We start from the raw sequence: 115,343 nt of genomic DNA, 5'->3' as shown, positions 1-115,343 counted from the left end.
AGTGCTTTAGTTTTTAATAAAACGTTTGGTTTCTACACTATTTTCTGTAGCGATTTTTATCAAATACATACCACTAATTAAATTTGAAACATCAAGTTGTAAAGCATCACTAGAATTAATACTCTGGCTTATGACTTCCTTACCTAAAATATCATATATACCTATCGTTCCGTTAATAGCGCTACGGTTAATAATAATATTTAAAGTGGTTGAAGTTGGGTTTGGGAACAGTTCTATTTGGCTGATGGTCTCAAAATCGTCAACACCAAGTGTAACCCAAAATGCAGCACCATTTTGTGTGCCATCTCCATTATATTCAAAAGGAGGCGAAACATTTACAAAACTACCAGCATCCCACACGCCAGCTCCAACAGCTGTAGATTCCCTTTGGTGACCTGCACTTCCCCATTGAAGGTAATCTATCATGGCATTAGAAGATCCAAAACCTTCCGAATTTGTGGTGTACAATCCAAATTCGCCATCTGCAACAGCAAAGTTTATAGTACTTCCTATATTCACTTCCTCGCCTGGATCTAAGCTTGCTGTACTTGTCATATCACTTACTTGGGCATACATCGGAAAATTACAAAACCAATATCCAGAAATTGGGACGTTACTAGACCCAAAGTTTTTAAGGGTTACAGAGTTTGTAGCTGGATCTAGTCTCAAGATTCTTACTTGAGCGGTTAAATTCGAAAAGCAAAATGTAGCGATAAGCAACAGTAATGCCATTTTTAGTGTGTAATTTGTTTTCATAATATTTAAATTTAATTGGTTAATTTTTAGTATTAATAATGGTGCATTGATCTAATTTCACTTGTTCCAGTAAGTCATCGTAGCCAATAACACGTCCTTTTATTTTAAGTTTTGAATTTTGTTGTATTGAAGCTTCTAAGGCTTCCGAAAACTGACAAAACACTTTATCGTCTAATGTAACTTCCGTTGTATTTATTTCTGAAATGCGACCAGAAACCTCAATAGTTTTGTTTAAATAGGTCGCTTCAGCGGTTTTTAAATCATTCGAAAATTGGTTCCCAATGGCACTTGCTGATATTATGAATTCTGCCGTTTCATCTTCAATAGTTCTATGGTCTTGAAAGATATAGTTGTATCCAGCAATTACAGAAATAATTAGAATACCGAAAATGATAAGTTTTTTAAGCATGTTTTAGTTTATTAAGTTAAAATGGCTTCAGAGCTTCTAAACTGAGAAGCCATTTACTAGAATCAATCAAATGCTTAACTCAATCCAACCAATGGGCATTTGATACAGTGGAGTTTTTCTTTTTCATCTAGTTTTTTTGAAAAACCAATGTATCGGTTCCACCATTTCCGCCACTAATATCAATAAGACTTAATGTGGTATCGGTATGGGACACCACATCCCAATCGTCATTCAAATCTTCAAAATCATTGCTTTCTGGCACAGGAAAGGAGATATTAAAATCAATATCATCGTCATCATTACTGTCGTCACTGCTATTGCTGCTATCTGTTACAGACCAAGTACCAGAATAAGACGTTGTACCATTTGTTGCAGATAAAGTTCCATCTGTGCTAAAGGTGAAGTTATAGCCGTTAAAATCATTTGTTTCGTCACTACCCGAATCGATATAACTTGTAATGCTCCAAGTACCAGATTCTACATCAGTTTCAATTTGTGCAATTTCTTGTGAATTATTGTTTTGATTATTGCCATCATCGTCCGACGAACAAGTGGAGGACAGTAAAGAAAAACTCATCATGAGTAAAATGCCATAAAAAAATTCGCTTTTCATAATAAAAAATTTAAAAATTAGTTACAATCATTTTCATAGCGTAAGCGATCGTCATTGCCTACTCTTAAATCAATTTTGGTTTCGTCACTACAATTCTCAATCTCGTGAACAATCCAATTATTATTGCATAACGGTAAACTAGGGACATCAATTAAAACCTCTAAATTATTTCCAAAACCACTAGTTGTCCATGTGCCATAAACGGTTACAGCATTCCAATTAACGGACATTGTTCCGTCCGTAAAGAAATTAAAATCATACCCATCATATATATCATCGTAGTCGGTATCGTTACGCTCTAATTTATCGACTTGCCAATTGGTACAACCCGTTAATAAGGTTTCAACTTGAGTAGGTGTACAGTCGTCACAATCATCATCGTTATAATCGTAATCATCATCTTCATCGCAAGTATCTTGGGCATTTTCAATCGCAATTTCCAATGCATTGAGGTTATTGATAACGAGTTCTGAATTATCAGAAAGTATAACTGTAATAGGAAATTCTATAGTGATGATATCATCGTCATCTATATCATCAATGAATCCATAAAGTTGACCGTCGTTTTCCAGGGTTATGGTATCTAATAATTCGTTGTTTGAATTGAACAAGAAAGCGGTAATTGGATACTGAAAATCTAAGCATTCAATGTCATCATCGGCAACATTTTCACCATTACAGGAATTGACATAGTTATTTAGGGCTGTAGTATTTGAAATTTCAATTTCAGTATAATCCGCTAAGGTTATAGTGATGGGAAACACGATTTCCAAGGCGTCATTATCGTCGTCAGCTTCTTCAAAAACACATTCAATAATGGCATAATCGTCTTGGGAATTAATAGTGATTTGTGCTCCGTTAACAGTAACCGTAAAAGGAAAAGCAATAGCAAAGCAATTGGCGCGATCCACAATGTTATCTACTGAACCATCATTTGTAGCTGTGCGCTGCATCAATAAAGCAACATTAGAATTTGAAGTTAGGGTTTCATCTTCTGGCGCTTCAATAAATTCTGTCTCTTCTTTTCTACAGGACGTAAAAATGAGACTCGTTAAAAAAAGCAATAAAATTGAAACTCGTAATATCATGGTGGCTATAATTTGTTGGATGCCATTTAATATATAACAATTGAGTTGTAAAAACTACTGAATGTTTTTTAAAAAAATATTTCAATACCTTTAGGGCAAACTAATGTAACTTGGCAAAACATTTGGACGAAAATATTTGTGAAAGCTCTTCTTTTGAGCGTGTTTACAATAAATACGCAGACGATTTACACGATTTTTTGTATTACAAATACGGCGCACAATTTAACCCTAAAGACAAGGTGCAGGATACCTTTATGAAACTTTGGGACAATTGTAAAAAAGTAACCTTCGCCAAAGCAAAATCCTTCTTATTTACCATTGCCAATAATATGATGCTCAATGAATTTAAGCACCAAAAAGTCGTTTTAAAATATCAAAAAATAAAACCGAAACATTATACCAGTGAAACACCTGAATTTATTCTAGAGCAACAAGAGTATTTAGAAACATATAACAAAGTGCTTTCAAATTTAAAAGAAGAACAACGTGTCGCTTTTTTATTGAGTAAGGTTGAAGGAAAAAAGCATAGTGAAATTGCTGAACTTCTAGGTGTAACCCAAAAAGTAGTTGAATATAGAATTTACAGTGCTTTCAATATGCTTAAAAAAGAACTTAAGGGATTTAAGATAAAATAATCAGGAGAATGGAAACCTAAGTTGTTATATCACTAGGGAATATGTTATGGAAGAAGACGATTTATTAAAAAAATGGTTGAACAACAACCTCACAGATGCTGAAGAAAAAGTATTTAGTGAGCGCAACGACTATGCCTTACATCAAGACATAATTGATAAAGCGCAATATTTTAAAGCGTCTCATTTTTCTAAAGTTGATGATTTTAAAACCTTTAAAAAAGCCTACGAAAATACACCAACAGTAAACCGTTTACATTGGATAAAACCACTGCTTCGTGTTGCCAGTATTTTGATTATAGGTGTTGCTGTCTATTTTACAGTTTTCAATTCAGATAAAGTAGAAACTCAAACTTTAGCTAGTGAACAAGCTACTATAAGATTACCAGATTTATCTTCCGTGACTTTAAATGCAGATTCTAAAATTGTCTATGATAAGGACATTTGGGCTAAAAAGCGACAATTAAACCTTGAAGGCGAAGCTTATTTTAAAGTCACTAAAGGACAAACGTTCAGTGTGATTACGAACAATGGTATAGTAACCGTAGTTGGTACGGAATTCAATGTAAAATCCAGAACTAATTATTTTGAAGTCACCTGTTATGAAGGTAAGGTCAGCGTAACGTCAGATACTATAAAAAGGCAATTGACAGCTGGAGAAACGTATCGTATTTTAAACCGTACTTTTACTGAAGCACAAACATTAGCGTCGCAACCCAATTGGACCAATCAAAGAAGTGCGTTTAAAGCCGTTCCGCTCAAGCATGTTATTGAAGAGTTAGAACGTCAATATAATATTAAAGTCAGGCTTAAAAATGCGGATAATACGAGATTGTTTACAGGAGCATTTGTTCACAATAATCTCGAAAATGCCCTAATATCAATTACTAAACCTATGGATTTAACCTTTAAAATTAGTGCACCCAACCAAGTTCTAATTTATGGCGAAACCAAATAGATGCTACATTTTAATCCTATTTTTAAGTCTTTTTTTCGCTCATGAAACTAAGGCACAGCATACCAACGAAAAATTACCACTCATTGAAATCCTAAACACCTTAGAAACACAATTTAATATTCAGTTTAATTATGCTGAAGATGCGATTTCTGATGTAAAGATTATTCCACCACCAAAACGTTTAGATCTAAACGAGGTTTTATTTTATTTAGAAGAAAAAACAGATTTCGTTTACAGCATAACCATTGACAAAATGATTTTAGTGGTGGCTAAAAATTCAAATGAAAAACTTCAAAAATTATCTGAAGTCATGGTTTCTGGTTATATCGTAAACGGCATCAATAAGTTGAAAAATGGTGCTTTTGAGATTGATATTTCCGATTTCGATATCCTTCCAGGTTTAATAGATACAGATGTCTTGCAAGCCGTACAGGCTTTTCCAGGTATTCAAAGTAGCAACGAAACCGTGTCGAATATTAATATAAGAGGTGGTACGCATGATCAAAATTTAATACTTTGGGATGACATTAAAATGTACCAATCTGGTCATTTTTTCGGATTGATTTCCATGTTCAATCCGCAGATTACCCAACGCGTCACCTTAACAAAAAATGGTTCTGGCACTGAGTTTACCGATGGTGTTTCTGGCACTATTGCCATGCAAACCGATAGTGAAGTGAATAAAAATTTTAACGGCAGTTTAGGCATTAATTTTATAGATGCCAATGGGTTTGCTGATGTGCCCATTGGCAACAAATCATCACTTCAGGTAGCCGCACGTAAATCGATTAGTGATTTCACGGAAACACCAACATATAATAATTTTTTCGAACGTATTTCGCAAGATACGGAAGTGGAAACTAATGATATGAACATTGTAAACTCTAACAAAACATTCGATTTTTATGATGTGTCTTTACGATGGCTTTATAAGATTAATGCCAATGAAAAACTACGCGTAAACTTTATCAATGTTGCCAACCAATTGGTGTTCAATGAAAACATGGTTGTTAATTCGGACGAAAATTCCAGAAAAAGTAGTTTAACCCAAAACAGTATAGCAGGAGCTGTTTTATATTCAAAAATTTGGAATAGAAAATGGCAAACCGCATTAGAAGTCTATGAAACGGACTATAAACTAAAATCCATAAATGCAAATATTTTAGAAGAGCAACGTTTTCTTCAAGAAAATAAAGTGTCTGAAACCAGTATTAAATTAAAAGTAGACTATAAGCTTAGTGACGACTTAAAATGGCGAAACGGTTATCATTTTGTTGAAACCCAGATCACCAATTTAGATGATGTGGATCAGCCGATTTTTAGAAATTTAGTGTCCAAAGTTCTAAGAACGCATGGTGCTTTCTCACAGCTTTCCTACCAATCAAAAGATAGAAATACCAATCTAAACGCAGGTTTAAGGTATAATTATATGGGGAAGTTTAATAAGCATTTGTTGGAACCGAGATTAAGTGTTTCGCATCAATTCATGGAACATTTTTCTGTTGAAGTGTTAGGGGAATTTAAACACCAGAACACCTCACAAATCATAAATTTCCAAAATGATTTTTTGGGTGTGGAAAAACGACGTTGGCAATTATCAAATGACAGCGATATTCCTATTATAAAGAGTAGGCAAATTTCAGCAGGAGTTTCATTTAATAAAAACGGTTGGTTGGTGAGTGCAGAAGGCTACTATAAAAACGTAAAAGGCATCACAACCCAAAGTCAAGGATTTCAAAACCAATATGAATTTACTAAAACTGCTGGCAATTATGAGGTTCAAGGCATTGATTTTATTGTTCGCAAACAATTTAATCAATTCAATTCATGGTTGAGTTACGCCTATATGAACAGCGATTATACGTTTCAGTCCTTACCCGAAAATACATTTCCTAGTAATTTTGATGTCACACATGCTATTGCTTTTGGCACGAATTACAGCTCAAACCACCTTAAAGTTTCGGCAGGTTTAAATTGGAATTCCGGACGTCCAAAGACTAATCCTGTGGCTGGAAATGAAATTATTGATAACACTATTAATTATGAAGCTACCAATTCTAGTCAAATAGAAGACTACTTAAGGGTCGATATTTCGGCATTATATGATTTCAAATTGAGTAAAACGACAACGGCTAATTTCGGGATCGCTATTTGGAATCTTTTGGATAAAGAGAATATTATTAATTCATTTTATAGATTTAATAATGGTGTTGTAGAAGAAATTAACCAACGCTCTTTGGGTCGAACGCCTAATTTAACGTTTAGGGTTAAATTCTGATTTAAAAGAACAGATCTTGCGCCAACCGAAACGTATTCGCATGCGCCTCAACAATGGTTTTAATATCTGGTGAATAGCCGCCACCCATACTGCACATTACGGGAATTTGGTTGCTTTTGCATTGCTCTAACACAAAACGATCCCTAGCTTTACAACCTTCAACCGACAGACCAAGTTTGCCTAATTTGTCTGATGCTATAACATCAACACCGCAGAGGTAATAGATAAAATCGGGTTGCTGTTCTTGTATTAACTTTGGTAATGTGTCTTTTAATAATTTTAAATACGTCGTATCATCAGTATCATTTTCCAAAGCAATATCTAAATCACTGATTTCCTTTTTAAATGGATAATTGCTTTTTCCGTGCATTGAAAATGTAAAAACCGAAGTATCATGCTTAAAAATTTCTGCTGTACCATTACCTTGATGTACATCTAAATCAACAATCAAAATTTTTTCTGCTAAGCCTTTATTCTGAAGATAGCGTGCTCCAATGGCTTGATCATTGAGCATACAGAAAGCTTCTCCACGATTGGAATAGGCATGATGAGTTCCGCCAGCAATATTCATGGCAATTCCGTGTTCTAGTGCAAATTCACTGGCTTTCATTGTGCCATCTGCAATAATCACTTCACGTGCTACTAAAACTTCACTCAGTGGAAATCCGATTTTACGAGCGGCACGTTGGTCTAAGGTGAGATTGATTAAATCATAGTAGTAGTCTGGTGTATGAACGGTAACAATGTGTTTGTCATTTGGTTTTTCAGGTTGAAAAAAATTAGCGTCCACACAAGTGCCTTCATGTAAAAGCTGCTGAGGTAACAGCTCATATTTTTCCATCGGAAAGCGATGGCCTTGTGGAAGCGGATGTTTGTAAATGGGATGGAAGGCTATTTTGAGCATATAAATTTTTAAATTATAGATTGGTAATAAGTGAAATATAATTTCATATTATTAAACAATCGTTCATCAGCTTGTCAGAATTAGGTGTAATTTGTGAAAGCAATTTAGGCTGACACGAAATTTTAAGGTATGGTCTCAGTAAGCGTGGGACTTTCTTATTCAACATTTCATCCAAACCGCCATATTTTATCAGTTAGTTACAATCAAGTCTAATTTCTAGCCTCTAACAGCAAAGCGGTCTTATATCTTTATCCTTTGTGAAGTTTCAACTGAATCCGTTTCCGCACTAAATCCACATCCAGAACCTTTACAATAATTTGTTGGTGCAAATGGACATGCTCATTCACATCTTTTACAAAACTGTCGCTTAAATTGGAGACATGAATCAACCCACTTTCCTTAATCCCGACATCTACAAAACAGCCAAAATTGGTAATGTTATTCACAATGCCAGGCAATAATTGCCCTTCATGCAAATCGGTTATGGTTTTTATATTTTGGTTAAACGTGAAAACCTTAGCCGTTTCTCGTATGTCCAACCCAGGTTTTTCAAGTTCTTTAATAATATCTTGAAGCGTCAATAGACCAACCTGTTCTGAAACATATGTTTTTAAATCTATCTTTTGAAGCAACGTTTTATTTCCAATCAACTCTTGAAGCGAAACACCTTCGTCTTTAGCCATTTGTTTCACAATAGTATACCGTTCTGGGTGCACAGCCGAATCGTCCAAAGGATTCTTCGCGTTTTTAATCCGAAGAAACCCAGCCGCTTGTTCAAAAGCTTTGCCACCTAAACGTGGTACCTTCATAATGTCATTTCTCGATTTGAAGACTCCATGTTCTGATCTATAATTAAAAATATTCTCAGCTAATTTTGGCCCAATACCAGATACATAACTCAATAAAGGTTTGCTTGCTGAATTGATATTTACGCCAACCGCATTCACACAATTCTCTACAACGGTATCCAATTGTTTTTGAAGTTTGGTCTGGTCCACGTCATGCTGATATTGTCCAACACCAATGGATTTGGCATCGATTTTAACCAATTCCGCCAATGGGTCTTGAAGACGTCTTCCAATGGAAACCGAACCTCTTACGGTAACATCATAATTTGGAAATTCTTCACGAGCAATCTTGGATGCAGAATAAATACTGGCTCCAGCTTCACTGACCACAAAAACTTGTATCTCATTTTTGAACTGGATTTTCCGAATCAATGCTTCTGTTTCTCTTGAAGCAGTTCCGTTGCCTATAGCAATGGCTTCAATTTTATAGGCTTCTGATAAGGATGAAATCTTTTTTATAGCACCAGTTTTGTCATTTTTTGGTGCGTGCGGATAAATGGTTTCGTTATGTTTTAAATTCCCTTGTGCATCCAAACAAACCACTTTGCAACCGGTTCTAAATCCTGGGTCGATAGCTAAAACTCGTTTTTCGCCAATAGGCGAACCCAACAGTAATTGTTTTAGGTTTTTAGCAAAAACGGTAATAGCGGATTCATCTGCTTTTTCTTTGGCATTACTTAAGGCTTCATTATTCAGCGATGGAAACAATAAGCGTTTATAAGCATCTGAAATCGCTAATTCAATTTGATCAGCACAAGTACTTCGACTACGCTCAGCACGAGCATTATTACTTTTTATTATTCTTTTGTCAATCTGTTCTAAAGCACTGTCATGGTCAATTTCTATTTTCACACGAATAAAGCCTTCGCTTTCCGCTCTTAAAATAGCTAACAAGCGATGTGATGGAATTCGGCTTAAAGACTCAGACCAATCAAAATAATCTTTAAATTTTTGAGCTTTCTCTTCACTCGACTTTGTTTTGATAACCTTAGACGAAATTATGGCGTGACGCTGAAGTTGCTTTCTAATAAGATTTCTAATGTCCGTTCGTTCATTAATCCACTCGGCAATAATATGTCTTGCACCTTCGAGAGCTTCGTCAACGGTTTTGATGTCGCCCTTAAAATATTTGTATGCAATGGATTCTAAATCATTGGCATTCTGACTCATTATGATTTTCGCCAAAGGTTCTAAACCGTTTTTACGAGCCGTTTCAGCTTTTGTTTTACGTTTTTTCTTGAAGGGTAAGTATAAGTCTTCTAGTGTGGTTAAATCTTTGGTGTTTTCAATCTTCTGTTTTAAGTCTTCAGTCAGAACATCTTGTTCTTCCAAAGCTTTTAAAATAGCGATTTTTCGTTTCTCCAACGTTTCAAATTGCTCTTTGTATTTAACGATGTCGCCAATTTGTACTTCGTCTAAATTTCCGGTGGCTTCTTTTCTGTAGCGTGAAATAAAGGGAATGGTGCAGTCTTCGTTCAATAATTGAACCGTGCTTTTGATACTGTTTTCTGGTAAGTTGGTGTGTTGGGCTATGTATGTTAACATCATAAAAAAAGACCTTATAATTTTAGAATTTATAAGGTCTGTAAGATATTTAACTCAGCTGTAAATGCCGAATGGTTTTGATAAAAGTTTATTAATTGGAAGCAGCTTCCCTTTTTGCTTCATTGACCATGTTTTCATCTGGAACAATCGCAATGTTTACCTCTTCATTCAACTTTTTTTATAGTCATTCCGTATTGATAGCAATTTATTTGACTTCGGTCTTCTTTTTTTTAATCTGTTCATTTTGCCTTGATGCAAAACGAACCAAAAAATCAAAACGATTTGTTAGGAAATCGCTAAAGCGCCATTCGCTAATACATTAAGGATTTAGGATTATATTTTTCTATTAGTTACAATCCTAGATTAGTTTTCAGAACCATCCTTGTTGCTCATTATTTCTGAAAATCGATGATTCCGACAGCGTCGGAATTTAGCTGTTGAGCACTTACTTTCTATTTGCCTATAAGAATAATCTCAAATTCTGCAATCCCAACACTTCAGGAATGTCAAAATATCTCGCGTTTTATCGGCAATTTTATGAGCGTCAATCCTCTGAATATATTATTAATTGCTCTTTTGGACGTCCCAGCGAAAGCATGAAAAAGACCTTATAATTTTAGAATTTATAAGGTCTGTAAGATATTTAACTCAGCTGTAAATGCCGAATGGTTTTGATAAAAGTTTATTAATTGGAAGCAGCTTCCCTTTTTGCTTCATTGACCATGTTTTCATCTGGAACAATGGCAATGTTTACACGTCGGTTTTTAGAACGACCTTCGGCTGTACTGTTATCGTACATCGGTTGCTCTTCGCCGAACCAATGGGTTGTAAATCGGCCGCTACTCAAGCCCTTGCCCATTAAATAATTGGTTACGGCTTGTGCCCTGTTCTTAGACAAGGTCATGTTATAAGCATCATTACCAGTATTGTCCGTATGGCCAACCACCAATATATTGGTGTCAGGATATTCGATAAATACGCCTGCTAATTTGTTAAGCGTTTCTTGCGATTTTGCGTTAATATTATATTTCTCGGTAGCAAAATAAACACCGCTTTTCTCATCAAAAGTTATAACGATTCCATCATCAACACGTTCTACGGTTGCACCAGGAATTTCATTTTCGATTTCTTGGGCTTGTTTGTCCATTTTCCTTCCAATTAGAACACCAGCTCCTCCACCGACAACGCCTCCAATGACAGCACCTAATTCGCTATTATTGCCGTCGCCAACATTGTTTCCTATTATGGCACCTAAAATGGCGCCTCCAGCAGCACCAATGACCGCTCCTTTTTGTTTGTTGTTGGCATTATCTACGGCCTTACAACTTGTCATCAACACTAATAGGAGTGACAAGGTTATGGCTAAATTCGATTTATTTTTAAATATCATCATAATTTTCAATTTTTGTAAAGTTCATAGTTATGGTGATGGGCTTTCCATCTAAACTCACAGTTTGCTGCCATTGCATATTGGTATCAGTTAGTGATGTGAGTTGTAACCTGAATCCTGAATTGGTTTCAGATTTGCCTTTTTGGTTGGTAGGTTTTAACAGGAAATTATATAATCCTGTAGCTTCATCATAAACTTCGTCTATTGTAAATACGAAATAGCGTTGGTCTGCTGAACAGCCCATACCAGAAAGCGTGTAGATTCCTGTGTTGTTATTGGGTATAAATTGCCACCAACTATTTTCGAAGCAGGCTTTTTCGGCATCGTTAAGAAGTGTGATTTTTATATCTCCAATGACTGAAGATTTTATGGACGTTAATGTCCAATCGCCTTTTATGGTCTTTCTAGAATCTCGAACCGTTTTTGAGGCTCCACAAGCTAAAAAACAAAGGGTTATAAATACTATAGCTATCTTTTTCATTGTTTAAGTTTTTTTTCTAATCAAAACTAGGTAAACAATGGAAGCTTTGTTATTTCAAAAGGATTTTATGTTGATGCATTAGCTAATCTGTAAACCATTCCCAACTCCTTCTCCATCTGGATTCACAAAAACCAAATGACCACTTTCATCCTCAGTCATTAATATCATGCCTTGGCTTTCAACGCCTCGTAACTTTCTAGGGGCCAAATTCACTAAAACGGTAACACGTTTACCAACAACGTCTTCAGGTTTAAAACTTTCGGCAATACCAGAAACGATAGTTCTTATGTCAATGCCTGTATCGACTTTTAAAACTAATAGCTTTTTGGTTTTCGGCATTTTTTCTGCTTCGAGAATGGTTCCAACTCTTAAATCTAATTTTGTAAAATCATCAAAAGTGATTTCCTCTTTTTGAGGTTCAGCTACTTTAACTGCTGCTTCGTTGGCTTTTTTGCTGGCTTCTAGTTTTTCTAATTGTTTTTGAATTTCTTCATCTTCAATTGGCGAGAATAATAAATCGGCTTTTCCTTCTTGAAGTTTATGTTCCGCAGGAATTAGAATAGCTTTTGTTGAAATGTCGTCCCAAGTAGCATCATTATAATTTAAAATATCTTCCAGTTTTGCTGATGTAAACGGTAAAAATGGTTCACTCAAAACTGCTAAAGCTGCTGAAATCTGTAAAGCGACAAACATCACGGTTTTGGTACGTGCTTCGTCCGTTTTAATGGTTTTCCATGGTTCTTCGTCTGCTAAATACTTGTTTCCAAGTCTAGCTAAATTCATCAATTCTTGGCTTGCTTCTCTAAAACGATAGCGTTCAATAGAACTTGAAATTACCGCAGGATATGCTTTTACAGCAGCCAAAGTTTCTTCATCAATAGCTTTATAATCTGATGGTTCAGGGACAACACCATCATAATACTTATTAGTTAAAACAGCTACTCGATTAATAAAATTCCCAAAAATAGCCACCAATTCATTATTGTTTCTCGCTTGGAAATCTTTCCACGTAAAATCGTTATCCTTGGTTTCTGGTGCATTTGCCGTTAGTGCATAACGCAAAACATCTTGCTGATTTGGGAAATCGATTAAATAGTCAGGTAACCAAACTGCCCAATTTTTGGAGGTTGATAATTTCTTTCCTTCTAAATTTAAGAATTCGTTGGCTGGCACATTATCTGGTAAAATATAAGAACCTTCTGCTTTTAACATTGCAGGGAAAATAATACAATGAAATACGATGTTATCCTTTCCTATAAAATGAACTAATTTTGTATTTTCATCTTTCCAATAGTCTTCCCAATTTTTACCTTCTCGAGCTGCCCATTCTTTGGTAGAAGAGATGTAACCAATAGGTGCATCAAACCAAACATAAAGTACTTTGCCTTCGCCACCATCAACAGGAACTGGAATTCCCCAATCCAAATCTCTTGTTACGGCTCTTGGACGCAAACCATCGTCAACCCAAGATTTAACTTGGCCGTAAACATTGGATTTCCAGTCTTTTTTATGACCTTTTAAAATCCATTCTTTTAAAAAGTTTTCGTATTTATTTAAAGGTAAAAACCAATGTTTGGTTTCTTTTAAGGTTGGAACATTTCCTGTAATAGCTGATTTTGGATTGATTAAATCCGTTGCATTTAAGCTCGATCCACAGTTTTCACATTGGTCGCCATAAGCTTCTTCATTGCCACATTTAGGGCAAGTTCCTGTCACAAAGCGATCGGCTAAAAACTGATTGGCTTCTTCATCATAAAGTTGTTCGGTAACTTCTTCTACAAATTCATTTTTGTCATAAAGCGTTTTAAAGAACTCTTGAGCGGTGTCGTGATGGATTTTTTCTGTGGTACGTGAATAGTTGTCAAAAGTAATTCCGAAATCCACGAAGGATTTCTTGATAATAGCATGATATTTATCTACGATGTCTTGAGGTGAAACACCTTCGTTTTTCGCTTTTATGGTAATAGGTACACCATGTTCGTCGCTACCACAAATAAAGGCTACATCATTTCCTGTTAAACGTAAATAACGTGCATATATATCGGCTGGTACATAAACGCCTGCTAAATGACCAATATGAATTGGGCCATTGGTGTATGGTAATGCTGCGGTTATGGTGTATCTCTTAGACATGTTTTAGGTTTTTAAAGGCACAAAAGTACGCAATATATAAGGGATTTAGAAAAAAAATGTACTTTTACAAAAAGCTGTATTTATGAATTATAAGCCCTATTTATTATGTTTGCTTTTAACTACTTTTTGTATTAGATTGAATGATCTTCAAGCACAAAAAAAACCTAATAATTCTTCAGAAATGACTTCAAAATTAATACAACCTCCATATCTAAAAGTAGGAGATACGGTGGCTATAGTGGCACCTTCGGGAATTTTAAAAAACAATGAAGACGAAGTTCAACAAGCCATAAAACTTTTAAAAAGTTGGGGTTTACATGCCGTAGTTGGTAAACACGTATTCAACCAAGCAGATCATTTTGCAGGAACAGACAACGAGCGTTGTGAAGATTTACAGAACGCTATGGACAATCCACAAATTAGTGCCATCTGGTGCGCAAAAGGCGGCTATGGAACGGTAAGGATTTTGGATAAATTAGATTTTTCCGAATTTAGGCAACACCCAAAATGGATTATCGGTTATTCTGATATTACGGCTTTACATAATCTAGTTCATAAAGAAGGATTTCAGTCGTTGCATGCATTGATGTGTATTAGCTTAACGAAAAATTTAAGGGATATAAAAGAATCGCTAGATACTTTTAAATCTGCAATTTTTGGACATCCAGAGAATTACACTTTAGAAGGTTCCACTTTTAATAAAGTTGGTGAAACATCTGGTGAATTGATAGGAGGCAATCTTACCGTTTTGCACACCATGTTAGGTTCTAAAACGAGTCTTGATACCTCAGGAAAAATCCTTTTCATTGAAGAGATAGGGGAATATAAATATCATATTGACCGTATGTTACAAAGTATGAAACGTGCTGGTTATTTTGATAATTTAAACGGTCTCATTGTCGGTAACATGTCTAAAATGCGAAAGAATACCACGCTATGGGGCACTTCAGCAGAAGAATTGATTATCGATGCGCTTGAAGAATACGATTTTCCTATTGCCTTTAATATGCCAGCAGGCCATGAAAAGGATAATCGTGCTTTAGTTTTGGGGAGAAAAGTGAATCTAGTGGTTGGTAAAAGTGAAGCAACTTTAAAATTCTCAGAATAAGATTTTCTGAAATCTAAAAAACAAAATAGCACCTAAAAAGTAAAGTCCTATATCTATAACATCAAAAGTATAACGTGGGTTTATTTTTGGCATTAACCATTCAAAATAAATGGAAAAATAGGCGGTCAATACTAAAACCACAGAAAATGGTACATACAATTTTTCAGTTTTCCTGGCAAGTCTCAAAACTGCTAAGCATAAACTCAAAACAATAGGCAAACACAAAAAGTCGTTGATATAGAAATACATCCAATTAGGAAGTTGTAATCCTAAACGTTGCGCAACATACAAGGTTGATGCTATTGAAATACTGACATAAAAAGCGGGATGTTTTAGAATCGTCATGCGGCTATTGCTGCTATTATCCAGGCAATTAAAACTCCGATAGCAATGAAACCTATCCAAAATGAACGAAAGGCTTTGGCTAAAATCCGTACACCCAATAGGTGATGATCTTTATATTTATCATAAAAAGAGGGTGAGGTTTCTTTTTGAATACGTTCACGTTTACGACGTTCTTTTTCAGCTTTGGCAAATTCTATATCCCTTCTTTTTTCATAAGACAATAGCGTATTGCATTGAATGCAATAATCCTTGTTTACGTTATAGATGCCACAATTAGGACATTTAATATGATTCGCCATGACATGAGTTTTTCTACTGAATTTCAAAGATAAAGCTTATTGAAAAGTTTTTGGTGCTTGATAAAAAAATGCTTTAACTCAAACTGTGTATTTTGGTCTTTTGAAGGAAAACATAAAACCTCGATTTTCGATTAATTGAAAAACTGGAAATTATCGTAAAACAGAATTATATCGTCAATAAGCAATTGATAATATTAATGTTAACTTTATAGTTCAACTAATTTTTACAAACTGAGGACTGACTAAGGACTAAAACTATGGCACAGCATAACGAACTTGGAAAGCTGGGAGAACAATTAGCAACAGATTATCTGCTTGCAAAAGGCTATAAGATTATGGTTCGCAATTTCGTATTTCAAAAAGCCGAAATAGATATTATAGCCAAGCACAATAATGTTATGATTTGCGTGGAAGTAAAAACCCGAAATTCTGATTTTTTTGGAGATCCGCAAGAATTTGTCACGCCAAATAAAATTAAATTATTGGTAAAAGCCATGGATGCCTTTATTATTGAAAATGATATTGATTTAGAAACGCGGTTTGATATCATTGCAGTTTTGAAGAATAAAACGACCGAACAGCTTACACACTATGAAGATGCTTTTTATCACTTTTAATTCCCGTGAAAACGGGAATCTTGTGAATTTAAACGTAATTTCTCTCGCTAATAGATTAATTTTTCGATTCGAACTAAAGACCTTTCAGTCCCGAAAGCTTTCGGGATTGAAAGGTCTGGAAATTAGTGCCATTACTATAGTATTTTAAATTCAGGTATTCAATCATGGGATTCCTGTGTTCGCAGGAATTTATCTATAAAAATTCATCTCATCAACAAATTGCCATACATGTTCTGGCAACATCGGACGTACATTTCTTCTGTCTTTAATTTCCTTTCTAATAAATGTTGAAGAGAGTTCCATAATTGGTGCATCTACCTTAATAATCTTTGGATGATCATTAAATTGCGTATCTATTTTACCTTTAGAAAGTCTTGGATACACGTAAATATTATGGTTTTCTAAAATGAGTTCGTAATTTTTCCACTTATGAAAACTCTTTAAATTATCTTCTCCCATAATCAGGGCAAACTCATATTTAGGATATTTTTCAAAAAGATAAGTCAGCGTGTCAATGGTATAGTTTGGTTGCTTTAACCCAAATTCAATATCACAAGGTCTTAAATTATCGTAGTCTTTTGTTGCCAAATGCACCATTTCTAAACGATGGTAATTATCCAGTAAACTACTTTTCTTTTTAAAAGGACTCAATGGTGTGACCACAAACCAAACTTGGTCTAAATCGCTATGTTCTGCCAAATGATTGGCAATGGTGAGATGGCCTACATGGATAGGATTAAACGTACCAAAATATAAACCGATTTTCATGATTAGTCTTTAATAAAATCCGACACTAAATTATATGCGTTTTCTAAAGCGTCATCTAAGTCGGAGTTGACCACAATATGATCAAAAAGTGGAGCTGTGGCCAATTCCGCTGGTGCTTTTGCCACACGCATACTTATTTTTTCAGGACTTTCTTCCCCACGATCTTTAAGACGTCTTACAAGCTCGTTTAAATCTGGTGGTTTAACAAAAATAGCAATCGTTTGCTCAGGGAATTTTCGTTTTATACGTAGTCCTCCAGACACATCAATATCAAAAATAACATGTTTTCCTTTGGCCCAAATACGTGCAATTTCAGTTTTTAAAGTACCATAAAAATTATCTCTATACACTTCTTCCCATTCTAAAAATTCGTCGTTTTTAATTCTATTCTTAAACTCTTGAAGTGAGAGATAATAATAATCTTTTCCATGGGTTTCATTACCGCGTTTTTCACGTGAAGTTGCCGAAATGGAAAATTCTAAATTGAGTTCTGGTTGTTTTAATAAATGACGCACTATAGTAGTTTTTCCAGAACCTGATGGTGCTGAAAACACTATGAGTTTGCCTTGTTTTTCATTTTTAATTTCTGACACGTTTTGACTATTTTTTTACTGAATACTACGGCTAGGACTGTCAATTCGTCTATAGTACATTCAAAAGTTGTTCTTTGATCTTTTCAAGTTCATCTTTCATTTGTACCACAAGCTTTTGCATTGGTGCATAATTGGATTTTGAACCGATAGTATTAATTTCCCTGCCGATTTCCTGAGATATAAAACCTAATTTTTTTCCGTTGGAATCATCAGAATTAAGCGCCTTTGTGAAATAATCCAAGTGATTGTCCAATCGGACTTTTTCTTCGGTGATGTCAAATTTTTCGATATAATAAACCAATTCCTGTTCAAAACGGTTTTCATCGACCTTTTCTTTAATATCGGCAATGCCCTTTTCCAATCGTGCTCTTACACCATCAATTCGGTCAGGATCCATCGTTATGACGGCTTCAAGCAAGCCTTTTAATGTAGAAATTCTATCTAAAAAATCTTGTTTTAAAGTGGCACCTTCATCCTCGCGATATTCAACAATTTTTGTAATAGCTTCATTGATGCCATTGGCAATTAAAGCCCATTCTTCTTCATCAATATCATCGCGTTCTGTAGTTACGGCATCTGGTAAACGAATGGCCATTTTCAAGAGTTCCGTATCGTCTCCATCAACCACTTCTTTGAGTTGTTTTATGTATTCTTTCACAACCGTTTTGTTGATTTTAGAGCTGGTGTCTTCACCTGTTATTTCTACGAAAAGTGAAAAATCCACCTTTCCTCTTCCTAGGTGTTTTGCAATTAATTTACGGATGGCTAACTCTTTTTCGCGATACATAGAAGGCATGCGAGCGTTGAGATCTAAGCTTTTGCTGTTAAGGGATTTTAATTCTATGGATATTTTTTTTGTTGGGAGCTGTAGTACAGATTTCCCATAACCTGTCATGGATTGTATCATTAAGACGCTTTAATTAAAGTTGCGCAAAGGTACAAAATTGAATGGTTTTAAATAGTTTAGAAAGGCACCGATTCCCACATTAGACTTTTATAACTTTGCAATTCTTATTTTAAATCAATTTTATGTACAAAAAACAATTTGAAATTCGTTGGAGCGATGTGGATGCCAATGGTCATTTGGCCAATTCGGCCTACACCAATTTTATGAGCCATACACGAATGGCTTTCTTTGGGGAACAAGGATTTTCTATGCCAGAAATAATGAAGCACAATGTGGGGCCTGTTGTGTTCTACGAGCATATGTATTATTTTAAGGAATCCTTTATTGGAACTCCTATTACAGTAACTATCGAGGTTTCAGGATTAAGCGACGACGGTATGTTATTTATGTTTGAACATAATTTTTACAATCATAAAGGCGAGAATTTGGCCTATTGCGAAATGCAAGGGGCTTGGATTGATTTGAAAGCAAGAAAATTAACAGCTCTGCCAAAGTCGTTACTGGAATTAGCCCATCAATTCCCAAAGTCAGATAGTTTTAAGGTGTTGACAAAAGAAGACACTCGCAAGCATGGTATAAAGCCGAAGGCAATGAAACTATAATTTAATTATACAAAGACCTTTCAGGTTTTCAAAACCTGAAAGGTCTAATAAGCTATAAGAATCTTTTCTTGTCAACTATTTTTTCAAGCTCCTGTTTAAAATCATCCATTCACTAAAAGTTACATCTAGAATTTTATCTAAACCTATATTTCATCGACGTTGCTTAACCCAAATTTGATATCAGATAGTTAAATACAATAAGTTTTTTTACCCATAAGGATGTGAGTACAGGAATTAAAAGAATATATTTCTGACTAATTACCAGGTCTGATATTTTTTACCTAATAGTTATATACCATATTAATAGATTCCTGCTTTCGCAGGAATTTGTTACTTAAAAACCAAATGCTGCTTAAAAGACTTTATCTGAACATTCTTTATAAACGGTTTCAAAACTTGGTTGGGTAAGTAACGTTTATGTTTACAATAACAAGTGAGCGTTTTAGGCGCTGCACCAAGTGTACTTTTTATTTCAGAAGCCGTTCTGCCTAAATTGATCTGGTCAGATTTTGTTGCAATTCCTAGTCTTACATAATCATTTAAAATTCTTGGGTATATTGAAAATTCTTTATTGTGAGCATAATCAATTCCGATAAAATGCGCATCGAGATGCGTTCCGTTTTGCATAGCAGACAAAAAGCCAACTAATTTTTCATTTAGAAAATAGCCTTTTACAATAAATTTTTCTTTGAATGCTTTTTTAAGATGAATATAGGTGTCAAGATTCAAAATTTGAGCGTTGAAGTCGGCATTGTCAATGGTATTTTGATACAGTTCTTGAAGTTCATTTTTATGGATTTTAATATCATTTTCAGAAAATAATTTGGCTTCCAATACCTCGCTTTTAGTGTCTGCTCTATTGGCTTTTACTCTGTATTTAGATTTTAAAGCCTCTGTATAATCTTCAAAAGATTGCCATTCGGGTTTTAGGGTAATGATCATATTCGGCTCAACTTGCATGGCCGCATAATCAAAGGATTTTAGATGGTCGGTAATATAGAGCGATTCGTTCTCAAAATCCTTAACAAATATGGCACTGAGTTTTTTGGTGTTTTTTGAAAGCTGTTTTACACCTTCCGCTAAGGCTTTAAAGGTTTCAACTTTTGGTTCGCCTTCTTTTAAAAACGTCCCATATTCGCCACTTAAAAATACGTTGCCACAGAATAGTACTTTAATGTGATTTTTGCAGAACATATTGTTGACTACGCGTCTAATTTTATCAGACATAGTAATGTTTTTGGTAATAGTTTCTATACCAATAGTGACGATTTGTGTATTCGCAAATGCGACAGGTTCTATATTTTTTAATATGAAAATATAGTTGAATTCAATAGCCGTATTGGCGCGTTCAAAAGCACTTAAAAATTCAGGTGAATAGTAAATATTTGTACAACAGGATAAGCTATTCCAATAGGTTTCTGGAATGGCATCAACGGTTTTATATACTTCTGATTTTAAGGACAAGTTAATTTGCTTTTTTTGGTTTCATTGTAACTATATATACGCCAACAAAAATAAGTAGCATAGCCCCAATTTTCACAGTATCTATAGAATCTGCACCTAAGGAAAGTGCAAAAAGGCCAGCAATTACTGGTTGAAGGTACACAAATATACCCACTGTAGATGCTTTTAGTTTGTTCAACGCTAGAGGGTTTAATAGGTATGTTCCAAAGGTCGCACCTATGATTACAAACAAAACTGAGTAGGTAATATTAGGCGTAAAAGTTTGCCATTGTATCTCGCTTAACTCGCTATATCCAAAAGGTGTAAGTATAATTAACCCAAATAAAAACAGCCATTTTATAAATGCAAACGGATGGTATTTTAATGTAAGCTTTTTAATAAGTATAACATAAATACTATAGGATACGGCATTTAAAAATATCAGTAAATTTCCTAATGGTACATTGTCTCCTGCTCTAGCAGATTTACCATATAGCGTTAGAAATAAAGCACCTAGTAATCCTAAAAACACACCAAATATTTTAAGTTTTGTTATTTTTTCTTTTAGGACAAATGCTGAGAGTACAAGAATGATAATAGGAATAACCGTCATAATTGCGGAGGCGTGTATTGGCGATGTATATTCTAACCCTTTAAAAAAGAACAACATATTAACAACAACTCCGAAAATAGCGGCAACTAAAAGCTTTAAAAAATCTCCTTTTTCAATTTTGTTTTTGGGCATAAAAAGACTTATTAACCAAAACATTAGAGTAGCACCTGCGACTCTTAAAAGGACAAATCCAAAGGGTTTAATGTAGTTTTCATTCATTACGTTTTTTGCAATCGTATAATTTAATCCATAAAGTAATTGAACCATAAATACAGCAAAAATCGCAAACCCTCTACTATTCATTTATGTTTTGTTTTGCAGCTTCAACCGTTTTTTTTGAATTACCAATAAAAATCTGATTATTGAAAAGTATAACAGGTCGTTTTAAAAACGTATAATGTTCTAGAATATAATTTTTAAAATCGTCTTCGGATAGCGATTTATCCTTTAAACCCAATTCTTTATAAAGCCTTGCCCGTTTGCTGAATAAACTTTCATAGCTATCTGTCAATTCTCGCATTTGTTCAATCTGCTGGATTGTAATAGGTTCTGTTTTTATATCTTGAAGTTCAAATACTTCGGGTAGATTGAGTTCAGAAATGATTCGTGTACAGGTATTACAAGTGCTTAAATAATATATTTTGTTCATGATAATGATTGAGATATTTTCAAAATGCAAAGAAACCGTATTTATCATGAATTTTATTATTTTTAAAGAAAATATCATTTTATGGATTGGGCTTTCGACATTGCTATTAAAAATAGAAAATTATTAAAAAGTTTTATTGAGAATCATACTTTAGAGGAATTGAATAAAGTGCCGAAAGGATTTAATAATAATATCATCTGGAATATTGCCCATACTATTGTGACGCAGCAATTATTGGTGTATAAACTATCTGGATTACCAATGATTGTTTCTGATGATATGGTCAATGCGTTTAGAAAGGGTACTAAAACTGAACGTGATCTATCTCAAGCTGAAGTTGATACTATAAAAGGCATGCTATTTTCAACTATTGAAAAAACAAAAGAAGATTACGATACTAAAATATTTCAGACCTATAATCAATATACCGTGACCACAAAAAGCACGTTAAGTAATGTTGAAGAAGCCATTGATTTTAATAATTTTCATGAGGGTATTCATTTAGGTTATATTTTAGCACTCAGAAAATCACTATAAGTTTATGGATTACTATTCAATTGCCACTGTTTTAATTGTATTATCTGCGCTCTTTGGCTATATAAATGTTCGATTTTTAAAACTGCCAATCACTATTGGATTAATGATTATAACCATCGTATTTACAGTGGTTTTGGTGGGTATTGCCCAATTTGATGATACCTTGTTGATACAGGAACAAAAATTTATTAAACTCATAGATTTCGAAACCGTTCTACTCGATATTATGCTGAGTTTTCTGTTGTTCGCTGGAGCATTGCACACTAATTTTAACCAACTAAAAGTGCAGCGGTGGCCAATCTTGGCGTTTGCCACTTTGGGTGTTTTGGTATCTACATTTTTAGTTGGTATTGCTATGTTTTACGTTCTAAAGTTAATGACCTTAGAAGTTAATTTTATCTATTGCTTATTATTCGGTTCCTTAATCTCGCCAACAGACCCAATTGCTGTTTTAGGCATTTTGAAGAAAGCAGGAGCACCAAAAAAATTGGAAACAAAAATTGTAGGGGAATCATTATTTAATGATGGCGTTGGCGTTGTAGTCTTTTTAACCATTTTTGCCATTGCAGCAAAACCAGATGCTGCCATCGAGTTTTCGGATATTGCGACATTATTTGGACAAGAGGTTATAGGAGGCATTATTTTAGGACTCCTACTAGGCTGGATCACCTATCGATTAATGAGATCAATTGATAATTATGAAATTGAAGTGATTTTAACCCTTGCCACCGTAATGGGAGGCACCATGCTGGCACACCAATTTCATTTATCTGCGCCCTTGGCAATGGTTACAGCAGGACTTATTGTTGGGAATGATACGGTTAGAAATTCAGCCATGTCTGAAACCACAGAACTTTATGTAGATAAGTTTTGGGAATTAATAGATGTTTTGCTAAACACCATTCTTTTTGTAATGATTGGTATGGAAATGCTGGTATTAACTTTAGAAGGTAAATATATTTATGCAGGCTTATTGGCCATTCCTATCATATTAATGTGTCGTTATATTTCATTGTTCATTCCGATAAAATTTTTCGAAAAGCGTCTGGATTTTGTGCCAAAAACAAATTTAATAATGACTTGGGGAGGCTTGCGAGGCGGTATTTCAATTGCATTGGCCCTGAGCCTTACTACAGAAATGCATAGGGAATTATTTTTAGTGATCACTTATGTGGTGGTTGTGGTGTCTATTGTCGGTCAAGGATTGACTGTTGGACCGATCATAAAGCGATTGACAAGAAAAGCTGTTTAGTTTATTTCTAAAAAAGGTTGAGCATCTTCAAATGGAATCATAAATTCGGTGTAGCCTAAATCATAAGATGCAACTTCATAAACATTAAAGATTAAGATTAAACCTTCTTCACTAAAGCCAATATTTTCTGGTAGTTGAAATGGTTTGCCGAAAAAGAAGTCCTCTATTGTTAGATTTTTTTTATTGGTTTCTAAGGATTTTATAAAATGTGTTTTTGCTAATTTTGTAAAGCCATCAATATCCTTAATAAAATCATTGATTTTTAAGGTTTTTCCGGTTTTGGCATCAAGATTTAATAGTTTAACTTTATCGTTACCATGTGCACCACCTTTAAACTCATAGGTACTAATGGCTATAGTGATGACGTCTTCAGATTGATAGGCCAATTCTGTTTCAATATGAAGTTCCCAAACAGGTTCTGATACTTCCGAAAATTCCTTTTTAAACGTTAGGTATTCGGTATTAAAAGATTTTAAAACGGTATTCAAATCTTTTTTATTCTCAGGAGTGTTTAAAGTTTCAATAATGGCGTTTTCAACGTTTGAATTAATGCTATTGCTAAGTTCGTTATTGCCTTTTGCTTTGCTATAAGTTGCTGAAATTTCAGCTTCAAAAGGTGCTTCTACAGATAGGGTTTCAAAAGTAGCAGGTTTAAATTCTGATGTACAAGAATTTAAAACAACTATAAAGACTAAAAAGGGGATGATGCGTTTCAAATTAAATGAGTTCTATGTTAAACAATCACTAAAGGTATAGTTTAGAATTGAATAGAACGAATTATCATTTAAATTTGTTGTGATGTACAATTGATAATTCATTTAAGTACATGGCAATACTAAAAGCAAATGATTTTTTTGCCACCAATACACGAATCTTAATTTGCAATAGACTGAAGGTCTATAGATTTTAGGAATAGACTATAAGTCTGTTTCATTTGTGAAATAGATAGTCAATTATTTATTTACTATTATCAAGAACGAATAAATTCGTGTATTTGTGGCAAAATTTATAGAGGTTAAAACGAAATACTTTATCATAAATACGCTAAGAATGCATTGGAAACAAATCCATTATCACGAATTCCTTTCCCTTTGGGAAGTTGAAAATATACCACACTAGCAATTTTTGGAAAGTACTAAATTAATTCATAATGAAATTCAACACCAAAACAATACATGGCGGTCAAAAGCCAGATGCTGCTTATGGCTCAGTAATGCCACCAATTTACCAAACATCAACCTATGCACAATCGACTCCTGGAGGTCATAAAGGTTATGAATATTCTAGAACTCACAATCCAACAAGAACAGCTTTGGAAAATGCTTTTGCAAGTCTAGAAAATGGGAAGTATGGTTTGGCATTTAGTTCTGGATTAGCGGCTATCGATGCGATTTTAAAATTATTAAAACCAGGCGATGAAGTGGTTTCAACCAATGATTTATATGGTGGAACGTATCGCTTGTTTACTAAAATTTATGAAGACTTCGGAATTAAGTTCCATTTTACAGGAATGGAAAACGCTAAGCGAATAGAAGATAATATTAATGAAAACACAAAGCTGATTTGGGTAGAGACGCCTACCAATCCAATGCTTAATATTATTGATATAGTATCAGTCGCAAAAATTGCAAAGAGATATGAGGTGTTGTTAGCTGTTGATAATACGTTCGCTACGCCTTATTTACAACAACCTTTAGAATTGGGTGCAGATATCGTGATGCATTCGGCAACCAAATATCTCGGTGGTCATAGTGATTTGGTTATGGGAGCTTTGATTGTTAAAGATAAAGATTTAGCAGCGCGTTTGTATTTTATCCAAAACGCATGTGGTGCTGTTTGTGGTCCTCAAGATGCGTTTTTAGCTTTACGGGGAATTAAGACGTTACATATTAGAATGCAACGTCATTGCGAAAATGGACACGCCGTCGCTGAATATTTAGCGCAGCATCCTAAAATTGAAAATGTGTATTGGCCAGGTTTTCAAAACCATCCAAATCATGATATTGCAAAATCTCAAATGAAGGCTTATGGTGGTATGGTATCTTTTACAACTAAAGGGAATAATTATGAAGAAGCCATTAAGATTGTTGAAAACTTGAAAATCTTTACGCTTGCAGAATCGCTTGGTGGTGTAGAGTCGTTAGCAGGTCATCCGGCAAGTATGACACATGCCAGTATTCCTAAGGAAGAACGTGAAAAAATAGGCGTTGTGGATTCGCTAATTAGATTGAGTGTGGGTATCGAAGATGAAGCTGATTTAATTGCAGATTTAAAACAAGCGATAGACTGAATTCAATGTGAAATATTTTCAGAAACTTTAATCGAAGTAGTAGATATAACCAAAGTTTAACCACAATAACCAATCATTGGCTTTGTTGGATGCTAGTTGATGGTCCAAACCATCGATAGAATCATTAAAAAATTGCTGAAATCTTAAATCTATCATTAAATCTGAAAGAATAGTAAGCTTGTAGCGCGCTCCTACACTAGCAACAACAGACCAAGCAGAACCACTTGTGTCATCTATTGATCCTGGTTCCCATTGTGGATAGAAATTATTGAAGTTATCTATATTTTGATCTCCATAAGATGTTTGAGTGGTTGGATTATACGATACATAATGTAAACCAAAACTCCCAAAAGGTGTAACAGGAAATGCTCCTTGCGAAAATCCCTTAATACTCAATGGGTAATACTCTAATTGTGCGCCTAAGTTCCAATTTTGGGCTTCACCAGAATGGGCTCTTAGTTTATCCGCACTAGTACCTGTTCTTTCGGCATCTACCCATTTACCAAAATGGTTGAGTTTAGTTTTGTTCCAAGATATTTCTGCTCGTACCTTGAAGTGATCGGTAAAATAATTGCTTGCTGAATTATAGTAGTAATTAGTAAGATAATCAAAGTTCATATAGTAGACTATGCCAATTCCAAACCCTGTATTACCTGAATTTGTCTCAAAGTCATTACGTTCACCAAAATCTGACTGGAACGCTACAGGACCAGTAATAATACCAACCTCATGAGAAAAGCCTAATTGAGAATAACTAAATTGCATTGATAAAAGTAATGCAAATAGCACGATTGGTTTTTTTATATCTATTATCATGTAATTTTAAAATTGAGACTCTTGCCGAGCAAATATATAAAAACTCGACGAACTACCAAATAAAACGGATAAAATGCACACTTTATTATTTTATAAAGAAACGGGTTAATGTTGATTTTGAAAAATTAAATAGGGATAAATAAAAATTAAACACTTATTTTTGTGGATATTAAATATATTCGCACAATATATTATAATTTTCTAAATTAAAGTCACTTAAAATGATTTTTGTGCAATATTTCAATAAATCTAATAGGTTGATTTTAACAATTTTCAATCATTTTTCGAACGAAATAATATAATAAATAAATGAAAAAAAAAATAGAAGCATTTTTAGATCTTGTAAAAGAAAGAAATGGGCATGAACCGGAATTTTTACAAGCGGTTCAAGAAGTCGCAGAAACAGTTATTCCTTATATAGCTAAACACGATATCTATAACGGAAAAAACATTCTTTTACGAATGGTAGAACCAGAAAGGTTGATTTCATTCAGGGTTAGTTGGGTTGATGATTCAGGAGAAATCCAAGTCAATAGAGGTTATAGGGTTCAAATGAACTCTGCTATTGGACCGTATAAGGGCGGTTTACGTTTTCACCCAACTGTGAATGCCAGTATTTTAAAATTTTTGGCTTTTGAACAGGTCTTTAAAAACTCGTTGACCACATTACCCATGGGAGGTGGTAAAGGAGGTTCTGATTTTGATCCTAAGGGCAAATCAGACAATGAAATTATGCGTTTTTGCCATGCTTTTATGACGGAGTTATTTAGACATATTGGTCATAATACTGATGTACCAGCAGGAGATATTGGTGTTGGAGCTAGAGAGATTGGTTTTATGTTTGGGATGTATAAAAAATTAAAGAATACGTTTACTGGAGTCTTAACAGGAAAAGGTGCATCTTGGGGAGGCTCCTTAATAAGACCGGAAGCAACAGGATATGGAACTGTATATTTTGCCCAAAACATGCTGCAAAGAAAAGAGGACTCTTTTGATGGTAAAACGGTTGTGATTTCTGGATCTGGAAATGTGGCGCAATTCGCGGCTGAAAAAGCTATAGAATTAGGAGCTAAAGTAGTAACACTTTCAGATTCTGGAGGTTATATATATGATGAAGATGGCATAGATACTGAAAAGTTGAAACATGTGATGTATATCAAAAATGAAAAACGTGGCCGAATTAGCGAGTACGTCGATAAATATCCGAATGCCAAATTCCATAAAGGAGAAAGACCTTGGTCAGAAAAATGTGATATAGCATTACCTTGTGCAACTCAAAATGAATTAAATGGGGAAGAGGCGAAACAATTAATAGCTAATGGTTGTATGTGTGTATCAGAAGGTGCAAATATGCCTTCAACACCAGATGCCGTGCATGAGTTCCAAAAGGCCAAAATTTTGTTTGCTCCAGGAAAAGCATCGAATGCAGGAGGAGTGGCCACTTCTGGTTTAGAAATGAGTCAGAACTCACTTCGATTGAGCTGGACAAGGAAAGAAGTTGACGAAAAGTTAAAGGACATTATGGAAGATATCCACGACTCTTGTGTAGAATATGGAGAAAACGAAGATGGCTCTATAGATTACATCAGAGGCGCAAATATTGCAGGTTTTGTAAAAGTGGCAGATGCGATGTTGGCTCAAGGTGTAATTTAAAAAAACAACAAAGTAAGTAATAGTAAGCTTCTATGGTATGAAACCATGGGAGCTTTTTTTATGGACATTATATATGAATAGCACTTTATTATCGTTACTATTAAATATCTTTGACCAAATTTATATTTTTAATGCGTAAGACTATATTAAAAATCTCTATTATTCTTTTTTGGTTTTCGGCTTCAAGCTTTAGCCAGGATTTCTCATCGTTATGGCAAGCACATTACTCATATAATAATATAGTTGATGTTGTAAGCGGTGAAAATAAAATATATGCTGCGGCACAAAACGCGGTTTTTGAATATGATACGTCAACGAATGAGATCACTACAATTACAACCATAGACGGCTTGTCTGGTGAGCAAATTACGACCATATATTACAGTGAAGTTTATCAATATCTAGTTATTGGTTATGAGACTGGTTTAATTGAGCTTTATTCAGAAACAGAGCGCGAAGTTTTAACCGTAGTGGATATCTTGGAGAAACAAAATATTACACCTGTCAATAAACGTATCAATCATTTTTATGAAAATGAAGGTTTAGTTTATATTTCCACGGATTACGGAGTTTCAATTTACGATTTAGAACGCTTGGAATTTGGGGACACCTACTTTCTTGGAGATGGTGGCTCTCAGATTACCGTAAAACAAGTTTCAATTTTAAACAACGAAATTTATGTAGCCTGCTTAAATAACAATGGCGTTAAAAAGGCGGATTTAACGAACCCAAATCTCATTGATTTTGGGCAATGGCAGACCATTATTATAGGGAATTATCAAACCATGAATACCGTTAATAATAAAATATACGCGGTTAGAAGTAATAACGTAATTTATGAAATTGATGGAGTCTCAATAAATACGCCAATAACCTTGCCCTTATCACCTTTAGATGCTGATGTTTCAGGTTCTAATCTCATTTATTCTACTACAAATGCTATTTACGTATATAATGAAAACATACAATTGGTCAATACTTTTCAACCTAATACTGATTTTGATTCCGATTTTACTTCAGCAATAACATTAAACGAATCTATCTATATAGGTACTCAAAGTCTAGGTGTCCTAAGCAATTCGGTATCTAATACTGAAATTTATACAGAAATTTTACCTAATGGTCCTTTATTTAACGAAACATTTAGGCTTAACGCAGAAACTAATGTTGTTTGGACAAGCTTTGGGGATTATACAATTGATTTAGATCCCTCTCCTTTACGTTCAAGAGGCTTAAGTTATTTTAGAAATGATGTTTGGGAGAGTATTCCATATGATGACGTTTTTGGGGCAAAAAACCTCTCGCAAATTTCTATAAACCCTTTCATGTCTAACCAGGTTTTTATAAGCTCATTTCAAGATGGAATTTTGGAAATAAATAATTTTGAACCCACTACATTTTATGACGAAACCAATAGTGGTTTAGAATCTTTGGTTTTACCAGGCTCACCAAATTTCAGAAGCCTTCGTGTATCTGCTACAAAATTTGATGCTAATGGTCTTTTATGGTCTGTGACCGCGCGATTATTCGAACCTTTAAAATCATACGATCCAAATACAGGAAATTGGCAGAGCTATGATTTTTCAAGTATTATACAAGATGCCATAAATGATGAGTTGGGTTATTTTGCTTTAGATATAGATAGTAATGGCACGAAATGGATTGGAGGTTATTTAAATGGATTATATGCTTATAATGAATCAATTTCAGATAGTCCTCTTAGAGTACTTAATACAGAAGATCAGAACTTACCCATTTCACTCGTTACCTCTTTAGCTGTTGATAATAGAAATCAACTTTGGGTCGGCACATACTCTGGCCTTAGAGTACTTTACAATACTTCTGGATTTTATGAGGACAATAACCCGACGTTAAGTTCAATTATCATTTTAGAAGACGGCATTCCCAAAGAATTATTGGAAGGTCAAGCCATAACTGACATTGAAGTAGACGGTTCTAATAATAAATGGATTGGAACTGGAGATTCTGGCGTATTTTATTTCTCTTCCGATGGGCAAACCACCATATATCATTTTACAACTGACAATTCCCCTCTACCATCCAATCGAATCAATGATATTTCAGTAGATCCTAATAATGGTTCTGTTTATATAGCGACAAATAAAGGGCTCTTATCCTTTAAAGCAGGAGGATCGAAGCCACAAGATACCTTACAAGACGCTTTTGCGTATCCTAATCCGGTGCGACCAGAATATGACGTTTTAGGATATAATGATCTTAACGACATCAATAAAGGTGTAAAAGTGACTGGACTAACAGAGCGTGTCAATATTAAAATCACGGATATTGAAGGGAATTTGGTTGCAGAAGCACAATCCAATATCAATTTAAGATCTTCAAACACCAATTATAATTTTGCTATAGATGGTGGGACAGCCATTTGGAACGGTAAAAATTTGGCTAATTCGGTGGTGCGCACAGGTGTTTATTTAATTATGATTTCCGATTTAGAGTCTTTTGAAACCAAAGTCCTAAAAGTCCTAATAGTCCGTTAAAACATGCGCACTAAAAACAATAGTATTGTTCTTTCCAAATTAAAGTATAGAGATAATGACCTTATTGTAAAGTGTTATACGGAACAACGTGGTGTGGTCAGTTATCTCTTAAGAGGTGTTTTGAAATCCAAGAAAGGCTTGTCCAAAACCGTGTATTATCAAGCTTTGTCACAACTTCAAATAGAAGAAAATTTTAAACCCAATCAATCGCTTCATTTTATAAGTGAGGTTAAGTTTAACTATATCTACAAAAGTCTTCATACCAACATTTATAAAAGTGCTATCGTACTTTTTTTATCTGAAATTCTCTCTAATGTTCTAAAGGAAGAAGAAAAGAACGAAGGTTTATTCCAGTTTATTTCAGTTGCTCTACAGTATTTGGATAATGAGGAACAATTTTCGAATTTTCACTTATTATTTTTATTGAAGTTAACGCGCTATTTAGGATTTCAACCCGAAAATTTAAATACAGATCATAGCTATTTTAATCTGGAATCTGGAATCTTTGAAGCGTCAAACCATGGAATTTACTCCATTTCTGGTGAAAATTTAACACTCTTGAAATGCTTGTTAGGCACAAACTTTGATGCCCTAAACGAAGTAAAGATCAATGCCAAACAAAGACAGGAGTTTTTAAATCTTTTGTTGCATTATTTTGAATTACATTTGGGCAGTTTTAAAAAACCTAAATCATTACAAGTACTTAATGAGGTGTTTCATTAAGCCGAGAGTTTAAGAGGATAATGCGTTGACAAGTGAAGAACACTCTAATATATTTTATTTTTTTAGTTCTATTTCTGCAACTGTCTTATGGGCAAACCGTTACTGTTCTAGAAGCAGATAGCGAAACACCAATTCCTGGAGTGACGCTTTATAATCTTAAGAAAAGCAAGACTAGAATCACGGATTTGGATGGTAAAGCATCATTATCGCATTTTAGTGAAAATGAGATGATTGTTTTCCAAGATTTTCTATATGAACAACAAAGACTAACAAAATCTGAAATTTCCAAAAACAATTATATCGTCTATCTTATTCCAAAAGTGGAAGGGTTAAAACAAATCGTTATTTCAGCCTCTAAATTCGAACAACAAAAACGTGATATTCCACAAACCATCGTAAGTTTAGACGCCAAAGATATTGCCTTGGCAAATCCGCAAACCAGCGCAGATCTATTGGAAAACACAGGGAATATTTACATTCAGAAAAGTCAGTTGGGTGGTGGTAGTCCAATGATAAGAGGATTCTCTACCAATAGACTTTTAATAACGGTTGATGGTGTGCGAATGAACAATGCTATATTTAGAGGAGGTAATCTTCAAAATGTAATTTCTATAGATCCGTTTGCCATAAAAAACACAGAAGTCACTTTAGGCGCAGGTTCTGTGGTTTATGGTAGTGATGCCATTGGTGGTGTTATGAGTTTTTACACTAAAAAACCACAATTATCCTATAGGGATGATTTGTACTTAACCGCAAATGTGTTAGCCAGATACGCTAGTGCCAATGAAGAAAAAACCGGTCATTTTGATGTCAATCTGGGCTATAGGAAATGGGCGTTTTTAACGAGTGCCAGCTATACCAATTTCGATGATCTTAGAATGGGTAGTAATGGCCCGACCGACTATCTTAGACCAGAGTTTGTAATAAGGGAAAATGGCGCAGATGTAATCGTGACCAATCCTAACCCATTAATGCAAACGCCTACAGGTTATGATCAAATTAACCTAATGCAAAAAGTAAGGTACGAACCATCCGACAATCTTAATTTTGATTTTGGATTGTACTTTTCTACGACTTCAGATTATTCTAGGTATGATCGGTTACTAAGATACAGAGGCGATGATTTACGCTCAGCCGAATGGAATTACGGCCCACAGCAATGGGTTATGGGTAATTTTCAAATAACCAAATTAAGCAGTAATTCTAATCTATATGATAAAATACAGACCACTTTAGCCTATCAAAATTTTAAGGAAAGTAGGGAAGATAGGGATTATCAATCCGCCATCCGCGAGCTAAGATCAGAATCTGTTGATGCGGTGTCTTTTAATCTAGATTTGGAGAAAAACTTGAATACCAAAACGAGCATTTTTTATGGTGCAGAATATCTGCACAATACCGTAGGTTCAGAAGGGCATGAAGAAAATATTGAAACCAATGCAACCGCTCCCAATGTAACGCGCTATCCAGATGGCTCTACATGGCAATCTATGGCGGCTTATGCCAGCTTAAAGTATAAACCCAATTCTAAATTTGTGTTTCAAACCGGATTGCGCTACAATCAAGTGATAGCTAAAGCGGACTTTACGGAGAACAATACATTTTTAAATCTCCCTTTTAATGAAGTTGAGATTAATACTGGTGCATTAACTGGAACGGCTGGTTTTACATGGTCGCCAAGTGAATTGATGCAATGGAAATTAAACGCTTCCACAGCTTTTAGGGCACCAAATATAGATGATATCGGTAAGGTGTTTGATAGTGAACCTGGAGCTGTAGTGGTACCAAATAACAATCTTGAAGCAGAATATGCCTATAGTGGTGAGTTAGGATTAAAGCTGAATTTTGAAAACAAAGTGATACTGGATATGGCAACCTATTACACCTTTTTAGATAATGCCTTAATCAGAAGAGCTTATGAATTAAATGGCGAAACAGAAATTATGTATGATGGCGAATTAAGCACAGTACAAGCTATACAAAATGCTTCAAAAGCTTGGATTTATGGGTTTGAAGTAGGTTTGGAGATCAATTTTTCTAAATATTTAAAATTGCGTTCCCAATATAATGTTATTGGTGGAACGGAAGACAATAATGGTATAGAAGAACCTGTGAGGCATGTGGCTCCAAATTTCGGGCGAACGCATTTCATCTGGAAAAACAATAAATTACAATTAGATGCCTTTGTGGTTTACAATAATGAACTTTCTTATAATCAATTGGCACCTTCAGAAATTGAAAAAGACTATATCTATGCCTTGGACTCCAACGGAAATCCTTATGCACCATCTTGGCATACACTTAATTTTAGAACCCAATATCAGTACAACGATAAGTTAAGCATTACGGCAAGCTTGGAAAATATTACCGACCAACGCTACAGACCTTATTCTTCGGGAATTTCGGCCGCTGGTAGAAATTTAATTTTAGCTTTAAAATATACGTTATAACCTTTTGAGTTGACCTACAAGTTATCTTATGGCCATACGGCTCAGATATAGGGCGTATACGGAAGCTATACGGATAATACCCGAATTTCACCCGAAGTAACTACGGGTGAACCCAAATTGGAATCTGTTGTTGATTCCCGCTTAGGTCTTGCTACATATGGTCTATATAAAAGAAACCTCATTTTTTTGATGAGGCTTATTTTACATAATATAGAGGATTTTAATTTTAGCGTTGTTTAATCGCTTTTTTGCTAATAACTTGGCCGTTAGACAAAGTGATTTTAGCTATATAAGCCGATTGACTCAATTGAGATAAGTTGTACACTTCAGTAGCATTGCTGCCTTTTAAGTTATAAACACGTCTTCCTAAAGCATCTAAAATTTCAACTTTGGAAATCACGTTTTTGTTAGAATTTAATTTGAATTCAACATCACCATTTGGTAATTCAACAATAGTTAAAGCGTTAGCGTTTATAAAATTATCATCTATAGAAAGCGTTGTAGTAGTAAATACAATTTCGAAACGGTCGTTGAAGTCGCCAGATTCAGATGTAAAAGTGTAGTCACTTGTAGAAAGATTATTATACGTATTAAGATAATTATCTTTGAGATAAATATTATTTTCGGTCAAAAATTCACCTTCAAATTGATAAATTGAAATTGTATATAAAGTAGGAGAATCAATACTAGTATTGAATCCTAAAGGAATTATTTCTTCTAAATTTAAGTGATCCGGATTTTTTCCTTGAATTGCGAATTTAAAAGCATTAGAATTTTCTAATAATGAAAATATAGCGGCATTAGTCTCTGTAGATAATTGTCTTTCAGCATCAAAATACATTCCATCATTAGCATCTGTGGCACCATTAATATAGGCAATGAGTATTTGGTTAAATACACCATTATCTGTGGTTAAGTTTAACCATAATTTATTGGTAGCGTTAGAAGCTGATCTAAAAAATTGATTGTTATTTTCGGTAACTCTCATACTATTATTAAAAATAACATCTGTAGTTCTTATATTTCCACCTACTAGTGTTGAAGGTGCACTATCATCCATAGAGACAAAGAAACCTTGGCCAGATGGAATATACGGATTTGGCATTATCATGTCGCCGCCCATTGTTGCACCAGAACCATTCATAATGGCATAATCACTTTGTGCATAGTTCAATGCTTCATTCCCATTAGTATTACCATCTGCTACAGTATTATGTGACCAAAAGAAAATAGCGCCGTAAATACTGCCAGCGGCATTTTGGTCTATACTTGCATTAGCGCCTAAGAAACTGACAACATCAATTGCCGAAGGATATGGATTTCCAATAAAATTCCAGTTGTTATCATTAGTTTCCGAATCATTTCTATAAATAGGAACATTATAAACGCCGTTATTAAAAGGCCCTTCAAAAATATAATCGAGTTGTGTGGGAAAAGACGGAGCAAAACCTTGTGTTGCAGCATAACCGGTACCAGGTAACATTACAGTTGCACCTGTTACTGCTTGCCAGTCATTATTATCATCGTCAATATCATCTTGGCCTGGTAGAGTGCCATTATTGTTATTTAGTTCTCTCGTAGCATCTAAAAAGTTTTCTCCGGAAAAAGAAAAAACGCGGTTGAGATTTGCTTCAGCTAATCCGTCACTAACAATTTCTCCGGATACTGGCGAACTCCAATAAGTATATTCTTGACTTGAATTTAATAAAGCTGTTTTTTTAATAACCTGTATTTTACTTTTATTCGATAATATATTACCTGTAATAGTACCTAAATCGTCTACTTGAACAAATGATCCATAAGGTCGAACAACTAAACTACCATCTACAACTAAGTTATTATCAATACGCACAAAATCATTGTCAGAGATAAATAATTCATGATTATTGGTAATGGTACACCCACAGGCTTCAAAACTAATTTCACCATTAGTTATTTCTGAAGTATCGTAGTTGTCATCAATTAAAGCAAAGCGATCTATTGCTGGAGGAACAGACCAAGTACCATCCCAAATGGATACACGTACATCGAGTTTAACGGCATTGGATGCTTCAAAGCAGGTGTCACTGTCTTCCCTTAGTTGACAATAATATTGATAGCCATCTAAATTCATAGTATCAATAATATTCAATGTTGCAGTTTGTTGCCCTGTATAATTGGGGTTAGCAGGTGAAATTTCAGTCCAAGTTGAAGTTCCTGGTTGATTAAAATACCATTGGTATGCTAAATTTTGGGTGTCTGCAGGCGTTGGACCGTCATATCCTTCAGTTCCTGAAATAGTTAAACTTGCTGAAAAAGTGCATTCGAATGCTGGTGCAATAGGTTGTAACGTTATGGTGGGTGGTAATCCTGTAGAAAAGTCGAATGCTCCAATAGTAGAATAATCTACATCGCTACAATCAGCATCAGTCCAATCTGTAATTATCCAATCTGCAGTCGAAAATGTGGTATTTGGAAATGTTGCGTTTGTATCTCTTTGAAAATTTGCGCCTTTGTCTCCTAGTCCTAAACCAGTAGCCCATGTTTGGTCTCCAAAAGATCCCCAAGAATCTATATTTCCAGTTGGATTTGAGACTGAAATCGCTGCGGTAGAATATAATCCTATATAATCGTGTCCGATATTTTGATTTCCGGATCTAAAAAAATTAATACTAGCGCCAATAGTAGCCAAATTTACTTGTGCTAAACTTCCATCACCACCTGTAACTGGACATTGTGCATCGTTAGTTCCACATGAAATTACGTAAGTACTGCCACTTGCAACTGTACCTGAGTCAAGAATTAAATCGTTAAATGTTGAGGTACTTCCATTATTATAGATTCTAATGCTATAGTTTGTAGTTGCAAAATTAATTAGCGAACCTGTGGCATTATATAGCTCTATATAAGTTAGACTGCCTGAAGGAGAATCTGTTATTTCACTAATAAATAAATCACTAACAACAGCACTAGAAGTCGTTTGACATCCAGCAATTGTATTATCAATTAGTGTAAATGTACTGCTAAAAACACACCCATTAGATAATTCAATACTTAACGGTCCACCACTTAGTATTGTATTAGGCAAACGAACTACTAGCTCTAAAGTACTATCTGAAACAGGTGTTAGCGTAACTCCATTTAAATCAGCCGTTGCTCCTGTAAGGTCATTACCAGGAGAAACAATGGTTACAGTAGTACCTGCAGGACCTTCGGTTGGTGAAATTGACCCACTTACAGCAGCGCAATTTGCAATACCTTCGACCACAAATGTATAAGGATCCTTTGTTGAATCTGTGTTAGCAATTGAAACTGTGACACTTCTTAAACCAGACAATGTAGTTGGTTGAAAAGTAATAGTAAAATCTTGAAAGGTATCAATGGCGAACGGATTTGTAAAACTTGAGGTTACAAAAAAGTCAGCAGTATTACCCGAAAGTGTAATGCTAGAAACGTTTAAATTAGCAGTACCTCCTTCGTTACCAATTCTGAATGTTTTAGTTTGCGATGTAGTGTTTATAGTTTGCTGAGCAAAGTAGGTATTGTTTAAAGATGATGTTGTTATACTTCCATTTGCAATAGTAGGAATACTTCCGATTACTCCTCTAACATTGATATTTGGTCCAGGCGTAAAACCAACTCCAGTTAAGTTAACAATACAAGTGCCTTCATCTATGTCGTCATTATTAATAGTAAGTGCTCCAGTCGAGGTACCATCAGAAACAGGAGTAAATCGTAGAGTAACAGTTTGCGAGTTACCAGATGTAATAGTAAGTGGAGGAGCAGGAGAAACAATAGTATAATCACCAGTAATACCAAAAGAACTAACCGTTAAGTCTAAACTACCAATATTTTCAATTTCAAACGTTAAATCTGAAGTGCTGCCAATACCAACACTTCCATAATCTATAGTATAACCACAGTTTTGATTGGTAGACGTATTATCTACAAGTTGCAGTTCTGGTTCAGGAGTAGAAGTTCCGCAAAAAACTTCTACATCGTCAAAGTAAAACGAACCACTAGATCTAGGACTCATGAACCACCTGATATAATAATTGCCAGTTAGATTTAGATTATAATTGAATTGCTGGTAGGTCGTTGTAATGTCTCCGGTATTACTTCCATTTGCAAAGATCTGTGAACTATCAAACCACGCAACACCGTCTGGTGAATATTGAATAGTGATAGTGTAATTTGATGAACCACCTGAGGCACGTGCCCAAAAACTTAAGTCGCTAGGGTCTGTTAACTGCTCCGTTCTAATCCAGTCATTATTGTCATTCATTCCAGCTTTATAACTACCATTATTAGCATCTCCTATGTTATAATAAGAATCATTGTTGGTCCAGCCAGTTGGATTACTAGTTCCTCCTTCAAAACCTTCTTCTAAACATGGCCCAGTTAAAGTAGTTGAATTTCCAGTTAAAGGATTCGTCGTGTTATAAACAGGTCCACCAGTACAACTAGAATTATTTTGTGCAAAGACAAAAAAGTAATATTGTGTTGTCTGCGATAATCCTGTTGCTGTAAATGTTGTAGTATTAGAACTTTGGATCACAGTACCAGAACCTAATGGGTCACCATTAGAGTATGATGTTCCATTAACAGGATTTGCGCCAAGCGTAGGTGATGTGCTTGCCACAACTAAATACTCATCTGCAGTTGTTGGAATAAATGATCCATCAATTGAAGCTGAAGTGATATTATTTAATACTAAACTTGTTGGTTGGGTTATTGGTGCAATACATGGTAATGATGAAACTCCCCAAATTTCTATATTATCTATTGCAATGTCTTCGTCTCCGTCATTTAAATCATTAAATTCGATTTGAATATCTAGAGAATTTCCAGTCCCAGAAATATTTGCAACAAATTGAGTGAAGGTGTCAGTTATGGCTGTTCCATTTCCTATACCATTGAAATTACTGTCTAATCTAGGCTCACTATTCGTACCGCTTGCAGCCTCAACCCATAATATATTTTGAGAAGATGATGTATCTATTATTCCTGTAATGTGCATATATGAATCACCATCCCAATCTTGATTGCTTCCATCATCATCCTCTGCAATGTGTATACGCAATTGTAAATTAGTATAACCGCTTACATTAATATTGTCAAAATTCAGACTTAAAGTGTTTGGGCCTCCATCGCCATTAGTATCGTGAGCGGCAAAAAAATAGGTTCCTTGCTTATTTGCAAAAACCATTTGAGTACCAGAAATGTTAGATGACCCATCAGTTCGAGTAAAATAATCTTCCGAGCCATCTGAAAACTCGGGAATACTAGTTGTGTAACCACCAACAGTTTCAAATGTAATTTCATCAATTTTTACTTGCCCATAACCAGACAAACCAAAACACAGGAAAAGTATAAAAACTAGGGAGTAATTCTTTTTCATAAGGGAGCAATTAGCAATTAATCAACCACAAAGATACATCAAAATCCTTGTAGGTCAGGACTTTGTAAAGTACGTATTTATTAACAAATTGTTAAATTTTGTCACCATTTTTCTATTAAAAACACGGTTTGCCGTTAAAGTGTAACATCAGAATTTTAACACACAAATTAGACCTTAATTTTTCAAATTCCATAAAATTAAAATTTATGGCTAATCTATCGTATTTTTGATGTAACGAAGTCATTTAAACTTTTTCCATTTGCTAAAAAATTGCACTTTTTCGTCTATTTTTTGTTTTTTTTTCTTTCCGTATCGATGCTATGCAAATCAAAAAAAAGACTTCAACTAGCCAAAAAATCACTAATTTTCGCTTAAATGTTAAAAGTTTAAATCACTTCAATGAATCCACATAAAACCTATACCGTTAACGAAGCGCAAAAAAAGTTGGAACATTATTGTGCCTATCAGGAACGTTGCCATAAAGACGTTAGGTTAAAATTAAGGGCCATGAACATGATTCCTGAAGCTATAGATGTGATTATGGTACATTTAATTCAGCATAATTTCTTAAACGAAGAACGTTTTGCCAAGGCTTTTGTCAGTGGGAAATTCAGAATTAAAAAATGGGGAAAAAACCGTTTGGTCAGAGAATTGAAATTTAGGGAGATTTCTAAATATAGTATTGATACAGCCTTAAAAGAAATCGATTTAGACGATTATTATAAAACATTGGATGAATTAACGTTAAAGCGTATAGCCCAAGTCAATGAAAAGAATAGCTACAAGAAGAAAAAAAAGGTGGCTGATTATTTATTGTATAGAGGGTGGGAATCGCATTTGGTTTATGAAAAATTGAATGAATATTTAAAAACGTAGAAAATCTCCTGTTATATACGTTTTTTTAATGAGTTCATTTTATTCGTCTATTCCTATCCCTTAATGGAACTCATGATTTGCTTCGCAGTTGCCTTGATGCAAAACGAACCAATCCCGATAGCTATCGGGACAAAACGATTTGTTAGGAATTACTCATGGATTAATATTGTATAATTTTGAATTCGTGAATGCTTTTGCATTTCGCTAAAGCGCCATTCGCTAATACATTAATGATTTAGGGATCTATTTTGCTATTGATTCCAATCCTAGAATTATTTTCAAAATCACCATTTTTGCTCATTATTTCTGAAAATCGTTGATTCCGACGCTGTCGGAATTTAGGAATTGAGCTCAAACTAGCTTTTGGCTTACATGAGGTATACTTAGAATCTGCAGTATTTAGTTTTTAAATTGGTTTTTGGGTATCTAAGCATAAAAACAAGAAATGGTGGCTAACTATTTAGTGTATAGAAGGTGGGAATCGCATTTGGTGTATGAAAAATTGAATGAATACATTAAATAAAAAAAGCCTTTTCAATCCCGATAACTATCAGGAGAAAAGGCTTGGAATTTTAAACATTATTTTCCAAATAAAACACTCTGTTTAAATAGTATTGAAACTTATATACTGTTTTTAACAAGTCAAAAATTTTGTCTTGGTTCTTGACTCTAATAGCGCAGCGGTCTTATGTCTTTTTTTTTATCTAAATGTTAAAAACAGCACCCAAATTCAAAGTAAACTGATTGTGTATATCAACTATATTGTCCTTATCATATTTAGCTAAAGGAAAATTCGCTTCTGTATAAACACCAAAACCTGCCGTAAAGAAATAACGCGCGCCAATATGGCCACCAAAGTTTTTAAGGCTGAGGTTTAAACCCGGATACAAATCAAAATTTTCATCAATGTTAATAACATTGCCCAAATTTGCATTAAAACGCGCTTTTAAATCAAATCGATCTTCAAAATCAAGATTTTCTATACCACTAGCACCTCCCAAGGCATAAGAAGAAGATACACCAACGGAAATATTTTCACCTAATCCATAATCGAAACTCGCATTGATTCCTGTGGCCATATCTTGAAAATTAGCACCAACCTGAAATTTAGTATCGCCTTTACCTGAAAAAGCTTGGGCATTACCAAAACTGAAAGCCAATATTGCGACTATTACTATAATATTTTTCATGTTTTAGATTTTAAAAATTTGGGCAAAGATACAAATAGAAATCAATTTGAATTAAAAAAAATCAAAGGAGTTCTGCGTCAGAAAATTACACAAAACGTTTGGTGTTTGTAATGGCCTTTTGATTTTTCCAGTCAATCCATTTTTGCCCTTTTATGCGTCGCATTAGATTATCGACGTTCCGCATCACAAGAATATTGTAAATGGCTTTGCCTAAGTTTACTGGGTTTCTTGCTATGGCTCTTAAGCTCATGGAAAATCCTGGTGTAATGTAACGCATATAATGCCAATAGCCTTCTGGCATATAAAGAACTTCGCCATGGTTCAAATCACAAACCCAGCCTTTGGCGTTTTTTAGTGCTGGCCACTTTTCAAAATCGGGATTTTTAAAATCGATATCCTCTCTTGCAATTAAAGCATGTGGTACTTTGTATAAATATTTGGTTTGGTTTTGGTCGAATAACATACATTGCTTTTTACCTTCAAAATGAAAGTGAAAAATATTGGCCAAATCAATATCATAGTGCATAAATGTATGCGAATCTTTGCCGCCAAAGAAGAGCATAGGCAGTTTTTTCATTAATCGAAGTCCAAAATCTGGAAAGGTAAAGTCTTTTTGAAGTTGAGGAACTTGCCTAAAAATATTCCAAAGGAAAATACGGTATTTAGTCGGTTCGCGCTGCAGTAAATCCACGTAATCTCGCATCTTCATTTCGGCATGTGCTTGGTTAAAGCCATCTGAGTGATTTACAGGTCTGTCATCATAAAGCGGAACCGTTTTATCGCCAGCAACGTCTTTTATGTAGTCTAAATTCCACTTGGTGTAAGCTGGCCAATCTTCAATAAACCGCTCAATGACCACAGGCTTTTGTGGTTTAAAATAATGCTTCAAGAAATCAGCTTTTGAGATCGTCTCAACACGAGGAATGTCTTGTAGTTTTAATTGCAAATTCTAATTTTTAAGTCAAGATAAGTTCGAGGTCAAAGTTAAAAAAACCTTACTAAAACACGACTATTGTGGAAGCAGAATTATAGTTAAATTTAGTTTAAAGCCATTTAGATTCACGTTCCGTAGCATCTAACACATCAACGTTCAGAACAGTGGCAATCTCTTTTGCAACATCAAAAGCTTTTTGAGTATCTTCAGTAACGAAGGCTTCGATTTTTCGATTGGTATTATAGAATAGATTGACTTTTACAATGGTACTTGTAACGTTTGTACTAGCCGTTGAAACCCATACTCTGGAGGTTTGATCCGTTTTAAAAACCGAAATATATTCTATTTCAGGAAAGTCTTGCCATTGTCCAATTGTTAAACCAAATAGGCTTGTGATCTCACGATAGGTGTTCTTGTCTAAATTAAATTCGATACCATCTCTTTTTAAAAAATAAAGACTTATAGCCATAAACATAAAACCAAGATACTGACCAGATATTATGGAGATAATACCAAGTAAAACAAGACCAACACCATAAATAAGTTTAGGTGTCGGTCTTGGTTTTGTGAAGATCATAGTGATAAATAGTAAAGGATTATTTTTTATCCGATTTATCAATCTTAGCATCGTCTGCTTCAATCTCTTTTTTGTCTTTGCCTTTTAAATACTCTGGCAAATCCATACCAGCCATATTAAACATTTCCTGTAAAGGCGGCACCGATTTGTACATGCCAGAAAGGAAATTAGCCGTTGATGATTTTCCGTCTTCACCGTTGGCTCCGCTATCCCAAACCGTCACTTTATCGATTTTAATATTCTTGATGGCTTCTGCTTGCGTTTTTACCAGTTCCGGTAATTTATCGGCAATTAATAACAACACAGCATCTCTACTGTTGTTACCAGCAGCTCTCACGATTTCCTGTAAACCTGCAGCTTGTTTTGTCAACACTTCAAACTGACCTTGTGCTTCTGCTTGTGCTTTAAAGAGTATCGCATCCGCTTCACCTTTTGCTTTACGTCTAATGCGCTCAGCTTCGGCTTCAGCATCAATCTCTACTTTGCGTTTATCAATTTCTGCAGGTACAATAATATCGGCCATTTGAGAGGAACGCTCGCGTTCTGCTCTCGCTGTTTCCGCTTCTTGCTCTGCAGCATAAGATTCTTGTAAGGCTTTGGCGCTTTGTACTTTCTCAGAAGCAATGGCTACGCGTTCGGCTTCGGCTTCACGCTGACGACGTAACGAATCGGAATTTGCTACGGCAATCTTCGCTGTATTTTCACCTTCTACAGCTTGTGCGTTTGCGGCTGCTACTTGGGTTCTTTCATCCTGTACGGCATTGGCCTCACCAATAGAACCATCCCTTGTTTTCTCGGCAACCGATTTACGTGCAGCGTTAATAGCATGTGCAGCGGCTTCTTTACCAAGCGCTTCGATATAGCCAGACTCGTCAACAATATCAGTAATGTTTACGTTGATCAGTTTTAAACCTACTTTCTTTAATTCGGTCTCAACAGACTGCGAAATATTGGTTAAGAATTTATCTCTATCATTATTGATTTCCTCAATATCCATAGAGGCAACCACCAAACGTAATTGTCCGAAAATGATTTCTTTAGCTAATTCTTGTACATCTTGTGCGCCCAATCCCAATAAACGTTCCGCAGCATTTTGCATGACGCCAGGTTCGGTAGAAACACCAATGGTAAAACGTGATGGCACATTAACACGAATGTTCTGTTTAGATAAGGCATTGACCAAATTCACTTCGATAGAAATTGGTGTTAAATCCAAGAATTCATAATCTTGAATCACAGGAATGATAAAAGCCGCGCCACCATGAATACATTTAGCAGATTGTCCGCCGCCCACTTTTCCATAGACCACTAAAATCCGGTCCGATGGACAACGCTTGTAGCGTTTTATTAAAATAAGTAAGGTAACAACGATAAATAAAGCAACGAAAATCAGTAGCATTGGTCCGCCTAAGCTTTCCGCATTAAAATTCTCTTGAATGGTTAGTAAATACATAGTTTAGAAATTTGAAGGTTAATTTTATTTTGAAAGTTTCTTTTGAGTCTCATGACTCAATAAAGGGTCGTTTTGGGCTTTTGTAGGCTCAATGGGTTTTCGGGTGTGGTCAACAATGAGAATGCCATTGGAAGTGACATCGACAACCTTTATAATAGTTCCTGTTTTTAATTCGGTAAATGAATCGGTGAGTGCATCCAATGTACGCATTGTACCTTGCACACTAACACTCACTTTTCCCATTTTAGAGCGATCGGCTCCAATGGTTAAATAAACTTCGCCCACAGCATCGAGTGCATTCTTATAATTAAGAGTGCCACTATCTGAAAGTTTACTTATAAAATAGAATAGTGCAGCCATAATAACCATCATCAATAAACCACAAATCACAGATATGATGATGGTTAAGGGTGTGGAAAGTCCTGCATCGATACATGCAATGCCACTCCAACCGAATATGGTAAAAAAGCCCACAAGGTTTTTAAAGGATATAAATTGAAATCCGGCACCATCTGCATCAATATCTGAGTCCAAATCACCAATATCGTCAGCATCACCACCTACAAAAGCCATGATCATAACTACAGAAAAAATTAGAGAGCCAATGATGGCCACTAACCAATATATTTTGGATAGAAATTCTAAATTTGAAAACCATTCTGCCATAATTCCTAGGGTTTTATTTGAGTTTATAAATATACGACCATTGTAAGATTATTACATCTTATTTTGAAAGTTAATCAGTCACAGCGTCACCACCAAGAATGACTTTTAAAGTCATGGTTATTTTTGAAATCTTTTATTGGAATGTAACTATCCAAATAAGGAATGTCAATGGTATTGATGGATATTGTGGTAAGGTCGTTTCTATACGTTTAGTTGTGAATTGTATTTGGGTAAAGATCGACTTTCAATATATCAGTATATCACGGAAGAATTTTGTTACAGAAAAGTTGAAAAATATTTTTTGAAGGTGTAAGCTTGATTTGTTTCTTATTTTAATGGAAATTCAGTGTTGCAATCCTCACACTTGTATTGATATCGTGTGCTAAATGGCAATGTTCCTGTAATAAAACCAATGACAAAAGACATCAAGGATTTAAAGTCGTTGATGGTGGAATAGAGCTGAATATGGTTGCTTCCGCAATTAGGACAGACAATCGGTTCACCGTCGTCATTGACAGAATAGGCTTCAATGGATTTTAAAATAGCCAAGGCTTTTTCTTCGTCTTTGGCAAGTACTTTGAGTTTAATGCCTCCAATGGCGTTGCTTACCAAAGGATCTGTATCAATAGTGATATTGTCTTTGAGAAACACTTTTATACCATCAGATTCTAATCTCCCTTTTATGATTTCGGCTTCTGCGGAATATTGGAATTTGGCTATAGTGACGAAGGTGTTTTGCATAAAATTGTAGATGAGTAATATTAGTCGTAGTATTCGATTTTTCCTGTCTTTTTATAGACCTCTTTATCTATCCATTGATGATGACCTCTTTTTCTTGCATCAAGTAATTCTATATCTAGTTTTTCGGCAATTGCGAATGCTTCTTTTACGACGTTTTCATAATGTTCATAAACAAATAAATTAATGATCTCATTTTTATTGTGCCATAGATTTACTTCGTAACCGTTTTCTGTTTTGAATACTGAGATATATTTTAAATTTTTTAGATCTTTCCATTTTTGATTAATGCTAAAACGACCTAAAGAAGTTTCATATTTTATTTTTTTATAGGTGAAATTGAGATGTATGGATTTTGTTGTCAAATTAGGAAGTACCATATAATTAATAACAACAATACCAAGAGCTATTAAAAAAACTATGTTTGTGTCATTATTTGTTGTGATGAAATAATAACAAATTGTTGAATAAATAGTTAGGATAAATGCAATTAAAATACTTTGCCATATTGAAATATCAGGCTCTCTAATTGTAAATTCTTTTTCTATCATTACAACAAAGATAATATTTAATACTATTGATGCCGATTCGCCAACAAAGGAGGTGGTTCACCATTAAAAGGGTTCCAACGACTAATGGTTTTGGCTTCCATACCAGCAGCACTCATTACAGCTCTATCGCCATAACGTTCACGCATTTTATCCATGGCATTACAGAGGTTGAGGTGCATTTCGTTATCCTCAAACAAATTGACTTGATGGCCGCCTTCTACCAAATGGCTAAACCGAACTCCGATTAATCGCACTAGAAGCCTGCGATGGTACAGTTTTTTGAATAAATCCAATACCACAGGAATAATAGTATGATCCATGGCACTATAAGGAATCCGTTGCTGTTGCGTATACGTCTGAAAATCGGAATAGCGAATTTTAAACGTCACACAAGCGGTTAATTTATGGCCACGACGCAATTGGTACGCTAAATTTTCTGCCATGGCAATTACCAAACCTTTTAGTTTATTTACATCTGTAGTATCCTGTCCAAAAGTACGTTCGGTAGAAATGGATTTACGTTCGTGATATTGTACCACAGGCGAGTTGTCTATACCATTGGCTTTTTTCCAAATCACCAATCCATTTTTACCCAAAACTTTATGCATCAGTTCCATGGGCATTTCTTGTACCGTTTTTATACGTTTAACGCCCAAATCGCAAAGTGATTTGTAAGTGACGTTCCCAACCATTGGAATCTTTTTAACCGAAAGTGGCGCTAAAAACGGTTTTTCTTCACCAGAAATAATCCGGATTTCATTATTGGGCTTTGCTTCGCCAGTGGCTATTTTTGAAACCGTTTTATTGAGCGATAAGCCAAAAGAAATAGGTAAGCCGGTTTCTTTGATGATTTTCTGGCGTAATTCTGAAGCCAACTTGTGGCAGCCAAAGAATTTATCCATTCCTGTGAGATCCATGTAAAACTCGTCAATGGATGTTTTTTCATAAAGTGGCACGCTTTCTTTGATAACATCAGTGACATCGTTGGAGAATTTGGTATAAATACCAGAATTTCCTCTGAGCACGATAGCCTCAGGGCAAAGCTGTTTGGCCATACGCATTGGCATGGCAGAGTGGACGCCAAATGTTCGGGCTTCGTAACTACAGGAAGCCACAACACCTCTATCGCTGGTGCCACCAATAAGTACGGGTTTACCAATAAGACGACTATCGAGCAGGCGTTCGCAAGACACAAAAAAAGTGTCTAAATCCATGTGTACTATTGATCTGTTGTTGTTCATTTTATTTTGTTACCCTTGTGCCAGTTTAAGATCCTCAAAGCTTTTCTTATTCTGAAATGTTGGATTTAGCGATTTCACCGAATACCTTGGATCTTCAATTATTGCTAAACGTTCTAATTCTGAAACTTCAATATTCACACAATTAAATTCCACCATGACCTTACCGATTATTTTATAAATGCCTTTGCCTCTAAATGGATATTTGGCAGCAATGGGAGGAAAGTGAACCGTGTCTATAAAATCACCATCACGATCTAAAAAGGTACCGAAGTGCATGACTTTTCCGTTTGATGTTTTGGTGTTTTTTGTAGTGATTAAATACCCTTCAATAATAATGAGCCTGCCTTCTAATTTTTCAAGATGTCTGGCACGTAAATTTCCTGTTGATTTTGTGGTCAATAATAAAAACGGATTACACAAAGGAAAACCTAACAGTTCTATTTCATCAAAAGCAGTTTCTAAAGCTGTACTTGGTAATTCAGGTGTATTGTAATTGATTTTTTCAGTTCTAAATAGATTAACAACATGGTCTTGAATTATGGTTTTACTGATTTTTAAATGGGCTTCCCAAAGCAATTCACGTTTGTTAATTCCTGTAAAACGAAAGGCATTTATTTTTATTAAAATAGATAGCTGTTCAATGGAAATCGGGACACGTTCTATAAAATCATCAAGCGATTGAAATATGCCGTTTTTGATACGTTCATTCAGAATACGATTGATAGTTTTAGACTCTAAGGATTGCAAAAACATAAAGCCTAAATAGATGGTTTTGCCTTTAATAATAGCTTCGACAGCTGATTGATTGATGCATGGCGCTTCAATTTTTCCATGGTGCATTCTGGCTTCGTGTACATAAAGTTCGGTGCTATAAAATCCACCAAAATTATTGATAGTAGCTGTCATATATTCCAAAGGATAGTGGGCTTTTAAAAATAGACTTTGATAGCTTTCTACGGCGTATGAAGCAGAATGCCCTTTAGCAAAAGCATAACCTGCGAAACTTTCTATTTGTCGCCAAATATCTGCAACAACATCATATGATTCGCCACGTTTTGCACAGTTATCAAAAAATTTTTGTTTCACTTTGTTGAATTCATCGCGGGATCGAAATTTACCAGACATACCACGACGTAACATATCGGATTCGCCCAAATCCAAACCTCCAAAAATATGTGCGACCTTAATCACGTCTTCTTGATATACCATAACGCCGTAAGTTTCGGGCATAATACTTTGCAAAACAGGGTGTGCTTCTTTTCGTTTTTCAGGATGACGATGACGCAAAATATATTGGCGCATCATACCACTGTTGGCAACACCAGGTCTAATAATGGAACTTGCTGCCACTAAACCCAAATAATCATCGACCTGAAGTTTTCTTAACAGCATTCGCATCGCAGGAGATTCTACGTAAAAGCAGCCAATGGCTTTGGCATTTCTCAGTAAATCTTTTATGCGCTCGTCTTGCTTAAATCCTTTAATATCATGAATGTCAATTGGTGGTTGGTCTTTGTAGTTCTCGTCAATAATTTCAACCGCTTCCTTAATTTTTCCTAAGCCGCGTTGACTTAGAATATCGAATTTGTACAACCCAATATCTTCGGCAACGACCATATCAAACTGTGTGGTGGCAAAACCTTTTGGAGGCATAAATGTGGCACAGTAATAATGAATCGGTTGTTCTGAAATTAAAATACCTCCTGCATGAATGCCTAAATAATTGGGAAATCCTTGAATATACTTGGCGTATTTAATGACGAGTTGCGATAATTCATCGAGTTGATTCACATGGTATTTTCCTCTGGTAAGCAAATCCATTTCAGATTTTGGTAAGCCGAATACTTTCCCTAATTCGCGTACCGAAGCTTTAAATTTAAAGGTGTTATAAACCGTGATAAGTGCAGTGTTCTCAAAATTATCGAAGATAAATCGTGTAATATCATCTCTGTCTTTCCATGAAAAATCAATATCAAAATCTGGTGGATTTTGCCGGAATAGGTTGATAAAACGTTCAAAATATAAATCGAGCTCAATCGGATCGACATCTGTGATTCTGAGTAAATACGCGATAATACTATTGGCACCGCTTCCACGACCAACATAGTAATAATCTTTGCTACGTGCGTATTCCAATATTTTCCAATTGATAAGAAAATAGGAGACAAAGCCTTTTTGTTTTATAATATTGAGTTCTTTTTCAATCCGATCATAAACCTTTTGTTCACTATCATTTCCGTAGCGATAGGGAATACCATCGTAAGTGAGTTTTTCCAATAATTCGTAATCCGAAGTTTCATTTTCAGTTAAACACTTTTGGTTTTTAGAGTCATCAGTTTTAAAATCGAAATCGATAGAACAATTGTTTAATAACTGCTCGGTATTATTGATAAGTTTTGGGAATTCCGAATAAGTTTCACACAAGTCATTATAGGGCAACATGACATCTTTCTCGTTTCCTTCTTCAGATTTTGGAAGTTTACTTAATAGGGTGTTATTATCAATCGCTCTGAGTAAACGATGTGTATTAAACCCTTTTTTATTCTGAAACGATACCGTTTTTAGCACCACTAATTTCTCTCGCAACATATTCCATTTCGAAAATTTTAAATGGTTGAGGTCTTTTGGTGCAATGCCTAAAAATTCATTGGGTTTTAATTCATAGTGCTTTCCCTTTTGATACGGATAAATCACAAAGCAATCCTCTAATATTTCATCTGGTCGTTCAGGAATTTTCAACTCATGATTATGGAGGAATTTGGAGAGGTAATCATTGATGTTTTTAAAGCCATTATTATTTTTCGCAATAAGAATAAATTGCTGTTCTGCACTATTTCTAAAATCGACACCAAGCACAGGTTTTACTTTATATTTTTCTGAAAGTCGAACGATATCCAAACATGCAGACGTCGTATTTATATCTGTAAGCGCTAGAGTGCGCACACCATTTTCTGAAGCAATGGCAAGCAGTTGCTCTGGTTTTATAGTGCCATAGCGAAGACTATAATAAGTGTGACAATTCAAATACATAATAGAAATATTGTTGTTCGATAAATGATAAAAGACCGCTTCGCTTTTAGAACCAACCTGCCTGACGGCGAGGCAGAGAACATAGACTAAATTCTAACTAACTGAAAACAGATGTAAACAGATTGAAAAAATCTCTTCTTTATATACTTGAAATTACTTCTAAATGCAGATTGTAAAATTAGCTACTATATGTAGTTTATGTTGCTCTTATTTGTAGCAATTAATGTTAAAGTATGATTCAGTAGATTATGAATGAAATTTTAAAAATTATGAATAAGGTTTTACACCAAAGTGAATTTTTATCAATTGATTAGGATATTTTATTAGACAGTAACATTACACTTTAGACAGTAACATTACACTAAAAATTTAGTGCTAATGTCCAAACCAAAAATTGTCAAAATTTCTTTTGGTTTTAATTTGTTTACGGTTTTTCCACAGCAACGCTGTGGAAAAACCGTAAATATCAGCTGTTTTACACAATTTTCATCTTTTCTTTGGTAGTAGAGTTTTTTTTTCTCTAGATTTATAGTGTTGGAAACATAATTTTGAGAGAAATAGAAGTCACTCAGAAGAATGTGGACAACAAAAATGTTTAAACATATAGCTTGCGCAAGTTTTTTTATTTTTATCCCTTAAGAATTTTATTGATAGCGCAAATTTAAAAGACTTCTTACCAAAAGACTTCTACTTCTCATACCCTTATATGAGATAATAAATGACTTCTGTTCCCTATTTATTTAGGGTGAATTTATTTATTAATCAACCTATCTTAAAAAAATGATGGGTTTAAAATCTTAAAATTATGAAGAAATGTAGTATCCTATAGAAATTTATTATAGTGTTTTCATTGACAATGCTTACTTATAGTTGTTCGACTGATAATATACTATCAGAAACAACCTCCAACTCAATATTAAATGAGACAACCGTTTTAAAAAGGTCTAGCAATTTTACCTTTTCTCAAAAGAATATTGATTATATAGGGGTGATGCATAATAAACATTTAGAAGATGCTTATGAAAATTTCGATTATAATTCTACTACGCCTATTGCTGATTTAAAAAGTAATTTAATGGCAATTGACATTCCTGAATTAACCATCGAAGAAAAGGAAGACATCATTAATTTTGTTTTCGAGAATCAGATAGAAGGGGGTGAAAACAGTTTAACTGATTTAGATTATCTAAAGCAAAATTTAGAAACTCAGACTGCTAAAGATATTGTAGATTCTGCATACAGCAGTCTAAATAATTTACAATACCAATCTGATTTTTCAAATGCTCTTATAGCTCTAAAGATAAATGCTTCAAACAGCCTAACCAAATCCGACTTAAATTCTGTCTTAGCATATTTGGAAGTATTGGAGCAATCAAGCTATTTTTGGAAATCCACTGAATTTGGTGGTTCTGGCATAGGAAATGCAACTATTTTGAATATGCAAGTTTATATTAATGGAGTCACACCTTGCACAAAAGCAATTATAGGTGCTGATGGAACGGGTGCTGCAACCGCTGTGCTTTCCGCAGGTATTGGTGGTTGGATTGCTGGAACATTAAATCCAGGTGCTATGGCTGCAGCTGTAGCAATTGCAGCAGCGGCTGCATCAGTAACTGCATCACAGACCCATTATGCTTGCCAAGATTAATATTATGGAAAAAAAGTTTTATCAAAAACCAATATTTATATTAATTATCGTCTTCATTATTTACCTCATATCGACTGCGGCATTTTTCACAGTTAATGCAATGATGGAGTCAGAAGGTTATACAAAAAGTTGGAACATAAAGTACTCGTTAGTGCAAGCAATAATCCCAACATTAATAATGCTGTTTTTCGTTTTTATTGGAAAAAAAAGGAAAAAGAAAGATTAAAAACTTTAAGTTACAAAGTTTTACTATAAAAAATAGCAGTTAAGAGTTAAATCAAAAGTTTAGTTCTTTTCTGCTATCTTAATTTTTAGTCGAAAAAGACAGTTTAGCAGCCTGCTAATTTTCAAATAAGGAAGAGTTGTGCTTAGTCTATCCGCTTGTTCAAGAGACATAAATCATTTGTTTCATTCAATCAATAAAAGATTTAGATTTAAAAATTGAAAATAAATGCTTTCCATGTGGAATAAGTTATCACTTGTAATATAATATATTTGACAAACTTCTAATGTTTAAAAAAGAGTTTTGCAAGAATTGCTTATGAAATAGTAGCAGATTGCTTTTAAAATTATCTAAATGAAAAATTTTAGCACATATTTTTTTGTCCTAATTATAGCTATTGTAATAATTCTAGAATTACTTAAAGTAATTAAACTTTTATTTAACCCCACATTTTTAAAACACAAAGTATATGATTTTCCTAAAAGGAAATTTTCAATTTTTCTTTATCATATATGTGCGATATTAGTTTTAATAGTTACTATATTGAGGAAACTTGAAATAATTACTTTTGAAATATCATAATGGCTAAAAAAATAGCAGTTTAGGGCTAAATCAAAAGTTTGGCTCTTTTCTGCCATAATTGTTTCTAAAACGTAATAAAAAACACGAGAACTTCTACTGAATTTTCCTTGTTTTTAACACAGTACTTTGTTGGCAACTGTATTTTTATACGATACTATCTAAATCTTGTCTACCAATAATAGTCATTATCTCAACAACATCTTCGTTTACTTTGAAGAAAATACTATCAGATCCGCAGACGCAACGTCTATATCCTTTTTTTATAAAATCAACCGATTCAAATGAAAATGGTCTTTGAGCAATTATCTCAAAATACTTAAAAAAAGAATCAAAGTATTTATCCGCTTGAGTAATTCCAAATTTTTTAACTCCGTAATGATGAATTCGAATTAAGTCCTCTCTCGCAGTATTACTTATTCTAAATTCCGTCATTGAGTAGGTCCTTAGATTTTTTAAGGATTTGCGCTTTACTATCAGAAGTAAATCCGCTATTTTCAGCTCTTTCAAGCTTAGATCTAATCCAATCAATTTGAACTTGTTGACCTCTTGCTTGTCTAATTAAATCGTTGACTAATTCACTTTTACTTGAATATTCTTTATTGTCAACTTGATTTTTCAGCCATTCATCATTTGGTTTTGTGAATGATATACTTTGTCTAGCCATAATATTATTTTTTTGATGTAAAATTACACCAAATACGAATCATAATCAAATTTTTATGTATATTGTTGCGAACTATGGATATATAGTCAATAAAAGGTGTCTCAGATTATTCGAAAGTAAATCAAATTCATTTTAAAAAAGATTAGTTATGAAATTAATCATATGTTTTATTTGCGTTATGACCTCAATTTCGGTTACTTATTCTCAAAATTTAGACGAAATGAATTATTCTTTATCTTATACAAAATTAGAATCGAATATTGCGTTCAAACCTAAGCAGGATTTAGTAAAATACACTTTTGAAAAAAATGAATCTTTCCTGTTTTCTGATTTAAATCTCACGAATTTAAAACTGAATTCACTAAATCTAAACAGAAAATTATTTTCAAATATTAAAATTATTGAAAACACTTATATGGATTACACGGATTATCTAAGAGGTTGTGGACCTTTAGATGATGGTATTACCAACACGTTTAACAGTAGCGATTTAATGCTTTCCGTTTTTATGGACAATTTGGTGAATAATTATATTTTTAAAGGTAAAGGGCTGTTTTTTAAAAGGTAGTGAAGCCGTTGTAAAATACTGTAAACTGAAACGCGTTCAGCACTAGAAAGTTCAAAATGACCACACAAAAAAAAAGCACGATCAAAACCAAAATCCAAGATTAAAAAACCAATAACTATTACCAGTCTCTGGTGAATAGGTGTATTTTCCTTCTAAAGGTCCTAAAAAAGTTTCTAACGAATAGCCAACAGCATAACCACTGTAGTTTGGTGATGAGAAAAATTGACCAGTTTCAAAAAGGCCATCGTCTATATTAGCAATGTTTGCCGCTAATAAAATGTGATGTTTTTTAAAAATCTCATAGTCTAAAGTAAAGGTTGTTTTCACAAAACTATCTCCCGTTAAGGCTAAATAGTCATAACCGTAAAACGAATAGAAACTATTAATAAAATTAGCGCCATAGCCTCCTATGGCAAACCCTAATGCATTTGTAGATTTATCTCCTATTTTAAAGCCACCATTAGCTTCTATTTTTAAAGCCAATTTATCACTAAAACTAAAGGCGTAGCCAAGATCTGCTTTGGCTATTGAAAATTCTTTGAAATCTTCGTTGAAACCTGAAGCGTTCAGATACAAATGAAAATCGCCATTAAAGTAAAATCCGTTTTTGGGAAAATAGGAATTGTCGTAATCATCGAATTTTAAATTACCAAACAGGCTCAGGTAAACTGTATTTTCAAGAATGATATCATCTTCTTGGTCATTGTCAGTAATAGTTTCTGAAGTTATTTTAAGATGTTTATGTTCAGCACCAATCCGCAAGGCAAAATCCTTTCTAAAAATAGTCTGTAAATACACTTGATTTGTAAAATCTGAAATATTAGCATCAATTTTATTTAAACCTGATAACAAGGGCGAATCTTCCTCTACGGCTAATAAAGCACTCACGTTTTTATTAAAATGATTATAGCGCGATTTTACACCAATACTAATGTAAAATCCTTTATCAATAAAATAATCGAAATTATATCTGGTATTATCACCCAGAATAACATCTAACGAAGCAATATCATTACTAAATAAGAGTTTCTTTTTGGTAAGATTAGCGAGTATGGCACTTTTATAGAGGCCATCGTAATGAAGACCAAGTCTTAAAAACGTACTGGTTTCTGATTCAATTATACGACCCAATAAATTATATTCGCCTTCATTTTCCGTGGCTTCCAATTGGTATCTAAAGGTGTCAAAATTATTGGTTGCAATAAGGTTGTTTATCCCTTGTCTAAAATCTGAATAGCTTATTTTATCCTCTCCTTTTAACTTGAGCTTTCCAATAAGATAGGATCTGGTGTAACGCTCATTTCCTTCTATATTTACTTGGTTAATTTTAAGACTATCTATAACTTTAACCTGCGGTCGCTCAACAAAATTTGGTTGCTGCTGTTTTACAGCTTTCAATTTATTTAGTTGAGTTCTGGCTGCTGCTTCGCCATTGGCTATGATATTCTCACCTTCATCAAATGAGATTACAGAAAAATTGGTAATATCTGGTTTTATATAAATATCGGTTAATTCGGCTTTACTTTTCATGGCATTTATAGTCCGAAAATTATTAATCTGTAACAGAATGTCTGGCGCAGATTTCAAGGATTTACGGTCTCTTAGCGCATCTTGGACATCGACACCGATAATAATATCCATGCCTTTGGCACGTAATTCTTCAACAGGAAAGTTGTTGGTTACTCCGCCATCAATAAAAATATTATCGTCAATAACTACAGGTTGAAACAATGACGGTAACGCACCGCTTGCCGTAACCGCTTCGGCTAATTTACCCTCTTCAATAAGCAGGGATTCGCCAGTTTCTATATTGGTAGCGATACAAAAAAACGGAATAGGAAGTTCGTTAAAATCCCTGATATCATTAACGGGAACCATCAATTGATACAACAAATTATAAACGTTTTGACCACGTGATAAAGCCGAAGGTAAACTGATTTTAAATCTATCGAAAGGTAAAACTACGGCGTACTTTTCGGAATTTTCACGCTCGTAAAATGATTTGGATTGTCTGGGGAAGTTATCATTTATTAAAGCATCAAAATCTAGATTTTCAAACATGGCTTCTAATTGTTTGCCGGAATATCCTGAGGCATACAACGACCCAATAATCGCTCCCATACTTGTACCAGCCACATAATCTATTTTTATACCCAAGCTATCAATGACCTTTAAGACGCCAATATGAGCAAAACCTTTAGCACCTCCACCGCTCAGCACTAAACCTACTTTTGGTGGCTTGTGAGCTGTGGAGTCCTGAGCCTTTAATGGTAAAAGGCTAATGAGGAATAATATTAATATAATCTGTTTTGTTTTCATGCTCTATACAATACCTTTCAGGCTTTGCCTTCGACTTCGCTCAGCCACCATAAACCTGACAGTAAAGTGTAATTTATTCTTTATGATAATAGTTATATACTTTGTTTGCCCTAGAAACACCAATAACGGCTTCAAGTTCATCTAACTTGGCATTAGCAATGCGCTTTACCGTCTTGAATTGTTTCATTAAATCTACTATGGTTTGTTCTCCAACACCAGGAATGTTTTCCAGCTCAGTAGTCAACGCACTTTTGCTTCGTTTGTTCCTATGATGTTCGATACCAAAGCGATGGGCTTCGTTTCGTAATTGCTGAATAATTTTAAGGGTTTCGCTTTTTTTATCTAAATATAAAGGAATTGGATCATCTGGATAAAATAATTCTTCTAAACGCTTCGCAATTCCGATGATTGCAATTTTTCCTCGTAATCCTAAGATATCCAAACTTTTTAGTGCTGAAGATAGTTGCCCTTTTCCTCCATCGATGATGATAAGTTGTGGTAAAGGTTCGTCTTCTTCCTTTAAGCGTTTGTAACGTCTATAAACCACTTCTTCCATAGACGCGAAATCGTCTGCGCCTTCAACGGTTTTAATATTAAAATGACGGTAATCTTTTTTGCTTGGCTTTCCATTTTTAAACACCACACAAGCAGCCACAGGATTTGTCCCTTGAATATTGGAATTATCGAAACATTCGATATGCCTTGGTTCTTCAGACAAACGCAGATCGGTTTTCATCTGTGCCATAATTCTATTGGCATGGCGATCTGGATCTACAATTTTTATCTGTTTTAGCTTATCCATTCTAAAATACTTGGCATTTCTGGTGGATAAATCTAGGATACTTTTTTTATCGCCAAGTTTCGGTATGGTTACTTTTATATCATCTCCCAAATTTACTTTAAAAGGCACATAGATTTCTTTTGAAGTTGAATTAAAGCGTTGCCGGATTTCCGTAATGGCCAATTCTAATAATTCGGTATCTGTTTCTTGTAATTTCTTTTTTAATTCTAGGGTGTGAGACCTAATTATCGAACCATAACTTAACTGTAGAAAATTGATATAGGCATAGGTTTCATCACTCACAATAGAAAACACATCGACATTGCTTATTTTAGGATTAACAATGGTGGACTTGGCTTGGTAATTTTCTAAAACTTCAAGTTTTTCCTTTATTTTTTGGGCATCTTCAAATTGCATCGCTTCTGCGTGATGCCTCATTTGAATTTTGAATTGCTGTAAGGAATCCTTAAAATTACCTTTTAGGATTTCCCTAATCGCAGTAATGTTACTATGATATTCTTCTTCGGTTTCATAACCTTCACAAGGGCCTTTGCAATTTCCTAAGTGATATTCCAGACAGACTTTATATTTTCCCGCTTCAATTTTAGCTTCAGACAGATCGTAATTACAAGTCCGTAGTTGATATAAGCCTTTTATTAAACCTAAAAGTGTTTTTACGGTTTTCATACTAGTGTATGGCCCAAAATACTCTGAGCCATCTTTAATAACACGTCGTGTTGGGAATACTCTTGGAAAACGTTCCTTTTTAATGCAAATCCAAGGATAGGATTTATCATCTTTTAATAAAACATTGTATTTGGGCTTGTATTTTTTAATGAGATTATTCTCAAGTAATAAAGCATCATTTTCGGTTTCGACGACAATATGTTTTACCGATGCAATATTTTTTACCAATACCCGTGTTTTACCATAATCGTGATGCTTGGTGAAATAACTGCTAACCCGTTTTTTTATATCTTTAGCTTTGCCAACATAGATTAAACGCTCATCTGCATCAAAATATTGATAAACACCTGGTTGGTGTGGCAAGGTTTTTATTTGAATTTCTAAAGTCGATTCTGGCATATAATCAAAGGTAAATAAAAGTTATAAGTTTAGAGTTACAAGTACTTAAAGTTATCGTTATCTTGCGCCTCTTTTTTATATATTCAATTTATGACAAAAAAAATCTTGGGACGTGTTGATAAAGTCAATTTTCCCGATTTACAACTTAACAATATCGACGTTAAAATCGATACAGGTGCTTATACTTCAGCTATACATTGTTCAAATATTAGAGTTGAAGACGGTAAGCTCTATTGTGTTTTTGAGAGCAAAGGGCATCCTAATTTTAAAAGTGACGAAGTGGTTTTTGACACTTATACCCATACCGATGTAAAAAGCAGTAATGGGCATAAGGAAAACCGCTATAAAATTAAAACAACCGTTGTATTCTTTGGAAAAACGTATAAGATTAACTTAACTTTAAGCACTAGGGACGACATGAAGTTCCCAGTATTGATCGGTCGCCAATTCTTAAAATTGAAATTTTTGGTCGATGTCGATTTAGAAAATCAATCCTTTAAACAAACCATAACTAAATGAACATAGTCATCCTTTCACGAAACCCTGAACTCTATTCTACAAGACGACTTGTTGAAGAAGGTGAAAACAGAGGGCATTCCGTTGAAATCATTGATCCTTTAAAATGTGATATTATCATTGAAAAGGAAAAACCAACCATATATTATAAAGATCGTTATCTCGATTACGTTGATGCCGTCATTCCTAGGATCGGAGCATCCATCACCTTTTATGGTTGCGCTGTAGTACGACAGTTTGAAGAAATGGGCGTGTTTACTATTGCACCATCAGATGCCATAACCCGATCTCGTGATAAGTTGAGAAGCTTACAACGCTTAAGCAAAGCCGGAATTGGCATGCCAAAAACCGTATTTACCAATTATTCTAGAGACGTAGAAGAAGTGATTGAGTATGTTGGTGGCACACCTGTAATTATAAAATTGTTGGAAGGTACTCAAGGCCTTGGTGTGGTTTTGGCAGAAACTAAAAATGCAGCGGAATCTGTTTTGGAAGCGTTTAATGGATTGCAAGCTAGAGTCATTGTACAAGAATTTATAAAAGAAGCCAAAGGCGCGGATTTGAGAGCTTTAGTGGTAGATGGACAAGTAGTTGGTGCCATGAAACGCCAAGGTAAGGAAGGCGAGTTTAGATCTAATTTACATCGTGGTGGTTCGGCTAATATTATTAAATTAGATCACGACGAACTTAAGTTGGCAATGAAAGCCGCAAAAGTATTGAAATTGCCAGTTTGTGGTGTCGATATGCTGCAGTCTTCACGAGGTCCATTATTGTTGGAAGTAAATTCTACGCCTGGCCTGGAAGGTATTGAAAATGCCACGCAAAAGAATATTGCAAGGGCAATCATTACTTTTATAGAACGTAGCAAAAATTAATTTCGCGCGTAGGGACAAGGCGCGACTAGGCCGTACACACGATTTGTCCGTATACGCGATTCAATAATAAATGAAGCGAACGAAATGAAAGAAAAAGACCTCCTTCATATATTGGGAAAAGAAGTGGCATTGGGAGAAAGCGCCCAAGTCAGTTTTAATGTGGCAAAATTGCATACACAGAATACGATAGATGTTCCTGTGATTATAGAACGTTCTAAAAAACCGGGTCCAACAATTTTAATTACGGCTGGTATTCATGGTGATGAAGTTAATGGTGTGGAAATTGTTCGTCAGATTATATCCAAAGGGATTAACAAGCCAAAAAAAGGGACTATAATCTGTATACCTGTTATCAATGTGTTTGGGTTTATTCATCTGGATCGTGAGTTTCCCGATGGTCGTGATCTCAATCGTGTATTTCCTGGAATAAGAGGTGGTTCTTTGGCAAGTAGAGTGGCTTTTAAATTGGTTACGGAAATATTACCACATGCCGATTTGGTGTTGGATTTTCATACTGGTGGAGCAGATCGATTTAATGCGTCCCAAATTAGAATCATTAAAAAGGAGAAAACCTTGGACGAATTGGCCAAAATCTTTGGTGCCCCTTTTATTTATTACTCTAAAAATCTTAAAAAATCGTTTAGAAATACCTGCCATAAATTGAGTATCCCTATTCTTTTGTTTGAAGGTGGAAAATCGTTTCATATCGATAATACCATTACCAATACTGCTGTAAATGGTACCAAACGCGTTTTGCATCACTTGGGTATGTTAAACCGAAAATTTAAGGTCTCAGAGCCCAAAAAACCCTGTATTTACATTGAAGATAGCAAATGGATTAGAGCCAAATTTTCAGGAATGTTTAAAGCAACGGTGAGTATCAATGCTGAAGTCAAAAAAGGCGATGATATTGGAAACATTACCGATCCTTATGGTAGCTTCAACCACTTTGTAAAAGCACCAAATGATGGTTATGTCTTTAATATTAATGAATCGCCAATCATCTATCAAGGTGATGCGATTTTTCATATATCAACAAAAGTGACCTCGTGACAAAGAAAGCATTAAGATATAAGTATAAAGCATTAAGACAGCAACTGTCAGAAAACGAAGTTGACGATTACAGTATCGAAATTGCGAATCAATTGTTAACCTTAGGCATTTGGAACCATTCCTTTTATCATATTTTTTTAACGATTGAAGAACAAAAGGAAATCAACACGGATTTTATCCTCAATATTTTAGCAGGAAAAGACAAACACATCGTTATTTCCAAAAGTAATTTTAAAGATTATAGTATGACACATTTTCTGTTAACAGATAGTACGGTCATCAAAAAAAATAGATATAACATTCCCGAACCTGTTGAGGGTATAGAAATTAATCCATCACAGTTAGAAGTGGTTTTTATTCCCCTTTTAGCTTTCGATAAAATAGGTCATAGAGTAGGCTACGGCAAAGGTTTTTACGATCGCTTTTTAGCCAATTGCAAACCTGAAACTTTAAAAATAGGCTTATCTTTTTTTGAACCTGAGGATAGCATTTTTGAAGCTTCAGAAAATGATATTAAGTTGGATTATGGTGTGACTCCGAATCAAGTATTTGAGTTTTAGAGGATTCTTGAAAAGCCTTTTTATTAAACACAATCAAAATTCCGATGCCTGTACTAATGGCCATATCAGCCACATTAAAAACAGGGTCAAAAAACGAAAAGTACTTGCCGCCAAAAAAGGGTAACCATTCTGGTAGTGCGCCTTGCCAAATCGGAAAGTGCAGCATATCTACAACATTGCCATGAAATACGCTTTCATAGCCACCATCTTCAGGTAAAAATATAGCGACCTGCATTTGACTATCACTAAACAACATACCATAAAAAACAGAGTCTATTATATTTCCCAAGGCACCAGCGAAAATTATGGAAATGGCAAAAATGAGGGTTTTCGATTTCTTCTTTTTTGTAACATCCAAAAGCCAAAACGCAATACCTGTAACGGCGATAATTCTGAATAAAGTTAGAATAAGTTTCGCAGAACGATCGGAAATTAACGTTGTAAAATCGCTCAGTTTTGTTCCCCAAGCCATGCCATCGTTCTCAATAAATGCAATATGGAACCAAGAAAATACGGTAACATCTTCGCCTAATTGAAAATGGGTTTTAATGTAAATTTTACTGATTTGATCTATCAGTAGGATTATGATGATGAGTATAGCTGCTTTTTTTAGGGACATCTAAATGGTTTGGACAAAAATAGACGATTAATTTGGCTTTACAACCGTAATATTACCATTTATAGAGGTCAGTTTCCAAATGGAATTTTTATTATAAAATGTATCTATAGTAACCTTTCCATGATTAGAATTCGCTTCAATGGTTGCGCTTTTAGTTTCAATGTTAATATCGCTATCCAACGTATGTATGATTGCTGATTTTGCTTAGCCTTCAATAGTGCATCGTCCTTGTAATAATTCAATATGAAGCGATTTGAAATTACCTTTTAGATTTACAGCACCAATATCGCTGAGAATATTTAACGTGAGTTGTTCTGGGATTTCAAGATGTAAAGTTGCTGCAATAACTTTGTGTGTATTTCTCTTATCGTCTGGGATTTCTGTTAACGAAACATGCTCTAAACTTAATTTGAGGGTTTGATTTTCTTCTTTTATTGCAATTTGAAAATCATTTTGGTATTCACCATCTAAAGTTGAGATCACATTAATTTGGTCTGTTTTAGAAGTCGAAACCGAAATATCAAAAATTTGATTTCCGTTGATTGAAATGGTTTCAATATACGCTGCAGATAATTGTTTTTGTAATTTGTTTTGAGAACACCCAGGGAAGAAATAAAACAGAAATGCTCATAACAGAAAAAACCTTTCAGGTTTTGAAAACCTGAAAGGTCTGGTCGTTTTAGTCATGCAAAGTGAGAAATTCATTATTTTTTACTTTGATGATTATTCTGTTTAAATGTAAGCTAAAATTGATGAGATTCCTGCTTTTGCAGTAATTTGTTACTGCATATTCTTAGCTTCAATGCTCAACGTCGCATGTGGTACTAATTTTAGGCGTTCCTTAGCAATTAATTTCCCCGTGACACGGCAAATACCATAGGTTTTATTTTCAATGCGTATCAATGCGTTTTTTAGGTCGCGGATAAACTTTTCCTGACGAATAGCCAATGCTGAATTAGACTCTTTGCTCATAACAGCACTGCCTTCATCAAAGGCCTTAAACGTTGGTGCTGTATCTTCGGTGCCATTGTCATGGTCGTTCATATACGCACTTCTAATAAGCTCTAAATCATGTTCAGCTTTTTTAATTTTTTCTTGTACTAAAGTTTTAAATTCTTCTAAATCTTTATCAGAGTATCGGTTGTTGGTTTCAGTAGCCATATTTTTAATTTTTTTGAATAAATAATTTGGTATTCACATCATCGAATACAATTTCTATACCATTGTCTATTGCATCTTTAATTTCTAATTTTTCGGTTAAGGTTTCAGATTTAATATACGCTTCATTTGAAGCAATCGCACCCACAATTTGGTCATCTTTTTGAAGTTGAACATCAATTCTGTCCGTCACTTCAAATCCTGAATCTTTTCGTAAGTTTTGAATACGATTTACAAGCTCTCTTGCAATCCCTTCCTTACGTAAATCCTCGTTGATGGTAACGTCTAAAGCTACGGTTAAAGCGCCTTCATTCGCTACAAGCCAACCCTCAATATCTTGAGACGTAATCTCAACATCTTCCAATCCTAATGTAATGGTTTTTCCGTTAATTTCAATGTTTAAACTACTATTTTGCTCAATATTTTTTATATCATTGGCGTTAAAGTTCATTATCGCATTGGCAATCAGCTTCATATCTTTCCCAAAACGTGGGCCCAATGCTTTGAAATTAGGTTTTATTTGTTTCACTAATATGTCTGAAGCATCTTCTAAAAGTTCAATCTCTTTAATATTGACTTCATGTTTAATTAAATCTGAAACCGCTTCAATTTCTTCCTTTTGTTGTTTATTATCAACAGGAATCATGATTTTTTGCAAGGGTTGGCGCACTTTAATCTTTTCCTTAGCTCTCAACGATAAAACCAATGAAGATATTGTTTGCGCATTTTCCATTTTTCGTTCCAATACTTTATCAATGGCACTTTTATCTACTTTTGGAAAATCTGCTAAATGTACACTTTCAAAATTCTCTTTTTTAGTGACGGCATTCAAATCTAAATACAAGCGGTCCATAAAGAAAGGTGCAATTGGTGCGCCTAACTTGGCAATGGTTTCCATACACGTGTAAAGTGTTTGGTAGGCTGAAATTTTATCGGTTTGGTAATCGCCTTTCCAGAAACGTCTCCTGCTTAAACGCACGTACCAGTTACTTAAATAATCTTGTGTAAAGTCTGAAATGACACGTGCTGCTTTTGTTGGTTCATAGTCCGCATAATAATCATCCACTTTTTGAATTAAGGTGTTTAATTCAGATAAAATCCAACGGTCAATTTCCGGTCGTTCTTCTAATGGAATATCGGCTTCACTATAACTGAAACCATCAATATTGGTATAAAGCGTGAAAAATGAATAGGTGTTATAAAGCGTACCAAAAAACTTACGACTGACCTCAGCAATGCCTTCGCTATCAAACTTTAAATTGTCCCATGGATTCGCATTGCTTATCATATACCAGCGTGTGGCATCTGCTCCGTATTTCGATAAGGTTTCAAAAGGGTCCACCGCATTGCCTAAACGTTTGGACATTTTTTGACCATTCTTATCTAAAACCAGTCCGTTTGATACCACGTTTTTATAAGCGACTGAATCAAAAACCATAGTCCCAATAGCGTGAAGGGTATAAAACCAACCTCTGGTTTGGTCAACACCTTCTGCGATAAAATCGGCTGGAAAAGCCTCTTTTTCATCAATCAGATTCTTGTTTTCGAATGGATAATGCCATTGTGCATAAGGCATGGAACCAGAATCGAACCAAACATCGATTAAATCACTTTCGCGTTTCATAGGTTTTCCTGATTCTGAAACCAAAATAATTTTATCAACGACATTTTTATGCAAATCCACCGTTTCGTAGTTGTCTTCAGACATGTTGCCCACTTCAAACTCAGCAAAAATATCTTTAGACATTTTGCCTGCTTTAACAGACTTTGCCATTTCTGTTTTTAATTCGGCAATAGAACCGATACATAGTTGTTCTTTTCCATCCTCTGTTCTCCAGATTGGTAATGGAATGCCCCAAAAACGGGATCGTGATAAATTCCAATCGTTGGCGTTTGCTAGCCAATTTCCAAAACGCCCTTCGCCAGTTGATTTTGGTTTCCAGTTAATAGTCGTATTTAGCTCATGCATTCTCCCTTTTACATCGGTGATTTTAATGAACCATGAATCTAAAGGGTAATATAAAATTGGCTTATCGGTTCTCCAGCAATTTGGATAACTGTGCTTGTATTTTTCAACCTTAAAAGCTTTGTTTTCATTTTTTAATTTGAGTGCTAAACGTTCATCAACACTTAGGTAGGTTTTTAAGTTAGAGATCACACTTTTCAGGTTCTCTTGTTGTTTGTTTAGTTCAACTTCAAATTCGTCATCATTTAAGTATTCGGATTTTACGTATTCACCTGCAAAACCGTAAATATCGTCCTCCAATTCTGGTCTAAAACGCCCTTGTAAATCTACCAATGGCACTAAATTTCCAGTGTTATCTTTTACTAAAAGAGGTGGTACTTCTGGTGTGGCTTGTTTGGCTACCAAGGCATCATCTGCTCCAAAAGTTGGTGCGGTGTGTACGATTCCCGTTCCATCTTCTATCGTTACGAAATCACCAGAGATGACCCGGAATGCATTTTCAGGGTTGTCGTTAGGTAATGCATATGGTAGTAATTGTTCGTAGGTGATGTCTACTAAATCTTTTCCTTTACAGTCGCCAATAATTAAAAATGGAATCTTTTTATCACCTTTTTTATAATTTAAAATTTCATCTTTTGATTCAACCGCTTTAAACTTCCCGTCAAACTGCTTTGAAACTAAATTTTTAGCCAAAACAACATACATGTTTTCAAATGTATATTGATTGTAGGTTGCCACTAAAACATAGTCAATCTTTGGTCCAACCGTCAAAGCTGTGTTACTCGGCAATGTCCAAGGAGTCGTCGTCCAAGCCAAAAAGAAAGCCCATCCTAAATCCTTCCCAAAGGGAAGGACCTCTAACTCGGACGTAAAACTAAATGCCCTGCTTATTGCGTTTTTAGTTTCCCCTTTGGGGAATAAGAGGCTTTTAAACTGTGCCACCACAGTAGTATCAGTTACATCTTGATACGTTCCAGGTTGATTTAGTTCATGTGAACTTAAACCCGTTCCTGCTTTCGGCGAATAGGGCTGAATAGTATAACCTTTGTATATTAAATTTTTGTCATAAATCTGTTTAAGCAACCACCATACAGATTCCATGTATTTGGATTTATAGGTAATGTACGGATCGTCCATGTCTACCCAATAGCCCATTTTTTGTGTGAGGTCGTTCCAGATATCGGTATAACGCATCACAGCTTTTTTACAGGCTTCGTTATAGTCTTCTACTGAGATTTTTTTACCAATATCTTCTTTAGTAATTCCGAGTTCCTTTTCTACACCAAGTTCCACTGGTAAACCGTGTGTATCCCAACCGGCTTTACGTTTCACCTGAAACCCTTTCATGGTCTTGTAACGTGGAAAAATATCTTTAATCGCACGTGCTAAAACATGGTGTACTCCTGGTAAACCATTTGCTGAAGGTGGTCCTTCAAAAAAGACAAAAGATGGTTTGCCTTCTCTCGTAGTGACACTTTTATCGAAGATATTATTAGCTTCCCAATAGCTGCCGATTTCATTGGCGACTTTTGGTAAGTTAAGTCCTTTGTATTCAGGGAACTTTGTACTCATTAGTCTGTTTTCTTTTCGAGGTGCGAAATTACAGAATTTTGGGGAAAAATTAATTTAGTTTTTATGAAAAATGGAAAGGAAATTTGTGTGGCACAGATTTATAGTAATTATCAAAGTATTCTTTGATGTCTATTACAGATAAATCAACAATATAACATACATGAACCTATTGTTTTATGTGTGTTTGAGTGAGTTTGTGTTCTCTTATGTGCATTTGTGATGAAAATTCAGTATATTTGTAACATCAATACCTCCCGGACCTCTCAACGATGTGCAATTTTGGGGGGTTTTTTGCTTTTATAATATGTCTAAAATAATTTATAATAAACTTCCTAAATCATTTTCCGAACAAGTCGAGTTATTAGAAAAAAGAGGCTTGGTAATTCCAAATAAGCAAAAAGCTGAGAATATACTGACTTACATAAGTTACAATAGGTTAAGTAACTATTGGTTTCCTATGCTTAAAAAACCTAAAGAAGATGAAATCTTTAAAGATAATTCTAGCTTTGAAACAATTTTTAAAATATATCAATTTGATAGTGAACTCAGAACAATAACGTTTCAAGCTATTGAACAAATAGAAATTGCAATACGTACCCAAATAATTTATCATTTTTCACATAAATATAAATCTGGATTTTGGTATGAAAACAGTAATGCTTTTTCAAAGTATCCAAATTTTATTCAGTTACTTTCTAAAATTACTAAAAATGTTCAGGAAACAAAACAGGAATATATATTGAAATATCGTAGAAAATATGAGCAATTTCTCCCTCCCTCATGGAAAGCATTTGAATTATTAACATTTACTAGTCTCCTGTCGATCCTTAAAAATGTTCAAGACAATAAGGATTTAATTCCAATAGCAAAGAGCTTAGGCATTCATCATAGTCTCCTAGTTTCATGGCTCGAAAGTTTTATTTATATTAGAAATATTACTGCTCACCACGGAAGATTATGGAATATAATTTTAACAATAAAACCAGAATGGTTAAAATCTCCAAAAGGAAAATGGGTAAACCGCTGGGAAAATGATTATAATCCTGATGGACATTCTGTAGAGAAAGTTGATAAAAACGATAAAATCCTTAAATTTTATGCTTCACTATGTGCTATTCTATATTGTTTGCAATTCATTAACCCTTATCATAAATATAAAGACCAACTTTTAAATCTTTTTGATAAATACCCTGAAGTGGATTTATATCATATGGGTTTTCCTGAAGGTTGGAAAGAACAAGAATTGTGGAAATAATATCCATCGAAAGTTATAATAATGGTTCTAATTAGTCAAAAGATTCATGCTTCTGTCGGAATCCTTAAACCACAAACCCAACCAAATCTTCAATCTTAGAAATGAGTTGAATCTTTATAACCGTTTTCTTCAAAGCAATTTTATTGTACTTAGATACAAAAATAGTGGAGAACCCTAATTTTTCGGCTTCCAAAATACGTTGTTCCACACGTTGTACTGGTCGTATTTCACCAGATAAACCAACTTCAGCTGCAAAACAATAATCGCTTGGCAACGCCACATCTTCGTTGGAGGATAGGATGGAAGCTACAACTGCCAAATCTATGGCAGGATCATCGACTGTGATACCTCCTGTAATGTTTAAAAAGACATCTTTTGCTCCCAAGCGGAAACCTGCGCGTTTTTCTAAAACAGCCAATAACATGTTTAATCGTTTCGCATTAAAACCTGTGGCGGAGCGCTGTGGAGTTCCATAAACTGCTGTGCTAACCAAGGCCTGTATTTCAATCATTAAAGGTCGTAAGCCTTCTAAGGTTGCAGCAATGGCATTTCCGGATAATTCGCCATCTTTTTCTGAAATTAATATTTCTGATGGGTTGGAAACTTCCCGTAAACCAGAGCCTTGCATTTCGTAAATCCCAAGTTCGTTAGTTGACCCGAATCTGTTTTTGTTAGCTCGGAGGATTCTGAATACATGATTACGGTCGCCTTCAAACTGAAGAACCGTATCCACCATGTGTTCCAATATTTTTGGACCTGCAATATTGCCATCTTTAGTAATGTGGCCAATTAATAAAACCGGTGTAGCTGTTTCTTTGGCGAATTTAATCAGTTCTGTGGTGCATTCTTTTATTTGGGAAATGCTTCCAGCAGATGATTCTATATAATCACTATGCAAGGTTTGAATGGAATCGATAACTACAATATCTGGCTCTAAAGCCTCGATTTGCTTAAAAATATTCTGGGTTTTGGTTTCTGTAAGAATATAACAGTTGCTGCTAGTGGGATTAATGCGTTCTGCACGCATTTTAATTTGTTTCTGACTTTCTTCACCTGAAACATAGAGTGTTTTGTACTGCAGTTTTAAGGCTATTTGAAGCAAAAGCGTACTTTTTCCAATGCCTGGTTCTCCTCCCAAAAGCGTCAACGATCCATTAACCATTCCACCGCCTAACACACGATTAAATTCTGCATCTTGCATATTTAGACGTGCCTCTTGGGACGTATCAATTTCATTTATCAATAACGGTTTTGAAACCCTTTTAGTTGTTGAGGTTGGTAATTTCCAATCGCTCTTTTCGGGTTTTTGGATGACCTCTTCTGCAATGGTGTTCCATTCCTTACAAGACGTACATTGTCCTTGCCATTTGGCATATTGACTGCCACAATTTTGACAAAAAAAGGTTGTTTTTACTTTAGCCATGTTCACTTTTCGATCCCGATAGCTATCGGAAAGGAATCTCTTTTTTAGATTTTGAACAGCTAAATTAAAACAATTTTAGTTGATGTCCTTAAACCAACTCACAATCGCTAAAATTTTTAGAGTCGCTAATTTTGAAGGCCAATTGGAAAACAAAAATTGTTTTGTTTTTATGAATAAAGCTTCAAAAAAATAATCCGTAGATAGTATGTGTCTTTTATTCCTCTTCATTCTCCTCTTCTTTTTCGTCTTCTAAGTCTTCTAAGTCTTCATCATCTACATCTACTAACGCTAAAGTCAACTCTTCAATTTTTGCAGCGATATAGTCTTTATCAATATGAAGTGCATCATTTAATGCTAATGCTTCTTCGTATAACTTCTTAGCTTTTTTTGTTTTACCTAGTTGCTCTGCCGATTGGGCTAAATAGTAGGTGCCAAGTAATGTTTCTGGATGTATTTTGTTAGCAAGTTTCCCTAATTTGTACAGTGATTTGAAATCTTCGCGTTGCTCAGCAACTTTTGCAACTTTCTCTAACTCTTCTTCACTTATCTCTTGTTTAATACCAAATAATTTCTCGATTCTTTTGTATCTGTCAGTTAAAAATTGGTCTAAAGTACCTTCGTAAGGCAGTACCTTTTCTTCAAGTTCTTTCTCTCTTAAAGGATTATAGATATTGAAAATCTTATCAAAAGATCTGGAAATCGCACCAGTAACTAAGGTGTAATGTGTTTCATTTTTGAAATCATCAAAATAATAAGTGACATTCTGATTTTTAACTTCAGATATTAAAGCGTTTGTGGAAAGGATGTTTTCCCGTATCTCTGGAATATCCTTGTCTGAAGTTGCCAAATAATAGAAAATATCATCATTATAAAGGGCTAAACGTTTTGAAACAAAGTTCTTTAGGGAACCAACAAAATCCGGGCTAATACATACATAGGCTTGAAACGCTAAATCTTCCTTGAAAACATAAGAATTAATAAAATTACCCATGATGTCGTGGCCAACAGCTACTCTAAATTTACTGGTGTTATATTTTTTGTCTATATAAGGCAATAATTCGTCTGAAACAAAATCGTGAAATCGAAGTCCGGATTCTGTAGGTAATCCTGTAGTTGGGTCATAATAACTATCATAAAAACGATTTTCACCTTGCATAATACCAACCACAATAGAGCTAGGCATGTCATCAAAATAGGTTTGGAAATCTACCTGACCTGCTACGGGTTCAAATAAATAATCGCCGTCAAATACAATAATTACGGGATATTTTTCATCTGCTTTTGGATCGTAGTCTTTGGGTAGCTTAATTTTTAATTGACGTTCTGAACTAAGACGTGCCGAAGAGATTTCTTTATAAGACACTTGTGCAAACGAAAACGCATAAATAGAACAAGCAAGAACTACTAAAATAGTTTTTCTCATAACAAAGTAGGTTTAATTTTGGGATTCCAAACATACTACTTTATCGGCAAATTGTCAATTTTTTTCGTTGAAATGCATTTAGTCGTTCATTGCTTCTTGTGTATCATACATTTTTTCGAGTATAATTTCCTTATCTACAAATTGTGAAGGTTGTAAAAGTAAACCGCCTTTATATTGTAATAACGCTTTTCTAAGATTGCCTATTTTTTCATAATACATTCCTAAATAATAGGCACTTAACATAGAGTCAGGAAATTTCTTCTTGACTAATTTCGCAAGTTCTTCCAAAGAATCCAAATCATCTTTCTTGTCACTAGCCACTGCAATAGCTCTTATATCGTTTTCTATTAATTCTTTTTCAAATCCATAGAAATATTCAATGTCTTCGTACTTTTTGGTTAGATACTCGTATGGAGAACCTTCATAAGTCAATACTTTTTCCTTATACTCTTTAGCGTTTATAGGTTTAAATAGACTAAAAATCTCATTTAATGCTTTTGGAATTCCCCTTCCTACCAATCCATAATGGTTGGCATCTTCAAAATCATCGAAGGTGTAAAATAATTTTTCATTTTCTATGGTCGAAATAATAGAATCTGCTTGTATGGTTGAAGCTCTAAGATTTTTTATATCGGCATCGGCAGTCGCCATATAATAAAATGTCTCTTGTTTCAAAATGGACAAACGCTGCTGTAATCTGTTAATCATTTCTGGAGCAAACTCCGGACTGAAAGCGACATAAGCCCTAAAAAGTGGCTCATCCTTAAAGAGGTAATAATTAATGTAATTAGCACTTAAATCGTGCCCAAAGATGATTCTAAAATTCGAGGCTTTATAGTTGTCTTCTATATATGGTAATAATTCCGCAGCTAAAAACTCATAGAATGAGGCTCCTTTTCCTATAGGAAAATAGGTGTCTTCATGGTAATAAAAGTCATCATTTCTTGTGTCTCCTTGGTTGATGCCTACAACAATGCAATCTGGTATGTCTTCCCAATACGATTGGTAATCGATGTTTCCTGCAACAGGCTCAAATAAATAATCGCCATCCAAAACAATGATTAATGGATAGGTTCTTTTTTCTTCGGGATTATAATTTCTTGGTAATTGAATTTTTAATTCACGCTTTTCTCCTAGCTTTTCAGAATCAATGGTTTTGTAGATCGCTTGTGCTTGAAGGTTTATAACGAAAAAAAAACTTAATAATACTATGTAAAAATTCTTCATATCTGTTGTGCTAAAATAGTAGAGCAAGTTAAAAAATATTTCTAAACTGTTGTTTTCTTTCTGTTATAAATAGGTAAGTATAATAAAGACAAACCTCCTAATACTATGATCACTAAAGTTTGTGTGGACCACATAATCCAACCAAAAGCTCTACTTGGATCGTCTGCCATACCAAATAACGAAAAGGCAATGACTATAGCTTCTGGAAACGAGCCAATGCCTCCGTTTGTGGCAGCAATACTAAAGCTGGCCAATATAAATCCTATTAATACGGCTGCAATTGAAATATCTTGTAATTCCGGTAAGGCAAAGGTGGTTACATAAAACATGAGCACATACATAGTCCAGATGAAAAAGGTATGACCAATAAAAGCCCATTTGTTTTTCATTTTAAAGATACTGAGCGCACCTTCTATTAATCCTGTGACAAATCCTTTCACTTTTAAAGCGAACTTAGTATGGCTTTTCTTGATAAATATGAATACTGCCAATGCTCCAAGTAATAACGCTGTAATTCCTAATAATAAAGATGTAGGATTAAATTTTTCGGCAAAAAAATTATAAATGAATTCAAATTCCAAAAAGAATGCAATCGCAATTATGGAGAGCAGCATTAAGGTATCTGCAACACGTTCGGCAACTATGGTGCCAAAGCCTTTATCGAAGGGAATGCCTTCATAGTTGGTTAAAATTGAAGCTCTAGCAATTTCTCCCGCTCTTGGAATCGTAAAATTAATAAGATAGGCCGAATAGACGGCCATAAAACTATTACCAAATTTAGGTTTAAACCCTAAAGGTTCTGCCATATATAACCAGCGATAAGCTCTAGAAGCATGGCTAAGGATTCCTAAAATTACACCAAGAAAGATCCAACTATAATCAGCCTCTTTAAAATACTGAACCAATATAGGGACGGAAATTTTTGATAGCGAGTACCAAACCAATCCTACTCCTAAGAGTAAAGGTAACACAACTTTTAGGATGGGTTTAGGTTTGTTCACCTGTTTATTTAAGAAGGTTAGTGGCTTCGTCTGGAAACACTAAAGACGGTTTAAATACTTTAGCTTCTTCTATATCCATTATGGCATAGGTAATAAGGATTAAAGTATCACCAACGGCAACTTTTCTTGCCGCTGCACCGTTTAGAGTAATTTCTCCGCTTTTTCTCGGACCAGGAATACAATAGGTTTCTAAACGTTCGCCATTGTTATTATTTACAATCTGAACTTTTTCGCCTTGAATAATATTAGCAGCTTCCATTAAATCCTCATCAATAGTTATACTACCGATATAATTTAGTGCTGCACCTGTAACTTTTACACGATGAATTTTTGATTTTACAACTTGTATTTGCATGCCGCAAAGATAATTAATTTAGAGCGATATTATCGATAAGTCTTATATCGCCAGCATATACAGCTATGAATGCTCTATAGGCTTTTTTTGTTGATTTTCGTTTTACTGGTTTTAAGGTCTTTACATCTGCAATTAGAAAATACTCCAACTCTAAAAGTGGTTCATTTTTAAATTGCTCTGTAACCCATTCCGTAACCCCTTGTGCACTTTTTGTGCCAAACTTTTTTTTGGCAGTCTTTAAAGTTTTATAAATAAAAGACGCCGTTTCTCTGTGTTTTGGAGTCAACCTTGCATTTCTAGAACTCATTGCCAAACCATCATCTGCTCTATGAATTGGGCATCCAACTATCTTTACAGGTAAATGGTGTAGTTCTACTAATTTTCTTATAATTTGTAATTGCTGAAAATCCTTCTCACCAAAATAAGCTGCATCAGGTGTTACAATCTCTAGCAAACGTTTTACAATAGTACCGACACCATCAAAATGTCCGTGTCTAAAAGCGCCTTCCATTTCGTGTTCTAAACCATCAAACGTAAAAGTTTGTGATTTAATGTTGTCACCGTAAATATCCTCATCTGTCGGCGCATAAACAATAATTCTATCGTCACCTACTGTTTTTAATAAGGCTATATCTGCTTCAAGTGTTCTTGGGTATTTGACTAAGTCCTCCTTATTATCGAACTGTGTTGGGTTTACAAAAATGCTTACAACGACAATATCATTTTCACTTAGTCCTTGGTTGACTAACGATAAATGCCCATTGTGCAATGCGCCCATAGTGGGTACAAATCCAATGGAAGTTCCTCGGTCTTTTAATAAACTAATATAAGTGGACAGTTTGGCTTTATTCTGGAAGTTTTTCAATGCTGTAACAAAAGTTTAACGCATGCAAACATAATATAATACTGGCAATCTGCACAAATTTTTGTAATTTTGCATGTTTTTTACTATTAATTTCAAAAGCAGCAGATTTATGAAAGATAAACGAATATTGTATGTGTCCTCGGAAGTAGTTCCATATTTACCCGAAACGGAGATTTCTTCAATGTCATTTGAAGCGCCAAGAATGGTAAACAAACAAGGAGGTCAGATACGGATATTTATGCCTCGCTTTGGAAATATTAATGAAAGAAGACATCAACTTCACGAAGTCATTCGACTTTCAGGTATCAATTTGGTCATTAACGATTTAGATATGCCTTTGATTATAAAGGTTGCCTCAATTCCTAAAGAGCGTATTCAGGTTTATTTTATAGATAACGAAGAATATTTTAAAAGAAAAGCCACTTTAACTGACGAAAACGGAAAATTATTTGCTGATAATGACGAGCGTGCCATTTTCTTTGCAAAAGGTGTTATAGAAACAGTTAAAAAGTTGAATTGGGCTCCAGATATCATTCACGTAAATGGTTGGTTGGCTTCATTATTGCCATTGTATTTGAAAGAATTTTATAAAACAGAGCCATTATTTACTGAAAGTAAAATAGTGACTTCCGTGTACAATCAAACCTTTGAAGGAACGTTAGATAAAGACATGCTCTCTAAAGTGAGTTTCGATGGGATTAATGCCGAAGCAACAAAACCTTTAGAGCAGCCAGATTATATTAATTTAATGAAAATTGCTATTGATAATTCTGATGCTGTAATTAGAGGTTCTGAAGAATTACCTAAAGAATTAGACACCTATATCAGTGAATTAACAAAACCCGTATTAGACTATCATTCTATTGAAGAATTTGCGGACCCTTATACTGATTTTTATAATAATACTGTACTAAACAGTTAATATTACCTATGAAAAAAAATAAAATTGCCCTACAGATTATCTCTTTTGGTTTAGTTATCCTCACGTTTATTGCCTGTGATAATGATTACGCATCCTTGGAATCCGATGTAATTAATAACGACATTGCCACGAATTTCGATATTCTTTCAGAACAACATGATATTATTGCATACACAAAGGCTTTAGAGCCTGCTGTTCAAACAAATGGTTTAATTGGGTTAAGTACTTTAGGCCTTTATGACGATGCTTATGGGAGAACGACCGCTAGTTTTGTAACACAACTTTCGGCAAGTTCTTACGATCCGGATTTTGGTGAAGGAACTGTGATTGATTCCGTGGTTTTAAGGATTCCTTATTTTAGCACAGCTACTAGTTTTGATGATGATGGAAATACAATCTATGAGTTAGACTCCATTTTACCTAAGGGAGACACGTATAATAAAATCAATTTAAGAATCTTCGAAAGCAATTATTTCCTCAGGGATTTTAACCCTAATGCGAGCTTTAATGAAAATCAGATTTATTATTCGAATAAAACCGCAGAAGGATCAGGGGATTTTTCTGGTGCATTGGAAGGGGAGGAACTCACGTTTGTTGATTATGACGATGCAACAGGTACTACTATGACCGTAGTTGATGACAACAATATTGATATAAATAATAGTAGCTATGCTTTAAAGGACGTAAATAATCTAGATGATGACGGAAACAAAACGTTATTAGAAACACAAACTCCAGGTATAAGAGTTATGTTGCATCCAACTTTTTGGCAAAATAAAATTATAGACAAAGAAGGAGATGCCGTATTAAGTAATCCAAACAATTTTGCAAACTATTTTAAAGGACTTTACTTTAAAGCGGAACCAGTAAATGGAGATGGAAGCTTCCTTATACTAAATACAAGCAGTGCAAATGCTAATGTAACCATATATTATTCAACTACAGATACTGACGGTGACACAGGAACAGGAACTTATGTCCTTAATTTTGGATCAAATAAAGTTAACTTCTTTGATAATGATTATACGTTACCTATTAATGATGGAAATTCAGAAAACGGTGATAGTAGAATATATCTTAAAGGTGGGGAAGGAGCTGTAGCTGGTATAAAGCTTTTTGATGGCTTCTATGACGAGGATGCGGGTATCACTAATTTTGAACATTTCAGAAATGAATATGTTAATTTAGAAAATGGCGAATTTGAGAGTTCTAAACGTTTAGTTAATGAGGCAAATCTCGTTTTTTATGTCGATAGAAATCAATTGGATATGTTAGACGAAGTGCCAGATAACGAACCTAATCGCCTTTATCTGTACAATATAGATAATAAAACACCTTTAATCGATTATTATTTAGATGCAACCAACTCTACTCTACCTTCGTTCTCGAAATCCAGTCACCTTGGAATATTGGAACGCGAAGATGAAGATGATCAGGACAGTCCAGGTGTTAAATATAAATTGAAGATCACAGAACATATTAATAATTTATTAGTACGGGATTCTACAAATGTTGAACTAGGGTTGGCTGTTTCTCTAAGTGTAGACATAGAAGATACGACCTTAGGTTCAATACAGAAGAATGTACTAGATTCTGATGATTTTACGGTTCCTGTGAGTTCAATATTAACGCCGAGAGGTACAATATTGCATGGCAACACTAGTGAAGATGAAACTAAACGTGTGTATTTAGAAATCTACTACACCGAACCAAATAATTAAAAAATTAACCTATGTGTGGAATTGTTGGGTATATTGGGCATAGAGAGGCTTATCCTATTATTATTAAAGGACTCCAAAGATTAGAATATCGTGGCTATGATAGCGCTGGTATAGCGTTATATGATGGCAATGCTATTAAACTTTCTAAAACTAAAGGAAAAGTATCTGACTTAAAGGAAAAAATTGAAAACGAAATTTCCACAGATGGAACCTTAGGTATAGGACACACGCGTTGGGCTACCCATGGTGTGCCGAACGATGTAAATTCTCATCCACATTACTCTAATTCTGGCGATTTAGTAATAATCCATAATGGAATTATTGAAAATTACGATTCATTAAAGAAAGAGTTAATAAAACGTGGTTATACTTTTAAGTCAGATACTGATACAGAGGTCTTGGTTAATCTTATTGAAGACGTAAAGAAAAACGAAAATCTTAAACTTGGTAAAGCTGTTCAAATTGCCTTAAACCAAGTTGTGGGAGCCTATGCTATCGCTGTCTTTGATAAAAATAAACCTAACGAGATTGTCGTAGCAAGACTCGGTAGTCCTTTGGCTATAGGTGTTGGTGAAGACGAATTTTTTATTGCCAGTGACGCATCCCCTTTTATCGAATATACTAAAAATGCTATTTATCTTGAAGATGAAGAGATGGCCATTATTCGAAGAGGAAAAGAAGTAAAGGTCAGAAAGATTAAGAATGACGCTTTAGTAGATCCTTATGTACAAGAACTTCAGCTTAATTTAGAACAAATTGAAAAAGGAGGTTACGATCACTTTATGCTTAAAGAGATTTACGAGCAACCGAGTGCAATTTTAGATACTTTTAGAGGTCGTTTATTGAGTAATGAAGCTATTGTTAAAATGGCAGGTGTTGAGGATAATATGAAAAAATTCTTGGCAGCAGACCGTATAATAATTGTGGCCTGTGGAACATCATGGCATGCAGGTTTAGTTGCAGAGTATATTTTTGAAGATTTAGCCAGAATTCCTGTTGAGGTAGAATATGCGTCTGAATTTAGATACAGAAATCCGGTAATTACGGAAAAAGATATAGTCATAGCTATTTCCCAATCTGGTGAGACTGCGGATACCTTAGCTGCTATTAAATTAGCAAAATCTAGAGGTGCATTCGTATTTGGTGTTTGCAATGTGGTTGGTTCGTCTATTGCAAGAGAGGCAGATGCAGGCGCTTATACACATGCAGGTCCTGAAATTGGAGTCGCTTCAACCAAAGCGTTTACTACACAGATTACCGTATTAACTTTAATGGCCTTGCGATTAGCGCGTGCAAAAGGAACAATGTCTAGTTCAGAATTTAGACATCATCTTATTGAACTTGAAACCATACCAGGAAAGGTTGAACAGGCACTAAAATCTGATGCCTACGTAAAAACAGTTGCCGAAATATATAAAGACGCTAAAAACTGTTTATACTTAGGCCGTGGCTATAATTTCCCGGTTGCTTTAGAGGGAGCGTTAAAACTAAAAGAGATTTCTTATATCCATGCAGAAGGTTATCCAGCGGCAGAAATGAAACATGGCCCAATAGCTTTAATAGATGAGCAAATGCCAGTATTCGTTATAGCCACCAAAAAAGGACATTACGAAAAAGTGGTCAGTAACATTCAAGAGATTAAATCCAGAAAAGGTAAGATTATTGGTATCGTTACCAAAGGAGACACTTGTGTAAAGGAATTAGCCGATCATGTAATTGAAGTACCAGAAACTCTAGAATGCTTAACACCTTTATTAACTACGATACCATTACAGTTATTGTCTTACCATATTGCCGTGATGTTAGAAAAGAACGTTGACCAACCTAGAAATTTAGCTAAATCTGTTACGGTAGAGTAGTTAAATCAGTTGTTAAAATCATAATTTGAAGCCTAAAAATTGAGCATTTCTCAGTTTTTGGGCTTTATTTTTTTGAAAAAATGCTATGCATGCATAATTTTGTGAGAATTTCTTATTGGATATTCATATATTTAATTAAATTGCTTACCTAATAAATTAACTAATTCTCTAAAATGAAGACAATCTTAAAGCTTTTCACAATGCTTTTTTGCGTGGTAACTTATGCACAAACCACAGTAAAAGGTAAAATTAACGACAATTCTGGACTGCCCTTGCCAGGTGCAAACATTGTTGTAGTAGGTTCCAGTTCTGGTACGGTCTCGGATTTTGACGGTTACTATTCGTTAACCGTAGAGCAAGTGCCTCCATTTTCAATCCGTGTTAGTTACACTGGTTTTGAAACTCAAACTGTTGAAGTCACAACGAATAACCAAACAATCGATGTCACATTGGCAGAAGGCAGTTCTCTAGATGAAGTTGTAATTTCTGCATCTCGTACACCGGAACGGATCTTTGAATCTCCAGTTACTGTTGAGCGTTTCGGACTTAAAGAAATAAAAAATACCGCTTCAGCAGATTATTATGGAGGATTAGAGAACTTAAAAGGTGTAGATATAAACACCAACAGTTTAACCTTTAAATCTATAAACACTAGAGGTTTTGCGACTTTTGCCAATACCAGGTTTGTTCAACTCGTAGATGGTATGGACAACTCGGCTCCTTTACTTAACTTCCCTATGGGTAACTTATTGGGAATGGTGGAGACTGATGCTCAGAGTGTAGAACTTTTACCTGGTGCCTCTTCGGCTCTTTATGGTGCAAATGCCTTTAATGGTATATTGTTTATGACAAGTAAAAATCCTTTTGACCATCAAGGAATTAGAGGTTTTTTTAAACAAGGCATAACTTCCCAAGAAGCTGCAGGAGATAATGATTATACAGATTTTGGTATAAGTATGGCATACAAATTTAGTGATAAAATTGCTGTTAAAGCGAATTTCGGATATTTAAAAGGTACGGATTGGTTTGCTGCAAATTATGATGATAAAGATATATCAGGAGGAACTCGTGAATCAAACATAAATTATGATGGAGTTAATATTTATGGAGATAATGTAACTACAAACATAAAAGATGTTGCATTGACCTTAGAAAGTTTAGGATTAGCTCCTGCAGGCTCGTCAGCACTAATTCCTTCTGTTGATGTTAGTAGAACAGGATATAAAGAAGTGGAATTGACCGATTATAATGCTGAAAGTGTAAAAGCAGATTGGGGTTTGTATTTTAGACCTTGGGCTAATGATTTCGAAATACAATATGTAGGAAAGGTAGGAACGGGTTCTACTATATATCAAGGTGCGCAACGCTATAGAATCGAGAATTTTTCATTACAACAACATAAGTTAGAAATAAAAAATGATGACTTTTTTGTGAGAGGTTATGTCAATTCTGATAAAACTGGTGACACCTATGTGTTGGATGTAGCAGGCCCTAATCTCTTACAAGCCTGGAAAGAACATGATGTTTGGTTTGGAGAATATGTTGCAGAATTCATTGGACAAACACTTGGTGGTGCTACAAATACACAAGCACATGCTGCTGCAAGAATTGCTGCTGAACAAGGAAGACCAGAATTGGGATCAGATGAATTTAATAGATTATATGAACAAGTAACATCGGACTCCGATTTCTTAACTGGTTCTGCTTTAAAGGATAATTCTAAAATTTATCATGGAGACGCTAATTACAACTTTAGGGACAAAATTAAATTTGCCGAGATTCAAGTAGGTGGATCTTATAGAACATACAGGCTAAATTCATTTGGAACTATTTATGCAGATGCAAATGGACCTATTACTTATTCTGAATTAGGATTGTACACGCAATTACAACGTTCAATTGAACTAAATGAAAGTTTAGAATTAAAGCTAACAGGCTCTGTACGTTACGATAAATCAGAATTGTTCGATGCATTTTTCTCACCAAGAATATCTGCGGGTTTAACAGTAAATGAAAACCATAACTTTAGAGCTTCTTTCCAAACAGGTTTTAGAAACCCAGACACACAATCATTATATATTGGTTTGCGAACAGCCTTAGGGACACTCGTAGGTGGTGCTTCAGATATTGGTAATCTTTATGAAAGAGATTATGGAGTTAGTCAATTCGCACAAAATAATTTAGGCCAACCTTCAACTATACCTCAAACAGCTGATGCAGCTTATAATAACTCATTATTAGCTTCTATTGCTACCGATTTATCTGATCACGATTCTAGTTCTAATGGTAAAAATTTTATTGGGAATTCTAATTATGTTAAACCAGAACAAGTAAGCTCAGTAGAGGTAGGGTATAGAGGAAAACTGCAAAATTTTATAATCGATGCTTCAGCATATTACAGTTCTTATAAAGATTTTCTAGCAAACGAATCTGTTGTAGCACCACTCTATGGAGATGTGTCAAACTTTGATCTAACAGGTTATGACCCTAATAATCCCGCTTCTGTAGCAGTATTAAATCCAGATACGCAACAAATTTTAGCAGCATTAGATAATGACGATTTTCACGTCTATCAAACTAATACCAATTCTGAAGAAACAGTAAACTCTTATGGAGCAGCAATAGCAGTCTCAACAAAAGTATTTAATGGTTTTGATTTAAGTGCAAACTATACGTATTCTAAATTAGATTTTGATGTGAAGAATAATCCAGATTTCAGAACGAGTTTCAATACACCAGAGCATAAGGTAAAAGCCTCTTTGGGTAAAACGGAATTGTTTAAAAACTTTGGGTTTAATGTCGCTTGGAGATGGAGTGATAATTACTTTTGGGAAGCTTCATTTGGAGACGGCGAAGTGCCTGCATTCCATGTACTTGATGCACAAGTTAACCTCAGGGTACCAAGTCTAAAATCTACATTTAAAGTAGGTGCTTCTAACGTATTGCATGACGAATATTTTACTGCATTTGGTACAGGTTATATAGGTTCTCAATATTATGTATCTTGGACTATCAATAATTTATAATAACTGAAAAAGAAAAGATAAAATGAAAAAAATAAAATATATAGCACTATCATTACTTACTCTAGGAATGGTAGCCTGTGAGAATGAACTCGTTCAAGACTTAAGAGACTTAAATAATGACGAGGGTGAACCTTTACCTGAATTAACTGCTGGCACTGCAGATTTCTCAAATTTCGTAGCAGTGGGTGCTTCATTCACAGCAGGTTTTACAGACAATGGTTTATTTATAGCAAGTCAAGAAAATTCGTTTCCGAATATCATGGCTAATAAATTTGCTAAAACAGGTGGAGGTGTATTTACTCAACCTATGATGAATGATAATTTTGGAGGTCTTATCGTTGGAGGGAATCCTGTAATCCATCCGGTAACTGGAGATAGATTATTTACAGAGCGATTAGTGTTTGGAGGCGCTGGCCCAGTACCTTTACAATCTATTAATCCAACAGCAATGTCAACTACAGACTTTGCTTTGAATAACCCAACAGGACCTTTTAATAATTTGGGGATACCAGGAGCAAAAAGTTTTCACTTGGTAGCTCCAGGTTATGGAAATATTTCAAATTTTCCTGAAGCTGCAAATCCCTATGCAATACGTGTTACAGGTAGTACACCAAACGCCTCTATTTTAGAATTGGCAATGGCACAAAACCCAACATTTTTTACACTTTCTGAAATTGGTGGAAACGATGTTTTAGGCTATGCCACTTCTGGTGGTGAGAGCGATATTAATTCCCCGAATTATAATCCTATTACGGATACAGCCACATTTGATTTTGCATTAAATGCTTTAGTAACAGGTATGACAGCCAATGGTGCAAAAGGTGCTATTGGTAATTTACCTAATATAACAAGTTTCTCCTTTTTTACAACTGTACCCAACAATGCCTTGGATGTAGATGCTGAAACGGCCGCAAATCTTACTGGCTTTTTTCAGGCGGTAGCTGGCATATTTTCTCAGGGCTTGATACAACAAGGAGTTCCACTTGCTCAAGCCGAAGCACTAGCAGCGCAATACGCCATTTCATTTAATGAAGGTCCAAATAGATTTTTAATTGACGTACCTGTTATCCCTGAAAATCCATTAGGGTTTAGACAGATGACTGAAGATGAATTACTGGTTTTAACCATAGATCAAGATGCTTTAGCACAAGGATATGGTTCTGTAGTCTTAACACCAGAGGTGTTACAAGTCTTAGGAATTTTGCAAGCAGGAGGTACACCAACACCAGAACAAGCAGGTTTAGTTTTAGCGGCTATTAGTGGTATTGATGATGGTGATGCTTTGGATAGTGATGAAATAGCTGAAATTGCAGGTGCAACTGCCGCTTATAATTCGAGCATTGAAGCAATCACCATTGCACATGGCTTAGCTTTAGTTGACCTTAATTCAATATTAAATGAGGCATCAACTATGGGTATAGACTTTGATGATTATAATTTAAACACAGACTTGGTATTTGGAGGCTTAGTTAGTTTAGATGGTGTGCATTTAACTGCTAGAGGTTATGCTTTAATGGCAAATAGCTTCTTAAAAGCCATCGACGACACTTATGGTTCTAACTTTGAAGCTTCAGGAAACCTGGCAAAAGCTGGTGATTATCCTACAAATTATTCACCACTATTACAATAGAAATACAATTATAAATATTACTAAAAGTGCGTTTAATTAAAGCGCACTTTTTTTGTTTAAAAAAGCTGATTAAAAAGACTTTTAATTTTAAATAAAACTATATATTTGCAGCGCGAAAAACCGACGGTTTTTCATATTTAAATTATTGCAAAACAAAAACATAAGAGTAATGTCAAAAGTTACAGGTAAAGTTGCACAGATCGTAGGTCCAGTTATCGATGTAGAATTCGCTGCTGGTTCAGAGCTTCCAAAGATTTATGATTCGTTAGAAATTAACAACCAAGATGGTTCAAAATTAGTATTAGAAGTACAATCTCACATTGGTGAAGATACTGTTCGTACTATTGCTATGGATTCTTCTGATGGTTTAAGTAGAGGAACGGAAGTTCACGCTACTGGTGCTCCAATCCAAATGCCAATTGGTGAAGATGTTTACGGACGTCTTTTCAACGTAATTGGAGATGCTATTGATGGGTTAGGTGATTTGCCTAAAGCTGGTGATGCTGGTTTACCGATTCACAGACAAGCTCCAAAATTTGAGGACTTATCAACATCTACGGAAGTTTTATTTACTGGCATTAAAGTAATCGATTTAATTGAGCCTTATGCAAAAGGTGGTAAAATTGGTTTGTTTGGTGGTGCTGGCGTAGGTAAAACAGTATTAATCCAAGAGTTGATTAACAATATTGCAAAAGGTCACGGTGGACTTTCAGTATTTGCAGGTGTTGGTGAAAGAACACGTGAAGGAAACGATTTACTTCGTGAAATGTTAGAGTCAGGTATTATCAAGTATGGTGATGACTTTATGCATTCTATGGAAGAAGGCGGATGGGATTTGAAGAAGGTTGATAAGTCAATCATGAAAGAATCTAAAGCGACTTTCGTATTCGGACAAATGAATGAGCCTCCTGGAGCTCGTGCTCGTGTAGCACTTTCAGGATTAACTATAGCAGAATATTTCCGTGATGGAGCAGGTGAAGGACAAGGGAAGGATGTACTCTTCTTCGTAGATAACATTTTCCGTTTTACACAAGCGGGTTCTGAGGTGTCTGCACTATTAGGTCGTATGCCTTCTGCGGTAGGTTATCAACCAACATTGGCAACCGAAATGGGTGCCATGCAAGAGCGTATTACGTCAACAAAAAGAGGATCTATTACATCTGTACAAGCGGTTTACGTACCAGCGGATGATTTAACGGATCCGGCACCAGCAACAACGTTTGCTCACTTAGATGCAACAACTGTATTATCTCGTAAAATTGCAGAGTTAGGTATTTATCCTGCGGTAGATCCATTAGATTCTACGTCAAGAATTTTGACCGCCGAGATTTTAGGAGATGAGCACTATGCTTGTGCACAACGTGTAAAAGAGTTATTACAACGTTATAAAGAATTACAAGATATTATCGCCATCTTAGGTATGGAAGAATTATCTGAAGAAGATAAAATGGCTGTAGGTAGAGCAAGACGTGTACAACGTTTCTTATCTCAACCGTTCCACGTAGCTGAGCAATTTACTGGTATACCTGGTGTATTAGTAGATATTAAAGAAACAATTAAAGGTTTTAACCAGATAATGGATGGTGAATTAGATCACTTACCAGAAGCGGCATTTAACCTTAAAGGTTCTATTGAAGAGGCTATTGAAGCAGGAGAGAAAATGTTAGCTGAGGCGTAAAACTAGTATGCAGTAGCAGTCACAGTTAGCAGTTTTGCTACTGAGTACTGAATACTGAGTACTGAATACTGAAAAGACTATGTATTTAGAAATTGTATCACCAGAAGCCACAATATTCAGTTCAGAAGTTGATTCTGTAACTGTTCCAGGTGTAGAGGGTGAATTTCAAATGTTGAATAATCACGCAGCTATAGTGTCAACTTTAAGTGAAGGTATTGTGAAAATAAACATGCATACACAAAGCCATTTGGTTTTTGATGAATTACATGCACTTGTTTTACCTTTTAATGATGACAAAAAAGTTTTAACGGTAAAGATTAATTCAGGTACTGTTGAAATGAAAGACAACAAGGTTATTATTTTGGCTGATTAATAATATCCTTTATATAATATCATATAAAACGTATAGTATTTTACTATACGTTTTTTTATTTCATTAATCTAAAAGCCTAAAGACTGGTTAACTCAGCCATTGTATTGGTGAAGACTTCTGTCTCAAAAGCTCCCATTATTGTCATAATTGATTTTGTAAAAAATGTAAGGAACAGAATTAATGCAAGTAATGTAATAAAATCGAAGGCTCTGTTGTAGCGAAATTCTTGATTAAGTTTTCCCATTTTAGTTGATTTTTGTTGGTTGGTGAATTACTAAAGTAAGCAATTATTTTAACAAATCCTTAACTTTATTAACCATATTTTGTTGAGCCTGTGTTATTTACAATTTTTTTATGGCCTCCAATTCAACTTTCAGCTCTTGAAACATGGTCATAATACTACTTAATTTCAATTCCTTTTCGTCGTACTCTTGCGTATTAATACAACAGGTAAATTCCCAGAGTTCTAAAATTGCTTCTTTTGAAACTAAATAGGGTTGATACGACTTATTGTCTGAACTCAATAATAAATCAGCGCTATCAATGTCTGTTTTATAAACACGTTTATAAACTAAGCCATCGTCTTTGGTTAATATAATATACGTGCGCCCATTTTTAATATCAGCGATGTCTTCTAAAAACTTAGCAACTATAAAGGAGCCATCCTTTACAGGTAACATAGAATCGCCTTTTATCGGAAATGCTCTATGTGTTCCTGTGGGTAAAAACGGTAATTTAATCTTTTGAAGTTGTTCTATATATTCCGGATCATCATAACCAGATAAATAACCAGCTGTCGCTTTTGCAGGTATAATTTCTATTAAATCTTCATTGTCTTCATTCACAGTGACAGGAAACAAAACACGCTTGTTGCCGACTTCAATAAAAGAAGTGTTTTTGGCTTTCCTTAAATCATTTTTTACCAGTATATCAATAGGAATATCAAAGTAATTTGATAAGTCTATCAAACGGTCTATTGGTGGCTCTGAGCGACCTTCTTCGTAAGAACCAACAACAGAACGTGTCCATTTAAGTTCATCTGCAAAACGCTCTTGGGATATCTTTTTTAAAGCACGTAAATATTTTATATTGGCTTGGATGGGTTTCATACAATTTTTCGGTTTGGAATAGATAACTACAAAAATAAGTATTATTAACTACAAATAATAGCTAATTTTAAAATCCAGAATGTTAATATTTTAGTCGTGGAATAAACATGTGTCATATGTTGAATGAATTAATTTCAAAATCTCATACAATTTTTCGATATTTGTAACCTATGAAACCATTCTGGCCAAACATAAAACTTCATCTTCATTTCCTTATCAAAAGGAATCCGGAATGACATTTCTGTAAAACTCAAATTGCTTGTGCTGAACTTGTTTCAGTATTTCAGTATCTCTTCATTTTTTGTACCTTTATGTTCTAGCAGTTAGTTGACTGCAAATTACTTCAGTTAACAGTAAGCAGAACTTTGAATTTTAAATTATGAACTTTAAACTCAAAACATGCCATTCTATCATAAATTAGGGAAAATTCCACCAAAACGCCACACACAGTTTAAAAAACCAAATGGCGATTTTTATTACGAGCAACTGTTCGGTACTATTGGCTTCGATGGTATGTCCACCAATAGCTATCATGAGCAGCGACCAACACAAGTCAAGGAAATAAAAAGACAGTATAGTGTTGCACCTAAGGTGACGAAAGCCAACAATATGCAATCGTATCGTTTTAGAGGGTTTCAAGTAAAACCGGAAAGTGATTATTTGGACAGTCGTAAAATCGTACTCACCAATAGCGACTGCAACATCATTTTAGCTGCACCAAAGCATTCAACAAAGGATTATTTTTATAAAAACACGGATGCCGACGAATTGATTTTTATCCATAGAGGCACAGGAAAATTAAGAACGCATCTAGGGAATTTAGATTTTAAATACGGAGATTATCTTTTAGTGCCAAGAGGCATCATATATAAACTTGATTTTGATACCGAAGACAACCGTCTATTTATTGTTGAATCCACAAGACCAATTTATACACCAAAACGTTACCGAAATTGGTTTGGGCAATTATTGGAGCATTCGCCTTTTTGTGAACGCGATTTGCGCCAACCACAAGAATTGGAAACCAACAATGAATCTGGGGATTTTTTAATAAAAATTAAAAAACAAGATGAAATATTTGATATGGTCTATGCTTCACATCCTTTCGATGTGGTAGGTTACGATGGTTATAATTATCCATATGCATTTTCAATTCACGATTTTGAACCTATAACAGGACGTGTACATCAACCACCTCCAGTACATCAAACTTTTGAAACCGATGCTTTTGTGGTTTGTAGTTTTGTGCCACGTTTGTATGATTATCATCCAATTGCTGTGCCTGCACCATATAACCATAGCAACATAGATAGTGACGAAGTGCTGTATTACGTCGATGGTGATTTTATGAGCAGGAATGATATCGATGCAGGACATATTTCATTACATCCTGCAGGTATTCCACATGGTCCGCATCCTGGAACAATGGAAAAAAGTATTGGCAAGGTTAAAACAGAAGAATTAGCAGTTATGGTAGATACATTTAAGCCATTAAAAGTCACAGAAGAAGCCATAAAAATAGCTGACGAAGATTATTATAGGTCTTGGTTGGAGTAAAAAGCCCATCCTAGCCTTCCCATAGGGAAGGAATATAAAAAAAAACATAAGGAAATTAATAATAAAATTATTTGCCAACAACGATAGTTATTCCCTTTCCTATGCTGAGCGCAGTCGAAGTATGGGGGAAATTAGAAGAAGCTTTTAAATATGAACAAATTATCAGCAGATCCTTTAGCACTTATTTTAGGAATATTAGCCTTAGTTATTGGAATTTCAAGTTGTTGCTGTTACGGAATTACCGCGATCTTACCTTTGGCAATGGCAATTATTGGTTTGGTTACGGCAAACAAAAGTTTAAGAGAATTTCGTGAAAATCCTGAAGCGTATGACCCACAGTCTAGAAGCAATGTTAATACCGCAAAGATTATAAATATTTTTGCTATTGTAATTAACGGATTAATTGTTCTTATGGTTATAGGTGTATTAATTTTTTACGGCACAATGCTTTCCTCAGGATTTTTAGATGAGTTTAAAGATTTTGATAATGACGTTATTATCAAAGTGATGATTATTATAATTCAGATTCCGAGTCTGATACAATTAACACTTGGGAAGAAGATGATTATAGTATTGAATCGGAAATGGATTCCATTAATATAGATTCAATAGAAAATAAATTACTTAAAACCTTTAAAGAAGGATGAGAGTTTAAACAAACAATTATGGCAAAAGAAGTAAAAAGTGTAAACTACGGTTTAGAGAAAATATTTGAAGGAGCGCAAGATTTCTTGCCGCTTTTAGGAACGGATTATGTGGAGTTTTATGTTGGTAACGCCAAACAAGCTGCGCATTTTTATAAAACTGCCTTTGGCTTTCAGTCGTTTGCTTATAGAGGTTTGGAAACGGGATCGAAAGATTCTGTGAGTTATGTGTTGAAACAAGATAAAATTAGATTAGTGCTCACAACACCATTAAACAGCAAATCTGAAATCAATAATCATATTGTAAAACATGGTGATGGTGTTAAAGTCGTAGCGCTTTGGGTTGATGATGCTCGTAAATCTTACGAGGAAACCACCAAACGAGGCGCAAAACCGTTTATGGAACCAACCGTTGAAAAAGATGAATTTGGTGAAGTCATAAGAGCAGGAATTTATACCTACGGAGAAACGGTACACATGTTCGTTGAACGAAAAAATTATAATGGCAAATTTATGCCAGGTTTTGTAGCGTGGAAAAGCGATTACAATCCAGAACCTGCTGGTCTAAAATTCATTGACCACATGGTTGGAAATGTAGGTTGGGGACAAATGAACAAGTGGGTAAAATGGTACGAAGACGTTATGGGTTTTGTTAATTTTTTATCTTTTGACGATAAACAAATTCATACGGAGTACTCGGCACTTATGAGTAAAGTAATGAGTAATGGAAATGGCAGAATTAAATTTCCGATCAATGAACCTGCGGAAGGAAAAAAACGCTCACAAATTGAAGAATATCTAGATTTTTATGAAGGATCAGGTGTTCAACATATTGCTGTGGCAACAGACGATATTATTACAACGGTTTCAAAATTAAAATCTAGGGGAGTTGAATTTTTATCTACACCACCAGAAGAATATTACCGAGCAGTTCCTGGACGATTAGAAGAACACAGCCATGCACTGAGAGAAGATATTGAAACTTTAAAAAGTTTGGGGATTATGATAGATGCGGACGAAGAAGGCTACTTGCTTCAAATTTTCACAAAGCCTGTAGAAGATAGACCAACCTTGTTTTTTGAAATTATTCAGCGTATGGGAGCACGTGGTTTTGGAGCGGGTAATTTTAAAGCATTGTTTGAATCCATTGAGCGCGAGCAAGCCAAGAGAGGAACATTGTAAAAGCAAAAGCGCATTTAGTCCCCTAAACTAAATGCGCTAATAAAAAAACTAACTCAATGTCCATACTACTAGCCTTCCTATTTCCTAGTATGCTCAACACTAGTGGGAAGGATCTCAAAACTGGACTGATTTTGAGTATTCAAATAATTCCAACAATTAAGCCACAAAAGTCCCCTTTGGAAATTCAGAGACTTCTACACTTACATCGATGTAATTAAAAAGTGTGAGCATTTAGCGCTAATTTCTTCAAATTGACTTCACTTTTTAGATTGTATATCAGCGATTTATTACATTTAGAAATGTATTTGTTACATTTGGAATAGTAATTGTATTTATGATAATTGTAACACAAAAAATGCGTTACATTAATTACATTTACAAACTAGAATTTTGAAATGATTATGTTGAAACTGTTGTGGGCTTAGCCCATGGCAAATAGCGAACAGGATATTGCCTTCAAAATTCAACAGACTAAAACATATGAAATATATTTTAACTGTAATATTATTCTTCGCTGGATTTCAAGCATCAGAAGTTGAAAAGGAATCTGCATTTCAAGAAGGGGAGTGGTTTAAATTTGAAATGAGTTATAGTGGTTTTCTAAAAGCAGGAAACGCCACATTATCTGTTAATGAAACGAAATTAGAAGGGAAACCAGTGTATCACGTTGTTGGAAAAGGTTGGACAACTGGTGCTATAAAATGGTTTTTTAAAGTGAAGGACAGGTACGAGAGTTATTTCGATAAAGCTACGGGCGCACCCTATAAATTCATCAGAAAAATAGACGAAGGTGGCCATACCAAGGATATAGAAATTAACTTTGATCATCAAAATAATATTGCTGAGGTAAACAATAAGAAACAAAAGGAAACTAAAAAAGTAACTACTGAACAAGATGTTCAGGATATGGTTTCCATGTATTATTATTTAAGAAATAAAATTGAGATAAGCGATTTAAAAGAAGGTGACGAGATTGAAACCAACATGTTTTTTGATGAAGAAAACTATGGTTTTAAATTGAAATATTTAGGAAAAGAAACCATTGAGGTAGAGATTAATGGCACTGAGGTAAAAGTCAAAACAATTAAATTTAGACCTTACGTTATGGCTGGTCGTGTTTTTAAAGAGGAAGAAAGTTTGACACTTTGGGTAAGTGCCGATAAAAATAAAATACCTTTAAAAATCAAAGCAGATTTGGCTGTTGGTTCTCTACGAGCTGATCTTGTTGAATTTAAAGGTTTAAAACACTCCTTTAAAATAGAATTTGATTAATAAATAACATGCACGATTTACATAAATTCGATAACATTGTAAAAGAACTTCAAAAGAAGTATAGAGCAATTGACCAAGACACAGACGACCATTTATACGGCTTACTTTATAGCAAACCCATAACGTATTGGGATTACATACAAACAGATGCGTTATTGAATTTGCAAATTCAACGGACTACGCTTCCAGATGAAATGGTGTTTATCGCTTATCATCAAATTAACGAATTAATTTTTAAAATGATACTTTGGGAAATTTCCCAAGTCGGAGAAAAAGAAGATATCGACGTTACTTTTTTTGAAAGTAAACTGATGCGAATTAGCCGTTATTTCGATATGCTGTCCACGTCTTTCAACATTATGAGAGAGGGTATGGAAGTAGAGCAGTATATGAAATTTAGATATACCTTAACTCCAGCAAGTGGTTTTCAAAGCGCTCAATACAGACTTATTGAGTTTGCTTCTACAGAATTAATCAATCTTATTGATTATAGATTTAGAAAAGATATTGATAGAGATACACCGTTTACACATGCTTTTGAACATTTATATTGGCAAGCGGCAGGAAAAGACCATAAAACAGGGAAAAAATCCACACTTTTAGTTAATTTTGAAAAACGTTACAAAGATGAGTTTTTAAGGTTTATGAAAACCTATAACACTAAAAACCTTTGGACACGTTTTAAAGAGTTGCCGGAAAAGGACCAGAAAAATGAAGAGCTTGTAAAAGCCATGCGCCATTACGATTACACGGTTAACGTAAGTTGGGTAATGGCACACTACAATGCAGCCAAACATTATATTGATAGTGGCATTGGAGATGGAGAAGCAACTGGAGGAAGTGACTGGAAAAAATACATGCATCCAAAATACCAGAAACGTATTTTTTTTCCGGAACTGTGGAGTGAAAAAGAATTAGAAAATTGGGGAAATAATTTATAATTAGTTAATGCAATTAAGAAATAGTCTGGCAATAGTTGTTATTGCCATAAGTTTATGGACGTGTAAAGAAGATAATTCTGCTGAAGTCGCTTACGAAAAAGAAGAAGCCGAAATTGTTGAAGAAGAAAAGATTCTTGAATTTGGGTTCGATATCAATAACTACATCGTAAAACGGGATACCATCCAAAAAGGTGATAGTTTTGGTGAAATTCTTCAACGCAATAATATTGGCTATCCTGATATTTTTAAAATTGCTGAGGTCACTAAAGATACCTTCGATATAAGAAAACTTCATCCAGGAAAACCGTATACCTTGCTGTTTTCAAAAGATTCTGAAAAGGATAGCCTTCCCAGTCCAGAAACTTTTATTTATCAGGCAGATCAAGTTAAATATGTGGTTATAAATTTAAAAGATTCCATTCATGCCTACACCAACAAAAAACCAGTAACTTATGTTGAAAAAACAGCTACTGGCGTTATAGAAAGTAGTATTTCTTCAACTTTAGAGGAAAAAGGATTAAGTCAGAAGTTAGCTTATAAAATGGCGGATGATATTTATGCCTGGACTATTGATTTTAGAAGGTTACAAAAGGGAGACCGTTTCAAGGTGCTTTATACTGACAAGTATATTGATGACACCATTTATGCAGGTGTCCATCATGTTAAAGCGGCTTATTTTGAGCATAATGGTGATTCCTTATATGCTTTCGAATTTGAAACCGATTCTGTAAAAGGCATACGAGATTACTTTAATGAAAACGCAAAAAATCTAAGACGTGCGTTCTTAAAAGCACCTGTGCAGTTTAGTAGAATATCCTCCCGTTATAACTTGAAACGTCGGATTGCAGTTTATGGTTATAAAGTCCGTCCGCACAAAGGTACCGATTTTGCCGCACCAATCGGAACACCTATTATGGCTACAGCCAATGGAACCGTGACCGAATCTACAAGACGAGGTGGCAATGGAAAATATGTGAAAATTAGGCATAATGATACCTATTCTACACAATATTTGCACATGAGCAGACAAGCCGTTAAAAAAGGGCAATTTGTAAAACAAGGCGATATTATCGGTTATGTTGGTATGACAGGAAATACAGGTGGTCCACATGTGTGTTACCGTTTCTGGAAAAATGGTAGTCAGGTAGATCCATTTAAACAAAAACTACCGGAAGCCAAACCAATTTCGGATAGCCTAAAAGTAAAATTTCTGGACCATATAAAACCAATAAAACAACGCTTAGACAATATTTTCTTCTTAGAAGCTGAGCCAAAGGAAACAGAAAACACCATAACCGAGGATTTAACAACAGATATACAATAATGGCACTAAAAGCAACCAACCCGACCACTACAGAAGCTTGGAAAAAATTACAAGCGCATTTTGAAACCATTAAATCCCAGCATTTAAGAGACATGTTTAAATCTGATGCCGATAGAGCAAATGATCTTACGGTAAAGTGGGAGGACTTTTATGTCGATTTTTCTAAAAACAGAATCACAACAGAAACCATCGATTTGTTAATTGAATTAGCAAATGAGGTGGACCTAAAAAATGCCATTTCAAAATATTTTGATGGCGATGTTATTAATGCTACAGAAGGACGAGCGGTTTTACACACGGCTTTAAGAGCACCAAAAGAAGCCAAAGTATTAGTTGATGGCGAAAATGTGATTCCTGAAGTACATGAAGTAAAGAAAAAAATTGAGAATTTCACGAACTCTGTTGTTAATGGAAATCACAAAGGCCATACCGGAAAAGCCATCACAGATGTTGTAAATATTGGTATTGGAGGTTCTGATTTGGGACCAGCAATGGTGGTTGATTCTCTTCAGTATTATAAAAATCAATTAACTACACATTTTGTAAGTAATGTAGATGGTGACCATTATCAAGAAGTCATTAAAAACTTAAATCCTGAGACCACGCTTTTTGTAATTGTATCTAAAACCTTTACAACACAAGAAACATTATCTAATGCCAATTCCATTAGAGCTTGGTTTTTAGAATCACAACCAAAAGAAGCGGTTTCTAAACATTTTGTTGCGGTTTCAACTAATATTGAAAGTGTAAAAAACTTCGGAATAGATGAAGCTAATATTTTCCCAATGAAAGATTGGGTTGGCGGTCGTTTTTCATTATGGAGTGCTGTAGGGCTTTCTATAAGTCTTGCTTTAGGTTATAAACACTTTGAAAGTCTATTGGATGGAGCGCACAAAATGGATGAACATTTTAGAACGACGGATTTCAATGAGAATATTCCGGTAATTTCAGCTTTATTGACCGTGTGGTACAATAATTTCTTTCAATCGGAGAGCGAAGCCATTATTCCATATACACAATATCTAAATCAGTTTGCTACCTATTTGCAACAAGGCATTATGGAAAGTAATGGTAAAAGTGTCGATAGAGATGGGAACAAAGTAAATTACCAAACTGGTACATTAATTTGGGGCGAACCAGGTACAAATTCCCAACATGCTTTTTTTCAGTTAATTCACCAAGGCACTAAATTAATTCCGACTGATTTTATTGGGTTTGTTAATTCACTCTACGGAAACAAAGACCATCACGATAAGTTGATGTCTAATTATTTTGCACAAACAGAAGCGCTAATGAACGGTAAAACAGAAGCAGAAGTTCTATCGGAATTAAAAGGGCAATCAGCAACCAAAGATGAGATAAAAGACCTGTTACCTGTTAAAATATTTGAAGGCAATAAACCAACAACCTCACTTTTAATTCAAAAATTAACACCAGAAAGCTTAGGAAAACTCATTGCTATGTACGAACACAAAATTTTTGTACAGGGCATTGTTTGGAATATCTATAGTTACGATCAATTTGGTGTTGAGTTAGGGAAGCAATTGGCAAAATCCATATTAAGTGAACTTCAAGAAGCCAATTCATCTTCACTTCATGATGCATCTACTCAAAATTTAGTAACATTTTATAAGAAGAATTGTTAAAATTTGTTAAAAAGTTTTAATAAAATTCATTATGCACGCATAGAATTTGACGATTCGATAATTATCTTCGCATCGCTAAATTGTTAACATTGGGTTAATGTTTTAGCTATAGTATTGCGTAAATTTGCGCCGAATAATAAAACCAATTAACTTAAATTTTAATATGAAAAAATTTAATCAATTTTTATGTGTTACTGTATTGACCCTGTTCTCAACAGTGATATATGCTCAAACTACTATCAAAGGAAAAATTATTGATGGTGATATGAACTCACCACTTCCTGGTGCTAATATTATAGTAAAAGGAACTACAAATGGTGCTACCACAAATTTTGATGGTAATTTTACTTTAAATGCAGCATCAAACTCTGGAGAGGTTGTAATATCTTACGTGGGTTACGTAACTCAAACTATAGCCTATAGTGGAGACACAGATTTAGGTACAGTAGTTTTAATTTCAAGTAATGTTGGATTGGACGAAATAATGATCGTTGCTTCTGTAGCGGTTGACAGGAAAACACCTGTAGCAGTTTCTACTGTTCGTGCCGAAGAAATTTCTTTAAAATTAGGAACTCAAGAGTTTCCAGAAATTTTAAAATCTACGCCAGGTGTTTATGCGACGAAAGCTGGTGGTGGTTTCGGTGATGGACGAATTAACTTACGTGGCTTTGATTCAGAAAATGTCGCCGTAATGATTAACGGAGTGCCTGTAAATGACATGGAAAACGGACGCGTATTTTGGAGTAATTGGGCTGGTTTAGGTGACGTTACAAGCACAATGCAAGTTCAAAGAGGTCTTGGTGCTGCGAGAGTTGCAGTACCTTCTATTGGTGGAACAATAAATATCTTAACCAAAACTACAGATGTTGAAGAAGGTGGTAACGTAATGACTTCCCTAGGAAATGATGGTTATACTAAATTTGGTGTAACCTATTCTACAGGTTTAATGGATAATGGATTTGCTGCTACAGTATCCGCTGCTAAAACAGATGGTGATGGATATGTAAGAGGAACACAGTTTAATTCGGTTTCTTATTTCGTTAACGTATCTAAGAAAATAAATGACCAGCATAAATTAGCTTTTACGGCTTTTGGCGCTAAACAACGTCACGGTCAAAGACAAAACAGACAGCTTATAGAGACTTACAAAAAAAGTCCAGACGGTATAAAATATAACCAAGATTGGGGTTATAAAAATGGTCAAGTTACTTTTATAGAGGATAACTTTTATCACAAACCACAAATATCCTTAAATCATTATTGGAATCTGAATGATAAAACAAGTATCTCTACCGCTGCATATGTGTCTTTTGGCTCTGGTGGTGGTGGTGGAACCATGAGAAGCGACGCGGATATTCCTGGATTTGAAAATGATGGAGTATTTAAATTTACAAATCCTGAATATAGAATAGGAAACTTTGGTCCTTTGGATTTTGACAGAATCGTGAACGAAAATATCGCGAATGGGGCAAATGGTTCTAATGCAGCTTTAAGAGCATCAAGAAATGATCATAATTGGTACGGTGTATTATCTACATTAAAATCAGACCTATCTGATGATTTAGTACTTTTAGCTGGTTTAGACTATAGAAACTATACTGGTATTCATTTTAGAGAAGTAACAGATTTGTTAGGGGGACAGTTTATTATTAACGATGATAACGTTAATAACGTAACAGGTGTTGCTAGAGAAGGTGATAAAGTTTCCTATTTTAACGATGGTTTAGTTGGTTGGATAGGTTTTTTCGGTCAGTTAGAGTATGATATTAATGAAAAGTTCAATACATTTCTTTCAGTAAATGCATCAAATACGTCTTACAAAAGAAAAGATTACTTCAACTATTTAGATGGTGACCCATTACAGGAAACAGATCGCTTCAATTTTTTAGGTTTTGGTGCTAAAGGTGGCGGAAACTATAGATTAGATTCTAATCATAACGTATTTATTAATTTAGGTTATTTTGAAAAAGCTGCAGATTTTGATGCTGTTTTTCCTGAATTTAATAACGAAGAAATTAATGAAGATGCTGAAAATCAGAAAATAATGAGTTTTGAAGTCGGTTATGGTTACCGAGGGGAGAAGCTTTCTGCAAACGTCAATCTTTACAGAACAGCTTGGAGAGATAGAACAGAAACTATACCTTTTCAGTTAAATGAAGACGAAACAGGTTTTGCAAATATTTTAGGTGTTAATGCAATACATCAAGGTATTGAAATTGACTTCGTTTATAAAGCCACAGATAAATTAGATTTAACGGGTATGGTATCTTTAGGTGATTGGAGATGGGAAGAAAATGTGACTGATGTTAATATTCTAGATGAAGAGCAAGAAGTTGTCGCTACTGTAGATTTATTTATTGAAGATGTGCCTGTTGGTGATGCTGCTCAAACTACATTTGCTTTAGGTACAAATTATAAATTTAGTCCAGAAACAAGGTTTACTATAGATTATAACTATTTTGCTCGTTTATACTCTGATTTTGATCCAAGTGACAGAGGTACGGAAGGCGCACCAGACCCATGGGAAGTTCCTGATTATGGAGTATTCGATACAGCATTTTCTCATAGTTTTCCTTTTGGAAACTTCGAAGCGACTTTGATTGCTAGAATGAATAATGTGTTTAATACTAAATATATATCAGATTCCTTAGATGGAGCTGATTCAAATGCTGAAACCGCATTAGTTTATTACGGTTTTGGTAGAACGTTTAGTGTAGGAGCAACTATTAAATTTTAAAAAAAAACAAAATGAAAAAATTAATTTATTTACTGACCTTTATAGGTATAGCCTTTACGGGTTGTAATCCTGTAGAAGATATTAATAATAGTATAGAAAACGAAGTCGTAGTTGGTGTAGAGGAGTTTACCTTAACGACAGAAGACTATGCTAATATTGTAGAACAAGGTGAAGATGAAGAACCGGATTATTATGAAACATTTGACGCTTTTAGCGATACTGATGATGCAAAGCTTATGCTCCCAGGATTTTTAAGTGATCGATATCCTTTCTGGGGAGAGGGTTCTTCTGTAACTGTAAACTTTAACTTATTTGATGGTAATCCAGAAGATGCTAGTGCATTTACCAATGCAACGATTTATGAATTGATGACTGAAGATTACCCAACTGCCGCTAGTAATGCATTTTTTCCTAACGAAGACCCAATGGATTTTTTAGAGGATATCTTGGATACTCAAATATCTAGTCCAATGGAAGGTCAAATCGTAAGAGCCGAATTTAATCAATTTATTAATGAACCAACTGTAGGCTTAGCACCAGCAGTTGAATTTGATTTTGCTGATAGCTTTGAGGGATGGACTGTTGAAGAGGAATTTGGCGATAACGAAGTTTGGACATCTGATATTGAGTTCATACAAGGTAATGGGTTTTTTGGTGGCCAAATTGCCAATATTGAGTGGTTGGTTTCTCCTGAAATTGATCTAACTCAAGAAAGTGATTTAAGATTTCAGATAAATCAAGCCATACGTTTTGCTTCAGATATAAGTCTCCTTAAAATTTTAGTGGCAACAGATTACACTGGAGATGTCGCAACAGCAGATTGGGCTGAAATTGATTTAGCGACGGCACCTGCAGGAAATAGTGACACATTAGTATTGTCAGAAGATTTTGACTTTTCTGCTTATGATGGTGAAACCATTAATATTGCTTTTAAGTATGAGTCCACAGATTCTGACGCTGCGAGATGGAGAATAGCATCTTTAGTTCTTAAAACTATAGGTATCTCAGGTGATACAGTAACGGAATCAGTATATTTTAGGTATTCTGGTGGTTCATGGGACGTCGTTGAGAATGTTTATTATCTAACAGCTGCAGATTACGATTCCATGGGTGAGGAGTCTGGTCAGCCAGGACGTTTTGATAATTTTAGTAATTCTGTTGCGCCTGAGAATTATTTACCACAATTTTTGAGCTTGCAATATCCATTTGCACAAGATGAGGATGAAATATTTATTGTTTATAGATTTTTTGTTGATGGCTCAACTGTAATAAAAAGTAACTTATATACATTCAACAATGGAGAATGGTCGCCAAAAACATCATCATTACAATTTGAATATGAAAATGGTGTTTGGGTACCAGATAATACAATAAGGTATACAATGGTTGGTTCTGATTATGATTTAGTCGCAACAACATTGATGGACGTAGAAGGATTTAGTGCGGCTGCAGGAAACTTAGCGAATTTTGGAAATTTCAACAGAACTGGTAGTGCATCGGCTTGGAGTGATGAAATGATGGAAAGAGCTATGGGAGTTGTTCTAGACAATTTAGATCCTAATGCGGAAGAAGGACAAAAGTATGCCGTTACTGCAAATACATTTGGTGCTAGCTCTACAGAAGAATTTAGGGTTATTAAAATGGAAGGTGAATGGATTGATCCAACTCTACCTGAATAATCATATTTAAAAAGTCTATTATAAAAAAATGCCTATCAGATTTCTGATAGGCATTTTTTTATGCTTATTAAAACAAATATTAATCCTCCCATCGCACACTCTCCATAATCTTCTTAATATCTTTCTTCAAATATTCCGCAGCAGGATAAATAGAATCGTAATTAGGTTTCGCATAGAAGTAAAGGGATCCGCTTAAAAAGTGATTTAAACTATCTGTGACATAAAATTGAGATTGCGATGCTGCGTTGCCTCCAATTTCATAAAGCATTCCATACACTTTAGCTTCTTTATTTTCAAAGAGGTTACTGGAAATTTCATCAGCTTTTATAGTGTGTTTTTGCGTCAGGTTTTGTGCATCTCTCAACAAACTATCCAAATTATCATTCTTTACTTCTTTATAAGTGAGATAAATGGTAGCCTTTAAAGCGGGATATTTAACATCAACTCCATTGGTTTTACCTAGAGATTTTACAGTTTTTATAGGGTTTGCCAATTCATTTTTTTCAAAAGAAAATGGTAAAGGAATACTTGCTTTTTTATATTCAGCCTTTGGATATTCCAATCTTAAATAACCTTTGGGTTTTGGTAATGGATCGTCTCCACAACCAAACATCAATAAGCTTAATAAGGGTAAAACTATTCGCTTCATAAATGTCGATTTAATAAAGTGAGTTTAATTTGTTTGATGCGTTTGCGCTCTAAGGCTTCTACAGTAAAAACGTAATTTTCAAAATTTATTTTACTTCCTATTCTTGGAAAACCACCTGAAATCTCTAAAACAAAACCAGCAAGGGTTTCGGCTTCTCCTTTTCGAGCGTCAAAAAGATCCATATCGTCTTCAATACCTACGATTTTAAAAACATCCTTAAGAGGTGTCTTGCCTTCAAAACTATAATTGTTATTGTTAAGCTTGGTGTAAACTAAGTCATCGTCATCATACTCATCACTAATATCACCTACAATTTCTTCAATTATATCTTCAAGTGAAACCAGTCCTGAAGTGCCTCCATATTCGTCTACAACTACCGCAAGGTGTACTTTTTTGGTCTGGAATTCAACCATTAGATCATCTAACTTTTTGTTTTCCGGTACAAAAAAAGGTTCGCGTAAAATGGTCGTCCAATCAAAAGTTTTTTTGTTCAAATGCGGTAATAAATCCTTAACGTATAGCACTCCTTTTATGGTGTCGATGCTTTCTTCATAAACAGGAATTCGGGAATAACCATTATCAATAATCTCAGTGATTATAGTTTCATAAGGAGTATTCATACTCAAAGCAAACAAATCCATGCGAGGTCGCATCACTTGTTTGGTATCTGTATTTCCAAAAGATACAATACCTTGAAGAAGTTTTTGTTCTTCTTTGGTTGTATCTTGATCATTGGTAAGTTCTAAAGCTTGTGATAACTGATCGACGCTAAGATTAGAGCGTTGTTTCCCAAATTTATTCTGAATTTGTATAGTTACATAACGCATTGGTAAACTCAACGGTGAAAGCATGACATCCAAAACCCGTAAAGGTCTTGCCATAAATGAAGAAAACTTTACACTATTTCTACTAGCATAAATTTTAGGAATAATTTCACCAAACAATAATATTAAAAAGGTTGCGGAAACGACCTCAATTAAAAATCGAAAAAGTGCATTTGTAATACTGCTAAAGAGCGTTTCACCTATATAGGCGAACAATAATACAACGGCTATATTTATGAAATTATTAGCCACTAATATCGTTGCCAACAATTTTTTTGGCCGTTCTAAAAGTGAAGCAATAATTTGCATGGCCGCAGATTTCTTTTCCAAACCTTCGTCTAAATTAGATTTGGTCAGGGAAAACAAGGCCACTTCAGCTCCTGAGATTAATGCAGAGCATAGCAATAAAACCACAAGTACAACAATGCTCGTTATAAACGATGTATTAATAACTAATAAATGTGATAATAAAACCGTGGGTTCTGGGTCCAAGTCAAGAAACTATTAAATGGTTAAAAAGGTAAATCATCATCGCCTTCTGGCTCTGCATTTGTAGGAGCAGATTGTGGCTTTTGAGAATTACTATCTGATGTATTGGGCTTTTGGGATTGCTGAGGTTGTTGATCACTTTTAGGTGTTAAGAACGTAAATTCATCACATTGTATTTCTGTAGAATAGCGTTCCATGCCCTTGTCATCAGTCCATTTTCTAGTTTTAATACGACCTTCAATGTAGACTTTATCGCCTTTGGTAAGATACTTTTCGCAAATTTCTGCGGCTTTGTTCCTCACTACAATATTGTGCCATTCCGTATTAGTAATTCGCTCATTGGTTTGCTTACTGACATAAGACTCACTTGTCGCTAAAGGAAAACGACCAACACAATTTTTATCATCAAAATAATGCATTTTTACCTCGTCTCCTAAGTTTCCAATTAGCATTACTTTATTTAATGTTCCGGCCATAATTATTTTGTTTAATAGTTTGCAAAGTTACTCAATTGTGTAGTCACAACTTTAAAAGTACTAAAAAAATGTGATTTCTTTAAGGTTCTAAAAACCAAACCGGTCAATAAAATCACTAATAAGTACAGGTGCAGGATATTCAGTCAATGATTTTGTAGGAATGGCATCGTTTGGCAATTGCTCTACATCTATAATCCAGAATTTGGTGTAAAGATGTTGATGCGACAATTTATGTACTATATCCACCTCATTATATAAGGAATAATCGAAGGGTTTTAATGTTGAAAAAGACTCCTCTAAATTCATGAGATGAAATTCTTCAGAATTCAAACTTTTTTCAGATTCAATTAAAGGAAACTGATAGAGGTTCTGCCAAATCCCTTTTTTTGCTCGTTTTTCAAAAAGGGTTTGCTGGTTGTGATCAATGAAAATCAAAAAGTTGAAGTATTTAGTGGTCACTTTAGTTTTCTTTAGTTTTACAGGAAGGACATCGACCATTTTTTTCTGAAGCGCAATACAACCATTTTTAAGGGGACAAATAGTACAATCGGGATTTTTCGGTTTGCATTGTAGCGCACCAAATTCCATAATGGCTTGGTTATATGTGGCAGGTTGTGACTCATCGATCAGAGAATTTGCTAAAGATTTGAATTCTTTAATACCTAAAGTTGAATTGATCGGCGTTTCAATCCCAAAATAGCGAGATAAAACTCTATAGACGTTGCCATCTACTACAGCCGCCACTTTGTCAAAGGCTATGGAAGCAATGGCACTTGCTGTATAATCGCCAACGCCTTTTAGTTTTAATAAATCGTTGTAATTATCCGGGAAATGTCCATGCAGCTCATGTACAATATATTTAGCTGTATAATGAAGATTCCTTGCTCTGGAATAATAGCCCAAACCTTGCCATAATTTTAAAACAGATGTTTCTGAGGCGTCAGCAAGATCGAAAATAGTTGGGTAATTGGTAACAAATTGTTGATAATAAGGTAAACCTTGTTTCACTTGGGTTTGCTGTAAAATAATTTCTGAGAGCCAAATATGATATGGATTTTGGGTTTCTCGCCATGGCAAATGTCGTTTGTTTATTGAGTACCAGTTAATTAGTTTGTGTTTGAAATCCATTGGCTTTTTTTAATGAAAAGCAAAATTAAATGTTTATTGTGTTAAATTTTAATTAATTACGTTTGAACTATTGAAATTAAATTACCTATATTTGCAATCCCTTAGAATAAATAGTAACCCTAAAACTAGTAACAATGACAAAAGCCGATTTGGTAGCAAAAATATCTGATAAATTAGGTATTGAAAAAGGAGACGTACAAGCAACTGTAGAAACCTTTATGGAAGAAGTAAAAACATCTTTAGAGAGCGGAGATAACGTGTATTTAAGAGGTTTCGGTAGCTTCATCATTAAAACAAGAGCTGAAAAAACAGGTCGTAATATCTCAAAGAATACTACAATAAAAATTCCAGCACACAACATACCAGCATTTAAACCAGCTAAAGTATTTTTAGAAGGTGTTAAATCTAATGTTGAAGTAAACTAAGAAAGCATTTAAAATAAAATATTAATTAAAAAGCATTATTTATTATGCCAAGTGGTAAAAAAAGAAAAAGACACAAGGTAGCGACGCATAAGCGTAAAAAACGTAGACGCGCTAATCGTCACAAAAAGAAATAAATTGTTAAAAGTAGTTTTATAACTACTTTTTTCAGTTTGGACAGCTATTGAATTTTAATCCTTTTTCAGGAAATACAAATATTCAATAAGAGTCCTATTAACGAAACGTTCTTTGATATAGAATCTGGCGTATTTAATAGAGTACACCTAGATTTGTTGGTTTCCCGATAATAATCGGGACCTGTGTCAATTAATTGAACTGGTTTAAACTTTTTACTTCTAATTAAAATTATATGTTCATAGTCATATTTTGAATCTTTTTAAGTTGCTTAGCAAGAGCTAAGAAGCGATAAAAGAAAAGATAGGACTAAAAGCGGTAATTTTTTATTGGACCCAAAAAGTTTAACTAAGTTCTCTAAGTAAAATCCATCTATCTCAACGAAGAGTTAGATATAAATTAACATTATGAACAATGAATTAATCGTAAGATCGAGTTCAGATATTGTTGATTTTGCTTTATTAAAAGATGGAAAACTTATTGAATTGCATAAAGACGAAGAGGATAACAACTTTGCAGTTGGTGATATTTTTATTGCCAAAATACGTAAAGTTATTCCTGGTTTAAACGCTGCGTTTGTTAACGTTGGCTATGAGAAAGATGGTTTTTTACACTATCATGATCTTGGACCGCAATTGCCTTCACTTTTAAAATTCATTAAACGTGTAAGCACAGGAAAATTAAGGGATTACACCCTTAAAGACTTTCCGATGGAAAAGGATTTGGACAAACATGGCAGTATTGCAAATGCCATAAAATCCAATCAATCCATTTTAGTACAAGTAGTAAAAGAACCTATCTCTACAAAGGGACCACGCATTAGCTCAGAATTGTCTATTGCTGGAAGATACATTGTCTTGGTACCTTTTTCCAATCGTATTTCAATTTCACAAAAGATTGAATCGCAAGAAGAAAAAGACCGATTAAAAAGACTTGTAAAAAGTATCACACCTAAAGGATTTGGGGTTATTATTCGTACTGTAGCAGAAGGCAAAAAAGTTGCCGAGCTCGATAGTGATTTGCAGAATTTGCTGAATCGATGGACAGCAATGTGTAAAAAATTGTACAAAGCACATCACCCAACTAAAGTATTGGGAGAAATGAACAAGGCATCCTCAATTTTAAGGGATATTTTTAACGATTCATTCTCTGGTATTGTTGTCGATGATGAAGAAATGTACATACAAGTAAAAGATTATGTGCAACAAATTGCACCGAAAAAAGAGTCTATAGTGAAGTTTTATAAAAATGGTGTTCCAATCTTTGAAAAATTTGGCATAGAACGCCAGATTAAAACATCATTTGGAAGAACTGTTTCTATGGCAAAAGGCGCTTACTTGGTAATAGAACATACTGAAGCACTACATGTTGTAGATGTTAATAGTGGTAACCGATCTAATAAAGAAAAGAACCAAGAAGACACCGCTTTAGAAGTCAACATGATCTCTGCACAAGAAATTGCCAGACAGTTACGTTTACGTGATATGGGAGGCATTATCGTTATCGATTTTATTGATATGGGACGTGCTGAGAACAGAAAAAAGCTTTACAATTATCTCAGGGATGAGATGAAAGACGACAAAGCAAAGCATAAAATATTGCCGCCGAGTAAGTTTGGTTTAGTGCAAATAACTAGACAGCGCGTTAGGCCAGAACGCAATATTAAAACGAAAGAAGAAAACCCTAATGTTTTAGGCGATGAAATCGAAGCACCAATTAAAGTGGTGGAGCGTATTAATCAAGATCTAGAACGCGTTTTCAGAAAAGACTATAAAAAGGTAACACTAAATGCACATCCTTTTATAGCAGCCTTTTTAACCAAAGGGTTTCCATCAGTACGTTCAAAGTGGTTCTTTGAACACAAAAAATGGGTAAAAGTTTTACCTAGAGATGCTTACACTTATCTTGAATACCATTTTTATGATAAAGATGGTAACAAAATCAAATAATATCTATTAGAAAAGCCCAATTAGATTCCGATAACTATCGGAACAATTGGGCTTTTTCTTTTTAATTAGGTTTATAATTATTTATAACGTCTTTTAGTGTTCCAAACGATTGAACTGGCATTTCCAAATTTTAAAGTTTTGGTTCCAACTTTACTTTCTCCTAGTGTTCTGTTACTTGTTTTCATAATTTTATTTGTTTTCTGCGGCTTTTAAAAGCGCGTGCAAATTTACGTATGGATTACACCTTAGAAAACAACAGATTTGACAACATTATATGTTATATTAACCTTATTTTGTTTTATTTAACAAAAAACAGGTTAAAATAAAATATTTGCAGGAAAAACATGAAGAGGATTATTATTTACGATTTTGGTTTTAGAATGTTGTAAATAATTCGTGAAAAAATCAATATTGCACTATAGAATTTTTCAAAATTTTTATTCAAAAATAAACAGACTTCTAGGTTGCCTAAAACATACATTCAAGGTTGTAAACAAAAAAATATCAAACAATTCTGATTGAGATTTGAGATTTAATTTATTGGATTTTTATTGATTTAATAACAATAATACTCAGGGTAATATGGTTCTTCGACTGTAATACCAATATGCTCGGTTTGGTAATTTGCTAATTCAGTCAACTCAATACTTATTTTTTCTAAGGCCGTGTAATTTGTAAGAAAAATGACATTAATAAAATTATTTATTTATATTGCCGAACATTTTAAAAACTCAAAAAAAATTATGCTAAAAAAAATTACGCCTCTATATCTAATTGTACTGTGCTTCTCATTTTGTTATAATTGTAGCTCCGATTCTGATTCAAACGACGATGAAACGGATAGTAATGAATATATTTATTTCATGTCGGGTAAAATCGATGGAGAATCTTTTATTTATGGACAAAAAACTAGTGCAACTGAATTGGATTACACTTCTGGTTTAAGCGTTACGTTACCTGCAGTTTGCGCCTATAACCCAGATACTGGAGGATTTAACTACAGCCCTTTTGTTTATCCAAATTTTGATGATGAATCTAGACCAACCATGGGAATTGATTTTGTTAGATTTCATTTATGTACAGATGACTCATCTCAATTAGAAACATTTAATGATAAATTTCCTACCACTTCGTATGAATTTGCAGATTCAGATTTAGCTTCCTCTGGACTTGTAGGTAAAATTGGATTAACTTACAGTCCTAACGCTCAAGACGGGCCATACTACAGTACTTATGGTGGAGATCAATCTAATAGCACATTTGAGATAACCTCCTCAACAGCATTTAACACTTATTTTGCAGATACTTTAATTAGTGCAGGTCAAATTGTTGAAGGTAATTTTTCTGCAACTTTTTATAATTCTGAAGACCCATCTGATATTATAGTTATTACTGATGGGCAATTCAAGATGATTCCATCTTTGGACTAAATCAGAGACAAAATAAAGCATAAAATTAAACCCCAAATCCTTAAGATTTGGGGTTTAATTTTAACTAACTATTATAAGAAATTATTTAATACCTATAATGCTCAGGCTTATAAGGCCCTTCAACTTTTACACCAATATAATCAGCTTGGTATTCTGCTAATTCAGTCAACTCTACACCAATCTTTTCTAAGTGTAGTTTTGCTACTTTTTCATCTAAATGCTTTGGTAACATATACACATCATTTTCATACTTGTCGCTGTTTTTCCAAAGTTCAATTTGCGCCAATGTTTGGTTAGTAAATGAATTACTCATTACAAAACTTGGATGACCAGTTGCACAACCTAAATTAACCAAACGTCCTTCAGCTAAAACGATGATATCTTTACCATCAATCGTATATTTATCAACTTGTGGCTTAATCGTATCTTTAGTGTTTCCGTAGTTTTTGTTTAACCAAGCCATTTGTATTTCATTGTCAAAGTGACCTATATTACAAACAATGGTTTTGTCTTTCATGGCTTTAAAATGCTCAGCTCTAACGATATCTTTATTTCCAGTAGTGGTAATGACAATATCAGAGTTTCCAACAACAGTTTCCAATTTCTTTACTTCAAAACCGTCCATGGCAGCTTGTAACGCACAAATTGGATCGATTTCAGTAACGGTAACAATACTTCCTGCGCCTTTAAAAGAGGCTGCTGTACCTTTACCAACATCGCCATAACCACAAACGGTTACACGTTTTCCGGCCAACATAATATCAGTGGCACGACGAATCGCATCTACCGCAGATTCTTTACAACCATATTTGTTATCGAATTTTGATTTTGTGACAGAATCATTGACATTAATCGCCGGCATAGTTAATGTACCATTTTTAACACGCTCGTAAAGTCTATGAACTCCAGTCGTTGTTTCTTCAGACAAACCTTTAATTCCAGCAGACAATTCTGGGTATTTATCCAAAACCATATTGGTTAAATCGCCACCGTCATCTAAAATCATGTTTAATGGTTTTCTGTCTTCGCCAAAGAATAAGGTTTGCTCTATACACCAATCAAATTCTTCTTCTGTCATGTCTTTCCAAGCATAAACAGCGGTTCCTGCGGCAGCAATAGCAGCAGCAGCTTGATCTTGAGTTGAGAAAATATTACAAGAACTCCAAGTCACTTCTGCGCCTAAGGCTTGCAATGTTTCAATTAAAACCGCAGTCTGAATCGTCATGTGCAAACAGCCTGCAATACGTGCGCCTTTTAAAGGTTGCTCGTTTTTGTACTCTTCACGTAAACTCATTAAACCTGGCATTTCTGCTTCAGCCAATTCAATTTCTTTTCTTCCCCAAGCCGCAAGCGACATATCTTTTACCTTATTAGGTATGTAGGCAACTGTTTTTGTACTCATATTTTTTTGACTTTTTTTAAATTATACTTGCCTTTGGGTTTAACGCTTAAATAGTTAAATTCGCTGAATAAAAAATGCTAAATCTGCCTCAGGCAGTGCAAAGATAACCAATAACATTCAGAATTCTAAATGCCACTGTATAAAACCATTAGTGTAAACTCACAAACTACTGTTAAAATTTGGAAGATTGAAGAATCTTATGACGAGTTATTTCAGCCTTTAAATTTAAAACCTAACAGTTTAAAGCGGGTTTTAGGGATGAAAAGTGAATTGCATCAACGGGGCTTTTTGAGTGTGCGTCATTTGTTACGTGAATTTGGTTATACAGACCAGGATTTGTTTTATGACGACAACGGAAAACCGCACCTTAATGATGGCAAACATATTTCCATTACGCATTCCTTTACCTTTTCTGGAGTTATTCTTAGTGATAAAGAAGTGGGCATTGATATTGAAAAGCAACGTGATAAAATAACTGTCATTGCCCATAAATTTGTGGATTATGAATACAATTACTTAAAATCTACTGATGACGATTACATCAATAGACTTACCGTAATTTGGGGAATTAAAGAATCGCTTTATAAACTTTTTGCCGTTCCTGGTATGTTGTTTAGAGACCATTTTTTAGTGATTCCTTTTTCGATGATAGATGGTCAAACTGTGGCTTGGATAGATTATGAAGGTAAAAAATATAGGTATAATACCGCTTTTTTAGAATTTGAAGGCTTTACCTGTGCTTATGTGATTCCGTAATGAACAGTATTTACCAAAATATAATTGCTGAAAAAGCTAAAGCCAAAAAACTTTTAGCCGTTTTGATTGATCCAGATAAGATGAAGATTGAACATGTGTCGAATTTTATATCTAAGGTCAATCAATCCATAGCCACACATATTTTTGTTGGAGGAAGCGAAGTTGATGAAGGTCTAACGGAAACTTTAGTCATCGAAATTAAAAAGCATACGAATTTACCGGTTGTTTTATTTCCTGGAGATATTGTTCAAATTACGGATAAAGCTGATGGTGTTTTGTTTTTGTCTTTAATTTCTGGTCGAAATCCTGATTATTTAATTGGTAAACACGTCGAAGCTGTTTCTAGGTTGAAGTACTCTAATTTGGAAGTCATTCCAACAGGATATCTTTTAATTGAAAACCTGCCTGCCGTCAGGCATGGTGGAAAAGAAACTGCAGTACAACGCGTGAGTGAAACTAAACCAATTCCAAGAAAAAATGTTCAAACGATAAAAGACACTGCAAAGGCAGGAGAATTATTAGGTATGAAATTCATTTATCTTGAAGCTGGTAGTGGCGCAACACATCCTATTGAAGCTGGTATTATTTCAGAAGTTAAACAACAACTCAATATACCTTTGATTGTTGGTGGAGGCATTAGAACAAAAGCCGACATGGAATCAGCATACAAAGCAGGAGCAGATTTGGTGGTTATAGGAACTGCTTTTGAAGAAGACGAAAACTTCTTCGATGAATTAATAAAGTAACTCAGACTGTCAGACTGAGGGCAGTCGAAGTCCAAATAAAGACTAATATATAATTAAAAGATTACCGCTGAAGTTCACATTGAGCGTAGTCGAAATGCAAAACAAAGTATGAAAATATCAATAGAACTAACACTTACACCATTAAAAGACGATTACGAACCACACATCATCGACTTCATAAAAGAGCTTAGGGCTTCTGAATTTAAAATTTTGGAAAATCCTCTAAGCACGCAGATCTATGGAGATTATGATAAGGTAATGCCTTTTTTGACCCAAGAAATTAAGAAATCATTTTCAGGTTTAGACATTGCCGTATTGCACATGAAATTGGTTAAAACCGACCGAAGCGATTATGAACCAAATTTTTGATTTTTTCTTAAACGCCTATCAAAATGCGCCGACATATCAAATTGTATTAGAGGCCGTTGCATTTGTGTTCGGAATTGCGAGTGTTTGGTATGCAAAACAAGAAAATATTCTTGTATATCCAACAGGAATAATTTGTACAGTAATTACTGTTTATCTCTTATATATTAATCAATATTTAGGCGATATGATGATGAATTTTTATTATTCCGTAATGAGTCTATATGGATGGTGGAATTGGTCGCGGAAAAAAAACAACGTCATTGCTGTTCCGATTTCCAGAACGACTTCCAAAGAAAAACTAATTGGTGTTGGCTTATTTATATTGACCATGATAGTTACCTATTTAGTATATCTCTTTTATGATTATACTATAGAAATTCCAAACTATATAGATATCGTTACTTCTGGTATTTTCTTTACAGCAATGTGGTACATGGCTAATAAAAAATTAGAAAATTGGACCCTTTGGATTATTGGCGATTTAATAACAATTCCTCTTTATGCATATAGAGGTTTGGGCATGTTATCATTACAATATTTTATCTTTACAATCTTAGCAATACAAGGCTATATCTCATGGAAGAAGCACTTAAACAACAACCATCAGACTGCATAAAAGTAGTTTTATTCGGACCAGAATCTACAGGAAAAACTACGCTTTCTAAGCAATTAGCTAGACACTATAATTCAGTTTGGGTGCCAGAATATGCACGTGATTATTTACAGGAAAAATGGAATGATGAACGTAAAACTTGTGAACCAAAAGATTTACTTCCCATAGCAATTGGACAGATGGCTCTTGAAAATAAACTGGCCCTAAAAACAGACTCAGTTTTAATCTGTGACACCGATTTACTGGAAACCAAAGTATATAGTGAAGCTTATTATTCAGGAACATGTGACCCGATTTTAGACAATTACGCTTTAAAAAATTTTTACGATCTTTACTTTTTAACTTATATTGACACACCTTGGGAAGCGGACGACCTAAGGGATAAACCCAATGAAAGAGAACGCATGTTCAACGCTTTTGAAACGGCTCTTAAAACTCACAACAAGCCTTATGTTTTATTAAAAGGAAGTAAAGAGGAACGTCTTAAGATTGCTGTTCAACATATTGATCGTCTATTAAATAACAAATTATGAATTTTACAGAAAAAGATATAAAACAAATAGAATCGAAAGGTTTAAGCTTAGATGAAGTTAAAAAACAAGTTCACATTTTTAAAGCTGGAATTCCATTTACAAATATTGCTGAAGCAGCCACGACTGATAGCGGAATAATGACATTGAATGATAGTTTAATTGACATGTACATCGCATCATTCGAAGCAGAAAAAGATAATAAAACGTTATTAAAATTTGTACCAGCATCAGGAGCTGCAACCCGAATGTTCAAATTTCTATTTCAGTTTGTCAACCAATACAATCCTGATGAACAATCACTTAATTCTTATATCAACAGAAACAATTTAAGGGAATTATCACTCTTTATGGTTGGGATGGAAAAATTTCCATTTTATAGAGACATATTAGCGTCATTGAAATCTAAAGGGATCAACCTTGAAATGTTACCAACGCAAGAAAAAGTGTGGCATTTTGCAAAAGCGATGTTAGATGAAAACCAAATGAACTTCGGAAATCAACCTAAGGGATTGTTACCATTTCATGAGTATAAAAAAGACCATATTTCTACGGCCTTTGAAGAACATTTGTACGAAGCAGCCTTATACGCATCGAGTAATGGATTGGCTAAATTGCATTTCACTATTTCAGAAGTTCATGAAGATAAATTTAAAGAAGAGTTTAAGAATATTCAGCAAGATATAGAGAAAAATACAGGCGTTACATTTGATATTTCATTTTCATACCAACAGCAATCTACGGATACCATTGCGTTAACTTTGGATAACGAACCTTTTAGGAAAGCTGATGGCTCCATATTGTTTAGACCATCTGGTCATGGCGCTTTATTGACAAACCTGAATAACCTCAATGCAGATGTTGTTTTTATTAAAAATATAGATAATGTCGTCGTCTATAGATACAAAGAAGAAGTTGCAAAATATAAAAAAGTGCTAGCAGGAATTCTTATGGAATTACAAAATCAAACTTTTGAATATTTACAGGTTTTAGATTCAAAAACGATTACAGAAGAGCGTTTGACAACTATTGAGAATTTTCTAACAGATAAGTTAAGCATTAAAATAACGGATGAATATAAAAAATATGCCGATCGTTATAAGGTTGAATACCTTAAAGAAAAACTAAACCGCCCAATTCGTATCTGCGGCATGGTAAAAAATGAAGGCGAGCCAGGAGGCGGTCCATTTTGGGTAAAAGATCACAGATCTAACCAATCGCTTCAAATTGTGGAATCGGCTCAAATCAATTTAGAAGACCAAAAACAAGCAGATATACTAAATAACGCCACCCATTTTAATCCTGTAGATTTAGTCTGTGGTATAAAAAATTATAAAGGCGAAAAGTTTGATCTGGCAAACTACGTAGATCCTAATACCGCTTTCATTTCCCAAAAAACCAAAAATGGGAAACAACTAAAAGCATTGGAGCTGCCAGGACTTTGGAATGGAAGTATGGCCCATTGGACGACGATTTTTGTTGAGGTACCAATCATCACTTTCAATCCTGTTAAAACCGTCAACGATCTATTAAAATCACCACATCAAATTAAAGAATAGTGGATTCCGAATTACTAAAATCTGAATTAAACTACAAATATGTCCGAAGCTCAGGAAGCGGAGGTCAAAATGTAAACAAAGTATCGTCTAAAGCTGAATTATATTTTGACCTTGAAAATTCCCAAGTCTTTAATGACGAAGAAAAACAAAAACTTTCTGAATTTTTCAATAATCGATTAACCAAAGACGGCGTATTAATCCTTGCATCTGATGAAAGCAGAAGTCAATTTAGAAACAAGGCTTTAGTCACCCGCCGCTTTTTAGACTTGATTGAAGAAGGCTTAAAGGAAGAAAAGTTAAGGGTACCGACTAGAGTTCCCAGAAGAGTCAAAAAGAAGCGTTTAAAGAACAAACGGATTAATGCGGATAAAAAGGCCAATCGCAAGCCACCAAAATTAGATTAATTCCAAAATCAAGACGCAAAATCTCATTTTTTTTTGCGTAAAGCGTCTAAATTGCAAAGCTTTAAAGTCTCGCTTTGTGCCTTTCTGTGTTTGCTAGAAGAAAAAATCGAAAATCGTTACTAGAAAATCAAAAATCCCTTTTATCTTTGCCACGTTCTCAAAAAAGGGGTGCCTATTATCGGCTGAGATCATACCCATTGAACCTAGAACAGGTAATGCTGTTTAGGAAGCGAGCGTTAAGAAAATGTCTTGTGGACATTTTTAGCGAGTGCAATAAGGTTATCAATGATTGTTTTTACTACTTCTGAAACTTGATCTGTTATATTTAGACATGAACAGTTTCAAAACGAAGAAATCAACATTTACCAACTGCATAAGCCTTAAGCTCAAAAAATTAATTATTAACCAAGAATAATGACCTCTTTTTATTCGATTATAAATTATAGTCGTATGAAATCTAGTATTCTTAAAGTTCAATCTGATAATCTATTGTCATTATCTAGATTCAGTTTCGCCTTTCTAAATAATATAGCCGAAACTAAAATTTTATTCAACAATCTCTCAAAAAAACGAAAACAGAGATTAACATTTTCCATTTTTTTATTAAGTCTTTGCTCAGCTTTTGGGCAAGAGAAACAACAAGATTCAACTAAAGTTGAGAAACTCGACGAAGTTCTAGTAAAAGCAGTTCGTGTCGATGCAAAATCACCAATTACGCACAGTAATGTATCCAAAGAAGAGTTGGCGAAACGTAATTTAGGCCAGGACATTCCTGTTCTACTTAACTATTTGCCTTCCGTAGTCACCACTACAGATGCTGGTGCAGGTGTTGGCTATACAGGGATTAGAGTTCGTGGTGTAAGTTCACAATCGACAAATGTTACCATTAACGGAATTCCTTATAATGACGCCGAATCCTTAGGTACATTTTGGGTCAATTTAGGAGATTTTGCGTCTTCTGTTGAAAGTCTACAGCTTCAGCGTGGCGTTGGAACTTCAACAAACGGTTCTGGTGCTTTTGGTGCAAGCATTAACGTGTTGACGGATGCGGTTTCTAAAGACGCTTCAGGCGAAATTTCTAATTCCTTTGGGAGTTTTAATACTAGAAAACATACTGTAAAATTCAGTACAGGACAAATTTATTCGGATGCTGAGCGAAGTCGAAGTATTGAGATTGCTGGCCGTTTGTCAAATATAGCTTCTGATGGTTATATCGATCGAGCTTCTACAGATTTAAAATCCTATTTTTTACAAGGCTCTTATATTGATGATAACACTTTAATAAAGGCTATTACATTTGGTGGTAGCGAAGTAACTTACCAAGCTTGGAACGGTTTCGATCCAGATTATATTAGTGCCTTAGGCGCCAACCCAAATATTGATGAAAATAGACAATTCAACGTGTCTGGTGCTTATTTTGATGACAATGATGTTCTTAAATTTTATGATAACGAAGTGGATAATTACAGTCAAGATCATTATCAATTACATTGGAATCAACGTTACGATAATCAATGGTCAACCACATTGAGTTTCAATTATACCAAAGGGCAAGGGTATTTTGAGCAATA

The 115,343-nt window shown here is 34.6% G+C and carries 98 protein-coding genes (1 of these 98 only partly in view); 48 read left to right on the top strand and 50 right to left on the bottom strand.

The window, feature by feature from the left end; all coding sequences use genetic code 11:
* Positions 1 to 6: 6 nt before the first annotated feature.
* The 4 genes from HM990_RS17875 to HM990_RS17860 all read right to left on the bottom strand — a co-directional run bounded on the left by HM990_RS17875 (position 7) and on the right by HM990_RS17860 (position 2,866).
* The gene (locus tag HM990_RS17875; protein ID WP_178991030.1) at positions 7 to 756 is read right to left on the bottom strand and encodes a T9SS type A sorting domain-containing protein; all 750 of its coding nucleotides are present in this window, start codon (positions 754 to 756) and stop codon (positions 7 to 9) included.
* Between the two features lie 19 nt (positions 757 to 775).
* Positions 776 to 1,165, bottom strand: a complete 390-nt coding sequence (locus tag HM990_RS17870) for an OB-fold protein (RefSeq protein WP_178991028.1) — start codon at positions 1,163 to 1,165, stop codon at positions 776 to 778.
* A gap of 127 nt (positions 1,166 to 1,292) precedes the next feature.
* Positions 1,293 to 1,778 (bottom strand): hypothetical protein, encoded by a 486-nt coding sequence (locus HM990_RS17865; protein ID WP_229719308.1) that lies wholly within the window; start codon positions 1,776 to 1,778, stop codon positions 1,293 to 1,295.
* 17 nt (positions 1,779 to 1,795) lie between these two features.
* Positions 1,796 to 2,866 carry a hypothetical protein gene (locus tag HM990_RS17860; protein ID WP_178991026.1) on the bottom strand — a complete coding sequence of 357 codons (1,071 nt, stop codon included), beginning with the start codon at positions 2,864 to 2,866 and terminating at the stop codon, positions 1,796 to 1,798.
* Positions 2,867 to 2,976: 110 nt separating this feature from the next.
* On the opposite strand from HM990_RS17860, the gene HM990_RS17855 reads away from it, so the two are divergent.
* The 3 genes from HM990_RS17855 to HM990_RS17845 are packed head-to-tail and all read left to right on the top strand — an operon-like array spanning position 2,977 to position 6,734.
* Positions 2,977 to 3,501, top strand: a complete 525-nt coding sequence (locus HM990_RS17855) for an RNA polymerase sigma factor (protein WP_178991024.1) — start codon at positions 2,977 to 2,979, stop codon at positions 3,499 to 3,501.
* A gap of 46 nt (positions 3,502 to 3,547) precedes the next feature.
* On the top strand, positions 3,548 to 4,456 hold the full coding sequence (locus HM990_RS17850) for a FecR family protein (protein ID WP_178991022.1): 909 nt from the start codon (positions 3,548 to 3,550) through the stop codon (positions 4,454 to 4,456).
* Positions 4,440 to 6,734: a TonB-dependent receptor plug domain-containing protein gene (locus tag HM990_RS17845; protein WP_178991020.1), complete on the top strand. Its 2,295-nt coding sequence runs from the start codon at positions 4,440 to 4,442 to the stop codon at positions 6,732 to 6,734. The genes HM990_RS17850 and HM990_RS17845 overlap by 17 nt, the downstream gene beginning before the upstream one ends.
* Before the next feature lies 1 nt (position 6,735).
* Here HM990_RS17845 and HM990_RS17840 read toward each other — a convergent pair whose 3' ends face one another.
* The 5 genes from HM990_RS17840 to metG all read right to left on the bottom strand — a co-directional run bounded on the left by HM990_RS17840 (position 6,736) and on the right by metG (position 14,035).
* Positions 6,736 to 7,638 (bottom strand): histone deacetylase family protein, encoded by a 903-nt coding sequence (locus HM990_RS17840; protein WP_178991018.1) that lies wholly within the window; start codon positions 7,636 to 7,638, stop codon positions 6,736 to 6,738.
* A gap of 248 nt (positions 7,639 to 7,886) precedes the next feature.
* Positions 7,887 to 10,034: a Tex family protein gene (locus tag HM990_RS17835; RefSeq protein WP_394351729.1), complete on the bottom strand. Its 2,148-nt coding sequence runs from the start codon at positions 10,032 to 10,034 to the stop codon at positions 7,887 to 7,889.
* A 682-nt stretch (positions 10,035 to 10,716) separates the two neighbouring features.
* Positions 10,717 to 11,421 carry an OmpA family protein gene (locus HM990_RS17830; RefSeq protein ID WP_229719445.1) on the bottom strand — a complete coding sequence of 235 codons (705 nt, stop codon included), beginning with the start codon at positions 11,419 to 11,421 and terminating at the stop codon, positions 10,717 to 10,719.
* The gene (locus HM990_RS17825; RefSeq protein ID WP_178991013.1) at positions 11,411 to 11,902 is read right to left on the bottom strand and encodes a lipocalin; all 492 of its coding nucleotides are present in this window, start codon (positions 11,900 to 11,902) and stop codon (positions 11,411 to 11,413) included. The genes HM990_RS17830 and HM990_RS17825 overlap by 11 nt, the downstream gene beginning before the upstream one ends.
* A gap of 78 nt (positions 11,903 to 11,980) precedes the next feature.
* A complete protein-coding gene (metG, locus tag HM990_RS17820; protein WP_178991011.1) occupies positions 11,981 to 14,035 on the bottom strand; it encodes a methionine--tRNA ligase in 2,055 nt (684 codons plus the stop codon).
* An 82-nt stretch (positions 14,036 to 14,117) separates the two neighbouring features.
* Here metG and HM990_RS17815 point away from each other — a divergent pair, with 82 nt between their 5' ends.
* Complete coding sequence (locus HM990_RS17815; protein ID WP_178990998.1) at positions 14,118 to 15,143, top strand: S66 peptidase family protein; 1,026 nt, start codon at positions 14,118 to 14,120, stop codon at positions 15,141 to 15,143.
* Here HM990_RS17815 and HM990_RS17810 read toward each other — a convergent pair.
* Positions 15,135 to 15,488: a hypothetical protein gene (locus HM990_RS17810; RefSeq protein ID WP_178990996.1), complete on the bottom strand. Its 354-nt coding sequence runs from the start codon at positions 15,486 to 15,488 to the stop codon at positions 15,135 to 15,137. The two genes, HM990_RS17815 and HM990_RS17810, sit on opposite strands and share 9 nt — an antisense overlap.
* Entirely contained in the window at positions 15,485 to 15,787 is a 303-nt protein-coding gene (locus HM990_RS17805; protein ID WP_178990994.1) for a hypothetical protein, read from the bottom strand. Before HM990_RS17805 ends, HM990_RS17810 begins: the two co-directional genes overlap by 4 nt.
* Before the next feature lie 257 nt (positions 15,788 to 16,044).
* Here HM990_RS17805 and HM990_RS17800 point away from each other — a divergent pair, with 257 nt between their 5' ends.
* Positions 16,045 to 16,404, top strand: coding sequence for a YraN family protein (locus tag HM990_RS17800; protein WP_178990992.1), 360 nt, complete (start codon positions 16,045 to 16,047; stop codon positions 16,402 to 16,404).
* Positions 16,405 to 16,593: 189 nt separating this feature from the next.
* Here HM990_RS17800 and nadD read toward each other — a convergent pair whose 3' ends face one another.
* From nadD to HM990_RS17785, 3 genes are read right to left on the bottom strand one after another with little or no spacing between them, the layout of a single operon-like run.
* The gene (gene nadD / locus HM990_RS17795; protein ID WP_178990990.1) at positions 16,594 to 17,172 is read right to left on the bottom strand and encodes a nicotinate (nicotinamide) nucleotide adenylyltransferase; all 579 of its coding nucleotides are present in this window, start codon (positions 17,170 to 17,172) and stop codon (positions 16,594 to 16,596) included.
* Positions 17,173 to 17,174: 2 nt separating this feature from the next.
* Positions 17,175 to 17,765, bottom strand: coding sequence for a guanylate kinase (gene gmk / locus HM990_RS17790; RefSeq protein WP_178990988.1), 591 nt, complete (start codon positions 17,763 to 17,765; stop codon positions 17,175 to 17,177).
* Positions 17,766 to 17,814: 49 nt separating this feature from the next.
* Entirely contained in the window at positions 17,815 to 18,672 is an 858-nt protein-coding gene (locus HM990_RS17785) for a YicC/YloC family endoribonuclease (protein ID WP_178990986.1), read from the bottom strand.
* A gap of 122 nt (positions 18,673 to 18,794) precedes the next feature.
* Between HM990_RS17785 and HM990_RS17780 the strand changes: the two genes are divergently transcribed.
* Entirely contained in the window at positions 18,795 to 19,274 is a 480-nt protein-coding gene (locus HM990_RS17780) for an acyl-CoA thioesterase (RefSeq protein ID WP_178990984.1), read from the top strand.
* Between the two features lie 330 nt (positions 19,275 to 19,604).
* On the opposite strand, the gene HM990_RS17775 is transcribed toward HM990_RS17780, so the two are convergent.
* The 3 genes from HM990_RS17775 to HM990_RS17765 are packed head-to-tail and all read right to left on the bottom strand — an operon-like array spanning position 19,605 to position 21,979.
* Positions 19,605 to 20,738, bottom strand: coding sequence for a peptidogalycan biosysnthesis protein (locus tag HM990_RS17775; protein ID WP_178990982.1), 1,134 nt, complete (start codon positions 20,736 to 20,738; stop codon positions 19,605 to 19,607).
* A gap of 1 nt (position 20,739) precedes the next feature.
* The gene (locus tag HM990_RS17770; RefSeq protein ID WP_178990980.1) at positions 20,740 to 21,633 is read right to left on the bottom strand and encodes a DMT family transporter; all 894 of its coding nucleotides are present in this window, start codon (positions 21,631 to 21,633) and stop codon (positions 20,740 to 20,742) included.
* On the bottom strand, positions 21,626 to 21,979 hold the full coding sequence (locus HM990_RS17765) for an arsenate reductase family protein (protein ID WP_178990978.1): 354 nt from the start codon (positions 21,977 to 21,979) through the stop codon (positions 21,626 to 21,628). The genes HM990_RS17770 and HM990_RS17765 overlap by 8 nt, the downstream gene beginning before the upstream one ends.
* A gap of 81 nt (positions 21,980 to 22,060) precedes the next feature.
* Here HM990_RS17765 and HM990_RS17760 point away from each other — a divergent pair, with 81 nt between their 5' ends.
* A complete protein-coding gene (locus HM990_RS17760) occupies positions 22,061 to 22,516 on the top strand; it encodes a DinB family protein (protein ID WP_178990976.1) in 456 nt (151 codons plus the stop codon).
* Positions 22,517 to 22,520: 4 nt separating this feature from the next.
* Positions 22,521 to 23,768, top strand: coding sequence for a cation:proton antiporter (locus HM990_RS17755; RefSeq protein WP_178990974.1), 1,248 nt, complete (start codon positions 22,521 to 22,523; stop codon positions 23,766 to 23,768).
* Here HM990_RS17755 and HM990_RS17750 read toward each other — a convergent pair.
* Entirely contained in the window at positions 23,765 to 24,484 is a 720-nt protein-coding gene (locus HM990_RS17750; protein WP_178990972.1) for a DUF3298 and DUF4163 domain-containing protein, read from the bottom strand. The genes HM990_RS17755 and HM990_RS17750 overlap by 4 nt on opposite strands.
* A gap of 434 nt (positions 24,485 to 24,918) precedes the next feature.
* Between HM990_RS17750 and HM990_RS17745 the strand changes: the two genes are divergently transcribed.
* Positions 24,919 to 26,058 carry a cystathionine gamma-synthase gene (locus HM990_RS17745; protein WP_178990970.1) on the top strand — a complete coding sequence of 380 codons (1,140 nt, stop codon included), beginning with the start codon at positions 24,919 to 24,921 and terminating at the stop codon, positions 26,056 to 26,058.
* A 27-nt stretch (positions 26,059 to 26,085) separates the two neighbouring features.
* Here the strand turns inward: HM990_RS17745 and HM990_RS17740 are convergent, their stop codons facing one another.
* Positions 26,086 to 26,874 (bottom strand): THC0290_0291 family protein, encoded by a 789-nt coding sequence (locus HM990_RS17740; protein ID WP_178990968.1) that lies wholly within the window; start codon positions 26,872 to 26,874, stop codon positions 26,086 to 26,088.
* Positions 26,875 to 27,183: 309 nt separating this feature from the next.
* Between HM990_RS17740 and gdhA the strand changes: the two genes are divergently transcribed.
* The 4 genes from gdhA to HM990_RS17720 all read left to right on the top strand — a co-directional run bounded on the left by gdhA (position 27,184) and on the right by HM990_RS17720 (position 34,216).
* Complete coding sequence (gene gdhA, locus HM990_RS17735; RefSeq protein WP_178990966.1) at positions 27,184 to 28,527, top strand: NADP-specific glutamate dehydrogenase; 1,344 nt, start codon at positions 27,184 to 27,186, stop codon at positions 28,525 to 28,527.
* A 131-nt stretch (positions 28,528 to 28,658) separates the two neighbouring features.
* A complete protein-coding gene (gene porZ / locus HM990_RS17730) occupies positions 28,659 to 31,043 on the top strand; it encodes a type IX secretion system anionic LPS delivery protein PorZ (RefSeq protein ID WP_178990964.1) in 2,385 nt (794 codons plus the stop codon).
* Between the two features lie 3 nt (positions 31,044 to 31,046).
* Entirely contained in the window at positions 31,047 to 31,766 is a 720-nt protein-coding gene (gene recO, locus HM990_RS17725) for a DNA repair protein RecO (RefSeq protein WP_178990962.1), read from the top strand.
* Between the two features lie 32 nt (positions 31,767 to 31,798).
* Positions 31,799 to 34,216 carry a TonB-dependent receptor plug domain-containing protein gene (locus HM990_RS17720; protein WP_178990960.1) on the top strand — a complete coding sequence of 806 codons (2,418 nt, stop codon included), beginning with the start codon at positions 31,799 to 31,801 and terminating at the stop codon, positions 34,214 to 34,216.
* A 226-nt stretch (positions 34,217 to 34,442) separates the two neighbouring features.
* Here HM990_RS17720 and HM990_RS17715 read toward each other — a convergent pair whose 3' ends face one another.
* On the bottom strand, positions 34,443 to 39,596 hold the full coding sequence (locus HM990_RS17715; protein WP_178990958.1) for a choice-of-anchor D domain-containing protein: 5,154 nt from the start codon (positions 39,594 to 39,596) through the stop codon (positions 34,443 to 34,445).
* A gap of 399 nt (positions 39,597 to 39,995) precedes the next feature.
* On the opposite strand from HM990_RS17715, the gene HM990_RS17710 reads away from it, so the two are divergent.
* A complete protein-coding gene (locus HM990_RS17710) occupies positions 39,996 to 40,472 on the top strand; it encodes a regulatory protein RecX (protein ID WP_178990956.1) in 477 nt (158 codons plus the stop codon).
* A gap of 704 nt (positions 40,473 to 41,176) precedes the next feature.
* On the opposite strand, the gene HM990_RS17705 is transcribed toward HM990_RS17710, so the two are convergent.
* The 9 genes from HM990_RS17705 to HM990_RS17665 form a co-directional block, all read right to left on the bottom strand.
* Complete coding sequence (locus HM990_RS17705; protein WP_178990954.1) at positions 41,177 to 41,662, bottom strand: DUF6646 family protein; 486 nt, start codon at positions 41,660 to 41,662, stop codon at positions 41,177 to 41,179.
* A gap of 85 nt (positions 41,663 to 41,747) precedes the next feature.
* The gene (locus HM990_RS17700) at positions 41,748 to 42,608 is read right to left on the bottom strand and encodes a cupin-like domain-containing protein (RefSeq protein ID WP_178990952.1); all 861 of its coding nucleotides are present in this window, start codon (positions 42,606 to 42,608) and stop codon (positions 41,748 to 41,750) included.
* Between the two features lie 97 nt (positions 42,609 to 42,705).
* Positions 42,706 to 43,173 carry a hypothetical protein gene (locus tag HM990_RS17695; protein ID WP_178990950.1) on the bottom strand — a complete coding sequence of 156 codons (468 nt, stop codon included), beginning with the start codon at positions 43,171 to 43,173 and terminating at the stop codon, positions 42,706 to 42,708.
* Positions 43,174 to 43,192: 19 nt separating this feature from the next.
* Positions 43,193 to 44,626, bottom strand: a complete 1,434-nt coding sequence (locus HM990_RS17690) for a flotillin family protein (protein WP_178990948.1) — start codon at positions 44,624 to 44,626, stop codon at positions 43,193 to 43,195.
* A gap of 24 nt (positions 44,627 to 44,650) precedes the next feature.
* Positions 44,651 to 45,292 carry a hypothetical protein gene (locus HM990_RS17685; protein ID WP_229719307.1) on the bottom strand — a complete coding sequence of 214 codons (642 nt, stop codon included), beginning with the start codon at positions 45,290 to 45,292 and terminating at the stop codon, positions 44,651 to 44,653.
* Positions 45,293 to 45,619: 327 nt separating this feature from the next.
* Positions 45,620 to 46,033, bottom strand: coding sequence for a putative signal transducing protein (locus tag HM990_RS17680; RefSeq protein WP_178990946.1), 414 nt, complete (start codon positions 46,031 to 46,033; stop codon positions 45,620 to 45,622).
* 20 nt (positions 46,034 to 46,053) lie between these two features.
* Entirely contained in the window at positions 46,054 to 46,581 is a 528-nt protein-coding gene (locus HM990_RS17675) for a hypothetical protein (RefSeq protein ID WP_178990943.1), read from the bottom strand.
* 23 nt (positions 46,582 to 46,604) lie between these two features.
* Positions 46,605 to 47,822 (bottom strand): DNA polymerase IV, encoded by a 1,218-nt coding sequence (gene dinB / locus HM990_RS17670; RefSeq protein ID WP_178990941.1) that lies wholly within the window; start codon positions 47,820 to 47,822, stop codon positions 46,605 to 46,607.
* Positions 47,823 to 47,831: 9 nt separating this feature from the next.
* Positions 47,832 to 50,852 (bottom strand): DNA polymerase III subunit alpha, encoded by a 3,021-nt coding sequence (locus tag HM990_RS17665; RefSeq protein WP_178990930.1) that lies wholly within the window; start codon positions 50,850 to 50,852, stop codon positions 47,832 to 47,834.
* Positions 50,853 to 51,843: 991 nt separating this feature from the next.
* Here HM990_RS17665 and HM990_RS17660 point away from each other — a divergent pair.
* Positions 51,844 to 52,500 (top strand): hypothetical protein, encoded by a 657-nt coding sequence (locus HM990_RS17660; protein WP_178990928.1) that lies wholly within the window; start codon positions 51,844 to 51,846, stop codon positions 52,498 to 52,500.
* A gap of 949 nt (positions 52,501 to 53,449) precedes the next feature.
* Here the strand turns inward: HM990_RS17660 and HM990_RS17655 are convergent.
* Entirely contained in the window at positions 53,450 to 53,737 is a 288-nt protein-coding gene (locus tag HM990_RS17655; protein ID WP_178990926.1) for a type II toxin-antitoxin system RelE/ParE family toxin, read from the bottom strand.
* Positions 53,724 to 53,969 (bottom strand): ribbon-helix-helix domain-containing protein, encoded by a 246-nt coding sequence (locus tag HM990_RS17650; RefSeq protein ID WP_178990924.1) that lies wholly within the window; start codon positions 53,967 to 53,969, stop codon positions 53,724 to 53,726. Before HM990_RS17650 ends, HM990_RS17655 begins: the two co-directional genes overlap by 14 nt.
* A 148-nt stretch (positions 53,970 to 54,117) precedes the next feature.
* Between HM990_RS17650 and HM990_RS17645 the strand changes: the two genes are divergently transcribed.
* Positions 54,118 to 54,537, top strand: coding sequence for a hypothetical protein (locus HM990_RS17645; RefSeq protein ID WP_178990922.1), 420 nt, complete (start codon positions 54,118 to 54,120; stop codon positions 54,535 to 54,537).
* Between the two features lie 81 nt (positions 54,538 to 54,618).
* Here HM990_RS17645 and HM990_RS17640 read toward each other — a convergent pair whose 3' ends face one another.
* Positions 54,619 to 56,856, bottom strand: coding sequence for a patatin-like phospholipase family protein (locus tag HM990_RS17640; RefSeq protein WP_178990920.1), 2,238 nt, complete (start codon positions 56,854 to 56,856; stop codon positions 54,619 to 54,621).
* Positions 56,857 to 56,929: 73 nt separating this feature from the next.
* Positions 56,930 to 58,723: an excinuclease ABC subunit UvrC gene (uvrC, locus tag HM990_RS17635; RefSeq protein ID WP_178990917.1), complete on the bottom strand. Its 1,794-nt coding sequence runs from the start codon at positions 58,721 to 58,723 to the stop codon at positions 56,930 to 56,932.
* 90 nt (positions 58,724 to 58,813) lie between these two features.
* On the opposite strand from uvrC, the gene HM990_RS17630 reads away from it, so the two are divergent.
* From HM990_RS17630 to HM990_RS17615, 4 genes are all read left to right on the top strand, one after another.
* Positions 58,814 to 59,242: an ATP-dependent zinc protease family protein gene (locus HM990_RS17630; protein ID WP_178990915.1), complete on the top strand. Its 429-nt coding sequence runs from the start codon at positions 58,814 to 58,816 to the stop codon at positions 59,240 to 59,242.
* On the top strand, positions 59,239 to 60,114 hold the full coding sequence (gene rimK / locus HM990_RS17625; RefSeq protein WP_178990913.1) for a 30S ribosomal protein S6--L-glutamate ligase: 876 nt from the start codon (positions 59,239 to 59,241) through the stop codon (positions 60,112 to 60,114). Before HM990_RS17630 ends, rimK begins: the two co-directional genes overlap by 4 nt.
* 84 nt (positions 60,115 to 60,198) lie before the next feature.
* Positions 60,199 to 61,167: a succinylglutamate desuccinylase/aspartoacylase family protein gene (locus HM990_RS17620; protein WP_178990911.1), complete on the top strand. Its 969-nt coding sequence runs from the start codon at positions 60,199 to 60,201 to the stop codon at positions 61,165 to 61,167.
* Positions 61,164 to 61,727, top strand: a complete 564-nt coding sequence (locus HM990_RS17615; protein ID WP_178990909.1) for a 5-formyltetrahydrofolate cyclo-ligase — start codon at positions 61,164 to 61,166, stop codon at positions 61,725 to 61,727. Before HM990_RS17620 ends, HM990_RS17615 begins: the two co-directional genes overlap by 4 nt.
* On the opposite strand, the gene HM990_RS17610 is transcribed toward HM990_RS17615, so the two are convergent.
* The 5 genes from HM990_RS17610 to ileS form a co-directional block, all read right to left on the bottom strand.
* The gene (locus HM990_RS17610; RefSeq protein WP_178990907.1) at positions 61,681 to 62,346 is read right to left on the bottom strand and encodes a lipoprotein signal peptidase; all 666 of its coding nucleotides are present in this window, start codon (positions 62,344 to 62,346) and stop codon (positions 61,681 to 61,683) included. The two genes, HM990_RS17615 and HM990_RS17610, sit on opposite strands and share 47 nt — an antisense overlap.
* Before the next feature lie 27 nt (positions 62,347 to 62,373).
* Complete coding sequence (locus HM990_RS17605; protein ID WP_178990905.1) at positions 62,374 to 62,526, bottom strand: hypothetical protein; 153 nt, start codon at positions 62,524 to 62,526, stop codon at positions 62,374 to 62,376.
* 24 nt (positions 62,527 to 62,550) lie between these two features.
* Positions 62,551 to 62,829 (bottom strand): hypothetical protein, encoded by a 279-nt coding sequence (locus HM990_RS17600; RefSeq protein ID WP_178990903.1) that lies wholly within the window; start codon positions 62,827 to 62,829, stop codon positions 62,551 to 62,553.
* Between the two features lie 297 nt (positions 62,830 to 63,126).
* Complete coding sequence (locus HM990_RS17595; RefSeq protein ID WP_178990901.1) at positions 63,127 to 63,507, bottom strand: TraR/DksA family transcriptional regulator; 381 nt, start codon at positions 63,505 to 63,507, stop codon at positions 63,127 to 63,129.
* 4 nt (positions 63,508 to 63,511) lie between these two features.
* A complete protein-coding gene (gene ileS, locus HM990_RS17590; protein ID WP_178990898.1) occupies positions 63,512 to 67,042 on the bottom strand; it encodes an isoleucine--tRNA ligase in 3,531 nt (1,176 codons plus the stop codon).
* 304 nt (positions 67,043 to 67,346) lie between these two features.
* Between ileS and HM990_RS17585 the strand changes: the two genes are divergently transcribed.
* Positions 67,347 to 68,297 carry an Abi family protein gene (locus tag HM990_RS17585; RefSeq protein WP_178990896.1) on the top strand — a complete coding sequence of 317 codons (951 nt, stop codon included), beginning with the start codon at positions 67,347 to 67,349 and terminating at the stop codon, positions 68,295 to 68,297.
* Positions 68,298 to 68,361: 64 nt separating this feature from the next.
* Here the strand turns inward: HM990_RS17585 and radA are convergent, their stop codons facing one another.
* The 6 genes from radA to panC all read right to left on the bottom strand — a co-directional run bounded on the left by radA (position 68,362) and on the right by panC (position 74,591).
* The gene (gene radA / locus HM990_RS17580; protein WP_178990894.1) at positions 68,362 to 69,720 is read right to left on the bottom strand and encodes a DNA repair protein RadA; all 1,359 of its coding nucleotides are present in this window, start codon (positions 69,718 to 69,720) and stop codon (positions 68,362 to 68,364) included.
* A 214-nt stretch (positions 69,721 to 69,934) separates the two neighbouring features.
* Positions 69,935 to 71,143: an alpha/beta hydrolase-fold protein gene (locus HM990_RS17575; RefSeq protein WP_178990892.1), complete on the bottom strand. Its 1,209-nt coding sequence runs from the start codon at positions 71,141 to 71,143 to the stop codon at positions 69,935 to 69,937.
* A gap of 78 nt (positions 71,144 to 71,221) precedes the next feature.
* The gene (locus tag HM990_RS17570) at positions 71,222 to 72,370 is read right to left on the bottom strand and encodes an alpha/beta hydrolase (RefSeq protein ID WP_178990890.1); all 1,149 of its coding nucleotides are present in this window, start codon (positions 72,368 to 72,370) and stop codon (positions 71,222 to 71,224) included.
* A gap of 41 nt (positions 72,371 to 72,411) precedes the next feature.
* Positions 72,412 to 73,371, bottom strand: coding sequence for a lysylphosphatidylglycerol synthase transmembrane domain-containing protein (locus HM990_RS17565; RefSeq protein WP_178990888.1), 960 nt, complete (start codon positions 73,369 to 73,371; stop codon positions 72,412 to 72,414).
* A gap of 4 nt (positions 73,372 to 73,375) precedes the next feature.
* Positions 73,376 to 73,726, bottom strand: coding sequence for an aspartate 1-decarboxylase (gene panD / locus HM990_RS17560; protein ID WP_178990886.1), 351 nt, complete (start codon positions 73,724 to 73,726; stop codon positions 73,376 to 73,378).
* A 13-nt stretch (positions 73,727 to 73,739) separates the two neighbouring features.
* Positions 73,740 to 74,591 carry a pantoate--beta-alanine ligase gene (gene panC / locus HM990_RS17555; protein WP_178990884.1) on the bottom strand — a complete coding sequence of 284 codons (852 nt, stop codon included), beginning with the start codon at positions 74,589 to 74,591 and terminating at the stop codon, positions 73,740 to 73,742.
* A gap of 109 nt (positions 74,592 to 74,700) precedes the next feature.
* Between panC and HM990_RS17550 the strand changes: the two genes are divergently transcribed.
* From HM990_RS17550 to HM990_RS17520, 7 genes are all read left to right on the top strand, one after another.
* On the top strand, positions 74,701 to 75,513 hold the full coding sequence (locus HM990_RS17550) for a glycogen/starch synthase (protein ID WP_178990882.1): 813 nt from the start codon (positions 74,701 to 74,703) through the stop codon (positions 75,511 to 75,513).
* A gap of 8 nt (positions 75,514 to 75,521) precedes the next feature.
* The gene (locus HM990_RS17545; protein WP_178990880.1) at positions 75,522 to 77,234 is read left to right on the top strand and encodes a DUF4270 domain-containing protein; all 1,713 of its coding nucleotides are present in this window, start codon (positions 75,522 to 75,524) and stop codon (positions 77,232 to 77,234) included.
* Between the two features lie 11 nt (positions 77,235 to 77,245).
* Positions 77,246 to 79,093, top strand: a complete 1,848-nt coding sequence (glmS, locus tag HM990_RS17540; protein ID WP_178990878.1) for a glutamine--fructose-6-phosphate transaminase (isomerizing) — start codon at positions 77,246 to 77,248, stop codon at positions 79,091 to 79,093.
* Between the two features lie 173 nt (positions 79,094 to 79,266).
* Positions 79,267 to 82,119 (top strand): TonB-dependent receptor domain-containing protein, encoded by a 2,853-nt coding sequence (locus HM990_RS17535; RefSeq protein WP_178990876.1) that lies wholly within the window; start codon positions 79,267 to 79,269, stop codon positions 82,117 to 82,119.
* 22 nt (positions 82,120 to 82,141) lie between these two features.
* Complete coding sequence (locus tag HM990_RS17530; RefSeq protein ID WP_178990874.1) at positions 82,142 to 83,749, top strand: SGNH/GDSL hydrolase family protein; 1,608 nt, start codon at positions 82,142 to 82,144, stop codon at positions 83,747 to 83,749.
* Positions 83,750 to 83,918: 169 nt separating this feature from the next.
* The gene (gene atpD / locus HM990_RS17525) at positions 83,919 to 85,427 is read left to right on the top strand and encodes a F0F1 ATP synthase subunit beta (protein WP_178990872.1); all 1,509 of its coding nucleotides are present in this window, start codon (positions 83,919 to 83,921) and stop codon (positions 85,425 to 85,427) included.
* 79 nt (positions 85,428 to 85,506) lie between these two features.
* Positions 85,507 to 85,800: a F0F1 ATP synthase subunit epsilon gene (locus HM990_RS17520; RefSeq protein ID WP_178990870.1), complete on the top strand. Its 294-nt coding sequence runs from the start codon at positions 85,507 to 85,509 to the stop codon at positions 85,798 to 85,800.
* A gap of 341 nt (positions 85,801 to 86,141) precedes the next feature.
* Here the strand turns inward: HM990_RS17520 and HM990_RS17515 are convergent, their stop codons facing one another.
* The gene (locus HM990_RS17515; RefSeq protein WP_178990868.1) at positions 86,142 to 86,909 is read right to left on the bottom strand and encodes an XRE family transcriptional regulator; all 768 of its coding nucleotides are present in this window, start codon (positions 86,907 to 86,909) and stop codon (positions 86,142 to 86,144) included.
* A 399-nt stretch (positions 86,910 to 87,308) separates the two neighbouring features.
* Between HM990_RS17515 and HM990_RS17510 the strand changes: the two genes are divergently transcribed.
* From HM990_RS17510 to HM990_RS17470, 9 genes are all read left to right on the top strand, one after another.
* Entirely contained in the window at positions 87,309 to 88,466 is a 1,158-nt protein-coding gene (locus tag HM990_RS17510) for a homogentisate 1,2-dioxygenase (RefSeq protein WP_178990866.1), read from the top strand.
* Positions 88,467 to 88,616: 150 nt separating this feature from the next.
* Positions 88,617 to 89,069, top strand: a complete 453-nt coding sequence (locus HM990_RS17505; RefSeq protein ID WP_178990864.1) for a CCC motif membrane protein — start codon at positions 88,617 to 88,619, stop codon at positions 89,067 to 89,069.
* Between the two features lie 62 nt (positions 89,070 to 89,131).
* On the top strand, positions 89,132 to 90,292 hold the full coding sequence (gene hppD, locus HM990_RS17500) for a 4-hydroxyphenylpyruvate dioxygenase (RefSeq protein ID WP_178990862.1): 1,161 nt from the start codon (positions 89,132 to 89,134) through the stop codon (positions 90,290 to 90,292).
* 480 nt (positions 90,293 to 90,772) lie between these two features.
* Complete coding sequence (locus tag HM990_RS17495) at positions 90,773 to 91,564, top strand: DUF3108 domain-containing protein (protein WP_178990860.1); 792 nt, start codon at positions 90,773 to 90,775, stop codon at positions 91,562 to 91,564.
* 8 nt (positions 91,565 to 91,572) lie between these two features.
* Positions 91,573 to 92,505, top strand: coding sequence for a tryptophan 2,3-dioxygenase family protein (locus HM990_RS17490; protein ID WP_178990858.1), 933 nt, complete (start codon positions 91,573 to 91,575; stop codon positions 92,503 to 92,505).
* 7 nt (positions 92,506 to 92,512) lie between these two features.
* On the top strand, positions 92,513 to 93,829 hold the full coding sequence (locus tag HM990_RS17485) for a M23 family metallopeptidase (RefSeq protein ID WP_178990856.1): 1,317 nt from the start codon (positions 92,513 to 92,515) through the stop codon (positions 93,827 to 93,829).
* Positions 93,829 to 95,475 carry a glucose-6-phosphate isomerase gene (gene pgi / locus HM990_RS17480; protein ID WP_178990854.1) on the top strand — a complete coding sequence of 549 codons (1,647 nt, stop codon included), beginning with the start codon at positions 93,829 to 93,831 and terminating at the stop codon, positions 95,473 to 95,475. Before HM990_RS17485 ends, pgi begins: the two co-directional genes overlap by 1 nt.
* 163 nt (positions 95,476 to 95,638) lie before the next feature.
* Positions 95,639 to 98,212: a TonB-dependent receptor gene (locus tag HM990_RS17475; RefSeq protein WP_178990853.1), complete on the top strand. Its 2,574-nt coding sequence runs from the start codon at positions 95,639 to 95,641 to the stop codon at positions 98,210 to 98,212.
* Between the two features lie 11 nt (positions 98,213 to 98,223).
* Positions 98,224 to 99,891, top strand: a complete 1,668-nt coding sequence (locus HM990_RS17470) for a choice-of-anchor J domain-containing protein (protein WP_178990851.1) — start codon at positions 98,224 to 98,226, stop codon at positions 99,889 to 99,891.
* A 79-nt stretch (positions 99,892 to 99,970) separates the two neighbouring features.
* Here the strand turns inward: HM990_RS17470 and gldD are convergent, their stop codons facing one another.
* The 4 genes from gldD to mutY all read right to left on the bottom strand — a co-directional run bounded on the left by gldD (position 99,971) and on the right by mutY (position 103,457).
* On the bottom strand, positions 99,971 to 100,540 hold the full coding sequence (gene gldD / locus HM990_RS17465; RefSeq protein ID WP_178990849.1) for a gliding motility lipoprotein GldD: 570 nt from the start codon (positions 100,538 to 100,540) through the stop codon (positions 99,971 to 99,973).
* Entirely contained in the window at positions 100,537 to 101,856 is a 1,320-nt protein-coding gene (locus tag HM990_RS17460) for a gliding motility-associated protein GldE (protein ID WP_178990847.1), read from the bottom strand. The genes gldD and HM990_RS17460 overlap by 4 nt, the downstream gene beginning before the upstream one ends.
* A gap of 20 nt (positions 101,857 to 101,876) precedes the next feature.
* Positions 101,877 to 102,329: a single-stranded DNA-binding protein gene (locus HM990_RS17455; protein WP_178990845.1), complete on the bottom strand. Its 453-nt coding sequence runs from the start codon at positions 102,327 to 102,329 to the stop codon at positions 101,877 to 101,879.
* A gap of 87 nt (positions 102,330 to 102,416) precedes the next feature.
* On the bottom strand, positions 102,417 to 103,457 hold the full coding sequence (mutY, locus tag HM990_RS17450) for an A/G-specific adenine glycosylase (RefSeq protein WP_178990843.1): 1,041 nt from the start codon (positions 103,455 to 103,457) through the stop codon (positions 102,417 to 102,419).
* A gap of 134 nt (positions 103,458 to 103,591) precedes the next feature.
* Here mutY and HM990_RS17445 point away from each other — a divergent pair, with 134 nt between their 5' ends.
* The 3 genes from HM990_RS17445 to HM990_RS17435 all read left to right on the top strand — a co-directional run bounded on the left by HM990_RS17445 (position 103,592) and on the right by HM990_RS17435 (position 107,393).
* A complete protein-coding gene (locus HM990_RS17445) occupies positions 103,592 to 103,882 on the top strand; it encodes an HU family DNA-binding protein (protein ID WP_008270198.1) in 291 nt (96 codons plus the stop codon).
* Between the two features lie 539 nt (positions 103,883 to 104,421).
* Positions 104,422 to 105,963, top strand: a complete 1,542-nt coding sequence (locus tag HM990_RS17440; RefSeq protein WP_178990841.1) for an Rne/Rng family ribonuclease — start codon at positions 104,422 to 104,424, stop codon at positions 105,961 to 105,963.
* 743 nt (positions 105,964 to 106,706) lie between these two features.
* Positions 106,707 to 107,393, top strand: a complete 687-nt coding sequence (locus HM990_RS17435; protein WP_178990839.1) for a DUF5025 domain-containing protein — start codon at positions 106,707 to 106,709, stop codon at positions 107,391 to 107,393.
* Positions 107,394 to 107,478: 85 nt separating this feature from the next.
* Here the strand turns inward: HM990_RS17435 and ahcY are convergent, their stop codons facing one another.
* On the bottom strand, positions 107,479 to 108,795 hold the full coding sequence (gene ahcY / locus HM990_RS17430) for an adenosylhomocysteinase (protein ID WP_178990837.1): 1,317 nt from the start codon (positions 108,793 to 108,795) through the stop codon (positions 107,479 to 107,481).
* A gap of 129 nt (positions 108,796 to 108,924) precedes the next feature.
* Here ahcY and HM990_RS17425 point away from each other — a divergent pair, with 129 nt between their 5' ends.
* The 8 genes from HM990_RS17425 to HM990_RS17390 all read left to right on the top strand — a co-directional run.
* Positions 108,925 to 109,551, top strand: coding sequence for a 4'-phosphopantetheinyl transferase family protein (locus tag HM990_RS17425; protein WP_178990835.1), 627 nt, complete (start codon positions 108,925 to 108,927; stop codon positions 109,549 to 109,551).
* Complete coding sequence (locus tag HM990_RS17420; RefSeq protein WP_178990833.1) at positions 109,551 to 110,297, top strand: geranylgeranylglyceryl/heptaprenylglyceryl phosphate synthase; 747 nt, start codon at positions 109,551 to 109,553, stop codon at positions 110,295 to 110,297. Before HM990_RS17425 ends, HM990_RS17420 begins: the two co-directional genes overlap by 1 nt.
* Before the next feature lie 108 nt (positions 110,298 to 110,405).
* On the top strand, positions 110,406 to 110,666 hold the full coding sequence (locus tag HM990_RS17415) for a hypothetical protein (RefSeq protein ID WP_178990831.1): 261 nt from the start codon (positions 110,406 to 110,408) through the stop codon (positions 110,664 to 110,666).
* Positions 110,650 to 111,282, top strand: coding sequence for a nicotinamide riboside transporter PnuC (pnuC, locus tag HM990_RS17410; RefSeq protein WP_178990829.1), 633 nt, complete (start codon positions 110,650 to 110,652; stop codon positions 111,280 to 111,282). The genes HM990_RS17415 and pnuC overlap by 17 nt, the downstream gene beginning before the upstream one ends.
* On the top strand, positions 111,243 to 111,812 hold the full coding sequence (locus tag HM990_RS17405) for an AAA family ATPase (protein WP_178990827.1): 570 nt from the start codon (positions 111,243 to 111,245) through the stop codon (positions 111,810 to 111,812). Before pnuC ends, HM990_RS17405 begins: the two co-directional genes overlap by 40 nt.
* Positions 111,809 to 113,368, top strand: a complete 1,560-nt coding sequence (locus tag HM990_RS17400; RefSeq protein WP_178990825.1) for a DUF4301 family protein — start codon at positions 111,809 to 111,811, stop codon at positions 113,366 to 113,368. The genes HM990_RS17405 and HM990_RS17400 overlap by 4 nt, the downstream gene beginning before the upstream one ends.
* Positions 113,368 to 113,772, top strand: a complete 405-nt coding sequence (arfB, locus tag HM990_RS17395; protein ID WP_178990823.1) for an alternative ribosome rescue aminoacyl-tRNA hydrolase ArfB — start codon at positions 113,368 to 113,370, stop codon at positions 113,770 to 113,772. The genes HM990_RS17400 and arfB overlap by 1 nt, the downstream gene beginning before the upstream one ends.
* A gap of 450 nt (positions 113,773 to 114,222) precedes the next feature.
* Positions 114,223 to 115,343, top strand: partial view of a TonB-dependent receptor gene (locus tag HM990_RS17390; RefSeq protein WP_229719306.1) — the beginning only. Its footprint extends 1,225 nt past the window's final position; the window shows 1,121 of its 2,346 coding nt (coding positions 1-1,121); the start codon lies at positions 114,223 to 114,225; its stop codon lies off the right edge, out of view.

The sequence above is a fragment of the Winogradskyella schleiferi genome, assembly GCF_013394655.1.
Classification (GTDB): domain Bacteria; phylum Bacteroidota; class Bacteroidia; order Flavobacteriales; family Flavobacteriaceae; genus Winogradskyella; species Winogradskyella schleiferi.
This window is presented reverse-complemented; position numbering and strand designations above follow the sequence as displayed.

Bases quoted from the DNA above. Each gene is read 5' to 3' on its own strand.
- metG (WP_178991011.1), bottom strand. From the start codon at position 14,035: ATGTCTAAGAGATACACCATAACCGCAGCATTACCATACACCAATGGC.
- atpD (WP_178990872.1), top strand. From the start codon at position 83,919: ATGTCAAAAGTTACAGGTAAAGTTGCACAGATCGTAGGTCCAGTTATC.
- pnuC (WP_178990829.1), top strand. From the start codon at position 110,650: ATGAACCAAATTTTTGATTTTTTCTTAAACGCCTATCAAAATGCGCCG.
- HM990_RS17840 (WP_178991018.1), bottom strand. From the start codon at position 7,638: ATGCTCAAAATAGCCTTCCATCCCATTTACAAACATCCGCTTCCACAA.
- HM990_RS17405 (WP_178990827.1), top strand. From the start codon at position 111,243: ATGGAAGAAGCACTTAAACAACAACCATCAGACTGCATAAAAGTAGTT.
- panD (WP_178990886.1), bottom strand. From the start codon at position 73,726: ATGCAAATACAAGTTGTAAAATCAAAAATTCATCGTGTAAAAGTTACA.
- HM990_RS17830 (WP_229719445.1), bottom strand. From the start codon at position 11,421: ATGATATTTAAAAATAAATCGAATTTAGCCATAACCTTGTCACTCCTA.
- HM990_RS17620 (WP_178990911.1), top strand. From the start codon at position 60,199: ATGAAAGAAAAAGACCTCCTTCATATATTGGGAAAAGAAGTGGCATTG.
- HM990_RS17780 (WP_178990984.1), top strand. From the start codon at position 18,795: ATGTACAAAAAACAATTTGAAATTCGTTGGAGCGATGTGGATGCCAAT.
- ileS (WP_178990898.1), bottom strand. From the start codon at position 67,042: ATGAGTACAAAGTTCCCTGAATACAAAGGACTTAACTTACCAAAAGTC.
- HM990_RS17715 (WP_178990958.1), bottom strand. From the start codon at position 39,596: ATGAAAAAGAATTACTCCCTAGTTTTTATACTTTTCCTGTGTTTTGGT.
- HM990_RS17815 (WP_178990998.1), top strand. From the start codon at position 14,118: ATGAATTATAAGCCCTATTTATTATGTTTGCTTTTAACTACTTTTTGT.
- radA (WP_178990894.1), bottom strand. From the start codon at position 69,720: ATGGCTAAAGTAAAAACAACCTTTTTTTGTCAAAATTGTGGCAGTCAA.
- HM990_RS17545 (WP_178990880.1), top strand. From the start codon at position 75,522: ATGAAAAAAAATAAAATTGCCCTACAGATTATCTCTTTTGGTTTAGTT.
- porZ (WP_178990964.1), top strand. From the start codon at position 28,659: ATGCGTAAGACTATATTAAAAATCTCTATTATTCTTTTTTGGTTTTCG.
- HM990_RS17860 (WP_178991026.1), bottom strand. From the start codon at position 2,866: ATGATATTACGAGTTTCAATTTTATTGCTTTTTTTAACGAGTCTCATT.
- HM990_RS17435 (WP_178990839.1), top strand. From the start codon at position 106,707: ATGCTAAAAAAAATTACGCCTCTATATCTAATTGTACTGTGCTTCTCA.
- uvrC (WP_178990917.1), bottom strand. From the start codon at position 58,723: ATGCCAGAATCGACTTTAGAAATTCAAATAAAAACCTTGCCACACCAA.
- HM990_RS17610 (WP_178990907.1), bottom strand. From the start codon at position 62,346: ATGTCCCTAAAAAAAGCAGCTATACTCATCATCATAATCCTACTGATA.
- HM990_RS17630 (WP_178990915.1), top strand. From the start codon at position 58,814: ATGACAAAAAAAATCTTGGGACGTGTTGATAAAGTCAATTTTCCCGAT.
- recO (WP_178990962.1), top strand. From the start codon at position 31,047: ATGCGCACTAAAAACAATAGTATTGTTCTTTCCAAATTAAAGTATAGA.
- HM990_RS17400 (WP_178990825.1), top strand. From the start codon at position 111,809: ATGAATTTTACAGAAAAAGATATAAAACAAATAGAATCGAAAGGTTTA.
- nadD (WP_178990990.1), bottom strand. From the start codon at position 17,172: ATGAAAATCGGTTTATATTTTGGTACGTTTAATCCTATCCATGTAGGC.
- HM990_RS17875 (WP_178991030.1), bottom strand. From the start codon at position 756: ATGAAAACAAATTACACACTAAAAATGGCATTACTGTTGCTTATCGCT.
- HM990_RS17770 (WP_178990980.1), bottom strand. From the start codon at position 21,633: ATGAATAGTAGAGGGTTTGCGATTTTTGCTGTATTTATGGTTCAATTA.
- HM990_RS17485 (WP_178990856.1), top strand. From the start codon at position 92,513: ATGCAATTAAGAAATAGTCTGGCAATAGTTGTTATTGCCATAAGTTTA.
- HM990_RS17660 (WP_178990928.1), top strand. From the start codon at position 51,844: ATGCATAATAAACATTTAGAAGATGCTTATGAAAATTTCGATTATAAT.
- HM990_RS17845 (WP_178991020.1), top strand. From the start codon at position 4,440: ATGGCGAAACCAAATAGATGCTACATTTTAATCCTATTTTTAAGTCTT.
- HM990_RS17655 (WP_178990926.1), bottom strand. From the start codon at position 53,737: ATGACGGAATTTAGAATAAGTAATACTGCGAGAGAGGACTTAATTCGA.
- HM990_RS17690 (WP_178990948.1), bottom strand. From the start codon at position 44,626: ATGTATTTACTAACCATTCAAGAGAATTTTAATGCGGAAAGCTTAGGC.
- HM990_RS17695 (WP_178990950.1), bottom strand. From the start codon at position 43,173: ATGATCTTCACAAAACCAAGACCGACACCTAAACTTATTTATGGTGTT.
- HM990_RS17570 (WP_178990890.1), bottom strand. From the start codon at position 72,370: ATGAAGAATTTTTACATAGTATTATTAAGTTTTTTTTTCGTTATAAAC.
- rimK (WP_178990913.1), top strand. From the start codon at position 59,239: ATGAACATAGTCATCCTTTCACGAAACCCTGAACTCTATTCTACAAGA.
- hppD (WP_178990862.1), top strand. From the start codon at position 89,132: ATGGCAAAAGAAGTAAAAAGTGTAAACTACGGTTTAGAGAAAATATTT.
- HM990_RS17530 (WP_178990874.1), top strand. From the start codon at position 82,142: ATGAAAAAAATAAAATATATAGCACTATCATTACTTACTCTAGGAATG.
- pgi (WP_178990854.1), top strand. From the start codon at position 93,829: ATGGCACTAAAAGCAACCAACCCGACCACTACAGAAGCTTGGAAAAAA.
- HM990_RS17740 (WP_178990968.1), bottom strand. From the start codon at position 26,874: ATGATAATAGATATAAAAAAACCAATCGTGCTATTTGCATTACTTTTA.
- HM990_RS17645 (WP_178990922.1), top strand. From the start codon at position 54,118: ATGAAATTAATCATATGTTTTATTTGCGTTATGACCTCAATTTCGGTT.
- HM990_RS17535 (WP_178990876.1), top strand. From the start codon at position 79,267: ATGAAGACAATCTTAAAGCTTTTCACAATGCTTTTTTGCGTGGTAACT.
- HM990_RS17490 (WP_178990858.1), top strand. From the start codon at position 91,573: ATGCACGATTTACATAAATTCGATAACATTGTAAAAGAACTTCAAAAG.
- HM990_RS17475 (WP_178990853.1), top strand. From the start codon at position 95,639: ATGAAAAAATTTAATCAATTTTTATGTGTTACTGTATTGACCCTGTTC.
- HM990_RS17865 (WP_229719308.1), bottom strand. From the start codon at position 1,778: ATGAAAAGCGAATTTTTTTATGGCATTTTACTCATGATGAGTTTTTCT.
- HM990_RS17765 (WP_178990978.1), bottom strand. From the start codon at position 21,979: ATGAACAAAATATATTATTTAAGCACTTGTAATACCTGTACACGAATC.
- HM990_RS17800 (WP_178990992.1), top strand. From the start codon at position 16,045: ATGGCACAGCATAACGAACTTGGAAAGCTGGGAGAACAATTAGCAACA.
- HM990_RS17455 (WP_178990845.1), bottom strand. From the start codon at position 102,329: ATGGCCGGAACATTAAATAAAGTAATGCTAATTGGAAACTTAGGAGAC.
- HM990_RS17650 (WP_178990924.1), bottom strand. From the start codon at position 53,969: ATGGCTAGACAAAGTATATCATTCACAAAACCAAATGATGAATGGCTG.
- HM990_RS17470 (WP_178990851.1), top strand. From the start codon at position 98,224: ATGAAAAAATTAATTTATTTACTGACCTTTATAGGTATAGCCTTTACG.
- gldD (WP_178990849.1), bottom strand. From the start codon at position 100,540: ATGAAGCGAATAGTTTTACCCTTATTAAGCTTATTGATGTTTGGTTGT.
- HM990_RS17440 (WP_178990841.1), top strand. From the start codon at position 104,422: ATGAACAATGAATTAATCGTAAGATCGAGTTCAGATATTGTTGATTTT.
- HM990_RS17705 (WP_178990954.1), bottom strand. From the start codon at position 41,662: ATGAAAAATATTATAGTAATAGTCGCAATATTGGCTTTCAGTTTTGGT.
- HM990_RS17745 (WP_178990970.1), top strand. From the start codon at position 24,919: ATGAAATTCAACACCAAAACAATACATGGCGGTCAAAAGCCAGATGCT.
- HM990_RS17510 (WP_178990866.1), top strand. From the start codon at position 87,309: ATGCCATTCTATCATAAATTAGGGAAAATTCCACCAAAACGCCACACA.
- HM990_RS17425 (WP_178990835.1), top strand. From the start codon at position 108,925: ATGCCACTGTATAAAACCATTAGTGTAAACTCACAAACTACTGTTAAA.
- HM990_RS17760 (WP_178990976.1), top strand. From the start codon at position 22,061: ATGGATTGGGCTTTCGACATTGCTATTAAAAATAGAAAATTATTAAAA.
- HM990_RS17415 (WP_178990831.1), top strand. From the start codon at position 110,406: ATGAAAATATCAATAGAACTAACACTTACACCATTAAAAGACGATTAC.
- HM990_RS17835 (WP_394351729.1), bottom strand. From the start codon at position 10,034: ATGATGTTAACATACATAGCCCAACACACCAACTTACCAGAAAACAGT.
- HM990_RS17665 (WP_178990930.1), bottom strand. From the start codon at position 50,852: ATGTATTTGAATTGTCACACTTATTATAGTCTTCGCTATGGCACTATA.
- HM990_RS17595 (WP_178990901.1), bottom strand. From the start codon at position 63,507: ATGGCTACTGAAACCAACAACCGATACTCTGATAAAGATTTAGAAGAA.
- HM990_RS17805 (WP_178990994.1), bottom strand. From the start codon at position 15,787: ATGGCGAATCATATTAAATGTCCTAATTGTGGCATCTATAACGTAAAC.
- HM990_RS17520 (WP_178990870.1), top strand. From the start codon at position 85,507: ATGTATTTAGAAATTGTATCACCAGAAGCCACAATATTCAGTTCAGAA.
- HM990_RS17515 (WP_178990868.1), bottom strand. From the start codon at position 86,909: ATGAAACCCATCCAAGCCAATATAAAATATTTACGTGCTTTAAAAAAG.
- HM990_RS17585 (WP_178990896.1), top strand. From the start codon at position 67,347: ATGTCTAAAATAATTTATAATAAACTTCCTAAATCATTTTCCGAACAA.
- HM990_RS17575 (WP_178990892.1), bottom strand. From the start codon at position 71,143: ATGAGAAAAACTATTTTAGTAGTTCTTGCTTGTTCTATTTATGCGTTT.
- gdhA (WP_178990966.1), top strand. From the start codon at position 27,184: ATGAAAAAAAAAATAGAAGCATTTTTAGATCTTGTAAAAGAAAGAAAT.
- HM990_RS17825 (WP_178991013.1), bottom strand. From the start codon at position 11,902: ATGAAAAAGATAGCTATAGTATTTATAACCCTTTGTTTTTTAGCTTGT.
- HM990_RS17870 (WP_178991028.1), bottom strand. From the start codon at position 1,165: ATGCTTAAAAAACTTATCATTTTCGGTATTCTAATTATTTCTGTAATT.
- mutY (WP_178990843.1), bottom strand. From the start codon at position 103,457: ATGGATTTCAAACACAAACTAATTAACTGGTACTCAATAAACAAACGA.
- HM990_RS17710 (WP_178990956.1), top strand. From the start codon at position 39,996: ATGAATCCACATAAAACCTATACCGTTAACGAAGCGCAAAAAAAGTTG.
- HM990_RS17495 (WP_178990860.1), top strand. From the start codon at position 90,773: ATGAAATATATTTTAACTGTAATATTATTCTTCGCTGGATTTCAAGCA.
- HM990_RS17640 (WP_178990920.1), bottom strand. From the start codon at position 56,856: ATGAAAACAAAACAGATTATATTAATATTATTCCTCATTAGCCTTTTA.
- HM990_RS17680 (WP_178990946.1), bottom strand. From the start codon at position 46,033: ATGCAAAACACCTTCGTCACTATAGCCAAATTCCAATATTCCGCAGAA.
- HM990_RS17420 (WP_178990833.1), top strand. From the start codon at position 109,551: ATGAACAGTATTTACCAAAATATAATTGCTGAAAAAGCTAAAGCCAAA.
- HM990_RS17850 (WP_178991022.1), top strand. From the start codon at position 3,548: ATGGAAGAAGACGATTTATTAAAAAAATGGTTGAACAACAACCTCACA.
- HM990_RS17550 (WP_178990882.1), top strand. From the start codon at position 74,701: ATGAAAGATAAACGAATATTGTATGTGTCCTCGGAAGTAGTTCCATAT.
- HM990_RS17445 (WP_008270198.1), top strand. From the start codon at position 103,592: ATGACAAAAGCCGATTTGGTAGCAAAAATATCTGATAAATTAGGTATT.
- HM990_RS17785 (WP_178990986.1), bottom strand. From the start codon at position 18,672: ATGATACAATCCATGACAGGTTATGGGAAATCTGTACTACAGCTCCCA.
- dinB (WP_178990941.1), bottom strand. From the start codon at position 47,822: ATGAACAACAACAGATCAATAGTACACATGGATTTAGACACTTTTTTT.
- HM990_RS17675 (WP_178990943.1), bottom strand. From the start codon at position 46,581: ATGATAGAAAAAGAATTTACAATTAGAGAGCCTGATATTTCAATATGG.
- ahcY (WP_178990837.1), bottom strand. From the start codon at position 108,795: ATGAGTACAAAAACAGTTGCCTACATACCTAATAAGGTAAAAGATATG.
- glmS (WP_178990878.1), top strand. From the start codon at position 77,246: ATGTGTGGAATTGTTGGGTATATTGGGCATAGAGAGGCTTATCCTATT.
- HM990_RS17755 (WP_178990974.1), top strand. From the start codon at position 22,521: ATGGATTACTATTCAATTGCCACTGTTTTAATTGTATTATCTGCGCTC.
- HM990_RS17685 (WP_229719307.1), bottom strand. From the start codon at position 45,292: ATGGCAGAATGGTTTTCAAATTTAGAATTTCTATCCAAAATATATTGG.
- HM990_RS17810 (WP_178990996.1), bottom strand. From the start codon at position 15,488: ATGACGATTCTAAAACATCCCGCTTTTTATGTCAGTATTTCAATAGCA.
- HM990_RS17505 (WP_178990864.1), top strand. From the start codon at position 88,617: ATGAACAAATTATCAGCAGATCCTTTAGCACTTATTTTAGGAATATTA.